114 protein-coding genes and 1 pseudogene (1 of these 115 running past the window's edge) are annotated in these 115,343 nt (G+C 25.4%); 24 read left to right on the forward strand and 91 right to left on the reverse strand.

The window, feature by feature from the left end; genetic code table 11:
• Together ACTG44_RS20285 and ACTG44_RS20290 are read left to right on the forward strand one after the other, a co-directional pair.
• A partial coding sequence (locus tag ACTG44_RS20285) for a replication initiator protein A (RefSeq protein ID WP_102822251.1) occupies window positions 1-1,185 on the forward strand: 1,185 nt, incomplete at its 5' end.
• Window positions 1,186-2,211: 1,026 nt separating this feature from the next.
• A complete protein-coding gene (locus ACTG44_RS20290; protein ID WP_479921708.1) occupies window positions 2,212-2,418 on the forward strand; it encodes a hypothetical protein in 207 nt (68 codons plus the stop codon).
• 56 nt (window positions 2,419-2,474) lie between these two features.
• On the opposite strand, the gene ACTG44_RS20295 is transcribed toward ACTG44_RS20290, so the two are convergent.
• The 6 genes from ACTG44_RS20295 to ACTG44_RS20320 form a co-directional block, all read right to left on the reverse strand.
• Complete coding sequence (locus tag ACTG44_RS20295; protein ID WP_021383350.1) at window positions 2,475-2,861, reverse strand: hypothetical protein; 387 nt, start codon at window positions 2,859-2,861, stop codon at window positions 2,475-2,477.
• Between the two features lie 19 nt (window positions 2,862-2,880).
• On the reverse strand, window positions 2,881-3,585 hold the full coding sequence (locus ACTG44_RS20300) for a geobacillin-26 family protein (protein ID WP_021383423.1): 705 nt from the start codon (window positions 3,583-3,585) through the stop codon (window positions 2,881-2,883).
• Window positions 3,586-3,672: 87 nt separating this feature from the next.
• On the reverse strand, window positions 3,673-4,092 hold the full coding sequence (locus ACTG44_RS20305) for a hypothetical protein (protein ID WP_102822253.1): 420 nt from the start codon (window positions 4,090-4,092) through the stop codon (window positions 3,673-3,675).
• 78 nt (window positions 4,093-4,170) lie between these two features.
• Window positions 4,171-4,875, reverse strand: coding sequence for a DUF4367 domain-containing protein (locus tag ACTG44_RS20310; protein WP_021383420.1), 705 nt, complete (start codon window positions 4,873-4,875; stop codon window positions 4,171-4,173).
• The gene (locus ACTG44_RS20315) at window positions 4,868-5,416 is read right to left on the reverse strand and encodes an RNA polymerase sigma factor (protein WP_021383439.1); all 549 of its coding nucleotides are present in this window, start codon (window positions 5,414-5,416) and stop codon (window positions 4,868-4,870) included. The genes ACTG44_RS20310 and ACTG44_RS20315 overlap by 8 nt, the downstream gene beginning before the upstream one ends.
• A gap of 96 nt (window positions 5,417-5,512) precedes the next feature.
• Complete coding sequence (locus tag ACTG44_RS20320; protein WP_021383351.1) at window positions 5,513-7,504, reverse strand: AAA family ATPase; 1,992 nt, start codon at window positions 7,502-7,504, stop codon at window positions 5,513-5,515.
• Window positions 7,505-7,702: 198 nt separating this feature from the next.
• Here ACTG44_RS20320 and ACTG44_RS20325 point away from each other — a divergent pair, with 198 nt between their 5' ends.
• A complete protein-coding gene (locus tag ACTG44_RS20325; protein ID WP_021383392.1) occupies window positions 7,703-8,233 on the forward strand; it encodes a helix-turn-helix domain-containing protein in 531 nt (176 codons plus the stop codon).
• Window positions 8,234-8,269: 36 nt separating this feature from the next.
• Here the strand turns inward: ACTG44_RS20325 and ACTG44_RS20330 are convergent, their stop codons facing one another.
• Both ACTG44_RS20330 and ACTG44_RS20335 read right to left on the reverse strand, forming a co-directional pair.
• The gene (locus tag ACTG44_RS20330) at window positions 8,270-13,624 is read right to left on the reverse strand and encodes a DUF960 family protein (RefSeq protein ID WP_235684374.1); all 5,355 of its coding nucleotides are present in this window, start codon (window positions 13,622-13,624) and stop codon (window positions 8,270-8,272) included.
• Between the two features lie 27 nt (window positions 13,625-13,651).
• Window positions 13,652-14,614, reverse strand: a complete 963-nt coding sequence (locus ACTG44_RS20335; RefSeq protein ID WP_172693291.1) for a hypothetical protein — start codon at window positions 14,612-14,614, stop codon at window positions 13,652-13,654.
• A 380-nt stretch (window positions 14,615-14,994) separates the two neighbouring features.
• Here ACTG44_RS20335 and ACTG44_RS20340 point away from each other — a divergent pair, with 380 nt between their 5' ends.
• A complete protein-coding gene (locus ACTG44_RS20340; RefSeq protein WP_021383418.1) occupies window positions 14,995-15,363 on the forward strand; it encodes a BlaI/MecI/CopY family transcriptional regulator in 369 nt (122 codons plus the stop codon).
• Window positions 15,364-15,375: 12 nt separating this feature from the next.
• Window positions 15,376-16,617, forward strand: a complete 1,242-nt coding sequence (locus tag ACTG44_RS20345; protein WP_021383427.1) for a M56 family metallopeptidase — start codon at window positions 15,376-15,378, stop codon at window positions 16,615-16,617.
• 46 nt (window positions 16,618-16,663) lie between these two features.
• On the opposite strand, the gene ACTG44_RS20350 is transcribed toward ACTG44_RS20345, so the two are convergent.
• The 12 genes from ACTG44_RS20350 to ACTG44_RS20405 all read right to left on the reverse strand — a co-directional run bounded on the left by ACTG44_RS20350 (window position 16,664) and on the right by ACTG44_RS20405 (window position 25,589).
• Window positions 16,664-17,419, reverse strand: coding sequence for a hypothetical protein (locus tag ACTG44_RS20350; protein ID WP_021383434.1), 756 nt, complete (start codon window positions 17,417-17,419; stop codon window positions 16,664-16,666).
• 305 nt (window positions 17,420-17,724) lie between these two features.
• Window positions 17,725-18,522 carry a hypothetical protein gene (locus ACTG44_RS20355; RefSeq protein WP_021383349.1) on the reverse strand — a complete coding sequence of 266 codons (798 nt, stop codon included), beginning with the start codon at window positions 18,520-18,522 and terminating at the stop codon, window positions 17,725-17,727.
• A gap of 80 nt (window positions 18,523-18,602) precedes the next feature.
• Window positions 18,603-19,286, reverse strand: coding sequence for a ThiF family adenylyltransferase (locus ACTG44_RS20360; protein WP_021383416.1), 684 nt, complete (start codon window positions 19,284-19,286; stop codon window positions 18,603-18,605).
• 4 nt (window positions 19,287-19,290) lie between these two features.
• Complete coding sequence (locus tag ACTG44_RS20365) at window positions 19,291-19,662, reverse strand: hypothetical protein (RefSeq protein ID WP_021383437.1); 372 nt, start codon at window positions 19,660-19,662, stop codon at window positions 19,291-19,293.
• A 23-nt stretch (window positions 19,663-19,685) separates the two neighbouring features.
• On the reverse strand, window positions 19,686-20,297 hold the full coding sequence (locus ACTG44_RS20370) for a hypothetical protein (protein ID WP_021383417.1): 612 nt from the start codon (window positions 20,295-20,297) through the stop codon (window positions 19,686-19,688).
• A gap of 14 nt (window positions 20,298-20,311) precedes the next feature.
• Window positions 20,312-21,001 carry a prokaryotic E2 D family protein gene (locus ACTG44_RS20375; RefSeq protein ID WP_021383400.1) on the reverse strand — a complete coding sequence of 230 codons (690 nt, stop codon included), beginning with the start codon at window positions 20,999-21,001 and terminating at the stop codon, window positions 20,312-20,314.
• Complete coding sequence (locus tag ACTG44_RS20380; RefSeq protein ID WP_021383367.1) at window positions 20,982-21,767, reverse strand: hypothetical protein; 786 nt, start codon at window positions 21,765-21,767, stop codon at window positions 20,982-20,984. Before ACTG44_RS20380 ends, ACTG44_RS20375 begins: the two co-directional genes overlap by 20 nt.
• Complete coding sequence (locus ACTG44_RS20385) at window positions 21,767-22,054, reverse strand: hypothetical protein (RefSeq protein WP_021383382.1); 288 nt, start codon at window positions 22,052-22,054, stop codon at window positions 21,767-21,769. Before ACTG44_RS20385 ends, ACTG44_RS20380 begins: the two co-directional genes overlap by 1 nt.
• 11 nt (window positions 22,055-22,065) lie before the next feature.
• Window positions 22,066-22,740 (reverse strand): hypothetical protein, encoded by a 675-nt coding sequence (locus ACTG44_RS20390; RefSeq protein ID WP_021383394.1) that lies wholly within the window; start codon window positions 22,738-22,740, stop codon window positions 22,066-22,068.
• 340 nt (window positions 22,741-23,080) lie between these two features.
• Window positions 23,081-23,614: a hypothetical protein gene (locus ACTG44_RS20395; RefSeq protein ID WP_021383391.1), complete on the reverse strand. Its 534-nt coding sequence runs from the start codon at window positions 23,612-23,614 to the stop codon at window positions 23,081-23,083.
• 241 nt (window positions 23,615-23,855) lie between these two features.
• A complete protein-coding gene (locus tag ACTG44_RS20400; protein ID WP_021383440.1) occupies window positions 23,856-24,506 on the reverse strand; it encodes a YiiX/YebB-like N1pC/P60 family cysteine hydrolase in 651 nt (216 codons plus the stop codon).
• 48 nt (window positions 24,507-24,554) lie between these two features.
• A complete protein-coding gene (locus tag ACTG44_RS20405; RefSeq protein ID WP_021383355.1) occupies window positions 24,555-25,589 on the reverse strand; it encodes a YncE family protein in 1,035 nt (344 codons plus the stop codon).
• A 338-nt stretch (window positions 25,590-25,927) separates the two neighbouring features.
• Between ACTG44_RS20405 and ACTG44_RS20410 the strand changes: the two genes are divergently transcribed.
• Both ACTG44_RS20410 and ACTG44_RS20415 read left to right on the forward strand, forming a co-directional pair.
• Window positions 25,928-26,287, forward strand: coding sequence for a hypothetical protein (locus ACTG44_RS20410; RefSeq protein ID WP_021383381.1), 360 nt, complete (start codon window positions 25,928-25,930; stop codon window positions 26,285-26,287).
• Window positions 26,253-26,705 (forward strand): BlaI/MecI/CopY family transcriptional regulator, encoded by a 453-nt coding sequence (locus ACTG44_RS20415; RefSeq protein ID WP_021383353.1) that lies wholly within the window; start codon window positions 26,253-26,255, stop codon window positions 26,703-26,705. The genes ACTG44_RS20410 and ACTG44_RS20415 overlap by 35 nt, the downstream gene beginning before the upstream one ends.
• A gap of 96 nt (window positions 26,706-26,801) precedes the next feature.
• Here ACTG44_RS20415 and ACTG44_RS20420 read toward each other — a convergent pair whose 3' ends face one another.
• From ACTG44_RS20420 to ACTG44_RS20460, 9 genes are all read right to left on the reverse strand, one after another.
• Window positions 26,802-27,380 (reverse strand): hypothetical protein, encoded by a 579-nt coding sequence (locus tag ACTG44_RS20420; protein WP_021383346.1) that lies wholly within the window; start codon window positions 27,378-27,380, stop codon window positions 26,802-26,804.
• 33 nt (window positions 27,381-27,413) lie between these two features.
• Window positions 27,414-28,022 (reverse strand): hypothetical protein, encoded by a 609-nt coding sequence (locus ACTG44_RS20425; RefSeq protein WP_102822256.1) that lies wholly within the window; start codon window positions 28,020-28,022, stop codon window positions 27,414-27,416.
• Between the two features lie 91 nt (window positions 28,023-28,113).
• The gene (gene ltrA, locus ACTG44_RS20430) at window positions 28,114-29,994 is read right to left on the reverse strand and encodes a group II intron reverse transcriptase/maturase (protein ID WP_158245566.1); all 1,881 of its coding nucleotides are present in this window, start codon (window positions 29,992-29,994) and stop codon (window positions 28,114-28,116) included.
• Window positions 29,995-30,689: 695 nt separating this feature from the next.
• Window positions 30,690-31,007 carry a hypothetical protein gene (locus tag ACTG44_RS20435; protein ID WP_102822257.1) on the reverse strand — a complete coding sequence of 106 codons (318 nt, stop codon included), beginning with the start codon at window positions 31,005-31,007 and terminating at the stop codon, window positions 30,690-30,692.
• A 228-nt stretch (window positions 31,008-31,235) separates the two neighbouring features.
• Window positions 31,236-31,595 (reverse strand): BlaI/MecI/CopY family transcriptional regulator, encoded by a 360-nt coding sequence (locus ACTG44_RS20440; protein WP_235684376.1) that lies wholly within the window; start codon window positions 31,593-31,595, stop codon window positions 31,236-31,238.
• 56 nt (window positions 31,596-31,651) lie between these two features.
• Window positions 31,652-32,233, reverse strand: coding sequence for a hypothetical protein (locus tag ACTG44_RS20445; protein WP_479921709.1), 582 nt, complete (start codon window positions 32,231-32,233; stop codon window positions 31,652-31,654).
• Window positions 32,234-32,410: 177 nt separating this feature from the next.
• The gene (locus ACTG44_RS20450; protein ID WP_172693293.1) at window positions 32,411-32,758 is read right to left on the reverse strand and encodes a helix-turn-helix domain-containing protein; all 348 of its coding nucleotides are present in this window, start codon (window positions 32,756-32,758) and stop codon (window positions 32,411-32,413) included.
• Between the two features lie 2 nt (window positions 32,759-32,760).
• Window positions 32,761-33,108, reverse strand: coding sequence for a helix-turn-helix domain-containing protein (locus ACTG44_RS20455; protein WP_021383402.1), 348 nt, complete (start codon window positions 33,106-33,108; stop codon window positions 32,761-32,763).
• 237 nt (window positions 33,109-33,345) lie between these two features.
• Window positions 33,346-33,693 (reverse strand): helix-turn-helix domain-containing protein, encoded by a 348-nt coding sequence (locus ACTG44_RS20460; RefSeq protein WP_172693294.1) that lies wholly within the window; start codon window positions 33,691-33,693, stop codon window positions 33,346-33,348.
• A gap of 165 nt (window positions 33,694-33,858) precedes the next feature.
• On the opposite strand from ACTG44_RS20460, the gene ACTG44_RS20465 reads away from it, so the two are divergent.
• Window positions 33,859-34,446, forward strand: a complete 588-nt coding sequence (locus ACTG44_RS20465; protein ID WP_102822258.1) for a hypothetical protein — start codon at window positions 33,859-33,861, stop codon at window positions 34,444-34,446.
• 34 nt (window positions 34,447-34,480) lie between these two features.
• On the opposite strand, the gene ACTG44_RS20470 is transcribed toward ACTG44_RS20465, so the two are convergent.
• The 4 genes from ACTG44_RS20470 to ACTG44_RS20485 form a co-directional block, all read right to left on the reverse strand.
• Entirely contained in the window at window positions 34,481-34,630 is a 150-nt protein-coding gene (locus ACTG44_RS20470) for a cyclic lactone autoinducer peptide (protein WP_021383344.1), read from the reverse strand.
• On the reverse strand, window positions 34,602-35,210 hold the full coding sequence (locus ACTG44_RS20475) for an accessory gene regulator ArgB-like protein (RefSeq protein WP_021383425.1): 609 nt from the start codon (window positions 35,208-35,210) through the stop codon (window positions 34,602-34,604). The genes ACTG44_RS20470 and ACTG44_RS20475 overlap by 29 nt, the downstream gene beginning before the upstream one ends.
• Window positions 35,211-35,296: 86 nt before the next feature.
• Entirely contained in the window at window positions 35,297-36,607 is a 1,311-nt protein-coding gene (locus tag ACTG44_RS20480; RefSeq protein WP_021383438.1) for a sensor histidine kinase, read from the reverse strand.
• A complete protein-coding gene (locus ACTG44_RS20485) occupies window positions 36,604-37,335 on the reverse strand; it encodes a LytR/AlgR family response regulator transcription factor (RefSeq protein WP_172693296.1) in 732 nt (243 codons plus the stop codon). The genes ACTG44_RS20480 and ACTG44_RS20485 overlap by 4 nt, the downstream gene beginning before the upstream one ends.
• A gap of 303 nt (window positions 37,336-37,638) precedes the next feature.
• Between ACTG44_RS20485 and ACTG44_RS20490 the strand changes: the two genes are divergently transcribed.
• On the forward strand, window positions 37,639-38,325 hold the full coding sequence (locus ACTG44_RS20490; protein ID WP_172693297.1) for a hypothetical protein: 687 nt from the start codon (window positions 37,639-37,641) through the stop codon (window positions 38,323-38,325).
• Between the two features lie 383 nt (window positions 38,326-38,708).
• On the opposite strand, the gene ACTG44_RS20495 is transcribed toward ACTG44_RS20490, so the two are convergent.
• Complete coding sequence (locus ACTG44_RS20495) at window positions 38,709-39,509, reverse strand: ATP synthase subunit B family protein (RefSeq protein WP_021383398.1); 801 nt, start codon at window positions 39,507-39,509, stop codon at window positions 38,709-38,711.
• A gap of 441 nt (window positions 39,510-39,950) precedes the next feature.
• On the opposite strand from ACTG44_RS20495, the gene ACTG44_RS20500 reads away from it, so the two are divergent.
• Complete coding sequence (locus tag ACTG44_RS20500; RefSeq protein WP_102822259.1) at window positions 39,951-40,529, forward strand: DUF1989 domain-containing protein; 579 nt, start codon at window positions 39,951-39,953, stop codon at window positions 40,527-40,529.
• 178 nt (window positions 40,530-40,707) lie between these two features.
• Here the strand turns inward: ACTG44_RS20500 and ACTG44_RS20505 are convergent, their stop codons facing one another.
• The 4 genes from ACTG44_RS20505 to ACTG44_RS20520 all read right to left on the reverse strand — a co-directional run bounded on the left by ACTG44_RS20505 (window position 40,708) and on the right by ACTG44_RS20520 (window position 44,997).
• Window positions 40,708-40,920 (reverse strand): hypothetical protein, encoded by a 213-nt coding sequence (locus tag ACTG44_RS20505; RefSeq protein WP_235684378.1) that lies wholly within the window; start codon window positions 40,918-40,920, stop codon window positions 40,708-40,710.
• A 140-nt stretch (window positions 40,921-41,060) separates the two neighbouring features.
• Entirely contained in the window at window positions 41,061-43,451 is a 2,391-nt protein-coding gene (gene cas3, locus ACTG44_RS20510; protein ID WP_235684379.1) for a CRISPR-associated helicase Cas3', read from the reverse strand.
• A 179-nt stretch (window positions 43,452-43,630) separates the two neighbouring features.
• Window positions 43,631-43,774 carry a hypothetical protein gene (locus ACTG44_RS20515; protein WP_158245590.1) on the reverse strand — a complete coding sequence of 48 codons (144 nt, stop codon included), beginning with the start codon at window positions 43,772-43,774 and terminating at the stop codon, window positions 43,631-43,633.
• A gap of 137 nt (window positions 43,775-43,911) precedes the next feature.
• On the reverse strand, window positions 43,912-44,997 hold the full coding sequence (locus ACTG44_RS20520) for an Rpn family recombination-promoting nuclease/putative transposase (protein ID WP_102822261.1): 1,086 nt from the start codon (window positions 44,995-44,997) through the stop codon (window positions 43,912-43,914).
• 1,222 nt (window positions 44,998-46,219) lie between these two features.
• On the opposite strand from ACTG44_RS20520, the gene ACTG44_RS20525 reads away from it, so the two are divergent.
• Window positions 46,220-46,510, forward strand: a complete 291-nt coding sequence (locus ACTG44_RS20525; RefSeq protein ID WP_102822263.1) for a hypothetical protein — start codon at window positions 46,220-46,222, stop codon at window positions 46,508-46,510.
• 284 nt (window positions 46,511-46,794) lie between these two features.
• Here ACTG44_RS20525 and ACTG44_RS20530 read toward each other — a convergent pair whose 3' ends face one another.
• The 5 genes and pseudogenes from ACTG44_RS20530 to ACTG44_RS20550 all read right to left on the reverse strand — a co-directional run bounded on the left by ACTG44_RS20530 (window position 46,795) and on the right by ACTG44_RS20550 (window position 56,737).
• Complete coding sequence (locus ACTG44_RS20530; protein WP_102822264.1) at window positions 46,795-47,316, reverse strand: hypothetical protein; 522 nt, start codon at window positions 47,314-47,316, stop codon at window positions 46,795-46,797.
• A gap of 111 nt (window positions 47,317-47,427) precedes the next feature.
• The gene (locus ACTG44_RS20535) at window positions 47,428-48,186 is read right to left on the reverse strand and encodes a peptidoglycan recognition protein family protein (protein ID WP_102822265.1); all 759 of its coding nucleotides are present in this window, start codon (window positions 48,184-48,186) and stop codon (window positions 47,428-47,430) included.
• A gap of 3 nt (window positions 48,187-48,189) precedes the next feature.
• Window positions 48,190-48,612, reverse strand: coding sequence for a phage holin family protein (locus tag ACTG44_RS20540; protein WP_330400438.1), 423 nt, complete (start codon window positions 48,610-48,612; stop codon window positions 48,190-48,192).
• A gap of 181 nt (window positions 48,613-48,793) precedes the next feature.
• Window positions 48,794-55,851, reverse strand: a pseudogene (gene tcdB, locus ACTG44_RS20545) (glycosylating toxin TcdB).
• Window positions 55,852-56,182: 331 nt separating this feature from the next.
• Window positions 56,183-56,737: an RNA polymerase sigma factor gene (locus tag ACTG44_RS20550; protein WP_102822211.1), complete on the reverse strand. Its 555-nt coding sequence runs from the start codon at window positions 56,735-56,737 to the stop codon at window positions 56,183-56,185.
• Window positions 56,738-57,045: 308 nt separating this feature from the next.
• On the opposite strand from ACTG44_RS20550, the gene ACTG44_RS20555 reads away from it, so the two are divergent.
• From ACTG44_RS20555 to ACTG44_RS20565, 3 genes are all read left to right on the forward strand, one after another.
• Window positions 57,046-57,807 carry a response regulator transcription factor gene (locus ACTG44_RS20555; protein WP_054269367.1) on the forward strand — a complete coding sequence of 254 codons (762 nt, stop codon included), beginning with the start codon at window positions 57,046-57,048 and terminating at the stop codon, window positions 57,805-57,807.
• Window positions 57,808-58,066: 259 nt separating this feature from the next.
• On the forward strand, window positions 58,067-59,449 hold the full coding sequence (locus ACTG44_RS20560) for an ADP-ribosyltransferase (protein WP_102822212.1): 1,383 nt from the start codon (window positions 58,067-58,069) through the stop codon (window positions 59,447-59,449).
• Between the two features lie 41 nt (window positions 59,450-59,490).
• Window positions 59,491-62,136: a binary toxin-like calcium binding domain-containing protein gene (locus ACTG44_RS20565; protein ID WP_102822213.1), complete on the forward strand. Its 2,646-nt coding sequence runs from the start codon at window positions 59,491-59,493 to the stop codon at window positions 62,134-62,136.
• Window positions 62,137-62,435: 299 nt separating this feature from the next.
• Here ACTG44_RS20565 and ACTG44_RS20570 read toward each other — a convergent pair whose 3' ends face one another.
• The gene (locus tag ACTG44_RS20570) at window positions 62,436-63,551 is read right to left on the reverse strand and encodes a tyrosine-type recombinase/integrase (RefSeq protein WP_102822214.1); all 1,116 of its coding nucleotides are present in this window, start codon (window positions 63,549-63,551) and stop codon (window positions 62,436-62,438) included.
• 431 nt (window positions 63,552-63,982) lie between these two features.
• Between ACTG44_RS20570 and ACTG44_RS20575 the strand changes: the two genes are divergently transcribed.
• Window positions 63,983-64,351, forward strand: coding sequence for a BlaI/MecI/CopY family transcriptional regulator (locus ACTG44_RS20575; RefSeq protein ID WP_235684380.1), 369 nt, complete (start codon window positions 63,983-63,985; stop codon window positions 64,349-64,351).
• The gene (locus ACTG44_RS20580; protein WP_102822216.1) at window positions 64,352-65,479 is read left to right on the forward strand and encodes a M56 family metallopeptidase; all 1,128 of its coding nucleotides are present in this window, start codon (window positions 64,352-64,354) and stop codon (window positions 65,477-65,479) included.
• Window positions 65,480-65,633: 154 nt separating this feature from the next.
• Here the strand turns inward: ACTG44_RS20580 and ACTG44_RS20585 are convergent, their stop codons facing one another.
• Window positions 65,634-65,879, reverse strand: coding sequence for a helix-turn-helix transcriptional regulator (locus ACTG44_RS20585; RefSeq protein ID WP_021383412.1), 246 nt, complete (start codon window positions 65,877-65,879; stop codon window positions 65,634-65,636).
• A 111-nt stretch (window positions 65,880-65,990) separates the two neighbouring features.
• On the opposite strand from ACTG44_RS20585, the gene ACTG44_RS20590 reads away from it, so the two are divergent.
• Complete coding sequence (locus ACTG44_RS20590; protein WP_021383397.1) at window positions 65,991-66,200, forward strand: hypothetical protein; 210 nt, start codon at window positions 65,991-65,993, stop codon at window positions 66,198-66,200.
• Window positions 66,201-66,222: 22 nt separating this feature from the next.
• Here ACTG44_RS20590 and ACTG44_RS20595 read toward each other — a convergent pair whose 3' ends face one another.
• Window positions 66,223-66,468 carry a helix-turn-helix transcriptional regulator gene (locus ACTG44_RS20595; RefSeq protein ID WP_021383410.1) on the reverse strand — a complete coding sequence of 82 codons (246 nt, stop codon included), beginning with the start codon at window positions 66,466-66,468 and terminating at the stop codon, window positions 66,223-66,225.
• Window positions 66,469-66,924: 456 nt separating this feature from the next.
• Here ACTG44_RS20595 and ACTG44_RS20600 point away from each other — a divergent pair, with 456 nt between their 5' ends.
• Together ACTG44_RS20600 and ACTG44_RS20605 are read left to right on the forward strand one after the other, a co-directional pair.
• Window positions 66,925-67,377, forward strand: coding sequence for a hypothetical protein (locus ACTG44_RS20600; protein WP_021383436.1), 453 nt, complete (start codon window positions 66,925-66,927; stop codon window positions 67,375-67,377).
• Between the two features lie 47 nt (window positions 67,378-67,424).
• Window positions 67,425-67,772 (forward strand): hypothetical protein, encoded by a 348-nt coding sequence (locus tag ACTG44_RS20605; RefSeq protein WP_102822218.1) that lies wholly within the window; start codon window positions 67,425-67,427, stop codon window positions 67,770-67,772.
• 173 nt (window positions 67,773-67,945) lie between these two features.
• Here the strand turns inward: ACTG44_RS20605 and ACTG44_RS20610 are convergent, their stop codons facing one another.
• Both ACTG44_RS20610 and ACTG44_RS20615 read right to left on the reverse strand, forming a co-directional pair.
• Window positions 67,946-68,167, reverse strand: coding sequence for a LexA family protein (locus ACTG44_RS20610; RefSeq protein WP_021383390.1), 222 nt, complete (start codon window positions 68,165-68,167; stop codon window positions 67,946-67,948).
• Between the two features lie 59 nt (window positions 68,168-68,226).
• Window positions 68,227-68,448, reverse strand: coding sequence for a hypothetical protein (locus ACTG44_RS20615; RefSeq protein ID WP_021383424.1), 222 nt, complete (start codon window positions 68,446-68,448; stop codon window positions 68,227-68,229).
• A 240-nt stretch (window positions 68,449-68,688) separates the two neighbouring features.
• Between ACTG44_RS20615 and ACTG44_RS20620 the strand changes: the two genes are divergently transcribed.
• Window positions 68,689-68,898: a hypothetical protein gene (locus ACTG44_RS20620; protein ID WP_479918814.1), complete on the forward strand. Its 210-nt coding sequence runs from the start codon at window positions 68,689-68,691 to the stop codon at window positions 68,896-68,898.
• 438 nt (window positions 68,899-69,336) lie between these two features.
• Here the strand turns inward: ACTG44_RS20620 and ACTG44_RS20625 are convergent, their stop codons facing one another.
• The 5 genes from ACTG44_RS20625 to ACTG44_RS20645 form a co-directional block, all read right to left on the reverse strand.
• A complete protein-coding gene (locus tag ACTG44_RS20625; protein ID WP_172693300.1) occupies window positions 69,337-70,365 on the reverse strand; it encodes a hypothetical protein in 1,029 nt (342 codons plus the stop codon).
• 93 nt (window positions 70,366-70,458) lie between these two features.
• Window positions 70,459-70,773 carry a hypothetical protein gene (locus ACTG44_RS20630; protein WP_172693301.1) on the reverse strand — a complete coding sequence of 105 codons (315 nt, stop codon included), beginning with the start codon at window positions 70,771-70,773 and terminating at the stop codon, window positions 70,459-70,461.
• Window positions 70,774-70,855: 82 nt separating this feature from the next.
• Entirely contained in the window at window positions 70,856-72,115 is a 1,260-nt protein-coding gene (locus ACTG44_RS20635) for a hypothetical protein (RefSeq protein ID WP_021383369.1), read from the reverse strand.
• Between the two features lie 21 nt (window positions 72,116-72,136).
• Window positions 72,137-72,439 (reverse strand): hypothetical protein, encoded by a 303-nt coding sequence (locus tag ACTG44_RS20640; protein ID WP_172693304.1) that lies wholly within the window; start codon window positions 72,437-72,439, stop codon window positions 72,137-72,139.
• 18 nt (window positions 72,440-72,457) lie between these two features.
• Entirely contained in the window at window positions 72,458-72,661 is a 204-nt protein-coding gene (locus ACTG44_RS20645) for a hypothetical protein (RefSeq protein WP_172693305.1), read from the reverse strand.
• 307 nt (window positions 72,662-72,968) lie between these two features.
• On the opposite strand from ACTG44_RS20645, the gene ACTG44_RS20650 reads away from it, so the two are divergent.
• Entirely contained in the window at window positions 72,969-73,439 is a 471-nt protein-coding gene (locus ACTG44_RS20650; RefSeq protein ID WP_172693306.1) for a helix-turn-helix domain-containing protein, read from the forward strand.
• 120 nt (window positions 73,440-73,559) lie between these two features.
• On the opposite strand, the gene ACTG44_RS20655 is transcribed toward ACTG44_RS20650, so the two are convergent.
• Window positions 73,560-73,937, reverse strand: coding sequence for a BlaI/MecI/CopY family transcriptional regulator (locus ACTG44_RS20655; protein ID WP_021383393.1), 378 nt, complete (start codon window positions 73,935-73,937; stop codon window positions 73,560-73,562).
• 221 nt (window positions 73,938-74,158) lie between these two features.
• A complete protein-coding gene (locus tag ACTG44_RS20660; protein WP_420314849.1) occupies window positions 74,159-74,488 on the reverse strand; it encodes a CPBP family intramembrane glutamic endopeptidase in 330 nt (109 codons plus the stop codon).
• Here ACTG44_RS20660 and ACTG44_RS20665 point away from each other — a divergent pair.
• Window positions 74,460-74,600 (forward strand): hypothetical protein, encoded by a 141-nt coding sequence (locus tag ACTG44_RS20665; protein WP_228846498.1) that lies wholly within the window; start codon window positions 74,460-74,462, stop codon window positions 74,598-74,600. The genes ACTG44_RS20660 and ACTG44_RS20665 overlap by 29 nt on opposite strands.
• A gap of 288 nt (window positions 74,601-74,888) precedes the next feature.
• On the opposite strand, the gene ACTG44_RS20670 is transcribed toward ACTG44_RS20665, so the two are convergent.
• From ACTG44_RS20670 to ACTG44_RS20740, 15 genes are all read right to left on the reverse strand, one after another.
• Window positions 74,889-75,524 carry a hypothetical protein gene (locus tag ACTG44_RS20670; protein WP_102822224.1) on the reverse strand — a complete coding sequence of 212 codons (636 nt, stop codon included), beginning with the start codon at window positions 75,522-75,524 and terminating at the stop codon, window positions 74,889-74,891.
• Window positions 75,525-75,590: 66 nt separating this feature from the next.
• A complete protein-coding gene (locus ACTG44_RS20675; RefSeq protein WP_102822225.1) occupies window positions 75,591-76,604 on the reverse strand; it encodes a S1 RNA-binding domain-containing protein in 1,014 nt (337 codons plus the stop codon).
• Between the two features lie 20 nt (window positions 76,605-76,624).
• Window positions 76,625-78,898 (reverse strand): VirD4-like conjugal transfer protein, CD1115 family, encoded by a 2,274-nt coding sequence (locus tag ACTG44_RS20680; RefSeq protein ID WP_172693308.1) that lies wholly within the window; start codon window positions 78,896-78,898, stop codon window positions 76,625-76,627.
• 139 nt (window positions 78,899-79,037) lie between these two features.
• Window positions 79,038-79,901, reverse strand: a complete 864-nt coding sequence (locus ACTG44_RS20685) for a hypothetical protein (protein WP_131793141.1) — start codon at window positions 79,899-79,901, stop codon at window positions 79,038-79,040.
• A gap of 378 nt (window positions 79,902-80,279) precedes the next feature.
• Window positions 80,280-80,876 (reverse strand): RusA family crossover junction endodeoxyribonuclease, encoded by a 597-nt coding sequence (locus tag ACTG44_RS20690; RefSeq protein ID WP_172693310.1) that lies wholly within the window; start codon window positions 80,874-80,876, stop codon window positions 80,280-80,282.
• Window positions 80,869-81,330 carry a YopX family protein gene (locus ACTG44_RS20695; protein ID WP_172693311.1) on the reverse strand — a complete coding sequence of 154 codons (462 nt, stop codon included), beginning with the start codon at window positions 81,328-81,330 and terminating at the stop codon, window positions 80,869-80,871. Before ACTG44_RS20695 ends, ACTG44_RS20690 begins: the two co-directional genes overlap by 8 nt.
• 10 nt (window positions 81,331-81,340) lie before the next feature.
• Window positions 81,341-81,778: a hypothetical protein gene (locus ACTG44_RS20700; RefSeq protein ID WP_021383343.1), complete on the reverse strand. Its 438-nt coding sequence runs from the start codon at window positions 81,776-81,778 to the stop codon at window positions 81,341-81,343.
• Window positions 81,779-81,793: 15 nt separating this feature from the next.
• Window positions 81,794-82,180: a hypothetical protein gene (locus tag ACTG44_RS20705; RefSeq protein WP_172693312.1), complete on the reverse strand. Its 387-nt coding sequence runs from the start codon at window positions 82,178-82,180 to the stop codon at window positions 81,794-81,796.
• A 115-nt stretch (window positions 82,181-82,295) separates the two neighbouring features.
• On the reverse strand, window positions 82,296-82,631 hold the full coding sequence (locus tag ACTG44_RS20710; protein ID WP_021383376.1) for a helix-turn-helix domain-containing protein: 336 nt from the start codon (window positions 82,629-82,631) through the stop codon (window positions 82,296-82,298).
• Between the two features lie 245 nt (window positions 82,632-82,876).
• Window positions 82,877-93,184 carry an immunoglobulin-like domain-containing protein gene (locus ACTG44_RS20715; RefSeq protein WP_479921710.1) on the reverse strand — a complete coding sequence of 3,436 codons (10,308 nt, stop codon included), beginning with the start codon at window positions 93,182-93,184 and terminating at the stop codon, window positions 82,877-82,879.
• A gap of 119 nt (window positions 93,185-93,303) precedes the next feature.
• Window positions 93,304-93,525: a hypothetical protein gene (locus ACTG44_RS20720; RefSeq protein WP_146026533.1), complete on the reverse strand. Its 222-nt coding sequence runs from the start codon at window positions 93,523-93,525 to the stop codon at window positions 93,304-93,306.
• A gap of 19 nt (window positions 93,526-93,544) precedes the next feature.
• Entirely contained in the window at window positions 93,545-93,937 is a 393-nt protein-coding gene (locus ACTG44_RS20725; RefSeq protein ID WP_102822229.1) for a hypothetical protein, read from the reverse strand.
• 13 nt (window positions 93,938-93,950) lie between these two features.
• Window positions 93,951-95,477, reverse strand: a complete 1,527-nt coding sequence (locus ACTG44_RS20730) for a hypothetical protein (RefSeq protein WP_479921711.1) — start codon at window positions 95,475-95,477, stop codon at window positions 93,951-93,953.
• 87 nt (window positions 95,478-95,564) lie between these two features.
• On the reverse strand, window positions 95,565-96,164 hold the full coding sequence (locus ACTG44_RS20735) for a hypothetical protein (RefSeq protein WP_479921712.1): 600 nt from the start codon (window positions 96,162-96,164) through the stop codon (window positions 95,565-95,567).
• A gap of 98 nt (window positions 96,165-96,262) precedes the next feature.
• A complete protein-coding gene (locus ACTG44_RS20740; RefSeq protein WP_479921713.1) occupies window positions 96,263-97,588 on the reverse strand; it encodes a hypothetical protein in 1,326 nt (441 codons plus the stop codon).
• 382 nt (window positions 97,589-97,970) lie between these two features.
• Here ACTG44_RS20740 and ACTG44_RS20745 point away from each other — a divergent pair, with 382 nt between their 5' ends.
• A complete protein-coding gene (locus tag ACTG44_RS20745; RefSeq protein ID WP_021382331.1) occupies window positions 97,971-98,153 on the forward strand; it encodes a hypothetical protein in 183 nt (60 codons plus the stop codon).
• A 124-nt stretch (window positions 98,154-98,277) separates the two neighbouring features.
• On the opposite strand, the gene ACTG44_RS20750 is transcribed toward ACTG44_RS20745, so the two are convergent.
• The 3 genes from ACTG44_RS20750 to ACTG44_RS20760 all read right to left on the reverse strand — a co-directional run bounded on the left by ACTG44_RS20750 (window position 98,278) and on the right by ACTG44_RS20760 (window position 101,821).
• Entirely contained in the window at window positions 98,278-100,056 is a 1,779-nt protein-coding gene (locus ACTG44_RS20750; RefSeq protein ID WP_479921714.1) for a DUF8193 domain-containing protein, read from the reverse strand.
• A gap of 86 nt (window positions 100,057-100,142) precedes the next feature.
• Entirely contained in the window at window positions 100,143-101,192 is a 1,050-nt protein-coding gene (locus ACTG44_RS20755; protein ID WP_479921715.1) for a cell wall-binding repeat-containing protein, read from the reverse strand.
• A 23-nt stretch (window positions 101,193-101,215) separates the two neighbouring features.
• On the reverse strand, window positions 101,216-101,821 hold the full coding sequence (locus tag ACTG44_RS20760; protein WP_479921716.1) for a hypothetical protein: 606 nt from the start codon (window positions 101,819-101,821) through the stop codon (window positions 101,216-101,218).
• 233 nt (window positions 101,822-102,054) lie between these two features.
• On the opposite strand from ACTG44_RS20760, the gene ACTG44_RS20765 reads away from it, so the two are divergent.
• The gene (locus ACTG44_RS20765; protein ID WP_021382327.1) at window positions 102,055-102,264 is read left to right on the forward strand and encodes a helix-turn-helix domain-containing protein; all 210 of its coding nucleotides are present in this window, start codon (window positions 102,055-102,057) and stop codon (window positions 102,262-102,264) included.
• 317 nt (window positions 102,265-102,581) lie between these two features.
• Here ACTG44_RS20765 and ACTG44_RS20770 read toward each other — a convergent pair whose 3' ends face one another.
• The 18 genes from ACTG44_RS20770 to ACTG44_RS20855 all read right to left on the reverse strand — a co-directional run.
• Window positions 102,582-102,734, reverse strand: coding sequence for a type I toxin-antitoxin system toxin (locus tag ACTG44_RS20770; RefSeq protein ID WP_044211832.1), 153 nt, complete (start codon window positions 102,732-102,734; stop codon window positions 102,582-102,584).
• A 155-nt stretch (window positions 102,735-102,889) separates the two neighbouring features.
• On the reverse strand, window positions 102,890-103,438 hold the full coding sequence (locus tag ACTG44_RS20775) for a hypothetical protein (protein ID WP_021382326.1): 549 nt from the start codon (window positions 103,436-103,438) through the stop codon (window positions 102,890-102,892).
• Complete coding sequence (locus ACTG44_RS20780) at window positions 103,429-103,872, reverse strand: DUF4320 family protein (RefSeq protein ID WP_021382325.1); 444 nt, start codon at window positions 103,870-103,872, stop codon at window positions 103,429-103,431. The genes ACTG44_RS20775 and ACTG44_RS20780 overlap by 10 nt, the downstream gene beginning before the upstream one ends.
• 11 nt (window positions 103,873-103,883) lie before the next feature.
• Window positions 103,884-104,747: a hypothetical protein gene (locus ACTG44_RS20785; RefSeq protein ID WP_479921717.1), complete on the reverse strand. Its 864-nt coding sequence runs from the start codon at window positions 104,745-104,747 to the stop codon at window positions 103,884-103,886.
• A 13-nt stretch (window positions 104,748-104,760) separates the two neighbouring features.
• The gene (locus ACTG44_RS20790) at window positions 104,761-105,702 is read right to left on the reverse strand and encodes a type II secretion system F family protein (protein WP_228846518.1); all 942 of its coding nucleotides are present in this window, start codon (window positions 105,700-105,702) and stop codon (window positions 104,761-104,763) included.
• Between the two features lie 14 nt (window positions 105,703-105,716).
• On the reverse strand, window positions 105,717-107,099 hold the full coding sequence (locus ACTG44_RS20795) for an ATPase, T2SS/T4P/T4SS family (protein WP_479921718.1): 1,383 nt from the start codon (window positions 107,097-107,099) through the stop codon (window positions 105,717-105,719).
• A complete protein-coding gene (locus ACTG44_RS20800) occupies window positions 107,099-107,866 on the reverse strand; it encodes a ParA family protein (protein WP_228846520.1) in 768 nt (255 codons plus the stop codon). The genes ACTG44_RS20795 and ACTG44_RS20800 overlap by 1 nt, the downstream gene beginning before the upstream one ends.
• A 10-nt stretch (window positions 107,867-107,876) precedes the next feature.
• The gene (gene cpaB / locus ACTG44_RS20805; RefSeq protein ID WP_021382320.1) at window positions 107,877-108,635 is read right to left on the reverse strand and encodes a Flp pilus assembly protein CpaB; all 759 of its coding nucleotides are present in this window, start codon (window positions 108,633-108,635) and stop codon (window positions 107,877-107,879) included.
• Between the two features lie 10 nt (window positions 108,636-108,645).
• On the reverse strand, window positions 108,646-109,203 hold the full coding sequence (locus ACTG44_RS20810; protein WP_021382319.1) for a prepilin peptidase: 558 nt from the start codon (window positions 109,201-109,203) through the stop codon (window positions 108,646-108,648).
• An 11-nt stretch (window positions 109,204-109,214) separates the two neighbouring features.
• On the reverse strand, window positions 109,215-109,481 hold the full coding sequence (locus ACTG44_RS20815; protein ID WP_102822234.1) for a hypothetical protein: 267 nt from the start codon (window positions 109,479-109,481) through the stop codon (window positions 109,215-109,217).
• A gap of 122 nt (window positions 109,482-109,603) precedes the next feature.
• Window positions 109,604-109,801 (reverse strand): hypothetical protein, encoded by a 198-nt coding sequence (locus ACTG44_RS20820; protein WP_054275995.1) that lies wholly within the window; start codon window positions 109,799-109,801, stop codon window positions 109,604-109,606.
• Between the two features lie 16 nt (window positions 109,802-109,817).
• Window positions 109,818-110,213, reverse strand: coding sequence for a hypothetical protein (locus tag ACTG44_RS20825; protein ID WP_102822235.1), 396 nt, complete (start codon window positions 110,211-110,213; stop codon window positions 109,818-109,820).
• 305 nt (window positions 110,214-110,518) lie between these two features.
• Window positions 110,519-110,722 (reverse strand): hypothetical protein, encoded by a 204-nt coding sequence (locus ACTG44_RS20830; protein ID WP_021382315.1) that lies wholly within the window; start codon window positions 110,720-110,722, stop codon window positions 110,519-110,521.
• Window positions 110,723-111,157: 435 nt separating this feature from the next.
• A complete protein-coding gene (locus ACTG44_RS20835; protein WP_102822236.1) occupies window positions 111,158-111,346 on the reverse strand; it encodes a hypothetical protein in 189 nt (62 codons plus the stop codon).
• Between the two features lie 10 nt (window positions 111,347-111,356).
• Window positions 111,357-112,127, reverse strand: a complete 771-nt coding sequence (locus ACTG44_RS20840; protein WP_102822237.1) for a hypothetical protein — start codon at window positions 112,125-112,127, stop codon at window positions 111,357-111,359.
• 39 nt (window positions 112,128-112,166) lie between these two features.
• Window positions 112,167-113,144, reverse strand: coding sequence for a hypothetical protein (locus ACTG44_RS20845; RefSeq protein WP_102822238.1), 978 nt, complete (start codon window positions 113,142-113,144; stop codon window positions 112,167-112,169).
• Between the two features lie 225 nt (window positions 113,145-113,369).
• Entirely contained in the window at window positions 113,370-115,181 is a 1,812-nt protein-coding gene (locus tag ACTG44_RS20850) for a C40 family peptidase (RefSeq protein ID WP_052328860.1), read from the reverse strand.
• A gap of 35 nt (window positions 115,182-115,216) precedes the next feature.
• Window positions 115,217-115,343 carry the end of a hypothetical protein gene (locus ACTG44_RS20855; protein ID WP_479921719.1) on the reverse strand. It continues 1,868 nt past the right edge of the window, so only the last 127 of its 1,995 coding nucleotides appear in the window; the start codon falls outside the window, past its right edge — the gene reads right to left on this strand; its stop codon occupies window positions 115,217-115,219.

Genomic DNA, 115,343 nt, shown 5'->3' on the forward strand with positions numbered 1-115,343 from the left:
ATGGGAGATTATTTTACAGTAGAAGAAGATTTAAAACAATTACATATACAAATTCCAAAAGCTTTGTTTTATGAGGATAAATATATTAAGCCATCTGACAAGAAACCTCTTTCAGTTCAAGCTAAAATACTATATGGATTTTTATTAGATAGAACTAAGTTGTCCCTTTCAAATCAATGGTATGATGATAAAAATAGGTTATTTATTAAATGTGATCAGATCTCTATGAGTGAATTTTTAGGAGTAAGTGAGAAAACTGCACGTGGTTATAAAAATGAACTTATAAATTTTGGATTATTAGAAGAAGATAAAACAGGGCAAGGCAAATCTAATCTTTTATATCTTAAACAGGTTGATGTTAAAATAAATAAACTATCATTGTATATAGATAAATTTAAAGATAATGTTGAAGAAAAACGCATACTTGAAAGAGAAAGAATTTTAAAATATAGAGAAAAAGAAGAAAAAAATAAGTCCATAAACCTTAAAAATACTTTGAACGGTAGTTTTTACCGTTCAGAGAAAAAACTAAAAAAAATCTTGAACGGTAAAAACTACCGTTCAAGAACAGTAAAAACTACCGTACAAGAACGGGAAAATTTACCGTATAGTAATACTGATTCTAGTGATACTGATTTTAAGGTTGTTGTTGATGAAGAAAATAAAATCAATAAAATTGAAAATCTATATGTTAAATTAAAAGTTGATAAAGAAGTAAAACCAGGAATGAAAAAATTGATAGAAAAAAACATTGATAATTTAGATATAGAAATTTGGGAACAAATTTTTATAAATGTTTCTGAAAATGATATTAAGAAAAAATACAGCTACATAAAGAAAATATTAGAAAATTTAAAAGAGAAAAATATTAAAACAATTAAAGAATTTGAAAATGATAATAGATTATATAATGAACAAAAATCTAAGAGAAAATATTCAAAAAATAAATTTGATAATTTTAATGGAAGTTTAAAAAATAAAAATGAAAATTATATTAATGAAAAAATAAAAGCCTCTCAAGATGTAAAGTATGGAGAAAAAGAAGATATTTTAGAAGAGGATGATAATATTAATAAAAAAGTTTATGAAAAGGCAGTAGAAGATAAATGGAATTGTGGAGCACCAATTAAAAAAATTGCAATAGAATATGCAATAAAATATAATTTACCATATCCCAAAGAATAAATTTATATTTTATTAAGTTACTTTACTTGTATTATGTCAAATACAACTTACTTATGTATAGAAAGATTCTTCAAAAGTTTATATTCTATCTCATATAGTAAAATTAGATTAATTAGTGTTCAATTTGAAATGGGGGAATAGACTTTTATGTATTACAAAGAAAAAGACAAATATACATATTACATAATATTTATAATTGCCTTTCAGATAACGCTCACATTTTTAATGAGTTATTATTTGAAATCTCTTGATAGAGATATGAATATAGAGATATCTTTTATATTGTCTGTATCTTTAGTATTAAGTGAATGTTTTTTATTTACAATTTTATTTGGGTTAATAAAACGAGAAAAAATTAGCCTTAACACTGAATTTTCAAAAGAATTTAGGATTTTTCGGATATGTTTTAATATTCAAATTTTTGAAATTATGTATTTTTTCCTTTTTATAAATTATGATTTAGAATTTTGGTCTTTAAAAATTGGATTTTTTATAGAATTTCTATTTTTTCTTTTAGCATATTTTATTATTATATCATATAATTTTCTTAAAAAAGATGCTAGAAATGTTGTAACTAATTATTTATTGAGACTTGAAGAGTGCTTTCCTATTATTTTAGGCATTATGATTATATTAGAATTAAAATTAAGAGGTCTTTATCCTGGTAATTTTATTACTTATTTATACCTCTTATTGATTTTCATTTCAAGTATTGTAACATTTAAGAGCTTAAAAAAGAGATCTCTTAATAGAACAAATACAGGTTTTGAAGCTATTTTATCTATTTTAATTTTTTTAATGATAATTATTGTATTTTTTATATTGATTCTTTTTCTAATTATACTGTTACAAATAAAATCTAATTCATTACAAGATGATACTAAACTTTTTTGTTATGCTTTTACTCTAATTATAGCAATATATATATATATATTACTATATGCATTTTCTGATTTATTTAAGTTTAAATTTTTTGAACTAACAAAACTCTTAATCTACTTAATACTTTTTTTATCTTATATTCTTATGAAATTGGAGTTTTTTCATACAGATATTTTAAATAAAGCTTTTAAAATTATATCAGAAGATTCTTTTACTGAAGCACTTGTTACTTTCGTAGTTTTTGATTCTTTATTTCAAAATGGGCTTTGTTTATTTGAAGATTTAAAAAGTAAATATTATATTAAAAAAGCAAAAAAAAGTGCTAAATTAACATTTAAAAAACTTAAATAAAAAGAAATATCTAAAAAGATATTCCTTTTTATTTAGAACATGTAAAATCAACAAAATTATTTTAGTCTACTTATTAGATATTCTTCGCTTTCAATGCTTAAAGCTTTTAGATATATACAATAAGAGTTTTCATTTGTGAAAATTTCGATAATATTATCTTGTTTATTAACACTTATTATATCTTCAAATTTTATATGGTTTTTAGTATTTTTACCTCTGAAAATATATTTGTTATCAATTAAAATATCATCATCTGTAATTGAAATATAAAGTTTATTTTTATACTTTATTAAAAACTTATATGTTTGTTCAAAATAAAACCCTGCAAGTAACAAGAATAGAAAAGTTACTTTGAATGCACATATTATCGAAAATATTATCACAAGAATACTTGTAATATATATTTGTTTGAAATAACCCCTATCATAATAATTTATCAACATTGAAAACCACTCCTATAATTTATAACATACTAAATAGTCTGTCTGCTTCTTTTCTATACTGAAGAGAATCATAAAACTTATAAGCAGCACTTGAAGCTCCACCTATAGCTGTAAAAATACCAATAACAGCTCCAACACCTGTTTCAGCTGTAACTCCAGCAATAGCTAACCCAAGTTTAGTAGTATCCATACCACGAGAAGATGCATTTTCTAGTTTTCTGCAAGAATCTACTGCATCTTTAAATCTGTATAGATTAACTGAGTTCTTACTTGTTTCTGTGCGACCTTTAAGTGAACCTTTTGTATTTTTTATTGACCATTTCTTTCCATTAGCAGCATAATAGATTTTAGAAAATCTTGAAGAATTTGTAATTTGAGCTTTTCTTGAAGATATACTATTATCATTATCATATGAAGATGTATCGTTAAGATCAATATTTATATAATTCTTTTCAGCAGTATTTAAATTAACTTCATCTCCTGTAATTATATTATTAATTTTATCATATGTAACTACAGTTTTTGTATCATTACTAATTACTTCAACAACTCTTTTTTCACTATTATCTTCAAGAATATTTACAGAAATATTTTTATCTTGACTTAATATTATGTTACTGTCATTATTACTTAAAGCGAATGTACTAACTGGGAAACTAGAAATCATAAAACTACTTATCAAAACCAATGATATTGTACGCATTTTTCTGTTTTTTAAACTCATATTTACTCCTCCTCTAATGTAAAACAAATTTTTATTTTAATATTTTTATTAAATTTATAAATATCCAAGATTTTATGGAATTTATAACTAATAAACTCTAATAGGACTGAATATTGTTTTGCTCTCATTTCCTGCTTTTACAGTTACCGATAATCTATAAGAATGTCCTTTTGATACACTAACATCTTTAGATAAACTACAAGAACTTTTTTTAGAATTTGACCAGGTAGAAATATTGGTCCATGTTCCAGATTTATTTTTTTGTTGTAATTTTGCTGTAATAGATGTTGAAGTTCCTAATTTACCATCTACATAACATGAGATATGAGCTTTTCCAGAAGTAATTTTCAAATCACAACCAGCTCCTTTAATATTTACCATAAAAACAGTTCCATCTTCTAGATATTCACTAGTTTCTAAAGGCTCATATGCCAGTGCTTGTATTCCAAATGATGAAATAAGTGTTAAGGCACAAGCTCCTGTAAAAAAGATTTTTTTATAGTACAAAAAACCACCCCCTTATTTTCTTTACACTTAGATAACGAAATAAAAAGGTGGTTTGTGACACTTTCTGTAAAAATTTTTTTATTTTATGTTTTCTGCAATTTTCAGTAATTCTTCTTTATAATTTTTCAAGTGTTCTTTGTTGATAGAATCTAGATATATAGTATATGTATCTTTTTCATCATTCCAAAATAAAATTATAGTATCGTCTTTGACAACATACTTAGCTTTATTTTTGTTTATAGTTATATTACTTACTTCTGCGTTTTCTGTGTCTATTATTACAGAACTTGAATTAATTTGATTTGAACGGTATCTTATTTCATCACCTTTGGTATTTTCATATCCAATAAAAATACTTTCTTTAGAACTTTCTCTTTCAACTTCTTTGAAACCCTTTGGTATATATTTAGGTTCTTTTAATATAAAATCAAGTTCCTTATCAGTTTGAATATCTTTAGAAAAAATAAATTCTGTCAAATCTTCATAAATTTCTATTACAATTTTGATAAATTGATTTCGAAGAGCATCAACACTCATAGTTATTGTGAATAATCCAGTTACAACTATTAAAAATACAACTACAACTCGTTTTAAATAGATAACAGTATATTTAATGAAAGGATTTCTTTTTTCTTGACGAATTAGTTTTTTCATCTTCCTTTCAAATCTTTTAGAAAAAACATGATTTAATTCTTCGTCTGGTGGTAATTGATCTAGAATAATTTTTTCAGCATTTGAAGCATGTCTATAAAGCATCTCATCTGTAATATTAATTTTACTCAACGCTTTGCACCTCCAATTCAATTAAGATTTCTTTCAGTTTCTTTTTTCCTCTTTGTATTCTTTTACGTACATTATCCTGTGATATATTTAGTAATTTTGATATTTCAGCATCAGAATAATCATGACTAAATTTTAAGAGAATAACTTGGCGATAATTTGGTGGGAGATTTGCTATGGCTGTATCAATTTCATCATAATCTTCATTATTATTTTCAATTAGTGATTTTGATATTTCAGTATTATAGAAATCATCTTCTATTGATACTATATTTTGTTTTTTTCTCTTTCTATATAAATCTATTGCTGTTCTCTCAACTATTATAACGATAAAAGCTTTTGTTTTGGGACAATTAACTTGATTAATTTTTGATAGGTTTTTTATTATTTTTATAAAAGAATTATGTACAACATCTTCTGATAGATGCTCATCTTTTAATATATTATTAGCAGTATAAAACATTATTTGTTTATATTGTATGTAGATTTCTTCAAACTTTAATTTGTCATCTTCTGAATCAATTAATGATAAATATATTAGCATAGAATATGTCTCCTTTAAATTTTAACTCTACAATGGTACACCATTACATTATAACATTAAAAGGGAGAGGTATTATAATACCTCTCCCTTTTAATGTTATATTCTATGAATATTTATACTATTGGAGAATTCTTCTAAATTAAAGTGATCTAACACTCCTATTAGTATTATATTATCAAAGTATTTATTTAACTTATCAATGTTCTTAAAAATAAATGTTAAATTGTCATGGTCAAGTAATTCTAAATTATCTAGAGCAAGTAATTTAAAGTATGAATCATTGCTTTGATAGATAGCAGCCATCAGAGCAATTAAAAATATCAAGCTTTCACCAGTTGATAGAGCTTCAAAAGATATCTCTTTAGAGTTCATTATAAATCCAAAATCAACCTTATTCTTTTCATTTTTAATAAAAACAGTTTTATTATTAATCCCAATTTCTAATAAAACCTGGTTCATCAAATGTATAAAAGGTTTTATACCATTATTGATTAAATTGGATTTTTCTTGTTTTAAAAGCTTCTCTAATGATTTGTAATGTTCTAATTTTATTTCTTTATCTTCTCTAATAGATTCATTTTTTTCTAACAATATCATATTTTGTTTTATATCTAATTGTTGTTTCCATTTATCTTTTAAATCAATTAAATCTTTTTGAGATAAAGATAACATTTTTTCAAGTAAATCTATATTACCAGAGTTATTAAATAATTTAAGTGCATGCTCATATGCTTCCAACTCAGCTGTTAGATTATCTATATTCAGAATTTCTTTGTCAATATTATTAATTCTTTCTTTTATATTTGATAATTCAATGTTATTTTCTTTTATCTTATTTTCTTGTTCACTAATTGTTTCTAAAAGACTATTTTTAGTTTTACCAATTTCATGATAATCTTTTCTAGCTAAATTATACTTATTTAATATATCATTATAAATATTGGAGAAGGATTTTAATTCATCGTTTAAGGCATTTATTGATGAATTAAAGCCTTCCATGTTGTTACAGTATATATTTTCATCAATAATACATTTTTTCAATTTATTTCTCTCATTTATTGTTTTTATTAAATCATTATTAGTTTTAATTTTATTTTCTATATTAGTTTTTTTATTTTTAATTTCAATACCAGTAAGCTCTAGAGATTTTAAAGTATTATTTAACTCTGTTAGCTTTGTATTAATTTCATTATCAAATTTAAAATCTTGTAGTTTAAAAATATTTTTTTGCAACTTTTCCTTTTCACTATATAGGTCTTTCTTTTTATCTTTATTTACTTCAATTTTATTTTTGAGATTATTATATTTGTTTAATATCTCAGATTTTTTTAGAGTTTCTTTTTTTATATTATCTATATCATTTCTTAATTTATAAATTTCTGACTGCTTTTTTTCAATTTCATTATCTATGTTATTGTTTATATCAATTTTTGTATCACATTTTAATGATGTTAACTGAAAGATAATTGCTTTAATTTCTTTTATATCATTGGATATAATCTTTTTATTATTTGAAACATAATCTAATAATTTATTAAGATTTTCTTCAAATGAATATTTATCTTGATATGCATACATCAACTCATTTAATATGTTTTCTGGGATAATACTATCTAATTTTGAACTTAGATAATGTTTATCATACTTACCAGTCGATATTAAAGAATAAATTAGTTTAGATTTATCATTTGAGTTTAAAGAAAGAAAATTATTAATATCAAAAAAAGTTGTATTTATTCCAAGTTTATCTATTATATCTTTGTTTTTACCACTAAGTTTACTCTCTTTAGATTCTGAAAAATACAGCTCTTCACTACCACTTGATTTTTTTGAATTCAAGGATCTTTGTATAATTCCATTGTCTGTATATAATTTTACAGAAAATCCATTTTGATATTTTGATATTTTCATCATATCAGATGTTTTTTTATCGCAACCAGGTATATATCCTAATATTGCAAATATAAGACTTTCTAAGATAGATGATTTTCCTACTCCATTTTTACCTGTTATGACTATTGGCTTTGATAAATCTATTGTTTTATCATCATAACATTTTACATTTGTTAAGTTTAGTTTTTGAAACATTTTAATACCCCCTATTTTGTTAAGCTGATAAATACAGCTAATTTTTATTTGCTAAAATACATAGCTTATACTTTTATTTCTTCTTATAATATGGGGCTATTTAAAAAAAAATTTGAAACTTTTTATATTAACTACAGTAACATAAAGTATGTTACTGTAGTTAATATAAATATTTGTTGAAAGAGGTAAAAATAAATAATGAATATTGCTGAAAAAATAGAATTGAAGAGAAAAGACTTTGAGTTTACAAAAGGACAATTCTGTAAATATCTAGGAATACATAGTAGTACATACACAAGGATACTAAAAAATAAGATATCTACAACAACTTTAGTTAGTATTTGTAAAATCTTGGCATGGCCATTAGAAGATGAAAAAGATAAAAAACTCATCTTTGTAAAGAGTAAATTAAGGATTACATCATTAATAAGCATTCCATTAGCCTGGATAATATATCTAAATGTTAAAGAAAAAGATAAATTTAGATTAAGACTTTATAGTGATAAAATTACAATAGAAAAAAGTATAGACAATGAAGGTCCAGAAAATAATTTAATAGATGAAGTAGAAAAATTAATATACTTTCACCCTAATTCTGAAGGAAGAGTAAGTCCACGAATATTGATACCATTAAAATGGAGAAGAATATTAGAAATAAAAGAGGAAGATATTTTTACTATAAGTATTTATAATGATAAAATAACACTGAAAAAAATAGATAGATTATAAATCTATCTATTTTTTAAGTTTTATACATTATTTTATTTAATATTCACTACTTAATAGCATTGTAACATGATCAATATCATCTATTACAAAGATTGTTTTTTTAGCATCTATTTCAAAATTCACATCCGTACTTTGTTCTACTTTATAAGTAGATGTATACTTAGGTATTTCTTGTTTATGTGTAACAGACACATAACTAGAATTAATAGGAGTTATATCAAATACTTGAAGATAATCTTTTTTTATCTTTAACTCATCTATTAAATTCCACATAAATATTTGTAATTTAATTGGAATCTCACAATCTACTCCTTTAGTAAGGAACCTTTTGCCTGTAAATAGATAATTACTATCTGTTTTATCTTTTATAGGCATATTGTCAGGGTTAGTTATTAATTCACTTTTTTCTACTGCATTATGCTCTAAGTTGTTTTCTTTTATTACAGTATTTCCAATTCTTAACTCATTTTCAAGTTTAGCTTTTGAAATCATAAGAGTTTCTAATTTATCATCTTCTGTAAACTTATTTTTTAAAACTTCCTTAAGAGATACAAGTTCATCTTTCTTACAAAAATATATTCCTTTTAAGCTCTTTAATTTATCTGTGCTAGTTTTACTATACTCCATAAAATATTTAATTAAAGTCTTAGGAGTTTTCAAAGCAGAAAATTCAAATTTATAGTTATTACCAAGTGAAATAAATTCCCTAACTTTATTATCAAATGTAAACTCCTTCTCATAAACTATATTTAGGCCATAAATTTCACCTAAAAAACCAACTTTTCCACTATCCATAATTTCTCCAAGAGTTTCTATAGCTGTTTTATTATCAAAATAAGTTTTTCCATCTAATGTTATTTTAAAATCATTAGAATTAGAAGCATATACCTTAATATCTTCTTCTAATTTAGATATTGATATATTTAAAGCTTCTATAGAGTTTTCTATTGACTTTATATCTTGTAAAGTAAGTAAATTTTGATTTAAAAATGCTTTTTTGTTTAATTCAATTATCTGAATTTCTCTATTTATTTCACATAATTTTAAAATTCTATCATCAGAACAAGCACATGCTTTTGTTTCGGCATAACTCATAAGCTGATTACCTATATCTTCAGCAGTTCTAGAAGATGAAGAATTATTAAGAATCTGAGCTACATATTTTGCTTTTATTTCTATTGTCTGCCACGAATATGCATCAAAAGAACCCTCAACTACATATCTAAAAATAGATACTTCTTTATTTAAATTTCCTTGTCTTAATATTCTACCTTCTCTTTGTGAAATTGAAGAAGGTTTCCAAGGCACATCTACATGATGAAGTGATTTTAAATGTTTTTGAAAATTAGTTCCCTCTCCCATTTTAGAAGTAGAACCAATTAATATTCTAATAATACCATTATTAAAATCATCAATAAGCTTCTTTCTTTTTTCTGGTGTATTTGCATCATGTATGTATGCTATGTCTTTTTCTAAAACATTATTTTTTAGGAGTTCATTTTTTATATCATCATAAACATTATGTGAATTACCAGTAGGTGTTCCTAGATCACAAAATACTAAATGTGTACTTATTTTATCTTCATGATATAAAGAAGCTATATTTTCACCAACCTTTATTATTTTTGGTGATATACCACTAATTCCAACTAATGCAGGGCTCACAGCCATTAATCGACCATCTGTAGTTACATTTAACATATTATCTATTCTTGGATTATATGAGCCTTTATGAATTTTTTCTGCACGCTCTACAAGAGAATTTATATATTCTCTCATTTGGCTTGTAGGTTTTATAATTTCTACTATAGGTTTTCCTTCTGTCACTTTAGGAATATCTAAGTTTTCTATATCACAGATATTAACCACATCAGCAACTTGTCTAAATATATTAACTAATTCTGGAACATTACAAAATTTAGCAAACCTCTGTTGAAATCTAAAACCTTGTCCAGTTGGATCTACTTCCATTGAAGAAATGATTGAACCAAAGGTACTCGCCCAAGCATCAAAAGTATCTACTCCATAATGTTCTAGAGAAGGTTTATTTAAATAAGTAAGTAAAGTATACATTTCACAAATACTATTAGAGATAGGAGTTGCTGTAGCAAATGTAACACCTTTATTTCCATTCACAGATTTAAAATATCTTAGTTTATTGTATAAATCCTGAGTTTTCTTTGTTTTTAAAGAAGATATTCCAGGTACTTGCATAGTAGTATTAAAATATAAATTTTTAAAATTATGAGCTTCATCTATAAATAAGTTTGTTATACCAAGTTTTTCAAATGAAAGAAGAGCTTCATCTTTGTGCATGTCATTTAATTCCTTAATTCTATTTAAATAACTTTCTTTTATTGTTTCAAGTTTTTTTATAGAAAAGTCAGGACACTCATCTCTATAATACTTAAGCGTTTTATTTAACTCCTTTAGGTCTGATTCTACTAACTTTAGTTCTGTTTCAGCTTCTAAAGGTATTAATCCTAAAACAGAATGTGGAATTATTATACTATCCCAGTTACATGTAACGATTTTAGCTATAATTTTTCTTCTATTGGCTTTAGAGAAATCCTTTGAAGTAGTAGCTAAAATATTTGCTTGAGGATATAAATTAAAATATTCTTTGGCAAATTGTCCAGACTCACAAAGCGAATTTGGTATAACAAATAGATTCTTATTACCTCTTTTTGAATCTATTTTAGATATCCTATTTAATTCTTGTGCAGCTGTAACCATTGTATAAGTTTTTCCTGAACCAACACTATGACATAGAAGGGTGTTACAATCAGATGTAACTATTCTACTAGCCGCTTTTAATTGATGTTCTCGCAATTTTATATTAGGATTTATTCTAACATCATTTAGTATGTTTTTGTATTCTTTTTCTTTATAATCTATAAACTTTTCATTGTATATATCAAGTAATTCTTTATGAATATAGCTATTGCTTGTTACATAGCTATGAAAAGCTATAAGCCATTTATCTAATATATTCATAGCAAGTTGAGTTTCTTCTAAGTTTTTGACAGAAACTTCTTTACCATTTTTTGTTTCTTTATCAGTGATAGTTATAGTTTTCATGTTTAATGCTGCTTCAACAATAGATAGAGATTTTCTTCTTTTTGTACCCCATATGAACTCATTTTTATTTATAGGTATATAAGCAGAACAATTTATTGAATAACCAAGGTGTGTTGAATATAATAGTTGAATTGAATTTTTTCTAAGCTCTAATGTTTTTTCAATAAAATCAGATTTTACATTTGAAGGTATCCAAGTAGATGAAATATTAAAAAATACATCTGTCTCATATTTAGGCTGATTAGCTTCTAGTGCTTTAACATTTACTAAGAAAGCATTATTTTTTATTGATGCTTCTTTGGCTACTTTTAATTTTTCTTTAACATATCCACATAAATAACTATTTCTATCCACTAAATCTCCTGTCAAAGGGTCAATATAAGCAAGTTGTTTAGATAATAATTCATCTTTGATATTATGATATGATTTATTCATTATGCTACAGATATAATCCATATTTAAATATCCATAATTATTGAATGCAATCATAATAGCATCTTCTATTTTTTCAGGATTTTTTTCAGGCTTTGATTTACCTATAGTTCTTTTTGAGAACATATCAGCTTTTTTATATGTATCATTTTGCTTATCATATATTTCCAAAGATGCTACAAGATAGTATAAAGTATCCTCAGATAAAAGCTTCTTATTTCCTCTAGAACTTATGAAACCATATTCATTAATGTATTTATCATATTTAGTATTTAAGTTTCTCTGAAGGGCATTTAATTCGTTATCTGTACAGTTATTAAGTTGAGCTTGTATTATATTTTTTATAGTATCTTTAATTATTATAAACTGTTTCAACTTTTCTTTTCTTTTACCAATTAAAGAAGAAGGAATAAGATATTTTCCTTGCTTTTGATAAATCAATTCATTCTCTAATATGAACTCACCTTCTTTTAGTTCATCATCAGTACAAAGCGTTAATTCTTCTTCTTCATACATATATGCATCATTTAGAGGTGTTTCATAGATATCTGAAGGAAAGTATTTCAATAATTTATCATAATCACTAATAGATAAACTTTTTGTACTTTTAAGAACTTGTTTTGGACCAAATTGAGAAGAAACTATTTCCATCTCACCTAACATCATATGAGGATTATTTTTGTAATAATTATTTATATAGAAATCTTCATAGTTGACAACATCTATCCAGTTCTCAGAAGATAATTTATTTTTGTTCTTTCTTAAAAATATTATATCTGTAGTTGTATCTGTATCACAAAAAACTTCAATTGGTAATCTTATAGAGCCTATAAAATCACATTTTTCATTGATAATTTTTCTAATAGCAGTATCTGTTTTATCTAATGTCCCAGATGCTGTTATAAATATAATTAATCCCATATCTCTGACTTTTTCAATTGATTTTACAAAGTAATAATCATGAACATTTAAATTATATTTATTTAGATACTTATCCTCTACATCATATGGATGAATATTACTAAATGGAACATTTGTTATACATAAATCAATACTTTCATTTTTTATTTTGCTATCTTCATATTTAATATTTATTATTTTAGAAGATGGATATAAGTGTGTAGCAATATCAGAACTTAATTTATCCATTTCAATACCTAATATTTTAGAATTATAATACATATCTTCAGGCATGAATCCTAAAAATCTACCTGTTCCACAAGCTGGATCAAGTATACGGCCTTTTTCAAAACCTAATTTATTCAATACTCTATAGATAAACTTTATAACTATTGCAGGAGTATAGAAACTAGTTAAACATGAAGCTTTTGCACTGTCATAGTAATCACCTAAAAGCTTTTTTAATTCTTCATCACTTTTAGAACCTTCAGTAAACTTTTTTGAAAGACCACCCCACCCAACATACTTAGATAAAATAGTTTTATCATTAAGAGTAATATCCTTTTGTGAGTTATTTAATTTATTTAATACAGTTATAGCATTTAAATTATTTTGATAACGGTCTGAGTTATTAGTTGATAGATTTTCTCTTGATAAAAAGAAATCAGATATATCTGATTTCTTCTCACTAATTTTAGATTTTAGATTTGTAATTTGTTTAGTAAAATTATTTTGAAAACAGTTGTTTAAATCGTTCCTATAGGATTTTTTTATATCTTTTTTAATAATTTCTTTTGATTTATTATTGTCATTAGAACTTTTTATATTATTTGTTCTATCAAAATATAAATCAAATAAGGAAATTTGGTTTTTGATAAGTTTTTTCTTTTTATTTGACTTTTTTTTTGTTTTATTATGATTCCCATTTTGATTTATTTCATTAAATTTAGTTTTAAAAAAATTTATTAAATTACTCATTGTTTTCTCCTTATAAGTTAAATTATTTTATAATGTTTCTGCATACTGTATTAGAAGTTTTATTTCTTTATTATTTAAGCTTTTTACTCCTTCTAAATTGAGATCAGGGAACAATATGTTTATTGCTTTTGTTATTTTTTCTGGAATCTTCTTTTTACACTCTGCATATTTAGTTGACAATACTAATCTTTCATTTGAATATTCTTTTTTATTTATTTCTTCATCATAATTTTGAATAGATTTAAGATACTCTAAATCAACTGCATCTATGATTTCATCATTATCAATGCTTATAAGTTTACAGTTTAAAACATTAGCATTTAATGTTCTTGCACAATTGATGATTTCTTTAATTTCTTTATCATCATCATAAAAATAAGGAATTGTCATAATTGCCATCCTATATCCAGATGAACCAGTTATATTAGTAATTGGACAATTAAATTGAGGTAATTTTTTTAAAGCATTTCGTTGGCTTAAAGATTGAGCTTTTCTATCAGCAAGATTTTTATTAAATAAATATTGTCCTAAAGCTCTTTGAATTTCTGTATTTTTTAAACTTACACATATTTCTAATGTTGAGTTAATAGGCAATACATAATTGTCATCAGTAAGTTTTGAAGTACCTTTTTTAAAAATTTCACCAGCTGTATAATCTTCAGAAATAATATGGCCAAATGAATCTAAAAGATATGAATCTACATTAAAACTTACTGTTGCTTTAGTTACTATTTGATTGTTATTATAATTTGAAACTGCTAGTGAGGTAGAAATTACTTTAAAAATTGAACCATCATCATTATTAATAATATATGGATTTTCTCTATAATCTCCATCAAAATAAATTTTATCTGGTTCAAAAATACTTGCTCCTACTAGTTTATTTACATAAAATACACCTTTTAAAGTAAGACTTACTCTTTCATCTTTATCAAATACAATTTGTTCTAACTCTTCAGATAATTTTAATGAAATATTTATTTTTTTCATAATGTATTCCCCCCATTTTATGTAGCTGATTTATACAGCTTAAATTTAAGTTGCTAATTAATAGCTAATTTTTTTATTACATACAATATGGTTCAATTTTTAAAGTTTTTTGAATAAAAATTTGATTATATACTATGACATTTCATTTAACAGATTTTATAAAGTAACGAAAAGATTTTGAGATACTAGAAATTCTGGAATTGTAATGATATGGTGTTATATATCAATATCGCAACAATAGAAATTAAATATGGAGTGTAAAAAATAGAACTTTTTTACTTCATCTCTTTGTATTAATATAATATTTATATAACATGATATTTATATATTGACTTTTAGACATATGTCTAATAAAATAAATTTAAAGGTGTGTGATTAAATTGAAAAAAATACCAAAATCTGAATTGTTAGTTATGAATTTTATCTGGGATAAAGATATGGATAAAATACCTGCAAGAGAAGTAGCTCATTTTATGGAAGATTATCATGAATGGACAAAAGGGACTACAGGAAAAGTTCTTTCTCGATTAAGCGACAAAGGATTTCTAGAGTTTGAAAAAGATGGTAGAAATACTGTGTATACTGTTAAGGTTAAACGTGAAGAGTATTTGAAGTTTGAAACAAAAGATTTCTTTAAATTTATGCATAAGAATTCTATGCATAGCTTTATTTCATCACTAGGTTGTGAAAATGAAATATCAGATGATGATATAAAAGAGCTTGAAAAATGGATAAAAAAAAGAAAGTAGGAGAATTATCTTATGGAACTTTTTATCGAGATTTTGAAATTAAACATTTATATAAGTGTACCAATTCTTTTGTTTATTTTATTTACTAAAAAAGTAAATAGATATGGTTATAAGTTTTATTATTTAATGTGTATTTTAATAATATTTAGAATGTTATTTATATCTAAAATAAATTTAAATATATTGGCTATCAACAATAACATAATTAAGAGTTATAAACATAGTATTGATAGCTATATATCATATGGTTATAGTATTAATCTAGACATATTTATGTATATTTGGATACTAGGTATTATATTAATATCTTTTTGCCATCTAAAAGCTAATTATAAATTTTATAACTATGTAGAAAATTTACAAGAAGAAGTTTTGGATGCAGATATTATTAATGTATTAGATGCCCAAGTAAAAAAATTAAATATAAATAGAAGATTTAAAGTATATAGAGTTAAAGGGATTTATTCTCCTGCTATTATAGGATTAAGAGATTATAAAATAATAATTCCAGAAAAAGAATATAGTAGTAGAGAGTTAAACTTTATATTTAGACATGAATTAGTTCATTATAAAAGGAAAGATAACTTATTTAAAGCTATGGTTAGTATTGTATGTACAATACACTGGTTTAATCCAATTTGTCATTTACTAAAGAAACAATTTAATGAATTATGTGAATTATCCTGTGATGAAATTGTAATTGATGAATATACTTCAAGTGAAATCGAAGAATATGCATATCTAATATTAGATACAATAAAATATAAAAAAACATTAAAATATTCAACATGTGTATCTCAGTTTCGAAATGAAAAAAATATTATTTTAAAAAAGAGGTTGAATCGTATGTTTAATGAAGATAAAAGGAAAATTAATCTAGGTTTTAAGTTTTTATTAACTTTTATAATAGTTGGGTCTATGTTTTCTATTAATGCTAATTCTGAGCCAAATGAAAATATATTAGGAGATACTGATGGTAAGATTAGCTATAATAAAAATGGAGAGACATATGGTCCATCTGTAACAGATTCAAATGGAAATCTAATTGAGCCAGAACTTATACAAGCTCTAGGTATAGGAAAGAAAGTAGGGTATGTAAGACAAAGAGATTTGTACGATTGTGATAATCAACCGAGAACACCAGAAGAAGCCGTTTTATATACAAGAAAAAGAAGTTTTAATATATTTAAAAAAAGTATACCTCTTTATGATAAAGAAGGTGTGAAGATTATAGGAAGATTTAAAGTTGATTAAAATAAAAAACTGATAGAAAATAATTCTATCAGTTTTTTTATGTATATTATAAGTCTATATGATATTCTCCTATAATAGTTTCTCCATCTTTATCATAAAGAGGTATACTTTTATATTTTTCATTAGATTTTGCTATTTTATTCATATAAGCAACAGCTTCTTCTGGTGTATTTGGTTGACTGTCTTCAGAATATAAATCATCAAGAGATACATAACCTTCAATATCACCTACGCCAAGTGCTGATATCATATTCTTAGTTTCATATAAATATTGACGTTCTTTTAGTTCTTCATTTGAGATCTCTATATCTAAACTCTTCATAGTTGCAATTGGGCTTTGTTTTGCTCCAACTGTTTTATATCCACTTCCATTATAAGCTTTAGTAGTGCCTTTTGTATAATATGTTCCTTTTGAAGTAGTTGATCCTGTTGTAGCTGTAAATCCACTAGTTTTATTTGTATTATATTTCCAACCAGTAGTTTTAACAACAGTTCCATTTGTATTATATAGATTAGCATGTGCACCCATTATTCCACTATCAACAGATCCAGATTTGCAAGTTATTGTGGTAGCACCTGTAACACCTGCAACTAATTTTGCACAACCTGTATGATTAGTATAGTTTTTACCATTAGCTGTAAATGAAGTAGTACCACTAATTGCTTTTGAATCAATTGAATAAGAACTAGGCTGTTTAGAATGTGTATTAATGTTAATTGTATCAGCAAAAACGCTAGTAGAAAATAATGACATAACAGCTAAAGAAAAAGCGAATGTTTTTTTAATATTTTTCATATTCATAAAATAAAACCCCTTTTATAGTATTTTTAGACAATTGTCTTCCTTAATTAATATAATATTAGACTAATGTCTAAAAGTCAACTACTTTTTCCATAATATTACAATTTATCAAAGTGTTTATTAAATGAGAATAACCTAAAAAGAACATCAGACAAATAGGTAAGCTAATGGAAGAAATAAAAGAGAATTATTCAAATATTATGGTGTTTAGTCAAAAGAATAAGCAAAGCATTCAACCATTTAGTAATAAATAGCTAACAAAAAAGTCAAAAATGATATAAAATCATTTCTGACTTTTTTTAGTTCTATAAGTTAAAATAAGACTTATAACTTTTATTTAAATAAATTTCTAAATACCCTAAAATTATAAGTATAATACTATTTATGTTAATTGAATATGATTGAAATCCGATTTCACTAAGAATGAAGTATGTGTATCCATCTTTTATATAACAACTATTATAATCATCATCTAAAATAGGAAAAGAACAATTGATTAAATTTATTATATGTTTACTAAATGTTGTATTAATAGCAATTACATAAGAATCATTCTTATAATTTGAAAAAAAATCATCATGTGTAGCATTCTCGCCTATATCATCCTCTAAAGCAATAATGAAAGATTTAAATATCTCATAATCTTCATGACTAGATGGCATGTGTTCAACACCTAAATGACTAAGTGATTCATAACAAAACTTTATCTTAAAAAACTTCTCGAAATTTTTAAATAAATTAACAATGATATCTAAATCATAATTTGATGAACAATAATCATCGCAAAAGTCAAAATAATCTTCTAAATGATTTTGTATTTCACCTTGAATAACAAAGTCTATATCTTTTTTTAGAACTACATTATTTTTTATAAAATATTCTAATACTGTTTTGCAGATATATAAATATTCTAAACTATATATTTCATGGAACATATAATTTATTGAAAATTTTTTTGAATAATATTTTATAAGTTCATCTAATTGGAAAGTATGATTAATAATATCTAAGTCTAAATTCATACATATTTTTTTATATTTTAAAAGAAATTTAAAAAATTCTCTAAAAGCAATTTTTTCAGTATATCCAATATGTTTAAGCAATTGCTTTACCTCCTAGTATAATAATATAAACAAAGAAGCCTTTAAGAGCTTCTTTGTTTGTGCTATTTTTATTTGTTATTTTATAAAATAGAAACTGTATCTGAATTAAATACAAATAAATTTTTATTAAATTTATTTAAGCAAATGATATTATTTGTTATTATGAAAGCAGTTGTAGCACTTAGAATATTAGTTGCAAAATTTTGGGGATGTTTTTGTATTTCAGAACAGGAATATGTTTCATTTTTAACCTCTTCTTTTGAAGTCAAAATCTCTGGGAAATAATTGCAAACAGGTGGATGTATTATGTTATTTTCACATTTAACACCAATTACAGTTTGTCCAGTTCTTTCATCTCCTTCTCCATTACCAGTATCAATGTAAACTAGAGAATTAATACAACTATCATAAAATACATCATTTAAAACGATACGTGCTTTATTGTTATCAACACATCCAATAAGTATAAAATCATTTAAAGAATTTTTAATTAAATTTACAACAAGTTTTTTATCAACTAAATACTCATCAATAAAAGATACTTTTATACCTAATTTATTATATCTATTTGAAAGGACCTCTGCTTTATTTATACCTAAATCTTTAGAAGTAAACTTTTGATTACGATAATTTTTAGATTCAACTATATCACCATCAATGAGTATAATTTCATCAATTTTTTTTTCAGAAATGGCCAGTTGAGATAGCAATGTAATTAAATGACTTCCTGTTGCTCCACATCCAACTATTATTATTGAAATCATAGTACTACCCCTTATTTTTAAAGTTGCTATATGTAGCAGATAAATAAGCAACTATTTTATCATGACTAGGTTCCAATCTCCAATCAGGGGATTTACCCAATTCCTCGTATCCAAAAGTATAAAGTACTTCTTCTGTAAGACCTTTTATCTTTATATTTTCTATATCTTCTTCATTGTCTATTTCTTTTATAACTTTACCAAACACTTTTACTATAATCTTTGTGTATTCTTTACATTCTGATTCAAGCTTTAAGTATTTATTTACATTACCTGTATTATTTTTATTATCATTTATACTAGGTGTATTGTTTTTGTCCTCTTTAGGTTTTTCATTTAAATTTTTTAATTGTTTACTAAATAATTCTGTAAAATTCATTTTTATTTACCTCCATAAATGTATTAATTAATTATCTTCATTGCAAATTTTTTATTAAAAAGCTGAGGATTAAATAAATCTTCAGGAGAATACCAATATAGGCTTACAATATTTTTTTTATATTTAACAAAACATGCTAAATATTGAGTTAAGAAACAATCATAAGTAAAATTATAATATTCTGTTACTATAGGATACTTGTTTTTTCTTAACCAAAATTGTTGCATTTTTCTAGTCCAATTTTTAGGAAAAGAAATAATTTTAAGTTTGGTATTTTCAGTAATTTCTTCTTTTATAACACATACATTTCTTTTATCTATTTCTTTTAGCTCTTTCTTTGTTGATATTATAGGTGTTTTTTCTAAATCTGCACAATATAGATATAAATTTAGACTAGAATTTTCATTAATTAAATATTCTGAGAGATTCTCTATGTCTTCAATGATAAATTCTAAATAATTACCTTGATTATCTAATAATTCAAATAACATAGCCTTCTCACAAGAAACATATAAGTCAAAGAGTCTATTTGCATTGACAGCTTCTTCTATAATTTTTCCTTTATCATTAGTGTATTTTATATTTAATGAATTACGTTTTATTTTGAAATTATTTTTTCCACATATTAAAATCACATTTTACCTCCAATTTATAATTTATTTTGAATAAGTTTTTTGGTCCATTCGTTATAAGTATAATTTTTAATTAATAGATTACTGTCAAATTGTTTATGATTTAGATATTCTAGTAATTCTAAATAATCTAGATTTTGTGTGTTATTTTCTACAGAAAAGTAGTCAATAGTATTTGCCATGCTAAAAAAGATATTTGGTACTAGAAAAATATTTTCTATTTTGTTGAAATCTAAATTAATTTGATTAGAACCTAAACAAACATTTCCATTGTTATATACATTTGAAAATGGATAAATAAATAATTGAGTATTTTCATTTATATTTTTTGTCTTGGATACTGATACATATAATTTACTAAAGATATTATTAACAATTTTTATTGCAAACAATAAATTTGGCATACCTATATCACTATAAAAATCTTTACCAAAACTCATAGGAGCAGATAGTTCCTCTCGAAGTATAATATAGATCTTTGTTGTTTTATTTAATTGAATTGTCTGAATAAGTTTCATGTTATCTTTTTCTTGATATATAGGACTGAAGAAAGGTATATCTGACAGGTTTTTTAATTCAGAAGATGAGAGTATACTACTTATAAAATCTGAGACAAGCAATGTTTTAACTCTTTTTCTTCCATTATTATTTTCTATAAGGTTAACTGTGTTACTATTCTCTATTAATTCAAATAATATAGTTTTCATTATATCTCTCCTCCAAGATACTTAATAAAATCAATATAAAAACATCAGTTCTAATTCCTGATTTACTCAGAGTATTTGTAGAAATACGTAAAAAAGTATATCCGCTTGAACAATAGCAATCATCACCATAATCATCTATAAACAGGTTTTTTATTAGTGATATTATATTATTTTTTATAGCAATATTAATAGCTATAACCATGATATCATTAGTAAAATAAGAATAAAATTCATCATGAAATGTATAAGTATCTTCGATTTTTTTGGAACTAATTTCTAAACAATCTTCTATATACAAAATAATATCTTCAAATATTTTATACATATTAGTATCATTGTACATAAGAGTTTTTTCATAACGAGAAGTGATTAGATCATAATAACTAGTAAAAATATGATTAATATTACAGAAGCTTTCAAGTGTATTAAATAATTCTTCAACTAACTCAAATGCATTTTCATCTTGAGTAACTTCTGAAATCATATCACTAGTGCTTTTAAGAATAATGTTGATAATATTTGTATTTATCATATTAAAGTTTTTTAGATATTGTAAGATGATTTTATTTCTATTTACACAACAATAACAATTATTAGATTTTAATAAACTAATATAAAAATCTAAAGCATCATTAAATGATAATTTCATATTAATAAATTGTTTTGTATTGATATAATTTTCTTTGAAAGAGATCTTTATTTTTGAAAGTTCTTTTAGATTATACATCAATATATTTTTCTCAGATTGGCCAATATGTTTAAACATTAGTATATTTCCTCCTCTTCATCAGTAGATTGAGGAATTGATGATAAGTTTTCTTTTAAATATTCAAATTCAATCATGTCATTTATAATATGGTTCTCTTCAACATTATCTATAGATAGCATAGAAGATACTTTAACAAAAATTCTTGATGGTATCTTTTTTAATACTTTCTCATTAATTTTTGGAAGGGATGAGCACATTTCTAATAAATTTCTTATTAATATATCATCTCCTGATAATTCTATTTGGGAGTCCAAATTTTTTTGTAGTTCATCAAAATTAATCATATAAATCACTCCTAATTTTTATAATTTGATTTTTTTAGTTTATTTTCATAATAATAATTACATTTATGAAAATTCATACAATTATTAATTGTTTTATTAATAAAATCACAGCAAGGCATATTGAATCCTAATAGCTCATACAGTGAATCATCATAATGACCACAATTTATACATTTTACAAGATGGATTTCTTCGTCCAAAAGTCCTAAAGCATTTTCTTTAGAAATTATGATATTTCCATTTGTTCTACTAGATTTTAAATAAAGTAGTACAGCTGATTTTTTTTCAGCATTTTTTTTAAATATAGTTTTTCTAAATTTAATGTCTGTATTATTAGAGTGATTTACTTTAAATCCTAAATAGAATAGAATTTTTTTTACCCCAAAGATATTACCATCTTCCATAAGTATTTTTATGGTATTTTCTTTAGTAATGGTAATAATATCATTTGAATTGTCTGGTTTTGAATAAAATAAAGCAATTTCTTTTTCTATATTATTCTCTTTAATTTTTAATTTTTTTAATATAGTGTTTGCTTTAGCTGGATATCTTACTGGGAATCCTAAATTGAATAAAATTTTTTTTGTCTTAAAAATATTTTGTCTGTTAATCTCATTAAAGTTTTTAAATATCTCACCTAAATCTTTTCGATAGAGTGAAGATAATAATAAAGATTTTGATTTCATTAAAAAAACCTCCTTTTTATTTGTTATGCTGATAGTGACAGCTTATTTTTTTAGTGCTAGAAGATAGCTTTGATTTAATTCATATATAATATGGGGCATTTAGAAGTCTTTTTTGAAAATTTTTATAAGAAATAAAAAAACTGTTATTAAAATGATTTATAATCACTTAATAACAGTTTTAATTTTGAAAATTATTTTTTAATATCATAATTTAAATTCTTTTAATATAGAATGAACATCTAGTCTATATTCTTGAATAACTATTTCCTCTCTTGAAGTATATTTATAAAGTTAATACCATCAAAATTTATTGACTTTACATTACTTTATCTAAATAGATTTAAATTGATGTAAGATCTGAAAAAGAACTGCATTCTTGTAGCTTATAATAAAGCGTTTCAAGTGTTATTTTATCATTAAAATATATGTCTATGTTATTATCAAATACACATATTTTTGCTATAGTTCCATTATCATAATAAAATAATTTTACAGTAGTTATATCTATAACCATTTCCTCAAGATAGATTTTCCAATGCACTTTAAAATTATGTAATATACAATGTTCTTTTTTATCAATTATCTGATTGATGAATAAGGTATCTTTAAATTTAGATTCATGAGATTCATTGGTAGTTTCAACATTATTGAATGGTTCAGTATCAACTTCAATAGATTTATAAGGCTTGTTTTCATATAATTTGCTAATTGAATAAAATAATAAAGTTAATATAGAAATGTAAATTAGTTGTTTTGGTAAAACTAATAAAAAAAATAATAATGGTATTAATAGGTAAGTGCTTATACGTAATTTTTTAAGAATATTTACAATGTAAAGTATATTATATTTATTTAATTTTTTTGCTTTAATCAAGAAAATTCCCCCTTTATCGCTAACATGTATAGCTTATTTTTTATATGCATTAACTATGCTTAAATTTTTTATTACATATAATATGGTATAAAATTTAACTATTTTTGAAATAAATTTAAATTCTCTAATAAAAAATATGTTCCCTTAATGATAGTAGTTTTGTTTAAGCTATCTACCATAAAAGGAACATATTATCTGACTAATTATTTATTTTTATATATTAAGATAAAATTGTAATGAATTAAACACCTTTAGTATAAGAAGTATATGTTTCTCCTGATCTTACTAAATCATATGGAAATACAGCTCCTCCTCCATAATTTAAATTAACACCTGTTGTTGATTTATATGCTTTATAAACTAATTGAGAACAATAAAACGCATTTGTAAGTTCTGGTTGCTCAAATATCCAGTTATATGGAGAATTTCTCTTATTATATGCCCATGTTGCAGCAGTCTTATCTTGATTTGCTGTAGTACTTCCTACTCCTAAACCATAAATAGTATTATATCTATCACGCCAATTATTATTATATACTTTTACTCCACCATCAGAGAAAGATTCAACTGTAGTTTTAGCTGTATGAACTATTCCTGCATGACCTATAAGTTTTCCTGATGATCCATCTTTAGTAACAAGTATAGCACCTATTCTTGTTGGATATGTACCTGATGTTGCTTTAGTAAGATTTGGATCTTTATCTGTACTTTGTATTCCATTTTTATGCAATTCTTGGTCTATTTCTTTAAATCCATCTAATTGTTTCTGAATTATAGCTTCATCACTTTGACTTTCATTATGTTGGACTTCATTTGCGAATAATAACATGCTAGAATTGATAAGAATTAAGCCTAATACTAAAACACCTGAAACGTAATTTTTAATTTTCATAGTTCACATCTCCTTGTATTTATATATTTTAACCATTCAAAAGAACAGTTAATTATTAATAAAAAAAGATACAAAAGTCTTATTCTCATATTTTTTTAATTTAATAGATTTCTTCAATTTAAAATCACCTAAATTATAAATATAGATTTCTTCTCCATTAGAAGATAAAAATTCATCTTTATTTATACAGCTTGAAATATGCTCATTTTCAGTATCATATTGATTTATTTCTAAACTATCTATATTTAACCTAGCTACTCTATGTTGAGTTGTTTCACCTAAAGAACTGCTTTCAGTTATGTAAAGATAATTTTCATCAGCCAGTATCTGAGATAAGTTATCAAAGGGTAATTCAATGATTTTAGATGAATAGTCATCTAGATTAACTCTTATAATTTTATTTGAAAGCATATCATTACCATCTCTATTTTTTAATATATATAGGTTGTTATTTATAATTTTTGCACTTGTTGCATAACTTCCATCTGATATATCAATAGTTTTCTCGATACTTAAATTTTCTTTATTTATAACTGATAAAATTAATTTATAGGTGCTGGAAACTTCTTTAAAAGATATTAAATATACTTTTTCATTTTTTTCAACTAATACTATTCCTACACCTAGATTTTTAAATATTGTTGATTTTAATATTTCATTGGACTTTAAATTTGTTTTAGAAAGAAAAACTTCGTCTGGACTAGATGATCCTGAGTAGATATTTTTTTGATCAGATACAAAAAAAGTTGGATTATTACCTTTGGATGAGATTATAGTTTTAGGTTTTAATGTATCTTTGTTTATTTGGAGAACAAAGTCATTTGATTTATTGTTAGTTGCAGGTGCTGTATAGTAAATGTTTTCTTTGGTATCATCACCTGTTGTTTTGAATCCTGTTAATATTATTCCTCCATATTTTATTTTTTTATTACCTTTATAATTGCCTTCTGAATCATATAAAGAAATTACAGAGCTATTTTCCATAGAGGTATTAATAGTAGCATACTTATATTCCTCATCATCAGATTTTGAACAAGCAGTGATTATTATAATTAATAAAAATAGTAATATTAATTTTTTCATATATCCTCCTAACATTTGTATATATAAAAATAATTGTACTTAGATGTTAACAATAATTTTCTGAAAAGTCAATATTTTCGCATAACTGGTCGTTTAAAAGGTTAAAATGGGAGAATATGCAAGATAATATACTAAATTATTAATATAAAACATAAAAGGAACATATCAATTAATTTATTTTCAAAAAAATCTTTAAAATGAACCATATTTGTTAAGAGATAAAAAAATAGCTATTTATTAGTAAAAAAACACAAGTTGTAATTGTCAATAAAGAGAAAGGAGAAAAAGTATGGTTGAACAGTTAGAGATTTAGTAAAAATAATATAAAGGGTGATATTATGAAAAATAACAAAGAGAGCTTAAAGTTATTAAAAGAAAGCATAGAAAATGAAACAGGTGTTAAGTTGGATACTTTAGAAATAGGGGATATGCTTTTATCTGTAGATAAGGAAGAATGTGGACTATATGAGCTTTTTAAGATAGTACAAGTTGGTAAATTTTTATTTTTAATTGATTGTGATGGAAATGGAAATCTAATTAAATCTAGAAATGAAAAAAATACCTTGAATATAGACATAGAATCAGATAAAGAGTTTATTTTAAATAACCCTGACTATATGCAACTAAATATACTTAGAAAAAAGGCTTTTAGAGATTTAGCAAATGATTATTCATTTACTAAGTTTAGTAAAAAATAAAGAAGAAAAAATATATTTCCAAGAAGGTATGAGAGGAATGGATAGTATGATAACAAGAAAAATAGCACCAGCAGAACTAAAAGTAATGAAGTTTATCTGGGATTCAAATACTAAAATAGCATCAATTAATGCTACTAATGCTATGTATGAAAAATATGGATGGAAACAAACTACAACATTAACACTACTATCAAGATTAATTAAAAAAGGTTTTTTAAGCTCAGAAAAAATTGAAAGGTATACATATTATAAACCTACAGTTATAAAGAGTGAATATGCAAAATTTGAAACTAAAGAATTCATTGATAATGTCCATAATGGTTCTTTGGAAAGTCTATTAGATTCATTAATGACCTGTGAGCAATTAACAGATGAGGAAAGAAAGTACCTGAAAATTTGTATGGACAATTTAAAATAAAAAATCAAAAAAGCTATATTACTAGAAAATATTACTCTCATAGAATATAGCTTTTTTATTTAAAGTTTATAATATCAATTTTATAAAATAATTAATTTAGTATAAGGAAACTTCAGTAACTTCTATTAAAGATTCTGAAGGAAAATCAGGATGTATTATCTTTGGAATAAAACTGATCTGTAGATTTTCTTGGTTATTATAAAGATCACGAATACAAAAACCATTTTCTAATTCAGATAAAATTGAATTAGGGGTTTCTTCTGACCATTCAAAAATCCCAATACAAAAATCAATAGTTTCTCTTACCTCCTCAATAAATATATCATATGTATATATCTTACCAACCATATGTTTTAAGCTAGATATTATACTTGATACATTATATTGTCTTGTATTATAGTAATAAAGTAATGAATGAAGACGCTTTTTAATAGCATTTTTTAGTTCACATAATGATATTTGATGAGTTTTATACTTATTAAATAAATTGTGAAATAGCTCGAAATCATTATACATGCTTGTATCAAGATCTCTATCAGTAGGAGAAAGATATAGCTTTTTATTATCTATAAAAGCCCCAAATTTAAAAATTTCTTCGTTTAATGTGCAAGTTTCTATGTATCTATCTATGATTTTGTTGTAATATTTTATATTTATTTTTAAACTTTCAGCCATAAAAGTACCTCCTATAAATTTAAAAATCAAAATTTATGACATTGCCCAGACACCTTTTTCTTGCCTAATAAAAATATGATTTATTTGAAGTGTTTGTCTAACTTTTTCTCTCCAATATTTATTTGAATTACATTTTTTATGACCTTCGATTTCTTTATAGATATCTTCTAACTTTGCTACTTTTCCTAACTTCTCTATTACTGTAGCAACCAAGTCTTTCCAAGTTATGCTCATACTATTTCTTAAGTCACAAGTACCTTTTTGTACTATTGAAAAATCTAATGTATATGAATAATCCCTTCTAAGAACTATTGCTGTTTCATGAGCTATCCTTATGAAATTTTCTTTTTTATAAGATTTTGTATCACTAAGACAATTATTTTGTTCTTTTACAATTATTTGTTCCAAAGTTCCTATTTTATCCATATCTAGTAACATAGAATATAGTTTTCCTTGTTTTTTTATATCAGCTGTAAGAATTATGAGTCTACCACCTTTTTCTAATGATGCAAATTGCTTTGATAAACAATAATTTATTTTTTTCATAAATAGAGAATAGTCTTTAATGTGAGATAAATCATTTTTTAATGGAGTATTTCCATAAACATATCCACTATATTTAATAATAACAATAGGTAACAATCATCTTCAGCATTACCTGTTAAGAGTTGTTTTCCCCTGTTTCACACCGGACATGCGACTTTCATCGCATCCAGCGTTCCATCAATTTTATTTAATCAACAATTAGTTTTTTCCTAAATTTTATTGCGTTTTTGATTGCTTTATCTGAAAATCCATCTTGGCTTATATTTTCATGTATTAGCTTATTACATTTACTATGTGTAGATAATAGGTTTTGAACTTTGTTTATCTGTGATAAAGGAAGGTTTTTGCTTATATGGTGACAGTGAAAATTATCTCCATTTATTATAGGTTCTCCGCAAATTTTACATATTCCCTTATCTCTATTGAAAGCATACATTCTATTCATGAAATACTCATAATTATAGATTTCTTTGGACTTACCATACTTATTAAATTTAAGAATATCAGGAGCTTGTAAGATTTCTTCCATTCTTGCCAAAGGCAGTTGCTTACATGTTCTTTTGAAATGCAACTCCCTTCCTTTACTAGAAAATGGTGTTTCATCCTGATTCTTATTATAAATTTTCTGATATTTACAAAATGCTGGTGATGTTATACCTATGAATTGTTCATTGGGTAGTTTTATTGCTGGTATCCATGTTGAATAATTGGAATGCAATGCTATTAAATTATTTACTTCATGTGCAGGCTTAAAGATAACTCCTTTTCGCCTTAGTGAATTCATTGCAACTGTTGTTAATCTTCTATGGTATTTTGCTAAACTGAAATATACCATATTGGCTGCACTGTAATAATTTATAATACCTCTTATCTTACTGTTTATTTTGCTAATACGTACAATTAAATCTTCTTTATGCATTGATAGTCTTAATATTTTAATGTCTTGAATAATCTCTAGCATTTTATTATCAATTCTTTCTTGCTTTGGTTTTACAACTGGCTTATATCCTTTTCGCATTTTAGGCTCTTTAATTACTTTGTAGGTAAATCCAACAAAATGTATTGGTTTCTCTTTAATATTAGTTATTAGTGTTTTTTCATCTGATAGTTTTAGCTTTAAATTAGTCTCTAAGAATTTTGAAATTCTATATTTCCATTTTTCAGCATGTTCTTTACTATCAGTTAAGAGTATCCAATCATCTGCATATCTTATTAAATATGTAGGCTTAAGTTTTGAATATCTACGTAAAGATTGATATTGATTACGTTTACTAGAGTAGTTATTTTTAGTAGTTTTGTTTTCCCATTCCTTAGTAATCCATTTATCCATTTGATGTAAGTAGACATTTGCAAGAATAGGACTTATGATGCCACCTTGTGGTGCTCCTAGTTTATTTTTCTTACATTCATCCATTATTCCAGCTTTGAGCATTTCTTTGATAATCATTAGTACCCTTCTATCTCTTATACCCATGTGGTATAATTTTTTAAGTAATATTGTATGGTTAATATTATCAAAGAATTTACTTATATCTCCTTCAACTATCCAGTAGTAACCAACTCTATTAACTTGGTCTTTAATTCTTTCTAGAGCCATATGAGCATCTCGCCAAGGACGAAATCCATAAGAATGTTGGAAAAATTGAGCCTCGAGAATTGGTTCAATGATTAATCTTACACATTCCTGGATGACTCTATCTTTAATAGTTGGAATACCAAGTGGTCGTTTTTCTTGTTTTCCTGGTTTAGGAATCCATTTTCTTCTTACCATATCAGGTTTATAGTTTGTAAAACTATCTTGAATATCAGTTATAACTTTATAGTAATCTTTTTGCAAGTAATCTTTATCAATAACCTTTCGGTCAACTCCTGGAGTTTTAGAACCTTTATTTGCTTTAATATTATGGATAGCAGTCATTATGACCACTTCACTAGACATTATTTCTACTAGACCCTTAAACTTAGGTATTTCTTTAGCTTCAATGCATTTAGATGTTATTTTATACATTATATCTTGAATTTTCTTTAATTCTGTTTCATTTTCAGGTGCTTTGAATTTTTGAGCCATAAACATTCCTCCTTTCGGATTTTTGTTTAGGTTTTAGTCAGGTACGCACAACGGCTTCCTCAAAACTTACTAATTGATAAGTAATAAAATTGACTATGCCCCTTCGCCATGTAATAGGCTTTCCCCATCTCAGACTACTACGGGCTGCTGCCACCCAATTTCAATAGTCATTTCCTACTATTTAGATACATCACATTCTATTATGTTTAACATTATCTATCAGGCTTCTTTTGTTCCCTACAATCTAGCTTTGCATATTACCTTAGTGTCCGTGTCTACTCCGTCAGCCATTCATTTATCCTCTGTAGGTGGATTAAGAACTTATATCCTTTTTGGATATAAACAGTAACAAGGAGAACATAAGCCTTTACTGTGACTGAAATCCCTTTTGGGATTATAAATCTTCAGTTCGATTTACCCTACTTTACGAAGCGTGCCTCCCACGATTTTTCCTAGCTATCGAGCAGATAGCTCCAATACACATAGTAATTTTATAGCACCCCACATTACTAACTACCATCTCAGGTCGATTTTTATGTGACTTCACCGAGCTTCATACCAACTATTAATAGAAATGGTCAGCATGTCGGAGGATTAGGTTCTAGTGTACCTACATTTACACCATTCAGGTTTTTCACCTGCAATCTCAATTATAGAGTTCATGAACTTCTATTCTAAGAATTTCATGTCTGCTTTTAGTTCTTGTTTCCAAGAGTGTTGTGCAGAAACAAAACGCACATATCCCAATATGGTGGATGCCAAAATATAAGTTTATTTCGCTCCTTTATCTCATCTGTCATTAAATCAAATCCCATGTTTAAATCATAACAATTAGACTGAATTCCTAATGTATCTGCTACATCTTTAGTTGTATTACTTCCACACATATAATCACTAATACAATCAGAATTATAAACATTAAGTAAATCAACTATAAGTTTACCTGATGTATTTCCACGATAACTAGCATTTCCATAATCTCCTCTTTCTTTATAGCTTACTAAACTTCTCATATCTAAATACCTCCTTATAACTGACATATGCAGCTTATTTTTTATTTACTGTAAATCAGTTTTATTTTTTAACTAATATGGGGCATTTAGAGGTATTTTTTGAAAAATTTTTATTTTAGAAGGTTATTATATTCTGAAGTCATATTTGAAATGAGCTAATGTATTTTATAAAAATATTGAAGAAGAAAAACTGAATACTTGTTTACTTTTCTTCTTCAATATTTCTATTTAAATATCATTGATGAAACCACAATCTTTTAAAGACTTGATTAAACTTTCGATTGAATTAGAATGTATAGTACAAAGGAAATATTTAGTTTCAAATCGCAAGTAAGCCTTTTTTTTGATAAGTATATTGTAGTATGTAAGTCTCTTTATCTTTTTAGCTTCTAAAAACCCTCTATTAACTAACTTTGATAGTAATGAAAGTGTTGTAGAGGCATTCCAATTGTATTCATTTTCCATTGCACTTGTTATATTTTTAGAAGATATTTCATAATCTGTATTCCAAATAAATTTCATTATTTTTAATTCTGATTGTGGTATCTTTATTATTGTTATAGACATATAAAATAATATTCCTTTCATATAAACTATATATAAATTGATGTTATCTAATTTTATAAACTTTAATATAGAAACTTTTATATTTGCTTTTTAGTAAAATGAATATAGTTTTTATGACATTTTACAATATAGTATTTGAGTATAACTATGTTTTTGATGTATAGAACTTTATAAAAAGTAGAAGTTCCAGTAAATTTATTTGAATGTGCTGGATAGTTATTATTTTTCAACCAAATCATTTTCATGCATTTTGTCCAAAACCTAGGAAATATAAATCTTTTAATTCTCACCATATTTTTTGTATCTTCAAAAATAGTTAAGATAGGAGAAATCTTTATATTAGCCCTATTGATTTGTTTCAATATTGATTCTTTTTTATAAGAAAAAAACAAATCTGGGCAAAACGCAGAAATATACACTGTAGAATCTCTAGTTGACAAAGTAATAATTTTTTCTATAGAAATTTCAAATTTGCCTCCTCCTGGACCTATAAAATGCAAAGCCTCTATATTATTATCAAGTGACACTTCTTTAAGCTTAAAAGCACATACATTTTCATTTACTAATTCTCCAACATTGTTCATATTAAAATCTATATACTCAATTTCAATTTCCTTTTTTATAATTTTTTTACCATCTTTTCCTTCTATTTTTATCATATTGAACTCCTTTTAAGCACGTAAAGACACAAAAAATATAATATATATACTGTAAGTATATATTAACATAAAATGAGCAAAAAAGGCATGTTTATATTAGTAAATAAAATCAAGAATAATTTAAAATAAAAAAGATGCCTAAATTTATTAAGACATCTTTTTATAATGAAATTTCTATTATTTTAAATTTCTATTTTTTTTAATTGAACTTATAATATCAATTAGAAGGTTTAATTCTTTACCATCTAAATCATTTATACTCTCATCTATATTATCAGTGCTGATTTGAACTTTATTAAGTTCATTTTTCTCTTTTAAAATATAATCAGATGAGATATTTAACACATCAATAAGCTTTATAAAAGTAAGAAGACTAGGAGATTTTATTCCCTTTTCAATATTTGAAATATATCCTTTTGATAGACCTGTTAAGTTAGCAATATCTTCAAGAGTTAAATCTAGTTTTTTTCTCTGTTTTTTTAGCCTATTGCCAATTTCAATTAAAATTTTACTTTCAGTATCCATATTTATAGTTTCCTATATTCAATGATTTCTTGCAACAATTTAAGAATAGACTTTTGTTCTTTTAGTTCCAAACTGTCAACTAATTCATAACATTGAGAGGAGATAGTATCAATATGATCTTCATTTTGTATGATATTTTCAAATAAAACTTCAAGAGGCATTTCTAGTGCATTTGCAATTTTTAATATTGTGCGAAGTGATGCCTTTCTCTCACCTCTTTCAATTTGCCCAATGTATGTAGGAAATAAATCAATTTTTTTAGCTAATGCATCTTGACTATATCCTAATCTTCTCCTTTGATTTCTTATTCTTTTTCCAATTATAGATTCTATTTTATCTAATTCTAACATCTGTACCCTTCCTAATTAATTATATAAGTAGTTTGTAATATTTTAAAATATTATATCTAAATAATATACTATAAGTGTCATTATAATGTGCTAGTAGCGTGTTATTATAAAAATATATATACTATTTAGGCTGAATTAAAAAATATTACTCATTAATAAATCTTATATAAATATATAAAACAAACTACTATTATAGAATGAATGACAGTAGTTTAGAAAAAACTGACAATTCATGTTTTATAAATTTCTATATTCGATAACATCTTTTAGAAGTTTAAGAATAGCTTTTTGTTCTTTTAATGTCAGACTATCAATTAACTCATAGCATTGAGAAGATATAGTATCAACATAGTTGTCATTTAATACAATATTTTCAAATAATATTTCAAAAGGCACCTCTAATGCACTTGCTATTTTTAATATAGTTTGAAGAGATGCTCTTTTTTCGCCTCTTTCAATTTGTCCAATATATGTAGTAACTAAATCTGATTTTTGTGCCAACACTTCTTGGCTATATCCTAGTTTTTTTCTATAATTTCTTATTCTTTTACCGAGTATAACTTCTATTTTATCCAATTCTAACATTTACATCCTTCCTGATTAAATTTTAATAATTGTTTATAAAATTTTATATTCTTCATTGAAGATGATTTATTTTAATGATATACTATACGTGTCAAAAAAATATACTAACAGTATTTTTAATATTAATATATATACTATTAATGCGTGGATGGGGTGCATGAAAAAGTGGAAGATATAGTTTATAAATTTAGTATCAGTGAAGAATTTGATAATTTCTTAAGCGAGTGTCAAAACAATAATTTAATAGAATTAAAAAGAAAAAATAAAGCACTTTTTAATTCATATTTTGAGCTTTTTAATTCCATATATAATAAACTATCATTAACTGAAAGAGAAAAATTTGATTTTTATAGAGATCAAAAAAATATCATTAATGGCATAGAATTTGATTTCCAATATAAAAAAGGATATAAAAATTTTATTAAATTGTATATGCTATCTAAATTTGAAAGCCTTGAAGATTTAAATAAATTCTCAAATATAGCAATTAAAAATTTTCGAGAAAAAAATTCTGAATACTTAGAGGCTGCTGAAGTTATTTCAAAGATAGATATAAATGATTTTCTATCACATATAGATAGAGATATATTAAATGAGTATATTAGATTAGATGATGAATTAAATAACTTAATAATAAAAGATTTATTTTTAAAAGGTCATATAGATTGTATGAATTTAGCTATAATGTTAGATGTACCTATTGATAAAAATAATGAGTATATAAAGTATTTTTTACTTAAGATAGAGTATTAGTGTTTTTATACTCTACCTTATATTATATTTTCATCTACTTACCATAACTTTTAAATTTTCTTAAATCATCAGGTAAATTTGGTTGATGATTAAACCAGGTGCATGTTGTATTAACTGACATAAGAGCTGTTACTAAAGATAATAAACTTAGACATTTAAGTATCTTTAATGAATATTTGTTCATTTTTATCCCTCCTTATTTGTATATTTCCTAAAATTAGCATTATATTTATCCAAAATAAAGCTGATAAACAAAATAAAGTATAGTCAGTTTTAGTTCTTGAAATGAAGCTTGCAACTACAATAAATAAAATTATTGTTGCTAATAACTTTGATATTTTACTATATCTTCTTTTTTCATCCAAGTTTAAAGGATTATTTTTATGTTCAAGAGGAGCTAAAAAAAATATACCAAAGTAATTTAATAGTGAAAATATAATAATTGGAATGTGATTTACTGTGCTTATATAATTTGAAGCATATATAGTAATTAATACAATTGATAAAAAAATAAATATACAGTTTTTGTGATTATTAGCATGATATCCACCAGAAAATTGCCTTACTGAGCAATAACATATTAAAAATAGCAATATATGAATAAATTTATGAAGTATAAGTGCTAAAGTTAATGCTAATATTATATTTATGAATGAAGCAATTATTACCTCGAAACCATAACTATAAATATTGTATTCTTTAATAGTAATTAGTTTGTTTTCAACTAATGCAGTTGTAATCTTTATAGCCATTTTTTTGAACATTATTTTCACCTACTTTTTTGATATATAAACAATATCATTTTATAACTGTAGTTTCAATAATTTAGCACAACTGGACAATATAAGGCTTAACTGGGCATAGGTATAGAAATTATCATAGTAAATCTACTTTTATTATGTTCAATTAAGCATGTTCCATCATATTTATTAATTGAATTTTTTATACTTTTTATTCCAAAACCATGTTTTAATGTATCAGTTTTGTCGGTTAAAATGTCATTGCCTTTAATTAAGATGTCATTTATTTTAGTATTTTCTGCTTTAATTATATAAAAATCGTTTATTACATTCCCCTTTAAAATAATTTCTTTAGGATCTAAAGTGATTTTATTGCAAGCCTCTATTGCATTATCTAATATGTTAGAAAATATATCGCATATATCTATATCTTTAATAAATTTACATTTGCTAAAATCTATTAATGCTATAAAGTTTATATTATATTTATCACAAAGATCTTTCTTATCGTTTAGTATAATATCCAATGTAACATTCCCTGTATGATATATATTATTATTTCTAATTGTTTTTTTTATATTATTTAAATAAGGTCTTATATCAATGTTGTTTTCATACATACCTTCTATACATGAAATATGATTTTTCATATCATGGCTTAACAACTCTATTTTAAGTTGTTTTGATTCAATGTTTTTGTAATATTCATTTTTCATGCTAGATATTTTCTCAATCATATTATTTTCCATGAGTAATTTATTATCTGTTTGTATTTTCTTTATGAGAGAAATCAATGAAATACTAGATAAGAATAATACTGTAGCAATTGTAAAAAGCTGGTTTTTGTCTATTAAAGTTCCTTCTGAATACTTAAAGATATATTTAAAAATTATGAAAAATAAAACTATATTTGTGAAAATAGGAATTGACATATAAGTTAATATTTTTCTGTTCACATCTGAGTCAATTTCAAAAAAGTATGATTTGTATAAATATAAAACAGTAATTAAAAGAACTTTACCAATTATAATTGACTCAATTCTATAAATATTATTTGTTAGTAGAATACTCATATCATTTATTAGATTTATCCAGATTGTAAAGCTCATACTTAAGGCATCTATACAAATCAATAACATCCAATATATGATTGAGATACAAATTGCCTTTATTAGTTTTATATTATATCCAAGTTTAGCTATTATTATGGTCGTAAATATAGATATTATAACTCTAGTATTTGGAAATATATCTAAGATGTATAGTGTATTTGCAAAAAAAATTACCAGAATGAACATAAATGTTATCCTGGAATTACTTTTACTCTCACTATTGTAATCTAATGTTTTTTTACACATAAACCACTCTATGCAAAAAGATATAAATATAAAAACTGTCCAGAAGAAGTTGTTTTTTATCATAATAATCCTCCTAAAAATAAAGTTATTTTATTTTTAAAATCTTTGACTTTATATTTACTTACTGGTATTTCTATTAATCTATTGTCATATTCCATAAATGCTGTATTTTTTTCGATTTTTACTACTTTTCTTAGATTTACTAAAAAACTATTATGGCATCTAAAAAATCCATAATCTTTAAGCTTATCTTCTAAACTGCTTAAACTAGTTGATAATACATGATTTCTTTTTTCTGTATGTATAATTACTGTTTTTTTCATTACTTCTATATAGATAATTTCACTTGTTTTAAGAAATAAACTTGAATTGTGTCCTACATGTTTTGATTCAATATGTATATTATTATTTCTAAATATGAAATCATTTATAAATGAATCTATATAGTTTTTAAAGATTCCATAATCAATAGGTTTTAATAAATACCTATAAGCTCTCACATCAAAAGCATCTAAAATATGATTTGTCATTGAAGTAATAAAAATAATATCTACTATCTTGTCAAAAGCTCTAATTGTCTTTGCTGCTTCCATGCCATTAATACCTTCCATTTTTATGTCTAAAATAAGTAAATCTAATTCATTAGGATAATTTTTAATAAGCTCTTCAGCTGAATAAAATAGATTTATATTATAATCTATTTCAATACCATTGATAATTTTATCAAGATATTTTTTTATTATATCCATGCAAGATTCTTCATCTTCACAAATGGCTATTGATAAAAACATAAATAATACTTCCCCCTATTCAAAAAGTTATCTAAAAGATAAAAAAGTATGCTTATAGCATATATATTATAACATGATTTTTATACAAATATCTGAAATCAAATATATTTTCAAAAAAAATCAAGAAATGCCCCATATTACTTATAAGAAAAAATAAGCTGATTTTCTAGTAATTATAAGTAAGCTGTATATGTCAGCAATAAGAAGGAGATGTTTAGATATGAATAATTATGAAAAAGATAAAAAATGAGAACTATTGTGTCTTAAGTAATAAAAAATAATTAATTATGAGAGGTTGATAAAATGGAAAGTAAAAAAATGAAAGAGTATGATTATTTTGATATGTTTGGAGTAGACATAGAAAACAAATTAAATAGTATGTTAGAACGTGTTGATTATGAAGATTTGGGAGAAATAACAGGAGGATTTTTTATAAAAAATGAAAAAATGTTTTTCTTTTATTATTATAAAATGAATCCACACAATTATATAAATCTAAATGAATTATTATATGATGTTATTATTATTTTTGATGATATTATCGAAGATGTTATAGAACAAGAAGAAGTAAGTGAATTTTCAGCAAGAGAAAAAATAAAGAATGATATTTGTACTGAAATATATCAAATGCTTAAAAGATATGTGAAAATTAAAGGTTATAAAGATAATTTTATAAAAGAACTAAAAAATTATCAAGGTAAGACTCTATACAAATTAGAAATAGATGATTTAGTTGAAGAGGCTTATTGGAGAAATTTTGAATGTGATTATGAAAATGAAATTGATAAAATTGATGAAATTGATGAATATGATGTTCTTGAATATAATCTACAAAACAAATTTGAAGAATTTTTAAATAATATATATTTATCTATTAAAGTTTTAGAAAAAGGAGGAGAAGAAGAATTTTTATATACAATAACTGAAGTAGATGTTATTTATCACAAAAACTTTTTTAAAATTATAGAAGAGGTAAAAGAACAGGAGTAATATATTTTATGTGATATTAATATAAACATTCCTAGTAGATATAATATTAATTATAATAAATTTTAAAAAACTTAATTATAGTTTTTGAACACTAAATTATAAAGACAAGATAATAAATTATAGTATCTTGTCTTTATTTATATCTTTCTTATTTCTAGATTTTAGTATCATATATCTTTCTAATATGCTTATTAATCCTAGGTAATAAAATCTATTAAATATAAATACTGATACTTGAATCTAATCATTTTGTAAGTCTCTATTTTCCACTTCTGTTTTTATAATAATAACTGTTAAACTATATTCTTATATTAATTTAAAAAAGGCTGTACACTTAATTTTAACATACAACCTCTATGTAGATATCTTCTAACACTTATTGCTTAATATGTGTGGCTTCTAATTATCTCTATTTTGCCATTTTCGTCTATCATTTCCGTCATTATATCTAAGTCGCAAGCTTCATTTGGGTCGTTGCAAGATACAGCCCAACTTTTTACTACTTGCTTTTGTCCTGTTCTTTTTGCCTCTTCAATTAATCTTGCTATTTCTTCCTGTTCTTTTTGCTTTCTATCTTCTTTTTGTTTCTCAATTTTTTCTTGCTTTTCAGCTAAAATTTGTTTTGCTTTTTCTGCTGCTTCCAATAAAGTTTTTTTAGTAATTTGGCAAGTATCTGCAAACTCGAAAGTTTTCCTTTTTTTAAATATTCCTCCTACCTCATATGCAACTTTATCTATTTCATCCATTAATTCTTTTAAATTAGTGCTTTGATTTATTTCTTTGTTGTTAATGTAAAAACGAGATGTTCCAATTACTAATTCAATAGTTTCATCTTCGCCTAAATTTTCCCAAACATTGTTATAATAGTCTCTTTCTATTTTATAAGCTTCTTTTAAAAATGCTTCTCTCATTTTTTCAAGTTCAGGTGGAGCTTTAATATAAAATTTCTTTTTTTTCATATTAAATAATTTTCCTGCTTGTTTAGCAACCTCATGCCCAAGTTCAATTACAAATTCCATGCAGTAATAAGTAAACTCAGCCCACCTTTCTCCTCTATCTTTTAATAAATTCCCATCTATCACCAATGTTTCGATTTCAAATTTTTTCCCCTTTAAGTTTTTTGATATTACAAGTTCGCAAATTCCTCTCGATGTTTCAAATTCATATCTCATTTCTTCATTCATTTTTTCACCTCATACAATTATTTTTTATTTTTACGAATTAGATTATTTTTATATAATTTTAAGTTTAGGTTCTTCTTAAACTTAATTCCTTTACTTATTTTATCATATTTACACCTCTTTTTTTATTTAGCTGTCTAATGCAACTTAGTTTTTTATTTGCTAAAATTAGCTTATTTTTTCTTATAAATAATATGGGGCATTTTCATATTTTTTTTGAGAAAATATTTTTATAATTAAGTAAATTAATTTTTCTAAGTTATCTTAACTTAATTATAACAATGCTTGTGAACTATATCTGTACCAAGTAAAATATTTTTTTAAAATATATAATAATTATTTAAAAACAGGGTAAAAAATAGGTAACTATTGTTTTGAGTTGCTAATAGTATTGAATAGCTGTATAATATCCTCATAAATTAGAATTTGTGGGGGGGAAGGAGAATGAGTAAAGAATATATAATACCAGCATGTTCAGGAATAAAAATTGATGTTAAGCAAGGACAAAATATTACAGTGATTGATATTGAAGGCGGTCAAGTGGTTGATTTTTTTGCAGAAGTGACAGGTAGTCCAAATGAATTTCTTTCAACTGGAGTGACGATTGATTGTAACGAGTCTTTGAAATTAAAAATTGGAGATATTATTTACACCAATCTATACCAACCTATGATGAAAGTCCTTTCTGATGATGTTGGAGAACATGATTTATTCCACCCATGTTGCCGACTAGAAATGTATGATTTCTTCTACCATAATGGCGAAGGACACCCAAACTGTTTCGACAATATCAATAACGCCCTTGAAGAACAGCGAGCCATTATTACACCTGTCAATTTATTTATGCACACGAAAATCAATACTAATGGTAGTATTTCAGTGGAAACGCCTATTTCTAAAGCCGGGGATAAAATCATAATAAAAGCATTGTTGGACATTACATTGGGAGTTGCCGCTTGTAGCGTATCTGAAAGCAAATGTAACAGCGGGAAATGTTCGTCTATTAAAATGATTATTGACTAAAGTAAATCCCAGCTTGTCTATAACTTCATATTAAATACCATAAGCAGTTAGTCTATATGATTGACTGTTTTTCTTATGCCATGAAAGGAGGAATTATATCATTTTACAAAAACAAAGGAAAGCGTATTAGACATTAATTTTATGAAAAAACATTAGCTATCTAGCTAATGTTTTTAGATTAATTGTTATTATAGATCTCTTTAATTTCATCTTCACTTAAATCAAAATCGTCAAATTTGCTTAATATATCATCTAATTTAAAACCATTTTTCTTTAGCATTACAATTAACTTATGATCTTTTCTTCTAGCTTCTTCTCTTTTACCTTTTTCAATACCTTTTTCGATACCCTCATTAAAAATTTCTTCCTTGAAGTTTCTACTTTTATTCATAATATATGCACCTCTTTTCAGATTTAATAAATATTCTTCATTTCTTCCTAGATCTTTTAACCTATCTAAAGCTTTCTTAATAATAAAGACAATACACTAAATTATAGTATATTGTCTTTATTTATATATTTGATATACATTTATTGTAAGATTAGACCTACAGTACTATTATATTCAAACTTATTGCTAGATTTTAGTATCATATATCCTTCTAATGGAGTTATTAATCCTAGATAATAAAATCTATTAAATATAAATCCTGATACTTGAATTGAATCATTTCGCAAGTCTCTATCTTCCTTATAAAAATCTTCTTCTAGAATTATTTTACAGCTTATTTCAGTAGATTTGAAAAGCTTAGATGCTTCTTTCTCATTATCAATAATATTTTTATAAGGTTCAAAATTAAATATTAGGTCTAAACCATCAAAATGAGTTTTATATATACCAAAAATATTCTTAATTTCTTTATCACAATTGCTAAAACTGTCTTCAAAATATTTTTTAACTATACCATTATCATAATAATAATCCAAAATATTTTTTCTAAGACTCATTGTAAAAATAGAATTAGTCTTTAAGGTATTATTTAAGATATCTTTAGTTGTATTCTTAAGTTTATTATCATAAAAGTTATCTTCACTAGGTAGAATATAAAAATTTCCATATTCATATTTATTATTTATATTACATTTACCCATCCTTTGTATTAAACAATCCATATGTGCTAAATCACTTATTACTATATTGAAATCTAAGTCTAATGATATTTCTTGAGTAGATATCAAAATATCCCCTTTTCCATTTAATATTTTACTATATTTATCTTTTTTATCTTTGAATTTAAATCTATTATGCAAAACATTTATATCTATACCATTATATTTATCTGATAAGTTTTCTTTTAAAAACTCATATGAACTATTAGCTGAATCAATAGTATTTTTTATTATTAGAATCCTTTGTTTCTTTTCTAAAGCTTCTTCAACTATTAACTTAATTTCTTCTTCCTTTATAAAAGAGACCTTTACATTTTTACCTTCACAAAGTTCTTCTTCCTTGTTGCTCTCAATAAAAACTATTTCTCCTTTAGCAGTAATGTTTTCATTACATTCTTCTTGAAAAATAATGCCCTTACTTATCATTTGATCTTTATACGGTTTTGGAAGTATAGTTGTCATTAAGTGAAAGTCAACGTTTAAATATTTACATGCAAATTGCATAAAATATATTAAAATCAAAAATATCTTTGGATGCAACAAATGTACCTCATCAACAGTTATAGATGAATTTTTAATAGCTGCAAATGTCATTTCATATCCTGGAAATTTAAACATACTAAGTAATAACTGGTCAATTGTTGCAATTATATATGGTTTACAAAAGTTTACACTTAAATCTATATCCTTTGATGTTACTACAAAATCTAGTTCTTTATTGTTTTCAGTATATGAATATAAGTTTATATCACCATCAATTAACCCAATACAATCATCATTTCTTCTATCTAAATTATTTTTATTCTTAAATATATTTTTTATGTAAAGACTTTCTAATGATAATTGATTTGAAACCAAAAATAATTTTCTTTTAAATCGTTTTCTATCATCAGCATACATTTTTACTGAGTTTGTAAAGTCAACAGTCAATACATTTTTTCCAGATAGCTCTCTCAGTCTTTTTTGTATAATATTAAATTCTACATTACTTTTTTCTAAATCAGAATGATTCTTACAGATATCAATTAAAATCATCTCATCAATTTCTTTATCTGTAAAATCATTATAGAATTTTATATCTTTATTTATACTTTGAGCTCTATGGTCTATTAAATTTAACATTCCTTTATAAAAAATATGTTTAGACCTTCTATCATTTAAAACCGAGTCATCTATTTGACCATTGTTATAATCACTTTCTATAACCATATTCTCGCTTACTTTGTCTAGATAATCATAATCTAACATATCTTCATTGAATTTAAATTCTATATCTAAAATGTATTTTATATAATTTTCTATATCTTCTAGATTGAAAGAATCTTTATTTTCTAAAATTCCACTCTCAATATACTTATAAATTTCTTCTTGCACTTTAGTAGTAGTTAATTTCATATAATCTATATAGTTTCCATGATGTAACATTATAGTTTTATATATGTATAACTTATCTTCTTCTGATAAATTCATTTTTTCCAATATTGATTGCAAAAATGCTCCAGAAAATACATTGTGTCTTGCTATCTTTTCTAAAGATTTTTTTTTATATTCTAATTTTTCTATTTCTTCTTTTGAAAAACTAGATGATATTTTATTATTAATCTCTATTTTTTGTTGAACAATTAAATTAATTTTTCCTAGATCATGCAAAGCACAGCATATCTTTAGTATTTCTATATCTTTATATGAATACAAATCTGGGTCTAATATAGATTCTAATACTTCAAATAAATCTTTAATATGTTCAACTAATGTTTGCTCTTTTTTATTGACATTTAAATTACATGGTCCAGCTAATAGTTCCTTTTTCATGTTAAACACCTATCCTTTAAAGTAGTTTATAATTTTTTTCTTTTGCAACTCTAATAGTCATCTATCTTTCGTACCTTCTTTAAAATTTCTTCTTATATTTTAATATCTTCATTTATCTAATACAAAATGAACACTCTTCTATACAATATCCTCCCTTAATACCTGGTTTACTTTTGATGTCAACTCCAGCCTTTCTTAGTTGACATATATATTCCTTTACTTTTCTCTCCAGTATACCTAGTTTTGTATATTTCACTAGAGTTTAAATTTTCATTTTTTCTTAGAAGTAATATAATTTTAATTACATTTTCTATTTTACTCATATAAATATACCACCTTTATTCAAGTTTAACATTTCTTGGTGAACTATTATTTTATGGAGTAAAATATAACTGCGAAACTATTACATTTAGATTTAAAGAAATAAAACATTAACTATTTAGTTAATGTTTTATTTTTATTAGTTTTGATTATATACTTTTTCGACCTCTGATTTATTTAAATCATCTATAATGTCACATATTTCATTTAAATTATAACCTTTATTTTTTAACTTTATGATAAAATTAAATTTCTCTTCTCTTTTCCCTTTTTCAATGCCTTCTTTAAAAATTTCTTCTTTGAAGTTTCTACTTTTATTCATAATATATGCACCTCGCTTTAAATTTAATAAATAGTCTTCATTGCTTCCTAGCTCTTTTAGCCTATCTAAAGCTTTCTTAACAACAGAATCATTCTTAGCTATAAACCTAACATCTAAATTAGAAGGATTACTAATTAATTTTCCCCACAACATGATTCTATTTACTATATTGTTATGTCTGTTAATTTTAGGAAGCTCTACAAAGTACAATGCCGTTTTTTCTGAATAAATATTTGGATGACCATCCATAGTTAGTCTCATACAATTTATATAATCATCTATTTGATTATATTTTACATGATTTAATATGTGTATTCCAATAGTTTTTCCAATTTCTTTGTATTCTTTACCTTCTTCTAATTTTCTACCATGCACACGACTAAGATAATATTCAGCTCTTTCTAAGTAATCGTCCTCAAAAGCTCTTTGCATCTCAATATTAATGTGATTATTTTCTTCATCTTCAGCCAAAATATCAAGTCTAGGTCTTTTCTCACCAACATAATTAATCGTTGGATCAGTTTCAACTCGGATTATTTTTTTTATTTGAGTAAAAGGTTTAATATTTCTATTAGCATGTGGAGCATCTTTGAGAATATCATTGATAAAGTTAATGAGTAAATCGTAATCATTATTTAAAGTAAATAATGATTTAAATACTTCGTCATATTCAGGCTTAGCGTAACCATCTTCTGTCACAACTTCGCCAACATTTTCACTAGTCAATATCTCTTCTGGAATTAAATTTTTGATTTTATGTAATTCCTCATTAGAAAAATCACCCTTACTGAGTATATCATTTAGTTTTTGAGTCCATTCTCTGTTTTTTTCTTCAATTCTAGTTCGCTTATATTCCTTTGATATTTTAGTAATTTTAGATTTTTCTTCTAATATCTGTTTCATTTTAACACCTCTTTTTTTTATTATACCAATTTTTTCTTAATTAATCTCTTTTTAATATAATTACCCCCCTCATTATTTAATTGACTAATGCAATTTAATTCTTTGTTTGCTTAAAATAGCTTATTTTTTATTTACATAAATAATATGGGGCAGATTTATTTTTTTTTTGAAAAATCTTTTAATATATTAGGACCTACTGCACTTTAATATAAATGTTTTTGAGGTATAAAAGTAATTGAATTATTTAAAATTGAAAAATGCAGGAAAGCAATTAGTCAGCATATATGACTAAACACTTTAAACAATAAGCTCTATATTACTAATAGATTAAAAGACGAGTAATTGGGAATATATTTATTAATATATTGGAGTTTAAAAGGTTAAGTAACGAAAAAGAAGGAGTAAAGGTAAGAAAAGCTGAATAAAGAAATGAATTCTTAAAGCAGGACTCATTTCCTTATATTGATAAACTATCATTTGTTTTAAGTATATTATTTTGTAGGCTCAAATCTCTTAATCCATCTATTTGACAAAGAATCTATATCAAATATAGGAGTTATATTTATCATAGCTAATGGAATGATTGTAAAAAAAACATTTCTCACTAAAAAAACTGTGTCATTTAAATCTTTTTTATAAAAAAAGCCATTAATATTTAAATAGATAAAGAGTATTACAAAAATTAAAATTAAATGGTATCTTAAAATATTGAAATTATATTCAATATTTTTTAATGCATAAAATTTTCTACTAAAAAAGATAAGCATTATTTTATTAATAAAGACACCAAAATATAAGTATGCAATTAATGAAAATGTAGGTATAAAGTATACTAATATTGATGATTTCATAAATTTATAATTTATTAAAATGAATAAACTTATAAATGAAATTAAAAATGTGTAAAAAGTTAATGTGATTAGTGTACACATAAAAGTAAATTTGTTTTTAAAAAAAAAACATAAAATAAAAAATACTATGCAGATAAAAATTATATTTAATAATAGCATAAAATTCTCCTTTATCAATTTCTTATTAAATTATACATTAAAAAACCTAATTCGAATCAGATTTATTAAAAAACTTTAAAAATAAAAAAGCAAAAAAATCAGCAATTTTTTTTTTCATATTTTCTTGATATATATAGCAATGTAAATTTCTGTGATTATTTCGATTAATTATTACGAATTTATGTTGACTACAAATAACGGAGGAAAAAAATATGAAAAAAAGAAAGATTAAAACTAATGGGATGGGTAAACGTAAATTAAAATTAGTTTTAAAATATTGCGATGGAAAACAAAATTGTATTAACTTTAATTTAAAAGTAAACAAAATATTAATAATGAATCATAAAATACCTTATAAATTTCCGAGGTTTATAAATATTTTCTTAGGTAAAGTGATTGAAATTCTTATCTCCCATATATTAATGGATTTAGGAATCGAGCCTGAATTTAAATGGTTTGTAGCAAAAATATTAGCATATATTATAATTAAATTTATAAATTAGATAAATATAACAAAGCTAAAACTAATCAAATAAATAATAACTTAAAAAGCTACAGATTTTCTTATCCTGTAGCTTTTATTTTAATTTTAATCAAGTAACTCTCTATACAATACTAAATTAAGATATTTTATTTCTCTTTATATGTACAAATCATATATCTAACTCTATAATATTATCAGTGTCAATGTATTTTTTAAAGCTACATTGTCATTTATTTTCACATCTTCTTTGAATAAAACATAATTAATTTTTTTTGCAATGATTTATTAATACTTATATTATAATTACTGTTTTCTTTCAAACTTAGAATATGCTCCTGCTAATTTTTTTATTTCTCTTGAGTTGTATTTTCTTTGTATTTCCTTGATCTTTCTCACATGTTCATCCTTATTAAAATCATGTGATAATTGTTCCATTGCACATTTTTTTAAATATTTAGATGTATTTACATTAAGACCAACACGTCTGAAACCTTTTACAATATTATTATTAGCTTCTACTAACATTAGATCCATTGCATATCCTTCATTTTCTTCAAGTTCTTGAAATTCTTTACATTTAGATAAATGAATTGTAAATGGTATATCTGCATCTCCTATACCCATTGTATTTGTAAATACGAAGAAAATAATTTTGTCTAAAAAAGATACATCTATTCTTAAATTACCTTTTCGAAATTCCATTATTTCTTTTTCTGATAAATTGTCTAATTTAAATATAGCTCTAAATCCAGTTTCACTAAAAGTAATACTTAAACCATCTGGTACTTCTGCTTCTAATTTTTTACCAACTTCTATTTGAAACATATTGGTCTATCCCTCCAATTATTTATATTCTACATTATAAGTATAGCTTACTTAATGTCATTTTTCATTACTTTAGACAAATTTACTGAATATATGTTAAAGCTGCCAACTCTATCTATTAATGAACTTTAATGCCTTGTAAAGTGTATCAAATTTATCTTCGCCTTTTATCATAGTATATTTTTCTTTAGTTATAGAATTTATCTTCTCACATGCTCTTCCACCTACAACATATAAATTTTGTGTCATGCCTGGTTTGTAATCTCTTATATCACATACTAAATATTCTTCTTCTTTATAATTCCAACTAATGACTTCAGCTGATATTTTATCCACTTCTCCATCATAAACAATTGTGTATCTTATTATTTTATCATCCTTTTTACTATTTTTTATTTGATTTTTAAAATCTATCCATAGAGAAGGATTATCAAGTATATTACGAGGACAATATTTTTTCTTAGCATCATAATGCCTAATCACTTTGTCTGAACTTATATTTAAATCTTTCATTAACTTTTTAGTTAAATCTATTGCATTTTGTCTTGCTTTTGTATAATTTCCATCTTTATTTACACATATTTCTATGTTTATGCTATTGTAGTTTGTTACTCCTTGAATTAGTGCAGTACCATAGCTTTTACCAACTGCCCAAGCTCCATTTTTGTGGTCTAGTGTTTGATATATTACTTTATCATCAACATAATAATGAACACTTGCTTCTAAGTTACCATTATTAAGTGCTTGTGCATGTCTCTTAGCATCTGCTCCCTTGTCCTCATTGTCAGTCTCATGTATAACTATAAATTTGGGGCTATTTTTGTTTGGATAACACTTTTTATTTGTTAACATCTTTATTATATCTACCATTGCTTACTTTCCATCCTTAACATTCAATTCATCTGTTATTGTATCTAGTAAAACTACTATTTTTTCCTTTAATCTCTTAGGTACTGGTAATCCACATAAATACATATTTTTTAATATACTTACACTTTCATATAAAATGAATAAAATAGAGAAAAATTCAGATATTCCAAGGCGATTTAATTTTAGAAAGTTGATCCAGTCCTGTGGTAGCATAAATAAGAAGTTGAAATTTGTAAGAACATCAAGCACTGACAAAAAAAATACACATGCTATCATTGCTACTTTTCTAATTCCTCCATCTATTCCAAGACTTGAATTAAACTTATGATTTTTTATTGCATTTAAGCATCCCAATAACGTATCAAATGAAATGGTTAAAATAACTAATTTTATAAATATATTATCTACCAAAGAAAATACTGTCATGTTAATGATTCCTCCTGGTTTTATAGTAAGATAAATTTTTCCTACTATTATGGATATAAAAGGTGAACTACTATATATTAACTATAGTTCACCTTTTTATTCTCAAATCTCTATTTTAGATAGAAAACTTTATTTGATTAATCATTTTTTCTATATTCAAGTATAAAATCATATAGTTGATTTATTCACTAACTACTAATTCAGCTGTGTCAGGATCAAAATAATACTCCTCATCATCAATTGTAACTGAACCAGTTGTTGCAATATATTCCTCTGTGAAATAGTATTTTTTACCATCCAGATCTAACCAACCAGTATAGTTTATTGATTCTCCTTCAAAATTCTCATCTAAAGTATTTTGATGTGCAAAATATTTAAATCCATCTGGCGTATTAAATACTCCAATCTGCATAATACCATCTTCACTAAAGTAGAACATCTTATCTTCTATATTTAGATAACCATATTGCATAACACCATCTTCATTAAAATAGTAATGATTATCTTCAAATGTTATAAGACCTGTTCTCATTATGGCATTCTCATCAAAATAGTATTTTATATCATCAATTACATTAATACCTTTATATGCTTTTTTAGTTTCTGGATCGAAATAATATTTATCACTTTCATTTTCCATATCATATATCCATCCAGTCTCAATTGTATATGTTTCTCCAAAATAATATACATCTTCACCAACTCTAACTAAGCCACTATATTCAACTGCTTGTCCATAAATATTATCATTTACAGTATTAGCTGGAGCAAAGTATTTATATCCATCTGAAGTGTCAAACACTCCTATTTGAACTAGACCATTTTCACTTATATAGAAATAATTATCATCTATATTTTGCATTCCAGATTCTACTATTCCAGAATCAGAGAAATAAAATACTTTATCATTGATAGTGACAAATCCAATTTGCATAATTCCAGAATCATTAAAATAATATTTACCATCATTGATTATTGATATACCTATAGATGCCTCTGCTGTATTCTCATCAAAGTAATATTTTGAACCATCTTCTAAATCTTTCCATCCAACTATTGCTGTAAATGAATCATCAAAATAATAAATCTTATTGTTGAAATTAAGCATACCAGAATATGAAAGTGCTTCACCTTCTTCATTTCCTAAATCTTCATCATGATGAGCAAAATACTTAAATCCATCTGCTGTATTAAATACTCCTATTTGCATTTCTCCATTCTCAGCAAAGTAAAAATATTTTCCATCTATTTCAGTATATCCTGACTTCATCACACCAGAATCATCAAAATAGAATGTCTTATCATTTATATTAACAAATCCTTTTTGCATAATACCATCAGAGTTGAAATAGAATTTATCATCACCTATTTGATTTAGCCCTTTAAAAGCTCTACCTGTATCTGTGCTAAAATAGTACACTTCATCATCTAATGTTTGCCATTCTTCAGCTGCTCTATAATTATCTCCAAAATAATAAATATTTTCATCAATAATTAGTTTGCCAGTAAAATTAATTGCTTCACCTTCTAGATTTTCATCAAGTGTATCTGCTGGAGCAAAATATTTAAATCCATCTTCTGTACTAAATACACCTGTTTGTAACACTCCATTTTGGCTGAAATAGTAGTTTTTGCCATCAATTATTGTTTCTCCAACTGAAGCAGCACCTCCATTATCTGGATTAAAGTAGTATTTATCATCACCTATAGTTGTAAATCCAGTTATCAAGTTCTTTATTGGTGGCTTGAAATAATATAATGAATCATTAATATATACTAATCCAGACACCATCATTCCAAAGTTATTAATATAAAATTTCTCATTGTATAAAGAAATCAGACCTAAATCATAATTAAGTAATCCTTCCACATAATATGAAGGGGTAAATGTTGAAATAATTTTATTTATAGATACATCTTGCTTATCACTAAAATTAAAAGATATCTTATCTGATATAGTATTACCTTTAAAAACATTAGTGAATCTTATTTTAACTTGTGATACCTTGTTCTCTTCATCAGTTGACATAAGAATAAAATCACTTCCATCATTACTCCATACATATCGTATAGATAAATCATTGATATTAATATTGATTTTTTCACTTATATAATTTGTATCTAATACAATCACTTCTGGATAAGTATTATTTGCTTCATATATAGGTGTTATGTTTATTTCATCTGTATATATATTTGGCGAAATTATAACTTTATTAACACAACTGTCTATTCCATAAAGGTATTTCTGAGAAAAATTAATGACAGTTGAAGAGATATCTCCAGAATCATCTAAATCGTAATTTGGTTCTACTATCATATTTTGTCTATTACCTACATATAGAGTATATTTAGTTTCTAACGTATTAAACTTAATGAAATATGGTTGTATATTATTATCTTTATCACAAATAAACTCAAATTGACCAATAGAAGTAGTAGCACTTATTATAAAATTAGTATCTAATATAAGCTTAGCATTAGATTTTAAGGATTTTATGAAAATACTTTTTATATTCATTTTTTATTCATAAATTTCAATATTTCAGCTACTCCATTTTCATCTAAATATACTCCATTTAATTTTATAGTATTTTTATCTTGTATAGTAAAAGAAAGAGAGATTTTTATATCATCTTTTAAATAATACCCTGTTAATATAATAACATCATCTTTAGTTATAGCTTTAACATCTTTCAAATCATTACTATAATATCCAAATGGAGGTTTACTATTGTCCATATAAACTTTAATTATGAGAACTACATCAGATAATTCAGATACAAATAAACCTTCTTTTGTAGAACAATTAATAAATCCATTTTCTTTTCCTTTATCATCCATAAAACTATAAGGTATATTTTTTTGTAATTCGCTGTTCAATCCTATATAATCTATTTTCTGTTGAACAGAATTTGAATTTGCCATCAATGTTTTTAGTTCACCAGAAATAAGAACTTTATATGATTTAGATAATAAATCAACTTCTATAACTGCATTTATTCCTTCTAAGATTGAGAATGTTAAAGATACAAATCCATTACCTCCATTTAATGTTCCAGAGAAATTAATTTCATGATTATCTAAAATAATTTTATTGTCTTCAATACTTAATTTAGATAAAATATTTTCTATTAAATCTCCTTTTTTAATTTTATCAGATTCTATAGTGACATCTCTTACAACATTGTCGACATCTATAACCCAAGTATCATTTTCATTTAATTCTATGTTTATATTCATATTATATTGAGAAAGAGATAATGCATAAGTTCCTCCCGAACCATAAAAAGAATATGATAATTTCTCTCTTATATATTCTGTAGTTATCACTGGGACTATAAAGCTTCTAGTATTACTGTCTAAACTTATTCTTACATTAGTATCTTCATATCTTGGTTTTAATGTTGTTATTAAAGCATCAGCTATAAAAGCGAAAAATCTCCAATAAAACTGGCCTTCATACTGGTCTCTTATACGGTCTAACAGTTTTGTACCATCATTTTCTAAGCCTCTTAAACCTGGTGTCCATCCTGTTTCCCAGCCAAACACTCTATTTGGAGCATTAGGTAATACCATTAAATCTTTTGACAAATCAAGTTCTTCTTTTTTAACTTCTAATACATCATATATAGATAAATGTGGTTCTCTATATGTTATTGATGGTGATGAAAAGAAGTGATCTATATCATTAGTTACAGTATGACCTGAACCACCTTCCATTCTCCATATTTCACATTTACCTAAAGTTATTGAATTGTTATTAAAGTCTATCTCAGATATTACTAAATCATCTTGTGGCATCATTATTTTATCATCTAATGAAGTAAATGCTCCTTCAGACTCAGCTAATGATATATGACTAAAATAATCTACAACTTTTGTTGCTTTATCTCTTAGGATAAGCTCATTGTTTACTAAACTTGGTATACCTGCTGAAATTCCTGCTAAAGGAACTAAAAGTATACTAAATCCACTAGCTATTCCTAAAGATGAAGTAATTATTGCAGTTGTAGCTGCTGTTAAATTTACTGCCATTATACCTATCTTAGCTTCTATTTCTTGTCTTAATAATGGGTCACTTGTTTCACTTAGCTCTTTGATTGCTGCACCTAAACTTACACCATCTATGATAGTTGCAATTACAGGTAATCCTTCAGATAATGTAGGAAGTAAATCTATAGTTTCATCTAATGCAGTTGATACTAATTCAACAACTTTGGCTGCATCTGTAATGGTATTCAAACCAGTACTAAATAATTGAGCATAAACTTGAACTTTCATTGCTACACTTAAATTACTAAGAGATTCTTTAGAACTATTATATTCTATTAATGATTGTATAAAAAATGCAGCATTTAAAGTATTCACTTCATGTGTAGCATCTAAATTTACTTTTTTTACTAACTTACCATTTACAGTATCAAATATAGTACCTTTTATCTTAGAAATCTCTTCAGTTATATGATTAGCATATTCAGAGAATATTGCCTTTTCAGTTTCTACAAATATAGATTCTCCAGTTTCTTTATCAATAAATCTTATACTAAAGCCTTCATCAGTCTCCGATATATCCTCAAAAGATATAAAATGAGAATCTTCTAATTCATTCTGTTGTTTTAAGTCGTATAGTGCATCAGAAATAGATTCTATTAGTTTAAATTCATTCTTTATATAATTAATAGAGTCAGAAGTTAAGCTTTTAGCTTCTTCAATCCTTTCTTCTACCACTTGTGTCTCTATATTTGAAATAACATTTATCTCACATTCTGCTAACATTACTTTTTCTTCTAGTTCAATATCACTTGAATTAGACTTGTTTCTAATTTCTTGTAATAATGTAGATAATTCAGGTAAATTTTTAGATTTTACTATAATTTTATTTTCTTTAGGATTAAATGATATATATTCTTTTGATGAAATATCCTTTATAATACTTTCTTCTTTATTTATCCATTCACCAGAATGATCCAATAATTCTCTTCTTCCTTCACTATTTATTCTAACTTCATATTGATTTGCACTTACTATAATAGAGTCTTGACTTATAGATGGCATTAATTCTGATACTTTATCTTTAACTCTAAGTAATAATTTTCCAGGATAAGTCTCTTCTACATTTACAGAATAGCTAAACATGTTACATCCCAGTAAGTTTATTTCTATAGATTTAGGAGAAATATCTGCTTTAGCTAAATCTATTATTGTTTCTATTTCTGAAGATAATGAATCCACATCAAGACCTGCAAATATATCAGTATTAAACTCAGCTTTGCCATGACCAATAAGTGTCAATTTAATCTTAGGTCTATCAGAAATTCTATCAGGAATTCTATACTTATCAATTTCTTGTATTTCACTATCTGTAGGATTATAGTAATATGCTACTTCTGAATCTTCTATATTTTTTTGAAATAGTATACTGTCATAAGGATTTTTTGCAAATAAGTTACATGCTGCTTCATAGCTAATTTTATCTCCTTGTAATTGAACAATATAATGAACATATCCTCTTTCTGAACTCTTCGTTGATGAAGAGATCTTTTCTAAAAGATATTCTTTGTCAGTTACTGTATTTTGAGAAAAATCAAGATTATCATCTTCTCCAAGCGCACCTTCAAAATAATTTTTCTTGTATTCTTCAAATTGAATTTTAGCTCTTTCTTCATTAAATTGCCATAAACTACTTTTCTCTTGTTCTGTTGCTTGAGATATATTAACCTTAGGAAATTCAAAATTTCTTAACTCAGATGACAATATAGAAGAATCTATGCTCATCTCTTTAAATGTTAATAAATCTTTATAAGCTCCTGCATATATTGTAGGACCACTTAAAGTAATTGTAGTATTAGCTTCAGGATAAAATCCAACCCTTAAATAACTTCCGATTTTTGCTATAAAACTTATATTCTCTTCATTAGCTATAGCTCCCAAACTTTCACCAAAATTGTTCATTGTAGTATTAAAATCATTACCTTGACTAATAATTGGACCTAAAGTATCATTCAGTATCTTATATCTGTTTTGGATTTGTTTTATTAGTAAGTCACTACAATATGAGTCTTTTGCAGAAATTAGAGCTTGATTTATAATAGAACCTTTGGCAAATGCAATTTTTACTTCTAAAGGTGATACCTCTATATCTCCTAGTGGTAAAAATATTTCTGACTTATCAGACTTAGAAGCTAGAACAGATTCAAAGCTACTTTGAACTTCTTCATTCAATGTATCAAAATGTTTTGAAGTATATTCTGGTATATATTCTTTATATTTCATTATGGCTTCTAATTGTATTTCTTCCCAATCTACAGCTGTCTTTACTGAATCAGGCTTGTTTATATCTTTAAATAAATCGGGGTGTATTCCTGGTAACATATCAACATCTAGATAGACTCCACCAATATTTTTCAATATAGCGACTCTTAATATATCAGATGCACCAGCAAGATTCCATCTTTCTACTAGCTCTTGTTCATATAAATTGAATACTTCTCCAGTTTTAAATTCTTCAAAGTCTCTAACATCATTTCCACTATTTTCTGTGACTTTGTTTAATGACTCTTCAATATAAGCATTAAGTTCATCTATATCTTTTGAATACTCATCTGAAAGATATGATTTCACAATATCATCAATTATAAGGTCAGGATTTTCTTCTTTCTGAGCCTTATAGTAATTTATGAAATTTTGCTGTTTATCATAGATTATTTGCATACGCTTTCTGAAAAATGCAGTGTGGTTAAATTCAGGATCATTTAAATTTTCTCTAAATGATTCAAGAGTGTCATTTGATGCGGATTCTATTATAGTTTTTTTCAATGTATTTATCAAAAATGCATTACTATCATAAAATACATTAACATTATAGTCACTATTTACATCTTTCCACTGGTTTATATAATTAATAGCAGTATCATTTATTTGCCCTCCAATCCATATAAAATGTAAATTTTTCTCGACTGGAGTTAAATTGCTATTTTTTAATTCTAATATCTCTGTAACTAAGTACTCTTTAAATTTTTTTAAGGCTTTATTTCGACCAGATTTTTTATATGTATCTATATAGGTATCTGTTAAACTGTTTATATCTTTTAATTTTAGATACTTTTCAACTATAGTATTTTCTGACATATTATGATATTCTTCTAATGCATCTAATATTGCTACATATTCATCTTCCTGAACACGAAATCTCACATTTGCCATTTTTTCTAATTGCTTTCTGTTAACTAAGCTCATAAAAACTTCTCCTTTACTATTTATTTTTATTGGATTATTCTACCTATAAACTATAAAATTTTATTATATATCCTCCTTTCTAATTGAAGAATAGATTAATCTTAATTTAAGTTTTCATATATATTCACTTCCTAACATTTTAAATTGAAGATATTAAATTGATTAATTTGATCTTCTATTGAATAAGGATATTATTTTAGACAAATGTGTAAACATTTTTGTAAGTATAATATAAAAAATTAAGATATTCTTGAATTAAATTATCAGTTTTAAATTAATTTTAATTTTAAAATCTTATTTCAATGAGCAAGCATTATTTTAAATACATTAGTTATAAATTAAAATAATCTTCATAGTCCTTTTTTATTTTTTTAAAGGCTCTATTTTTAGCTTTATTGACAGCTTGCCTTGATATTTTTAATTTTATTGATATTTCTATGTCAGAATATCCTTCTAAATATTTATAAAAAATAACTTTTCTCTGAATACCAGATAGTTCGTTAAAAATATATTCCTGAAAACAAATATCTTCTTCAAATATATACTCATTTGGATAATTATTTCTTAAATTCAGCATATTTTCATTAAGTTCTAAGAACTGAAGTTTTGATCTAGATTGTTTTTTAGACAACTGAAACATCTTATTTAATAAAGATTTATGAATATATTTAACTATAATAGCATCATTTTGTTTTGTGAAGTTATTTAAATTAATACTTTTTATTAACTCAATAAAAAATATTATTAAGTCTGTTTCTCCCTCTTCATAATATAAAAATTTACTAAGTTTTTTTATTAATGGTTTAAATGTAATTAGAAGTTCTTGTAAATTTTCTGCTGAATTACTTCTTGATAAAATAATTAATTCATAAAAAGACTTTTGCATAAAATCATCCCCTTTTATATGTATAATGATATTTTTTTTTGGGATTTGACAACATTTATGCATAAATAAATTATATAGTTGCAATAGTTTCTAGAATATATATAATTTAAAAATTGACTTAATTAACAAATTTAGAAATGTATTTTAATAAATTAAGTGAATAAAGAAAAAAAATATTTTATTTGTAAACTACAAAAATAAAATATTTTATTGATGTAGTTTGCAAAACGTTATATTATATATATATATTTATATATTTTTCTTTTTTTTGAATATTCGAAAATTTTATTGTAATAGGAGGAATATGAATGGATATATTATTGTTTGATAACGATGTAAATTTTGGAAGAAAGTTAAAAGACTGTATAAATAACATACTAATTAAAGAGGGATTTGATAATGATATTGTAAAACTATATCATAATGTAGATTTATTGTTAAAGGATATTGATGCAAAAAATAAAGTAAGGATATTTTTTATTGGAGTTGATTTTGAATATAACTTAAATAAATATATGTGTGATGGACTATGGTTGGCCCAAGAAATTAGAAGAAATGACTATTTAAGTCCTATTATATTTATTTCAAATTATGTTGAAATAAGTATGAGTATTTTTTATTATAGGCTTGAAGCTATGGATTTTATATCTAAATACGATATGGATATTGCTGAAGGCAGAATAAGAGCTTGTATTAAAACCTCTCATGAAAGATATTTAAAGGAAATAAATTATCCAGAAAATTTTTTTGTTATTTATAGAAAATTTGAGCTTTGGAGAATCCCATTTAGCGATATAATTTATTTTGAAACATGTACTGCCCCTCATAAAATAAAATTAGTAACTGAAGAACAAGAAATCGAATTATACAGAAGTTTAAAATCTATAGTAGATTTAGATGAATGTCTATTTCGTATACATAAATCATTTATAGTTAATAGAGAGCATATAATTTCTCTAAATGTAAAAGGAAAATTTGTAAAAATGAGTAATGGAGATAAATGTCCTATATCTGATAGATCTCTACAATCTGTAAAAAAACAACTTAGAATGAAAGAAGTATCAGTTTAAGATATAAAAAGGTGTAAAATAATACGTTATTTTATACCTTTTTTAATATGCTATTTTACATAAATTATTATATTATTTCCTAAAAACCCGTTTTCAAAGCAGAAAAATTATTTTTTTATATTTTAAACAATTTCTTTGTGTCGAATAAACTATTTAATGACCACTAAAATATTGATTTTGAAATCTAACTAATATTTTTATATTTAGATTATATAATTAAATTAATAAATATTTAAAATAATGTGAGGAGGTATTTTAAATGAAAAAGATTAGAAGTTATATTTCTAAAATATTAGTACTAAGTCTTATTTTAACAAGTCTCTTATTCAGTGGAGGAACTTATGCTGAAAATTTAGTAGAATATTCACCTCAAAAAATAACTACCACTGCTTATAAGGCAGGAATAGAAAGACCAGAAGATTTTTTTAAAGATAAGGAAAAAGCTAAAGAATGGGAAAGAAAAGAAGCTGAAAGGGTTGAAAAGGGTCTTGAAAAAGTAGAGAAAGAAGCTTTAGCAGAATATAAGAAAAATGCATCAGAAATAAGTAAGTATTCTAGAGAAAGAAATTATTTTTATGACTATGAAATAAAAGAGAATCCTTTTGAAAAAGATTATAAGGATCTTAAAAGTGCGATATCAAAAAACAAGCTAGATAAACCTATGTATGTTTACTATTTTGAATCTGCTGATAGATTTGCTTTTAAGGGCGAAATTAGAGGAAATACAGAAAATGAAATCAGTTTAGAGAAATTTAATGAATTTAAAGATACTGTTCAAGACAGATTATTTAAACAAGACGGATTTAAAGATATATCTTTATATGAACCAGGCAATCAAGACAGTAAACCTACACCATTACTTGTACATTTAAAATTACCTAAAGGAACTGGGATGTTACCATATCAACAAAGTAATGAATCTGTAAGTACACTAATAGAACAAGGATATAGTGTTAAAGTTGATAAAACAGTTCGTATAGTTATAGGCGGAAAACAATATATAAAAGTTGAGGCATCTTTAGTAAGTAGCCTTGATTTTAAAGAAGATGTAGCCAAAGGAGATTCTTGGGGAAAAGAAAATTATAATGACTGGAGTAATAAATTGACTCCTGAACAACTTGCTGATATAAATGGTTATATGCGTGGAGACTATGTCGCTATCAATAAATATCTGTTAGAAAATGGGCCAACAAATAATCCTGACCCAAAATTAGATTCTCAAATAAATAATATAGAAAATGCATTAAAAAGTAAGCCTATTCCATCAAATTTAACTGTATATAGAAGAGCTGGAGCTCCTGAATTCGGTTTAGAAATTTCATCACCAGGATACAATTTTAATATAGAAGCAAATGTAAATGCATTTAAGGAAAAATGGGAAGGACAAACATTAACATATCAAAATTTTGTAAGTACTAGTATAGGCAGTGCAAACATGAGTGCATTTGCTCCTAGAAAAATAGTACTACGTATAAGTATACCTAAAGGTTCTCCTGGTGCTTACTTATCAGCTATACCTGGCTATGGTGGAGAATATGAGGTTTTATTAAACCATGGTAGTAAGTTTAAGATTAATAAAGTTGATACTTATAAAGATAAAACTACAACAAAATTAATTGTTGATGCAACATTATTAAATTAACAATTAATTTAATAATATTTCTAATATAAGGGGGAGAAAAAATGAAGGTACAAATGAAAAATAAAAAATTACTGAGTTTTTTAACACTTACAGCTATCGTTAGTCAAGCTCTAGCATATCCTGTATATGCACAAACTAATAATAATTATCACTCTACTAAGAAAAGAGAAGTTGTAAGTGAAGATACACTCCCAAGTAATGGATTAATGGGATATTATTTCACAGATGAACATTTTAAAGATCTAGAATTAATGGCTCCAATAAAAGATGGTAATTTGAAATTTGAAGAAAAGAAGGTAGATAAGCTTTTAGATAAAGATGTATCAGATGTAAAATCTATACGCTGGACAGGAAGAATAATTCCATCAATGGATGGAGAATATACACTGTCTACTGATAGAGAAGATATCTTGATGCAGATAGATGCTAAAGGTGATGTTGCAAACACAATTAAAGCTAAAATGGAAAAGGGTAAGGAATATAAAATTAGAATAGAATTGCAAGACAACAATCTAGGAACTATAGATAATCTATCGTCACCTAAACTTTATTGGGAATCAAATGGTAACAAAACCATTATACCAGAAGAAAATTTATTTTTAAGAGATTACTCAAAAATAGAGAAAAATGATCCATTTATTCCAAATAATAATTTCTTTGATCCAAATTTGATGTCTGATTGGGAAGATGAAGACTTAGATACAGATAATGATAATATACCAGATGCATATGAAAGAAATGGATATACTATAAAAGACTTAATTGCAGTAAAATGGGAAGATAGTTTTGCAGAACAAGGATATAAAAAATATGTATCAAACTACTTAGAGCCAAATACTGCTGGAGACCCATATACAGATTATGAAAAGGCATCTGGCACATTTGATAAAGCGATAAGTAAAGAAGCAAGAGATCCACTAGTTGCAGCTTATCCAGTAGTTGGAGTTGGTATGGAAAAATTAATATTGTCTACAAATGAGCATGCATCTTCTGATGTTGGTAAAACAGTTTCTAGAGCTACTACAAACAGTAAAACTGATGCAAATACAGTAGGCGTATCTGTTACTGCTGGATATCAAAATGGTTTCACAGGAAGTGTAACAGCAAACTATTCTCATACAACAGATAATTCAACAGCTGTACAAGATAGTAATGGGGAATCTTGGAATACAGGTTTACAAATAAGCAAAAGTGAATCAGCATATATAAATGCTAATGTTAGATACTATAACACAGGTACTGCACCTATGTATAAAGTAACACCAACAACAAACTTAGTGTTAGATGGAGATACACTATCAACTATTAAAGCACAAGAAAATCAAATTGGTAACAATTTATCTCCTAATGACACATATCCTAAAAAAGGGGTATCTCCTTTAGCACTTAATACAATGGACCAGTTCAGTTCTAGATTAATACCATTAAATTATGAACAAATGAAAAAATTAGATTCTGGGAAACAAATTAAACTAGAAACAACGCAAGTAAGTGGAAACTTTGGTACAAAAAACAGTCAAGGACAAATAGTAACAGAAGGAAATAGTTGGTCAGACTATATAAGTCAAGTTGATAGCATATCTGCATCTTTTATACTAGATATAGGAAATGAAACTTATGAGAGACGTGTTGCTGCTAAAGATTCATATGAGCCAGAAGATAAAACTCCAGAACTTACAATTGGTCAAGCAATTGAAAAAGCATTTGGTGCTACTCAAAAAGATGGTTTATTATATTTTAATGGGACACCAATAGATGAAAGTTGTGTTGAACTTGTATTTGATAATTATACAGCTGATACAATTAAAGAGAGATTAAAATCTTTAGATGATAAAAAAATATATAATGTTAAACTTGAGAGAGGTATGAATATACTTATAAAAACACCAACATACTTTACTAATTTTGATGATTATAACAATTATCCTAGTGAATGGAGCAATATTAATACTATAAATAAAGAAGGCTTACGAGGGGCAGCAAATAAACTCAATGGACAGACTAAGATTACAATACCAATGTCTAAATTAAAACCTTATAAGCGTTATGTTTTTAGTGGATATTCAAAAGATCCTTCAGTATCTAATTCAATATCTGTAAATATAAAAGCAAAGGAAGATAAAACAGATTATTTAGTACCAGAAAAGAATTATACAAAGTTTAGTTATGAATTTGAAACAACTGGAAAAGATTCTTCTGATATAGAAATAACTTTAAATGGTAGTGGAGCAATATTTTTAGATAATTTATCTATTACAGAATTAAATAGTACACCTGAAGTACTTAAAGAGCCAGAGATTAAAGTCCCAACTGATCAAGAAATAATAGATGCACATAAAACATACTATGCAGACTTTGAATGGAATATGAGTACTGGTCAATCTTATTTTAAAGGATATTACTTTAAGCCTACTGATACTAATAAAGATGTACTTAATTATATTAATAAATACCATGTATATGCGACTCTTGAAGATTCTACAGGAAATGGAGTGTACAAAGACATAGGTACTAGAGAAAAAGAAATGCGTAATTATGGAGGAGATGAAAATCAACCTAAAACTAATTATATAAACTTTAAAACTTATGATACAGATTTAGCAAATGTATTAACATATAAGCCAATGAAAATATATGCTGTTACACCTGATAATAGAGAAGTACTCGTTTATGAATATCATAAATAAATATAATTCTCAACCTATTAAACTAATTTAAATAAGGTTATAAGATATAAAAAATTTAAAATATATGAAGTTACTTTAGATAATAGAGAGATACTAGTACTTAGTATTAACTAGTATAAAATAAAGCCACTTCAAACTCCCTAAAATACAATATATAATTTATACCATAAGAAAATTATATTTTTCAACGATTTTCTTATGGTATTTTTTTATTAATTTTAAATATTAGTAAATTTTAAAATTAATTTTATGAAAATGACTCTCTATCTTCCATTTATAGCTCTTTGTAAATCTTCCCCTTATGATTCATCCTTATATAATTTGCTTGCAATTTTATCTGAAGCTTCTCTATCCATTTCATCAAGTACATGAGAATATATATTCAGAGTGGTATTAACATTTGAATGGCCAACTCTTTCTGAAATAACTTTTATAGGTATATGTGAGTTCATAAGTAACGTAACATGTGAATGTCTTAAATCATGAAACCTAATATGAGGAAGTTGCTCATATTCCAGGAATCTTCTAAATCTATGACTTATAACACTTTCATCTATAGGAGAGCCCTTCTTATTAATAAATAATAGATTATATTTATTTTCTATATCAATATTCAGTAGCTCTCTTTCTTGCTCCAATTTATGTTTTAATATGAGATTCATTATTTCATCTGGAGCCGATATCTTTCTGATTGAACTCTCAGTTTTGGTATCCTTCAGTATGACTTCTCCATTAACTTTTGCAGTGATTTTCTCTATTGAAATTATTTTTCTCTCAAAGTCTATATTTTCCCATGAAAGACCTAATATTTCAGATATCCTCATACCAAGACCAACACCTAAATTTATATGAAGCTCTAAAGCGGTATTTTTACAGGCTTCTAATAATCTTATTATTTGTTCTTCATCATAAATTTCATTTTTAAATTTCTTTGATTTAACTATATCTATTCCTTTAGTTGGATTTTTATCAATTATTCTTAAGTCAAAAGCATTTTCAAATGCAAGTTTCATTATATTAATGTGTATTTTTAAGGTTTTAGAACTTAGAGTATCTGACAAGGTGTTTATATAATTTTGTATATGTATTGTATCAATATCTTGAACTCTCATTTTACCAAGATATTTTATTATATATTTATTACATATATTGATATATTTACTATAGGTAGTTATGGACCATTTAGATTTATATTCTTCTATAAATGTTTTTAAAAAATTCTCAAATAAAATATTATTTGGGATTAGTATGTTATTTTTATACATACTATCTTTTACTTCGGCCAATCTTTTATTAGCTTCTCTTTTTTTAGTAAAAGAACCCATGTTCTTTTGTTTTTTCTTACCAGTAAGTTCATCTTTATATTCTAAGTAGACTATGTACTTTTTATTTACAATTCTTATGAACCCAGTCATAGAAAACCACCTTTCTTAAAAAGCTTTATATGTTAATTATACCATTAAAAAATAAATAAAAGTGTGATTTTGCTGAATTATAACTGAAAATTATAAGAATATTAATTATATATCCTTGTAATATAAATAGTTATAAAAAAATATCATAGAATTAATAATTCTATGATATTAGTTATTATTTTAATAATTAAATATAAATTTCGATTTTAAGGCATTATAATTTGCCATAGGATAAATTATAAAGCGATAAAAAATATTCGTTTCTAAATGGCTATTAGAAGGTCATTATTTTTTATAGTGACTAATATTAAATTTTGTATAGAATATTCTTAATTATTCGTGTACTATTATCTTAATAGATAAGATTTTTATTAATATAATTATTTTTATTTTACAGTATTAAAATGCAATATACTTTAGGGGGATTTATTATGCAGAAAATACCAGATGCAGAATTAAAAGTAATGAAATTTATTTGGGAGAAAAATGATAATGTGATTTCTAAAGAGGTTATTGAAGCAATGCAAAATGAATATGATTGGAAGCAGACAACTACGCTAACACTTCTATCAAAGCTTGTTAAAAGAAAATTTTTATCAGCTGAAAAAATTGATAGATATACACATTATAAAATTATAATTGAATATAGAGAATACTTAAACTATGTAACAAAAGATTTTGTAAGTAACTTGCATAATAATTCAGTAGGAAGTCTATTTCTTTCATTATATGAAGATAATATCTTAAAAAAAGAAGAATTTGAGCATCTTATAGAAATAGCGAATGATTTGGAGAAATAAATGAATGTTTTATTTGAAAATTTATTAAAGACAACATTAATAAGTAGTTTAGGTATTTGTATATTGATAATTCTCAAAACATGTATATTTAAAATATTTAGTAAAAAGTTTAATTATTATATTTGGCTAATTATTCTTTTTAGAATGTTACTTTTTCCTGTTTCTTGTTCAATTGAATTTAAAACAAAAACAAAAGAAAGTTATACTCTAATTGATAATATAACTAATTTTAATAATAATCATCCAAACAAAAACCTTACACTTTTATTTATATGTATATGGATAATTGGAGTTATATTTTATTTAGCTCGTCTATTAATTAAATATGTAAAATTTAAGAATCTTATTGTTGATACTTCTTTCGAGGTTGAAGATGAAAATATAAATAGTACTTACAGAGAGTTATTATCTGAATTAAATATAAAAAACAATATTCCTCTAAGGTATACAGATGAATTAGCCAGTCCAGCAGGTGTAGGATTATTTAAACCATATATATTTTTATTGGACCTTCCATATGATGGAGAAAATATTTATTGGATTTTAAAACATGAGTTAACACATTTTAAACATAGAGATATCTTGATAAAATTTATAGTAGTCTTTGTAAAAGCTATTTATTGGTTCAATCCTTTTGTTTATATTATGAGCAAGAAAATTGATTCTGATTGTGAACTATGTTGTGATGAAAGTGTTATTAATGAATGTTCATCTAAACAGAAAAAAGAATATGCACTAACTATTTTACGTGCAATTGAGCTAAATAATCTCAATAAAATGGGTATGTTGGCAACAGAGTTTACAAAAACAAATTTAGAGATAAGAATAAAAAGTATTGGAAAAAGAAGAGGTAAACGTGGAATAATCCTTGCTATTCTAATATTTATAGGTTCATGTTTTTCTTTTATTGATGTGAATGCACAAGCACCACTAAAAAAGAAAAGTTTATCTGAAAATAAAACTGTTGTACCAAGTACTGGATTTAGTTTTGAAACTACAGATTATACATATGCGACAGCTCCAGAACATGTAAGAAAACTTTATGAAGAAAAATGTAAAAAAATAGGTGAAGTTCCTAGAGATACTGATAAAATAGAGATATATAATACAGACAATACAATAGAATAATATTCTATATAAACGTTTTTATTAATGTTTTATTTTTAATTATTACTATGATATAATCAGATATATTTATAAAAATTTCACACTGACTGAGTAAAGGTATGTGCTATACATACCTTTTTATTATTAAGGGATATAATACATATTAAATTTAATTTTAAGGCAAGTCTGAAAAGAAATCTTTATACTCTGCATTGAATATATATTTAAGTGCAATTAACACACTTAGCCGAATGCCATATGTACCTGTCTCCATTTGAGCATATGCTGCTCTAGAAACATTGCACCCCATTATTTGTAACTTTGAAGATACTTGCTCTTGTGACAAGCCTGTTTTTTTACGTAACCTTTTTAATGCATTTCCTATAGTATAATTATTTTCTTGATAAAGCCACTGTGACATGGTCTATCCTCCTTAAGTATTTGTAACCGTAGAATTACATATTTTACTTGATATTAGCATAAATATTAGCTATAATTGTAATTGTAGAATTACAATAGGAGGTGTATATACTTGAATAAAAAAAATATAGAGTTATCACAATGGTCAATAGAATATCCACATGAATGGGAAATTGTATGTGGCACTAGAGAAACAGGACCTCAAAATAATTACAAAATTATGTTACTACTTGAAAAAGCTGGTTTTCAAGAGTTAAGTTACATGATTTCGTGTAGACTAAATTGCCTTCTTAATGATGAGAATAAAATAGACATAGAATAAATATTACTTAGGCTTACTTAACTTAAGGCAAGTCTGAAAAAAAATCCCCATATTCTGCATCAAATATCTGTTTAAGTGCAACTAACACACTTATCCGAATACCATATGTACCTTTTTCCATCTGAGCATATGCTGCTCTAGAAACATTGTACCCCATTGTTTGTAATTTTGAGGACACCTGTTCTTGTGATAAACCCATTCTTTTACGCAATCTTTTTAATGCACTTCCTATATTATAATTGTCGTCTTGATAAAACCATTGATGCATAGTCTATCCTCCTTTTAAATTTTGTAATTGTAGAGTTACTCTTTTTGAGTTTAACAGAAAAACAGATTATAATTGTAATTGTAGAATTACAATTATATATATATATAAATAATTTTTTAAGATATGTTTTATTTAAGAATTTGTTGATTTATCTATAATGAAGAATTTAATTCAAATATATTTTGACCTATATAGAAAAATTTATGTTATTAATATAAAATATAAATTAAGAGGAAAGTTACATGCGTTTAGATGAGTTGGTAATCTGAAGATCCAATGCTGAAAAACTGATATTGTTACTTATAGAAGAGCCTTTATAACATGAAGAATATAAAGTACTTATAAGCTTTATCCTTATATCTATTATTTATGTTTATACTGCTTCATGTATAAATACAGAATTACAAAAAGTATGTAATAGATAAAATTAATTTAAAGTGAACTGGAGGACAAAGAATGTCTTACATATATGAACCAAGAGATGATTATGAAAAGAAAATACTAAAAGAATATGATAAATTAAATAAGAGAAAATATGAGGATAAATACAGAAATTTTGATGTTTCTCAATTATATAGAGATATAACAAGTGAAGATGTATTTATACGAATTTGTATGAGGGAAAGAAACTTAAAGCGAAAAATAGTTTTTATAATTATAACAATTATAAGTATTCTGATGTATTTATTTTTAAGTATTAATGTCTATCATGCTTCTAATTCACCATTACAATATTTATTTGTTTTTGGTATAGTGTTATTTACTTGTTTACTATACTTAAAGATAAGGGAAATAAATATAAAATATAAACATTATGATTTAATTGATTTTAGTGCATTAAATGTATTAGAGGATATAAAAAATACCAGGTGTACAGAAATAAAAAAAGAGTTCTTTGAAGATCTTTAAATAAATAACATGTACTCAATAATACATAATAAAGGAAGGCTATATATATGTCATATATTTATAAATTTGGTAATGCTGAAGAGCAAATGATGAATGATTTCTATAAAAATTATAGAGCGGATTATAAAGCTGATTATTGTAATTTAGAACTACATGAATCTATAGAAAAAATAGAAGAAGATAAACTAAACATAGGTATGTTACTTGAATATAATAAGAATATTGAGTTTGGTTCCTATATTAAAATTGCTGTTATAGCGATTCTCTTTATTAGTATTTCAAGCTTTTTAGCATATAATACTTTTAATTCATTAATAAGGATTTTATTCATCATAAGTATAATCACTTGTATATATATCGTATTTAAGATTAAAGATAATAAAGTCAAAATATAGAAAATATGAATTAATGGCATTTGGCAAATTAAAAATATTAGATGAAATCCATCTAGAAAATCTTGAAAAAGTAAAATTAGAACATTATTAATAGTAGGCTATTTGAAGGGTAATATAAATTTACTGCCTTTCAAATAGTCTACTTAATTTTTAGATATTTTTTCAATTCATCATTATCTATTTTTTAAAATTTGAATTGCTCTTGGTTTGTTTGATTCTCTTTTAATATATCCTTTAGCTTCTAGCTTATTTAAGTTCTCATATACAGATGAAGTTGAACTAAGACCAACAGCATGGCAAATATCTCTGATAGAAGGAGGATATCCTTTTATTGATATTTCTTTTTTTATCACATCTAAAATTAGAAGCTGATTGTCTGATAAATCTTTACTCATATATACACATCCCTTTACTGTTGTAAAACGTACGTTCGATTATAAGGTAAAAATAAGTGTTATGCTAATTTTATATATTCCTCATAATCTATCTCACATCCAGAATAACCTTCAGAATATGGATCTTGATAGCATAATATTTCTTCATTACATATAGCATTATTTAAAATCTTTTTATTAAGTAGTTTAATATAGCAATCATTTTCATACTCCCAAGCTTGAAGAATTTCAATATGTATCCCATCATCTGTTATATAATCAGTTATATAATATTTTGTCATAAAGTTCACCTCTCATTAATAAAATAATATATTTTACTATATTATAACATATAATTGTCCTGTTATTGTGTATTTTAAGAAGATTATAAGTTGCCTTAATAATAATATATTGCTATAAAAATATTTTATTTCAACATACAAAATAAGAGTGTGAACCTATTCTAAGACAAAATACTAAAACAAACTTAGATTAAATGCTATAATAAAGCTAAATAAATTAATGTTGAAAGGAGTAATATTATGAAAGAGCATGAATTAGAGCTGGATGTAAGTATCTCCATACCAATTTTAACAGTTATCTTTTATATGACTATAGTTTCAAGTTTATCTGCTCTGAATAGCTTTAACAACATAAAATATATACCAATAAATGAACTAGGTTTGACCATTGGATTTGTTATATTTAACCTTATACTGAACTCTATATTTATAGAATTTACCTACATTTAATTATAGCAGCTATTGATGAATTATTTCTGCTATAATTCAAATTTATTTTGACATACCAGATTATTTTTTATATAATTAAAGCATAAACATTCAATGTTTATACTTGCGATATACATGTTTAAATTGTACTATGTTAGTTATAAAATGCCATGCTTAAATTATATGGAATTTTGTTTAAATTGTACTATGTTAGTTATAAAAGACTATGCTTAAATTGCATAATATTTTGTTTAAATTATACTATGTTAGTTATAAAACCTTATGCTTAAATTGCATAATATTTGTTTAAATTATACTATGTTAGTTATAAAATTCTATGCTTAAACTATAGTTATATTGCAAGTTGTTTAAATTATACTAAATTAGTTTTATGTAAAGAGTTGTAAATATATTATATTTACAACTCTTTTTTGTTACAATATTTTTTAATTTAACAAATTAGTTTTCATAAACTATATTTTGATTGTAAATTACACTATACCATTTTCCATCACAATATTTATAAATTTCTTTATTAGCATACCTTCCATCACTATATTTCACTGCATAATAGCCATCTTCAAATTCATATTTTTCAAATTCATATGTTACTGTTGCACCACTTCTTGATCTATCTATTATTGTTGTTAGAAAAGAAATTATTTCACCATTTTCATCACATTTAGCAACATAATAGCCAGGCATTGATTTAAAAGTCTGTCCATTTAATTTTTTTAATTCATATGGAATATCATTGAACTCTTTTAGTTCAATAGCTTTAACAAACTCCTTATTTAATATCTCATATTTTATATTGTATTTCTTCAATTTATTCAAATTTATTTTATATTCAAATTTATTTTCATTCGTTGATGATTCTGATAGTTTACATATTTTAGTATCCATCAATACACCAAATAAAGTATGGTAGTCATCTTCATTTATAGATTTATGCTTGTCTCTATCTAAACAAAATGAATTTTTATTAAAATAATTAACATATACAATATTATTATCTAAAAATTCTCTATTTCTTTTGATAACATTTTCTATTTTTCCTACATATTCGCTACACACATTATTAAATTCTTTTTCAAAGATTTTTTCATATTTCTCAATATCTGATATTGAAATAATATTATTAGAATCAATATCATCTTTTAAATCATTTTTAATTTTCTCAATATCATAATTAATCAATATAAGGTCACCTAGTTCATCTAGACTAGTTTCGATTGCAATAAGAATAATATGCTTAGCTTCTTCGTCTTTCTCATTAATATTTTTTAATTTTTCAATACATGAAGCTAATAGAAACTTCATTCTTTTTATGCTTGCATATTTAAAAAGACTATCTGCATATCCTTTATCAATCGAATTATCCATTGAAATGAATTTTAACATAGACTTTACCATATAATAGTGCCTATCTAACATTTCATTTAAGATTCTTTTTTTTAAGTCATTTAAAGTTCTTGTCTTATCCATTTAAAACAACTCCTATTTTTTATATTTTAATTATAACTCTTATTAGTAAAATTGTTATTGTAATAGGTATAAAAAGTTAAATAAATTAACTTTTTACACTTCTAAATTATTTTGACTCATATAACCTATTAAACATTTAATTATGGTATCTTCATATTCATAAATAGTTTCTATATTGTAATCTTCCCAATCTCCATACTTGCAACTATCAATACTAATATATTTAATTTTTTCTGTCATTCTTAGATATATATTTGTATCATCATATAAAGTAATGCAAACGCTATTACTTGTTTTTCCATTCCATGTTTTTTGCAAGTAAAGATATTCATTCACATTTATATAATCATCTTCTAACATTGCTTTTTTTACTAATTCAGCTATTGTATTTATCTTATTTTCATTCATATTATTATCTCCTATTAACTTTGTTGACAAGCAGCTTATTTTTAATTGCTATTAATCTAGCTACACTATAATGCATGTTTATTTAAGGTATATAGTTGAAATCCAAAACATATGTTTGTATATATTTTACTTTAAACCATTCTGTACTATCATATTTATATATAGATTCTTTATCTCCATATTTTATGATATAATACCCAGGTATAAAGTCATATGTCCCAAAATCATATGTATAATTTTTATCATTTATTGGAATTGTTTTTAAAAGAAATGATTCTATTTGTCCATATTCATTACATTTTGCTATATAAAACTCAGAAGGTTTTTTTTGTAGTGTTAGAACAGTATTATTTAGTAAATCTAAAATTATAGGCATGTTATCCAGTTTGATTAGATTTTTTGTAATCCCAGTTTCAAGAAGTTCATAATTTCTGTTATATAAATCTAATCCCTTTAAGTATACTTTTATATCATATTCACTGTCACTAATTTCTCTTATGTGCTTATCTATACCTGAGTTGATTATAAAATTTTCTATTTTATTTAGTGTATTTACTTTACTTTCAAGTATAAAAGAATTTATATTTATTGAATATACAACCTTGTCTTTCATAAATTCATATTTTTCATTTTTTTTATGTTCTAAAATTCTTTCACATCTTTTTTCAAGTTCTTTAGTGTCATAGCCTAAGAAAGAGAGTTCTTCTATTATGATATCATATTCCTTAGCATCTTTTAGATTAATAAAATCTAAATTGCTTATTTTAGCCCAATATTTAGTAATTGAATTTAAAAGATATTTTATTCTACAATCTTTAATTATATTTTTTAACTTTTTTTTAAACTCATTAGTATTAAATCCTAATTCCTCAAGATTACTAATATATATAGATATTAATTTCTGGTATGATTCTAGATTATTATAATTAATCATATCAAACAGTCTATTACAAGAGTTTATTAAATAATCTACCCTAAGTTTTTCTAGGTCTTTAATCTCATCATCTCTAATTATACCCTTCATTACAAGTTCTATAGCAAATGTTAGAGCATAATTGTATGTAGATTTATCCATATCATATTGTTTAATCTCATGAAATTTATCTATAAACACTTGATTTTTATATTGCTTACTATAGATATTTTTTCTTATACACTTAAATTCTTTTAAACTTTCTACCCCACAAAAATCAAATATTTTTCTTAAAAGGACCTTATCTTTTTCTATTCTTTTTGAGCTCCAGTGATTCAATTTTATGTCATAAAAGCAATTGGTTTTATTATTGTCTATATTAACATATAAACAATGTCTAGGTTTTGAATAATATACTCCTAGTATCATTATATATTCCTCCTAATTATTCTATTGTTTAAAATATTCCTCAAATATACTTAATATAATCTTTGATTGTTTAGCTGTAAGTTTGGGTAAACGAGGATCTCGGATTGTAATAGGTTCTTCACCTAAAATTTGATATTTACTATTATCTTCATCATTAAGCCAGTCTAAAGCTTCTTTCTCAGTTTTCTTTTTTTCCATCCAAAGTTTGCCTAATGAGTTGTCTATACAGATATAGTATTTATCATCCTTATACAGATATAAACCTATAATATTATTTTTTACAATACGATCAAACGCATCTTTATCTACATTTTGTATATTCATACCTCTTCCTCCAATTGGCTAATATCTATTAAACTCAAATGGTTCTTTATGACGTATCTCACACTCTAATATTTCTGCTACAAAAACTTTTTCTGATACATCTCCTGGATAATTAGATATAAAATATTCTTTAAATGCATCTCTATAATCCTCTAAATACACATAAGGTGGTAAATACCTTTTCCAATCACTCATTTTTAATAATTCATCAAAATACTCCATTATTTTATCTCTCCTTTTAATTTTGCTGACAAGCAGCTTATTTTTATTTGTATTAAAAAAATACATTATTTCACCTCATATATAATATGGGGCAAATATAATTTTTTTTTGAAAATAATATTATTGTAGGAATTCACATTATAGAGTTTTAAAATAGCACTTGATTTACTTTATGAATACTGTAAGTTAAGAAAAATACTTATTTTACAGGGATGCAACTCAAGGTTGACAAAAAATATAGTCAAATTGATAGTATGCAACCTGCGTATTTGTTAAGATTTTAGTATAAAGGTTGAGGAGGAGAAAAATGGATATATCTGAAAAAATCTTAAAATTAAGAAAAGCACATAATTTATCTCAGGAACATTTAGCAGAGCAGCTTAGTGTGTCAAGACAAAGTGTATCAAAATGGGAAACAGGTCAATCAATACCAGAAACAGAAAAATTAATAGCTTTAGGTGAAATATTTAATGTTACAATAGATTATCTTTTGAAACCATCTGAAATAGATGAAATATCAATTAGAACAGAAATTTTAGAGAAGCAACAACAACAGTTAGTCGAAAAGGAAAGAAAAAATGATAGGGTTAGATTTATTGTATTAAGTTGTCTCGCAATATATTTAATTGCATTCTCTATCTATATTATTGGCCACTTCTACTTTGAAATATGGAATCCAAGTATAATATTAAGTGAATTTGCAATAGCAACTGCAATAGCAATTGCTATTAATTTAAAACATAAGTATAGAACTAATAAAAATTCATCAAATGGCTAGATATATTGATTATTATTTATAATAGAATTAAAGTCCTTACAATCCATTTATTTAGATTATGAGGGCTTTTTTACTAGATATATTTAAATTGGTGTTTAGAGAATAGTATAGGTGAAATTTTTAGTCATCTTCTTCCCAGTTTTTTACCCACTCTTCTAATGAGGTTAACTTTTCATCTGTTAATTCTTCTTGAAATAATGACACTAAAAGGCTTTTTATAGAGTTGCACCCTAAGAGCTTATGTATTTTTTGCGATATAAATTCAGAATACTTATCTTCTTTAATTGAAATTGTATAGTATGTACATTGACTTGTTTCTTGAATATATAAGAATCTTTTATTTGATAACTTAGACAAAGTCTTTAGTGTTGTTTTTTCTGACCAGCTATATTTTTCTTTCATATAATTAACAACATCATATGATTTTACCCCTGTATCTAAACTCCAAATAAATTTCATTATAATTAATTCTGATTTTGATAATCTTCTCAAATACATAATTATCGCCCCAATCATTTGTTTATTTAATTAAATGTTACAGCAATAATTTTATATAATCAAATCCAATTATTACCATATATTTACTGTGCATTGAATGGCTATATCTTCTGAGTCTTTATTCTTAATGTCAACTAAATCAATAACTTCATGCATATTATTAACTTGTTCTATAGCATAAATGTCATATTTTAAAATGTTTTAGAAAAACTAAAGATTTTTTATGTAATATAGATTGTCAAAATAATGAAGTTAATAAAATTATTAATAAAATGTAATAAGATACATATATTAATTGAACAAGTCCTATGGTATAAATAGCCTAGAAAGACACCTATTATCATTGCATTGATGCCTTGTAATAGATTTAAATGATATATACTAAATAAAAAAGAAGATAATATTATAGACTTGAAAGCATTACAATTATCAAGTAGATTATTTAATATAAATTTCCTATAAATTAATTCTTCTGCGATAGGAGCAATTAAACAAGTCTGAATAAATAAAGATAATAAATAAATGATAAGTTTAGATGAAGTATCAAGTATTAAGTTTAATTTCGGGAGTACAGAATATAGACTTAAATTTAAAAAAGTATTTTCAAGTTTACTTAGTAGTATTGAATTTGTAACCATTATAAAAAGTAGTATTGTTATGTAGTGTGTAATTTTCTTTTTATTATTTTTATATTTAATCTTAATGATATCTACTGGGAACTTATATATTAAAACATACATATTGTAATATATTAGTACTAATAGTACTATATTTAAAACCGAATACACATACACATTAGTAACTCTATTTGTTATTATAGTTACTAACGACGTAGATGTCAAAATTAATATTGTATGTATGATTGTTATCAAAAAAATGTCTCTATACTTTCTCATAAAAGCTCCTATTCATAATTATTGGCCAATAAAACTTATTGACCAATAATTTATATCATTTGCATTTATTATAATTATTATATTTTTGTACTATATCAGATAGCTTATCACTTAATAGTAATCTTCTATCCTTTACTAAGACAAATGCAATCATTTTATTTTTAAATAATTTAAATTCTCGATAGCTGGTAAGACTATTTTCATTTAAAACTATTAATATATTTTTTATATCTTCTTCTGTCTGAATTAATATTTCTACTAGATTTTGCTCTGAAGGATTGCAATAAATAATATCAAATCTTTTCAAGTCTTCCTCATCATTGTTTTTATAGAGTTGGTAAAAATATATCCTTGGAATAACACCATTATCTTTATTGAAATAACATATATTCATCATATTTTTAAACTCTATATATACATTAGTTAATATTAACTCGTCTTGATTAATTTTATCCTGGTCTGCTAATACATCTATAAAAATATCATTCTCATTATCATAATAAAAACTATATCCTGGATTTATAATTCTTTGCCCTCTTTTTAATGCAAATTTTTTTATATTATTAATCTTTTTGATTTTACTTTTGGGAGTTACATTTTCTATATCTTTTGGATCTAGTCTTATAAGCTGTTCTGATGTACAAAATCTAAGTATTTTAATATATTCATCCACTGAATAGCTTTTTAACATTGATTATATTCCCACCTTCTATATACATTGTTTTAATTAAAAAGAGATAGCTCTAAGTAGAACTATCTAAAATATACGACCAGATAATTGTTTCTTTTCTTTATCTATTTTTCTTAATAATACAGTTATTTCTTTTCCTATTTCTAAATTAACATTTCTTTTTACAGGATAATTACATGCTATAGTTAATCCTCTTCTAAGTTCAAGATATATTAGTTTTTCTGAAAGCTCCTTTATCTTTGCTATATATACACCTCTTTCTGAATAATATTTTTTATCAATAATATATTTATCAAATATGTCTTCTTCAAGTTCTTTTCTACTTAAAAAGCATCCTTCTTCATCTAATTTTAATATCTTTAAATTTACTTCATCGCCTATTTCAAAGTAATCTTGTATTCTATAAACTCTAGAGTTAGATATATCTCTTTTTCCAATAGTACCTATTTGGCCATCAAATTCTGTCACAGCATAATAATCATTTACATCTATAACTTTAGCTAATACAATATCATTTACATTATGAGGTCTAGCTTTTCTTAATATTTCTAATGCTCTTTTTCTAGAAGCATAAACAACCTCATTTTCTTCATCTATAGATGTTACCAAATATGATACAGTAGAACCAACCATTCTTCTTAAACCTCTTACTTTAGCAGCTATAAGTTGACTCCCTTCCAATTTTCTAACAGATAAAGGTAAATATAAATCCATTTCTTCTACATGTATTTTTATCTTTAATTCATCTTTGTAAGCACAAGCATATATATCACCATTTTTGTTTTCTCTTTCTACAGATTGTATTACACAAGTATCAATATATCTTTGATACATTAAATCTCTATATTCAGATATTTTTTGTCTTTCTCCAGTATAATTATTTCTTCTTTTAGGTTGTTCAATTAATGTATTTTCTTCTTTAGTAGTTACATTTGTACTATCAACATTTACTTCTTCAATTTCATTTATTTTGTCTTTCTCCATAAATTGTATCAACTCTGAATCTGGAAGCTCGATACTTCTAACTTCATTACTTTCCTCTATTTTTACTGTTTCCTCATTTATTCTTATTTCTTCCATTTTTTTATCCTCCAAGTTTTTTATTTGTTGAACATAGATAAAGACATCAATTCTTTTTTATTTTCTATATCTATATCATCATTTTCATCTTCTTCATTGTTTAGAGCTATATTTATATGTATATCTCCTCCAACATCTTCTACAACTAAATCTCTTTCATTAGAAATCCCTTTATCTTCATGTATTTCTAATTCATTATAATATTCTTCTTCTAATATTATTTGTTGTGCTTCATACTCATAAAATTCTAAATTATACTCATCCTGTATGAGATTACTTTTTTCTAAGTTTATTTTTATATCTTTTTCAGGATTAGTTTCATTACTAATAGATTTTATATTAAATATCTGATTACTTAATTCATTGGTATTAAAATTACTCTGTTCAAAAGATTTATTTTCACATTCTGCTATCAACATATCTAACTCTTGAAGAGCTTTTATATTTCTTTCTTTCATATCTTCTTCCATATGTTCATCAATTGTTATTTCATCTCTAAAAGAATATAGCCAATCTTTATGGAATTCTTTGGACCATTCTTTGAGCATATAATATATTGGTATTTCTTCCATTTCATCACTAAGTTCATGGTTTGTGTAATCCATCTTGCTCATTTTTATAGGATTTTGCCCTTTTAGCATTAATATAGAATGAAACGGATTTATCCTTCTAACCTCATCCATATTTAAAATATTTCTTTTTACATATTTTTCGGATATTTTCTTTTCTAATGGATTAAAACTATATTTATCTTTACTTTCTGAAAAATCTTTAATAGTCATAGAACCTAAAGTGTCTGAGATAAATTTAGCAGTTGTATTTTCATTACATCCCAAAAATATATGATTATCACAATTTCCTAAAATATCTTCCCATTTTCCTTCTGGATATCTATTTTGAAGTTGTGTTATATTTTGAAATATTACAAACGCATTTATACCCCTTGAACGTATTGTAGCCATTTTCTTTTCAAAGTCAGGAATCTGAGCTATATTAGGAAACTCATCTAATATGAAATTTACTTGTTTATCTAATTTTCCTGTTGGTTTTCTATCTGCTATTGATATCAATTTTATAAAAGCCATAGAAAAAAATAAACAGGCCATAAAATCAAATGAAGCATGTGAATCTGGTAAAACAGCAAAATAAGCACATTTTTTTCTTCCTGGAAGCCCTAAGTCTATCTCATTTTCTGAGGTAAGCATTTTAAATTTTTTAGACTGGAACAATTGTAATCTAGTTGCTAATCCAGAGATCATTCCAGATCTTATTTTAGTATTTTCAGAGCTTTCTAAAAATATATTATATGGCTGAATCGCAATATGGTCTTCTCTAAGAAATTTAAATCTCATTTCTAGTTTTTTAGCTGCATCTTTTGCAGTTAGAAAACTATATAGTGAAGTCATATTTCTTTCATTTTCTGGAAGTTCTTTTATTATGTATAAAACTAATGCCTTTAATAAATTTTCTTGTCCTTTTTCCCAAAAATCACCTCCAGCTTTTTTATTTTCTTTTGTATTAAGCATAATTGATTGTGCAAATGTTATAGCACTCATATCATCTTCTACAGTTGATAATATGTTCCATTGATTTGAGCATTCAATATTGTTTAAGTTTAATGCCTTTACTATGTAACCAAACTTTTCTAATATACTAGAACATTTTCTAAGAAGCTCTCCTTTTGGATCTGTTATAAACATACTTTCTTCTGAGCGAATGAGATTTAAAATATTTGGAATAACAAAACTACGAGACTTCATTGAACCTGAACTTCCAAATACAGCTACATTTCGATTATTGAATGTATTTTTAGGCAAGGTGATTATATCCTTTGTACCCCTAAAATATCCAAATATTATACCTTCATTTGTATTAATTGAAATATAATCCTGTAATTTGTTAATTTCGCCTCTTCCCATCCATTCAGCAGTTCCATATGTCCCTAAATTTTTTGCACAATCTATTTTTTTCTCTTTCTCCTCAAAATTAAAAGAACCGGATTTATTTACAATGAATATGGCTCTTATTATGAATCCAAATATTAAGAAAGTTATATTAAGATTTATAAGTGTAAATATTATTTGGAAATTAAATAACTTAAACAAAACTTTAATAGGAGAAAAATATAGCTCTAATAAATTTACATTAAAGAATCCTTCTCTAATCATAATTACAATAGGAGCTTCCATGTATATTATTGTAGCTATAAGTGCTAAATACTTTTTTTGACTACTTCTTGGTATCTTTTTTAATATATTACTTAAAATTAGATAAATCTTTGATAATTTAATCACCTCCTAAAAAAAATACAATATTCAGTTATAGAATCTGAATATTGTATTTAATAAATTGGATTTATTTAGTTAATTAGCTATTCATCATGTAAAAGATTAGAAACATTTATAAAATAGCTTTAAATGGGTATTTAATGCCTTATTTGTATATAGAATTAATATCTAGACTAACTATCTTTGCATTCTTAAATTCATTCTTTACTTTATCTCTTTGATGTTCAAAGCATAGGATATAACAACTATCAATTGTCTGCTCCTGTATAAAATAATTAACTAGTTCCTCTTTTACAAAATCATTTTCTAAAAAATTAAATGTTATTATATTATTTATATAGAGATAGTTATTTATAAACTTTATATTGATATTGCTCTTTAGCAAATCAAATATATTTTCATTATTGAGCATATCATCAGAAATTAAATTTAATACTTTAAATGAATCCTCTTTCAAACTCATTAATATTTCTTTTTTGATAAATTTTTTTTGAATGTCTATTGATTTATAATATCTTAAATTATCTTCATTTTCGAAGAATATAATTACATTTTCTATCATTAGATCATTAATCTCATTTATAACTTTTTTAATATAAAAATTGTTTGAATTTCTTTTTATTTTATATACAAAATATTCTTTGTCATTATTACCAATAACTTTCCCATAAAATAATTTTATAAACTCTGTTCCATCTTTTATATATTTACCATTCTGTATTTGTGAACGTCCTAATCTTTTTTTGAAATTTTTAAAACTATACAATAACTCATGAATCTCTGCTAAAAATCTTCTTTTTTCCATTCTCAAATAATTTTTATAATGAATTTTTTCCCCAAGCAATTTTAAATAGATACGACCTTCATTACCTAATGTGAACATTTTATTATTTTCCTCAATATATTGTTCTTCTTTAAGTCTATTTATTCTTGCATACTTATACTGATTAGAATATTTATTCTTTGGGTCTTTTAACTCATAAAATTTATGTAAATACTTTCTTTTCACAGATCCATACTCATTTAATAATTTTAAGCATTCTAGATCTCGTTCTTTAATTGTTATATCACCCAATTGTATAATTTTCCTTTCTTTATTCAAATTTTTTTATCTGAAATATAACTCTTTTTTATTTCAATTTCCTAGCAAATTTTTTTAAAGTTATTTGAGATTTTATCGGTACACAAATCTCAGCTTTTTTTGTTAGCATACCTAAATCTGTACCTATTTTGTCAGGAAATTTTTTCATGAAAGCATTGCAAATACTACATTTAACTCCTTTTTTTTGTATTGAAATTCAATACTTTTTTAGAATAAGTATTTCAATATTGAAAAATGCGATTTTTCAATATTGAAAAATTATCATTTTGTATATTAAAAAACTCATTATAATATACAAATCTCATTTACATATTCTAAGGAAAAATCTTGATTATAAATTGTTATTTCTAGACCTATATTTTCACTACTTTCACCAGTCATTAGTATTTTTACTTGCTCAAAATTATCATCCTTGATTAAATTAGATTTCATAATTGCATCTGTATATGTTTTAAAAAAATAGTTATCAACATCATACTTTAGATAATCTAAATACAACTTATATTTTATGATAATTTTGTTGAAATGTTCGTTAAATCCACTTAATTTATAAATTATTAACTGTTGAATCAATTCTTTATAATCAGAATAATATCTTGAAGATTCTACTGAAAATAAATTTGGTGGCAACATATCTGTCCATATTTTTATTTTTTTGTTTTCTACATATTCATTTACTTCGATTAACTTATCAGAATAATTACTCACATCATCTAATTCTAATCTTTCAGCTACCTGTTCATTTTTCATTATTTGTTGTACTAAATGATACTTTGTATTCTCTAATGTTTCTAAAGCCTTAAAGATATTTCCATTATTTAAATTTATTTTATCTCTTATGTCTTTTAGCGAATGGTCTATAATATAACTTTCTTCACTCAAATAAATCACCTCTATTCTTGGTACATAAATTATACTTTTTTATCAAATCTTCATTATCATATTTATTTCCTATAATGGTTATCTCATTTGACTCATTAAATAATAAATAGTAACTATCACCATCATATATTTTCCAACTTCCATTATGAAATTTCACTACCCCTATTATTGATTTTTTATCAAAATACAAGTCTTTCATATCATTTTTAGCTATATATACTATTGAATGAACTATATCATCAGAATATATATTAGTTCCATCAGAATCCTTTTTAAATGTAATTTCTCCTAGCGTATTTCTTTTTATTGGTATATGATGATCTATTAAATCTGATTTTCCTGTGTTATATACTATCTTATGTATTTTAGTATCATTAACTCCTGTTGAATAATAATGTCCATATATCCAGTGATTATTTTTTATAGATTTTCCTCTAAATGTTTTTATTTTCATCTGCTCACCTTTAAAGTTCTGTAATTTTATAAGTAATATTATTTAATTCAAAACAATCTGAATCACTATATTTCTTCTTAAGAGTATTAAAAACAAAACTTATATCCTCATTTATAATTTCAAATTCTTCATTTCCTATAACTGATTTATACAACTCGCTTTCATTTAAACTTGTTATATAATCTTCAGCTATTGTATTTTTCTTTATTAATTTTTTAATCTCATACTTATGTCTAAAACTATTCTGTATAACTGTAGTTCCTAACAGATTACTGTTTATATAAATACAATCTGACAAAAGCTTTATTTCACTATAATTTCCTAGCTGAAAAAGTGATATCTCTGATACTTCTTCTATCACAAGTTTTTTATAAATTGTTATATGAATAAATATCTCCTCAATATTAGCTACAAATTCTATTTTGTATTTTCCAAATTTATTTAACATATTTCCTCCACAATATTATTCATTATTTGATGTTGTTAGTATAGATGATTCATTATCTATATTATTTCTGTATTCCTTAGGATATAGCTCGCCATTAGTTAATATCTCTTTTGCCTTTTCTATAGATAGAAATTCACTTATTATAACTGTATCAATTAATAGCTCTTTTGATTCTTCTTCATATTTGCACAACCTTCCCCAATAATATAATTTTTTATTTAAATATTCATTTGATTTTTCATCAACATATACAACACCCCAATTTGTTTGTCTATTACATTTAAATAGAATAGAAGGATACTCTATCCCATCTATTCTGCAATTAGCTAAAATCACATTATAATTTAGTTGACTTTCTAATTGTTTTTTAAAGTTCTTTCTTTCATTTTTATCGAAAAACATTTTTATCACCTCTTAAAAATATTCATAAAAAAAGTTATATTGTAGGCTATATAAAGCAACTACAATATAACTGATGAACATAAAAAAAGAGTTATCTTATTAAAATAACTCTTTTTTAATCCTTATTTTCTAAATATTTTAGATTTTTAATTAATACAGTTAAAACTTCTTCTACAGTTCTCAATTGATCAGGATTCAAATCTTCCAATTTATTTGTTATTTCATTTAAAACATTTGGTTTAACATGCTCAACTGAATCTTTAAGAATTATATCTGCTGATATGTCTAAAGCATTTATAAGTTCTAAAAATGTACTCAAACTTGGTATTTTTCTACCTCTTTCAATATTACTGAGATGGTTATACCCTATATCAATTTTTTCAGATAGTTGTTCTATTGTGAGTCCTAATTCTTTTCTTCGTTCTCTTATTCTAGTACCTAAAAATTCCATGATGATCTCTCTCTTTACATAATTTTATTCATAGTATATATTTTTGAATTTTATTTTGTAACACCCTAGAAGAACGCATTACGTTCTTCTAGGTTTAATTACTATTAAATATCTTATGCTTTTTTCTAAAAATTATGCTTGATACAGAATAAACACTATAACTTCACAACCATCTTATGTTTTAAAATGATAATTACTTGAAAAGATAACTCTTCTAAATACTATTATGATATAAAATAGTTTAATTATTTTTTTCTTCTATTAAAAATTAAACCTATTGTAGATAATATTCCTATACCCCAAAATATACCTATCCCCGTATCACCTGTAGGAGGATTATTTTTCTCTATATTATTATTATCAATTTCCTTTTCTATCTTCTCATCATTTATAAGAGAACTTATACTATTTGAGGATTCTTCTTTAGAATTATTATCTTTGTCTTTTACTTCTTCATCTTTTTTAGGATATATTATTACTCCATCTGGTTTAAGTATTGCTCCACCTTCTGGTATTTGAATTGTCCCATCTGGAAATATAATTATCCCTCCTGGTGGTACAATTATATTTCCATTATCATCAATAGTTGGTTTTTCACCTTCTTCATTTGGTTTAATTTCTGTTCCATCTGGTTTTTCAATTGTTCCATCTGGAAATACCTTGTTTCCGTCTTTGTCAATGAATATATCTTTATTATCATCTTTACCTGCATCATCATCTATATTAGGAAGCTTATCACCATTTACGTTATCTTCATCTTGATTTGGTTGGTCTGGTCTAGTTGGAATGTGATTATTATGTGAATCATCATTATCATTATCACCCCAATCTGGATTTGGATTAGGTTCCTCACCATTATTATTGTCCCATCCACCATCTTTTACAAATATTGTCGCTCCTGCTACAGTTGTATTATTATCTGAATTTTTTACTTTGTAAGTCACATTGTATGCACCAGGTTTAATTGTATTTACAATACCAGACGCTTTTATTTGTGCTGTTATGTCTCCATCTACATCATCATAAGCATATACTCCACTTTTTATATTAAATGTATCTCCTACATTTAGGTATTTATTATAAGTTTTTATTCTCGCCCATCTTCCATTTTGCCAATTTTCATTATTATTACCTAAATTTGGTTTATCTGCTCCTTTTTCTATGACATACACAACTCTAGTAAATTTTACTTTATTACCATCACTATCACTTACACTATAAAGTATTACATATGTCCCAACTGCATTAATATCTAAGTTAGTTTCATAAGTTATTTTATTTGTTATGTCTCCATCTTCAGCATCAATAACTCTTATACCATTTAAAATTCTATCTTCTCCATATTTTTCGCCTACATAAATGTAATCTTCATCCCAAAAATTGACTTCTGGAGGACTATTTATTTCATTTGGTTTGGAATCTGGTAATTGCTCACTATAGTCTATAACTCTTATCTTACATACTCTTGAAGTTTCTTGACCTTTAAAATCTGTTACTGAATATACTAACTCATATTCACCTTTTTCATATCTGTTTACAAATCCTTTGACTTTGATAAAATTGGTTAAATCTTGACCTTTGTAATCTTTTGCAGTAACACCTTTCATTATTTTAAATTCATCACCAATCATTATGGTTGCAGTACTCACTCCATTTATAATTGGAACTCCAGTTATATTTATAATAGGTGGCTCAATTACTTCCTCAGCAGGTGGTTTACCAATTTCATAATGTACAATATCTCCTTCATTGTCATAAGAATCAATTGGCACAACATGAATATATTTATATCCTTTATGTTCAAATTCTATTTTATTAGTAGATATAGATGTGGTTATCATACCACTTTTTAAATTATCTTCTCTTTTATTGCTTAATTTCCATTTAAAAGATTTAACAACTCCACTTATACTTCCTGTAACTCCCCATTCATTTCCTTCTTCACTTGTCATATCCCTAAGAATTAAGTTATCTTCCTTTAATCTAGTTCTAACTTGATACTTTTCAGAAGCTCCTACATCTCTAGCATTTATATTAAGTGTAATTTTATCCTTTAATTCATCTGTATCCATATCACTACCATGTATATTATTTACTTTTGGACCATAAATATCTTTTGCATTTTTATCTACAAAATTTAAATCTTCTGTATATCCAACAGTTTTATAGTTTCCAATTTCATAATCATATTTTCTAACTTCATAAAATACTTTTTCTTTTAAAGGGTTCTCTTCCCAGGATATGACTAAATTATTTTCTTCAAAGTCTGGCGTTACTTTAATTTCCATATCAGCATATACAATTATATTTCTTTTCACTTCTCTTTTATTCCCTTGAGAATCTTCAACTTTATATGTTAATAGGTATTTTCCATTTACATCTGAATTTACTTTTCCCTCAATTTCTATTTTAGACGTTAAATCTCCATCTTCTGTGTCATATGCACTTATTCCTTTAAATGGGTCAAATTTATCCCCTTCTTTAACCCTTATAGTGTTCACACCCCTTATAACGGGAACATGATTAGTATCATATTTGCTACTTATTAAATGATGTGCAGTTTGGCTTACATTTCCATTTAGGTCAATAGCTCTCACATGTAGAAATTTGAACTTACTATTAGATATATCTATATCGCTCACATTTTTTGCATTTACAAAATTGGCTGCTTCTGTATCTTCCTTATCGTCTATTATATAATTGAACCCTGCTAATCCAACTGAAACAGAACCATTTTTAATTTCACTAGAGTTTATAACATTACCATTTATGTCTATTGCTTCAACGAAGTATCTATATGTTGATGCTAAATCTCTTGCTAATAATTTTAATTCAGTATTTTGTTCTGAATCTTTATTGATTCCTTTATCTGCTAATTTTATTATATTTTTAGTTAAAATAGTAAGTCTACCAATTTTACTCGTTTCTTCTCCGATAATTACTTCATTTAAATAAGTTATTATCGGGGAACTTACATCATTGGCTGAATTATCTATAAATGTGGTATCATTGAAAACTCCTTTTTCTTCAAAATCATACCCATTTATATTTGTTCTATATAATTTATACTTAACAGCATTTTTTACCTCATTCCAATTGATTACCAATTCATCTTTTTTTGGTTCTTCTATATTTAACTTCATATCACCTGTAACATTTACTTTTACAATTACTTCTGATTTTAAGCCTTTACTATCTTCAACACTGTATTTAATTTCATATACACCTTTTATTTGATTATTGACTTCTCCTTCAACAACTAACTTATCTGTTAAATCTCCATCTTCTAGGTCATATGCTTTTACACCATCCAGTTTATTAAATTCTTCTCCTATTTTAATAACTCTATTTTTTCCTTTTACAGTTATTCGTGGCTCATTATTATGTGTTTCATCAGCAAGTTTAATATGTTTTGTTTTTGTAGCATTACCTTGCTCATCTATTGCTTTTATATGAAGATATGTATTATAAGTTATATTTTCAAAAGAAAATTTTCCATCTGTATTATTTATAATATTATCATCAAGCTCTGTATCTGGATTTTCATCAACAATGTAGCTATATCCTTTAAACTTAGATGTGACTGTAGCTTTAGAAACATTTGAATATGCAGTTTGATAATCGTCTTTATCATAACTTTCTATTTTATATTCATATGTCGTTCCAACTTCTTCTGCATGAAATTCTAATCTCGAACTCATTTCCTTATCAAATATTAAAGAAAAATCGTATACTGGAGGTGTTATATCTTTTCCATCTACATCTTTAAGATAATTTTCTTTTGTACTCTCTGAGATAGTTTTAAATTCATCTGAATTACTATTCAACTCTCTTCTAAAAACTTTATAATATTCTGAATCTTTATATTTATTCCAACTCAAATTAACACAATTACTTTTATTATCATTTGTAGAATTCAAAACAATATCTTGATTTGATACTATTTTTTGTATATGTGCAGTATCTTCATATTTATATATAATGCTACTATCATTATTTTTATCATTTTCAAATTCAACAACAAACCCCTCTATGTCTGTCCAATATGGGTCAGGTGAGTTGTTTGTGTCATTCCATAAACCTTTTGAATTTTTAATAGACACCATATAATGTTCAGTTCCTCCAAAATTATTCGGTTCTCCAGAACACCAATTTGTAAATTTAACAAGCTCTCCTGTAACCCACTTCCATTGACCTTCTTTTTCCTCATCTGTTGCTCCAAGCCAAGTAGTTTTCGTTGTTAAAGAGTTAAACAGGTCTAACTCATGTTTTGATTTAATTGTTGCTAAATGTCCTTTTAGACCCTTATATTCCATTTTTTCAGCTTCTAATTTAGCATTTTTCCAACTTATTCTTTTCGCTTCTACAAATTGATAATAATTACCATTTTGGGGATTATATACCATATCATCTACATTATTATTTTGTAATCTTACATTAAATGTAAAACTTGTACTATTATCATGTTCTATCTCAATTGATTTAATTAATTCTTCTGCTTCTTCTGTAGTATATTTATCTTTTAATATTACCTGTTGCCCTTTTACAGATTTCTTTACACCTTTGTCATTGTATTTAATAAGTATGCTATTATTAAATCCTTCATTTATATAAAGTTTAATACCATTTATTAATTCATTGCTATTATTTGTAATTTTTGCATCAGGAAAATTAACTAGGAATCTTTTCTTATTTGCTTCACCTAAATCAAGATTTAAATAATCAAAATCTTCCTTTACTGTAATGTATTTTATAACCTTACTCTCTTGTTCTTTACTATCTTTCACACTATATTCTATTGTCCATTTTCCTAAGATATTTGTATCAAATTTATCAGTTATTTTACCATTTGGATTTTTAATACTCACTTTTATATCTTTAGTTAAATCTCCATCATAATCATCTTCTGCTGAGATATTTTTCATAACATCATACTCTTCATTTTGTGAGACTGATATGTTTCCACCAATTCTTAAAACTGGTGGGTTGTCTATAAATAATCCTGTTATTGGTAATGTAACTATCTGACTCTTATTTCCTGCTTTATCTATAGAGATTATATGGATATATTTTTTACTTGCTAATTCTTTTGCAGAAATAAATCCATCTGAACTATTTATTACATCCCCCAAATTTGATGATGGAGTAGCGTTATCAGTAACTTCATAGCTAAAACCTTCAAGACCAGATTTTATTTCAACCATTTTTTTATTTGAAGTATGCGTTACATCTCCAAATTCTGATACACCTTCCACATAATATTCAAATTTAGAAGCAACATCCTCAGAATCGAATTTTAAACCCTGTTTTATTCCTGTATCGTATAATTTATATATAGGAGTTGTTGGTTCATTTATATCTTTTCCTTCAATATCTTCAAAATAACTTTCATTTTTATCTGATGAAATTACTTGAAAATCCCCTATATCATTTTTCTTTTGAAATACTTTATAATAACTTATATCTTTAACATCGTTCCAATCTAGTATTACTTTATTTTCTTTTTTATCTACTAATGTATTAAGTACTATATCTTGTTTAGACTTAAAAGGTTCAATATTTATAATGCTTTCATAGTCAAAAATATTTATTGTATCTGGAGAAGGAAGTTTATCTTCCATCCCAAATTCTACTACAAAACCATTCTTTTCTTTATTATCTGTTGATGCTTCATTCCAAAATGATTGTTCTGTTAACATACTTAAAACTTCTTTTTCGCTTTCTGAATCTATTTTTACTAAATAACCTTTATTACCTAAAAACTCTTGTTTACTTGCTTCTTTTTTAGCATCTTCTAAGCTAATTCCCTTCGAATAAATAAATTTATAATAATGATTATTTTCATAATTATAAATTATACTTTCAGCATCATTACTACTTAAAACTATATTAAAGTTAAATTTCTTACTATTATCATGTTCAATTTTTACTGATTTAATTAAATTTTCAGCATCTTTAATGGTTAATTCATCATCTATAACTATACTTCTATTAGTTGTTATTTTTTCAATTCCATTTAGTGTATAATGAACTTTCATAGAATCATTAAACTCATTGCTAAAATACATCTTAATTCCATTTACTTTTTCATTTTGCTCTTTAGATTCTATTTTAGCATTTGGAAATTGTGTAAACTTACTTGTTGTTAATAGTTCTCCAACATTAAGTTTTAAGTTTATATTCTTTATTACATTTATTTTTCTGATATATTCTGTAGTTTGACCCTTGCTATCAGTTACCTTATATTCTATAATCCAGTTCCCTAGAATATTTGTATCTATATCAGATACAACTTCCCCTTTAGGAGATATAATTTTAGTATTAATTTTACTTGTTAAGTCTCCATCTATTTCATCAGTAGCAGACACTCCCTCATTTACATCTATTTTACTATTTGCTTTTAAAGAACTATCTCCAGGTACATTTATAACAGGAGGTTCATCTACAAACAGACCTAAAATTGGAATTGTTTTTATAGCACTAATATTTCCTGCATTATCAACTGATGCTACATATAAATAATTTTTATCTACTAAATCTCTAAATTGTATAAAACCATTACTTTTATTTTTTAATTCAAGTGGTATTGTAGAACTATTGCTTACCTCATAAACAAATTCTTTAAAATCACTTTGTACATTTATATTTTCAACATTTGATGTTCCTATTTTATTTCCATTTCTGTCAATTGCATTTATATAATATGAATATTCACTTCCTAAATCGTCTGAATTTAATTGTATTCCTTTTTTCAATTCATCTTGTATTTTATATTCTGGAACTAAAGGGGCTACTGAATCTTTTATACTATAATCATCTATTTCATTAATATCTGATGTCACACTTTTAGATAAGGTCCAACTCTTATCATCTTTTTTCTTAACATAAATATTGTATGCATATGCTTCTAAATCACTATTCCATTTTAATTTTGCTTTTTCTAAATTATCTACTAAAGTAACTTTTAAATTTATATCTGGTTTAATTTTAATATTAGTAGAGACTTTATCTAAAAATCCAAGTTTGCTAACATTTGCACTCCCCCATCCGTTATTTACGACATAATATATAGAAATTGCATCATAACTATCTCTTTGTACATCAATTTCTCTTAATTTAGTATAATCGTAATTTGGATAGAATATTGTAAAATTACCTATATCTTTCCATATGTTATTTTTTAACCCCTTAATATAAAAGCGATTATCTACTCCAGAAGTTTTTGATATACTTACAGTACTAATTTTTAATGGTGAATTAAATGTTATTATTGCAGTATTTCCACCTTTTCCAGAATACCAGCCTCCTGTTAAAGCTTCTGGTTTATCTGATGTAGTTCCCAAAGGAATATATCTTTCTTCTGCTAAAGTAATATTTAAATTATATTCTAAGCTGCTATCACATTTAATTTTTAGTGTCTTTAATACTTCATCCAACTGTTCTTGATTAGAAAGTGCTATAGATAAGCTATTTTGTTTTTTAGTATATTCAATGTCATTTAATTTATATTTTATTTCTATATCGTTACTAAAACCCTTCTCAAAGTTTATATTTAAGTTACCTTTTCTATATAGTAAGCCTTTAGCATTTGGAAATAATACATTTCCGTTTCCATCATTCTCATAGTCACCTAAATCTAGTTCTAAATTACCTTGAACTTGTGGTATGCTATAATTTTTTGTTATTGTAACTGGCTTACCTAATAGGCTAATAGAAAATTCACAACCTTCATATTCATCATAACTTATAGAAAAACTTCTTAGAAGCTCATTTAAAGTATCTTGTGTTAATCCTTCGATAACTATATCTTTTCCCTTTTTAGTTATCTCTTCGCCATTTATACTATATCTTATTTCTAACTCAGTTTTTGAAACAAAATTTAAATCTGCCTTATCTCTTATTTTTCCAGCAGCATTTTTGAATGTTATTATTCCATTAGAATGTTGTATTTCACCCATATCCAAGCTATCATCCATTTCAATTTTAATATCTTTTGTAATCTTTTTCCCAGAGTTGAAATTTAGAGAAAAAGACATATCTAAATTAGATGTGTTATCATGTGATATTTTAAGACTACTTAATACTTCTTTTAGTTGCTCATTATTTTCTATATTAATAACTATATTTTCATTGTTTTCTTTTTTTTCTTCGCCATCTACACTATAAGTTGTTACTAAATTTCTATTATATCCATTTTTAAATGATATATTTAAACTAGTATTTGTATTTATTTTGCCAGCTGCACTTGGAAATGTTATATTCCCTTTTCCATCGCTGTTAAAATCACCTATTTCAAAATTAGCTTTATCTATAGATATGTTTAAACATTCCTTTTTTTTATCAGACATAAAAAACTCTAAATCATAGATATGAGCCCAATCTCTTCCATATGAATAGAATTCTAGCTCTTCATAATTATTAGGAACGACATCGAATTTTGCATTTGATTGATTTGCCCCAAATGAGCCAATATCTTTCCAAGTTCCATTATTTTTCCCCCTAACAATTAAAGCGTTTTTAGAATTATATCTTATTGCAGATAGATATACATTATTTATATTTTTTAAATACATTGATGTATTATAAGTTCCTGCGTTCCATCCTACACTACCTTTAAAAACATTGCTAGGTTGATTATTTCCATAACCTATTCCTGAAGCTACAAAATTTTTAGGAATCTGCCAAGATAAATTTTCCATATCTGCATCTGAAGAAACTGAAAATATCTTTAAAGAACATCCTTCAAGTTCATCAAAAGTAATTTCTAAGCTTTTTAATATCTCATCTAGTTCCTTTTGAGAATTTATTTCTATTTTAACAGTCTTATCTTTTTTTATTATTTCCTCTCCATTTAATTGATACTTTATAGACGTATCCTGATTTTCTACATCATTGAGCTCAAAGACTATACTAGAACCAAATCCGACTGTATTTCCCTTAGCATCAGGAAATGTGATTTTATTATTTATTACTTTCTTTTCTCCAAGCTCTAAATTTAACATACTTTCAATTTTATCTACTGTTACAGAATCTGAAGCAAGTTCTTCTTCTAAATTAGAGTTTAATATAACTTCATGTATAGTAGCCCAAGCACTTCCTAATCCTCCAGTAGCTATCCAAGACGAACTTACATTAATTTCATCATAATCACCTTTTTTTATAATAGGGATATCAACTGTATTCATCTCATTCCCTTTCACTATTTCAACTGTTTGACCAATTACCTCTGATGACCCTCCTTTCTTACCAGTTATAGTGTATTGATTTTTTATTGTTGTCGATGGAGATACTTTTAATTTTATAGTATCAACTTTAGTTTGACTTGGAAATTTGAAATTGATATTTCCAGATTCACTAGGAGCATTCCAATACGTGTTTACATTACAATCAATCACATTCGCTGGATAACCTGCACCATAATAAGTTCCTGTTGCAACCGTTCCATCAGGAAAAGTTTTCTTTAGTTCCATATCTACAAGGCTTACATCAATTTTAACTTTTTGGTTTTTTGTATTTAACTTCAATGTTTTTAGTATTTCATTTATTGTTTTTCTATCATATGCCTCTGTAATTACCACTTTTTCATCACTATTTATCTTATTTCCATTAACTTCATATTCAGTTCCTATAGGTGTCGAATATTCAAGCTTTAGACTCAATTTATCAAATCCATTTACAACTGCACTTGGAAAAGTAACAAAAGAGTCATTAATAGATGGCTCGCCTAAGTTTAAACTTGGAGAATCAGTATAATTAAAATGCTGTGCTTCAGTTTCATCAAATGAAATCTCGCAAAGTCTACTCATATTATCGTCAGATAAATTAGGGATTACTTTTACTCCTTTATAGATACCTTTATCTACTTTAATAGTTTGAGTCTCTCTAGAATAGAGGTCTATAGCGTAGTCATTGGCTTCACCTATCTTTGTCCAATTTCCATCTTTAAGTGCTTGTATTTCTGCACCATTTTTTCTTCCAAATGTCAAATTTATTTTATCTAATTCTGTTTCTTTATCAAATAATAACTGCCACCAACCTGTTCCATCAGCTTTAAAATGGCTTCCTAAATTCCCATCTATTGCTTCTTTTTCTCCATCACCATTTGAGCTTATAGTTCCTTTTGGAATACTAGTCAATTTTATTGAGAAATTTACATTCCCATCACATTTTATTTCTAATGATTTTAATACTTCTTCTAACTCTTGTTGATTTTCTATTCTTATATTTATAACTCGACTTTTAAGAGAAGGTTCATATGTTATTCCTTCCATTTTATTTCCATTTTTTATATAACTAATTTTCACATTACTTTCACCATCAAAATTAAAAAATAGATTAGCTTGTTCTTTTATAACTCCCTTTGCATCAGGAAAACTTAGAATTCCATCGTCATTTTCATATTCACCCATATCAAGTAAAAATTTTTCATTTTCTAAATTATTTTCATAATTCTTATTATCAGCAAAAACATTAATACTAGGTGTAATGCCTAAACTAGTTGAACTTGCAATTATAGTAGATAATAAAACTGAAATTACTTTTTTGTTGTACATACACAACACCCTTTCTTTATATTTGTTAATTAATTTTAATTGCTTTATTCTTGATAGGATCTTTAATCAATACTTAGTAATATTGAATTTTCCAAATTTAATACTATAGATTTCTATCACTATACAAAACAATCAATCTTATAATCTTTTGCTTTACTTTTTTCCCCATTAAAAAAACGACTTACAAAGTCGTCTTTATTTTTATCAATTACTTTTATTTTTTGTAATTTTTTTAGTTCACAAGTGTTTTGTAACTCTTGTATCAATTTTTCATGTTTCATTTTTTCATCTTGAAACACTATTTTTATTACTATTTCTTTTACATTAGATTTATCCATCATACATAATATCCTCATTATTTTATTTTGTATCATTTATCACATCAGAATATCCATCAACATGTGTAACTCCTGTTGTTATTCCATCTAGTATGTCTTGTACCGATGCCAAGTCATCATTAGCTTTACTTATTTCATTATTTATAACCGTAATGTCTGTGGAATCATCTTCACCACCAGAATTTCCTTTTAGCTCATTATATTGTTCAGTTAACTTAGCTCTTTCTTCTTTTAATCTATTTACTTCTGCTATTAGCTTTGTTTCCCCTTCTGATAATAGCTTTGCATCATTATCCAATCCTAGTAATGTATTTATAATATTATTGGCTGTATCGCCACCTGTGTAAGTCATTGCGATTACAGAAACAGATGCTGTTGCTATGCCTAATGCAGCTAGCTTTTTAAGATTTTTCATAATACTTTTCCTCCTAATCTGTTAATGCAGGGAAATTATCATCATCCAAATCAAATATTCCCATATATCCAGTATAACTATCATCATTAGTGCCTGTCATTCCAGTAAAAGCCACTTTATTCCCAGCTAATAAAGACATATTTGTTATTTTTAAATCATCTTGAGGTTTTATGGTTTTCTTTAAAGTACCATCTGAAGATATTACCATTATGCTACTAAAATAATTAGATACTAATATATCACCATTGTTTAATGCAATGTCATACTTATTTCCTATTAAATCTTCAGTTGGGATTGTACTTTCTATTGTTCCATCTGTCGTTATTGTACTGATTGTTTTTACTGCATAAATTACACATTTCCCATCTTTTTCTTCAACTACACATGTTGGTCTTGAACTATTTCCATTATAATAAGTGTAATCATCACTTATTTTAATTGTCCATGACTTTGTCCCATCTTTTGTATACTTTGTAGCAAAAGGGAAAGCTGTACTAGAAGTTATACTATCGTAGGTTTTATTTGCATAACCTACCACAATTATATCTCCGTTTGACATTTCTATTGCATTTCCAATATTAACATTCCCACCATTACCATTTATTTTAGATTCCCATTGTTTATTCCCTGTATTATCAATACATAGAACCCTTGAATAAGCACCAGCTGACATACTACCAACACATAGATAGTTCCCATTTTTAAGTTCTATAACATTTTCAATTGTCTCAGCCATTGTATCTCCACTATCAAATTGTGTTGTGAACTCTATTTCACCTTGGGAATCTAATTTTATTATGTGTATTGTATTTGTTGTTAATTTTCCTAGCGAACTTGTTAAGCTTTTATCTTGAGAAGTAACAAGTATTAAAGCTCCACCATCTTTTGTTGCTTTGCATAGATTTATATTACTTACACTAGTATTATTTAATTCCTTATGCCAAACCTCTGTTCCATTAAGATTCACCTTTTGAAATATAGTCTTTCCAGCCTTTGTACTATTATTAAATTTATTTAATACTAATAACATGTTGTTATCTTTCAGTAAACAGCTTCCTTTTACTGCATTTATATCATCTATTCCTTTTAATTTTCTTGCATAATTTTCGCTTCCAAACTCTGGTAGAACATAATCATCATTCATAGCTTCAGCATAACCTGCAATATGTCCTTTAATTGGAGTATATTTAGATAAAGCTTCTTGTATCCTATTTGCATCACTATTAGCTTTATTTAGTTCTTCCTTTGCCTTCGCTAATTCACTTGTAGCCTTTCTATATGCCATAGAACTTGTCCTACCATTATTTTCTAACTTAGCTATTTCTGATTCTAAAGTACTTATCTGACCTTTTATTTCTTTTGCTTTTGCTACTAAGTTTTTCTCTCCTTCTTTTAATAAAGATACTCCTTCTTTCATTTCTGTTAGCTTTGTTTTAGCTTGTTCTATTATTCCACTACCATTCCATGTTACTAATAAAGCACTAGTGGCAATTGTCGCACTTATACCTAATGCAACTAATTTTCCTTTAGAACCTATCATAAACTTTCCCTCCTTAGATGTTGTCTAATCCTCTTTTGATATAAGATATTTACATTTAACATACATATCCTTTTACTTCTTTGTATTCTACCAACCTATTATTTCTTTTATAATAGTTGTTATTTCATACATCCATTCATCACTATCAAATTCAATTTGTTCACATTTAAAGGTGTTTCTAGTCCTTGTATATAGAAATTTCTTTGAGGAATAACTATACTCATCAATATATAAAATTAAACTTAGGTATATGTCTCTTGCCTTTTCTTTTTGTTGTATTAACTTTAATAACTCTTGTTCACTTCTTCTAGTAATTACAAACATTAAAATGGAATATTCTTCTGCTAAAATTTTTAATTTTTTATAATCAATACTATCTTGAAATTCTGTAGCATCTATACATATAATTTCATCTTCTTTATCATTAATTATTGCTTTCAATAAATTCTCTAATGAATAAAAAGATAATGTATCATCATTAATCTTAAGTTGAAACTCATTATATTCTCCATCAAACTTATAATTAATGGCTATATTGTCTCCTGATACTTCTATATTATCTTTAGTTAAAAATAAAACTTGCTTATCAGTTGGAAGATTTTTTATTATAGATAAAACAAACTTCTTATTTCCACAACAAATATTACCTTCAACTGAAATCATCATTCCTGTATTTTTGGTTTCCATATTACCCTCCATAAAATATAAATCTTAATTCGTACAATTTAATTTTTTACTTTAGTACTATATAAATAAAATTAAGCAAAAAAATAAGTAGAATAAACCTACTTATTTTTTTGCTTAATTTTACTAGGTACTTCTATATTATGTTTTTTTAATACCTCTATATATTGTGTTCTAAATTCTTTATTAGTATCTAGTAAATTATCTAGACCACGATAAACTTCTCCATGTGGAACTTCTCTATACAATTTTTCTAATAATATTATTTCGTTGTCCTTTATACCTAATTTTACTATAATACCTTTTAAAGCATACCAATATTTATCTAAATCATTCAGGGGAGTTGTATTATGTATAGGATCAAATATTACCATTCTCATTACATTAAAATATTGATAATTATACATAAGCTCAACCATATTATAAGGCACAGAACCAGGATATCCTTTTCTTGACCATATTAAACTTAAAAAATTATTAATTTCGTTTTGAGGTATTATATTTTCTTCAAGCAACTTCTTAACACATATCCAGACACTACTTTTATCTCCTTCTTCTAAAAATCCGTCCATATCTACCCACATAAAAAATCTAAACATGTCCGTTATCCATTCTGTCCAAATCTTTCTAGCAAGAGCTTTATCTGATAAATAAATTGATATTTGTTCAGGGTGATAGCTTATAAATTCAATAAATAAATCTTTGTCTTTTTTTACAAAACTCATCATAGCATCTCTTAGGATTTTACTTTCTGAATGAATGATGCAATCCCAAAAACCATGCTTAGGGTTTTCACGACTAAACACCCTACTTTTATCATTTTCTTTAAACATGTTATATATGTCTTCTAATAGTATCTGAAGTTCTTCCACTTTAACCGAAGATAGTATATTATCAACTATATAATTTAAATCCTTGCCTGGTTCAGTATACCTTATATCATAATGATTTCTTATTTTATCTAATAGTCCTGCTTTTCCTCCATTAATAACAAACTTATTATAATTTGATTCTATAAATAGCCAAAATGACTCTATATGAGGATTGCTTATAATTTCTCCCTTTGCATGAGCACAATCATTTCTTATACTTCTCCAGTAATCATATTTTTTTCTAATATCATCATCTATTAAAAATATGTTATCAGGTTTTGTTCTATTAACTATATTAAATACTTCTGTATCCCAACTATTATCATCTTGAACTTTTTCTATTATTTGCTTCCAATAACTATCTTTTATATTATCTGGCTTATTATGAGATGTAACAATTCTATTTCTTAACTCATGTTGAAAACCTAGATAGGTCATTATAAATGAAGCTCTATATGCTCCAATCTTATAACATATAACTCCTTCATTAAATAACTTCAAAGTCTCCCCTTTAACATTATTTGCTTCACACCATCTTTCAAACTGAAGTTTCAATTAATTCATCCCTCTCTTACTAAAATATAATATCTGCTTAATATTATATTATCATAAATTGGATTGGATAAAATAACTCTTATACTCCATGAGGATTTCTTTTATATAGTCCCATACAACAACTTCTCCATCTACAACCTCAAATACTTTTCCATGAGATTTTTGTGCATCTGTTTTTATTTGATTGAAATTTCCTCCAGCTTACTATATAACCAGTTTTACATTTGTAATATCCAGTTTTACATATCCACTTGTAAAAATTATTAATCCAAAGTATCATAATATTGTGAATTCATATTATATAGGAACATATAAGCATATTTAAATAATTAAATTTAATGGCTGGTATTATTATTACTTTTATTTATTGGGGGGATATACTGTGTTTGGAAATAAAGCAGATGAATGTATTCATATAATGACTGCATATATAGCAAGTATAAAAGAATACTATCTATTTATTGATACTCAGATGGAAAGTTTCATAAAAAAATATGGTGAACAAGTGGTAGAGTTTTGCTTGCACAGAGTAATGCTTTTGTTATGTAACTGTGGACTAGCATAAAACATAAATATTTTAAAAAGATAGCTTTAATTATATAAATAATATATAAACAAAAGTAGAGAACTCTAATACATAAAGTTCTCTTTTTTGTTTTTTAAATATATTTAATTCTATTTTTTAAAAATTAATCTTTAAGTGGTCCTATATGCCAATCTTGAAATAGATTTCCTTTTATTGTCATGGCATTATTAACATTTGTTCTTAACTCACCAACAGGTGTCCACACATCCATCACTTGCCCATAAACATTGTATGCTCCATCTTTATACCAAATAGGTGTAAAATGAGCTTTTTGATTATATGTAGAGTACTTATTATTTTTTAGTTCAAATTTAGAACTTAAACCATTTTGAATCCTTTGTAAAACTCTGTTATATGTTTCATATTTAAATTCAGGATATAAAGTATTTACGTTCTGAGCACCAGTAAAACTTGTTTCAGGAGCATCATAATTCATTTTTGAATCTACATTTATATTAAACCCATATCCTGATTTCATTTCTTTTCTATCAGATTTAGATGTAGGTACTTTTGAATCAGCTTTAACTTGCATATTAGCTGTTAAAGAAACATTGTAACTTAGCCATTTCCATTCATACCATCCTTCATCTACCCATTCTCCGCCTCCATCACCATCTGAATAATATACCCAATGTGGAACCCAATAACAATCCCATTCCCCATAGGTAGCATTAGTTTTTACATATGGATTAGGTAAATTTGGAGTTTTAAAATTATCATTCCTGTCTTTTGCTTTAGGATCTGGCGGAACTTTTTCTTTTAAATCAACTACATTTGCAATTATGGTTGCTTTATCTGTAGTAGCATTTGAACTTACTTTAATAGTTATTTTCTCAGGAGTTTTTGGAGTATGCCATTTAACCCAAGCATATTGCTCTCCCCCATTTTTGGGAAGATATATGTTATTCATAGAATAGTCTTTTCCCTTAATATTAAAAATCACTTTAACTGGATTTTTAGGTGTTCGATTAGATCCTTTTATCTTTATTGAAGTTATAACATCTGTATCTGTCCTATACTCATAATCACTTTGACCACCTTCATCTGGTTTAGATGGTTCTTCTGGATTAGGTGGTTTTACTGGAGGAATTACAACTTCATCATCTTCTTTTGGCTCATTATTAAAGTATACTATACCTAAACCTAGCATTTTAATTATTGTATCATCATCCTTTGCCTTTGCTTTATCTGTATCTGAAATGCCTTTCCAAGCTTTGAAACCTAAATCATCGTTTTCTAAAAACATAGAAAGAGGTAAGTTTTTATGTGATATACTTGCTAGTTTATTTCTTAGTTTATTACCACCAAGTTTTTTATTATAAAGGGCAGTCTCTGTGGCTGTCATAGCCATTTTATTTCCACCAAATGTAAAATATGCTATAGGTTCTAGAAGCAATTTATATTCACCACTTGTCATATCCTCAAAATCTATATCCGCTTTCTCAGCAATTATTTTTTGTACTCCACTATTACAAAAATATTTCTTTATTTTATTTATATCACTTTTTCCATATTTATTACTTGAAATAATAACAGGCAACTTTTGATTTGGATTTGTATATTCATATTTTGCAGAAGAAAGAGTTAATTGTTTTCCATTTCTATATTCTATCTTACTATTCTTCCCAAAATGAAACTTTACTTTTGGAGTTCTATTAGTCAAGTCTACCGTTTTGCCAACCCTTTTTTGATTTTCTACATCAATTATTGTTACTCTTACACCTTCATCACCTGAAGACCATTTATTTTGTGATGTTCCTCCACCACCTGTTCCTCCTCCACCACTTCCATCCATATTTCCACCGCCATCAGCAAAAGAAACTATTATAGAAATAAATATCAAACTTACACAAATAAATACAATCATAAATTTTCTTTTCATGTTTATTCATCTCCCTATAATATTTTTAAATAAAAAATGACCCATTAATTAGGTCATTTCTTGTTAATTTATATTATTTGTACATTTTACATATTTCCTGAAGGTGTTTCCCAATCTTCTTTTGGTGCATACCCATCTTCCCCTTCACTATCAGTTGGGTTTTGTGGCCCAAATCCTGGAACATCTACTATTTCTTTATCTGAATCAGGTTTATTTGTTTCTTGTTCTCCATTCACTGCATTTAAAACCTCTTTTAGTACTTTATCATCCAAACTACCAATTGCTGTAATCTTCTTAGCATCATACAAGATTTCTTTTTTACTACCCTTATCAACTAAAATGATAGGAATATTTTTTGATATTGTTGAACCAACAAGTGAGTATATTAAATCTGTGCCACTAGCTACATAAAATTCTTTAGTACTATTATAGAAATAAGTTACAACTTCTGCATTAGTATCATATCTATCAATTCCGCCTATTCTTATAGCTTTAGTAGCTTTCCTTAATTCTTCACTTATACTTGAACGCCCTCCTATAGCAAAACATTTTGTACCATTCATGTCAAAAGGTATATTTTTCCCATCAGTTAATATTATAGGAGATTTTTCTTTAACAGCAACTTGAGAAACACTCATTGCATCTGGTTCTCCTTTATATCCATTTGTTATCATAACTTTTTCTACTTTAGTTTTACTATTTATCTCTTTAGCTACTTTGTAACTTGTTTTTATTCTATCTTCTCCACTTATTCTATGTATCTCTATATTTCTAGATTCAAGAATACTTTCTATCTCTTTACCTACTGAACTTTCCCCACCAACTATATAGATTTTTTTAACTTTATTTAATCTTTCTAGCGTTGAGCTTGGAATACTATTTTTTTTAGTTAATAATATTGGAGCATTTTTCACACCTGCCAACCCACTTGCAGATAAACCATCTGCTAATGTATCATCTGAATTTATAATAATTGCTGTTGTATAACTTTGTTTGTCTGCAATAAGAGCTGCTGTTTCATATTTATCTTTACCCTGTATTTTGTTTATAGATGACAAAGCAAATATACTAGATGAATTAGTCATAAATATCATAATTGATATTCCTAATGCTAACAATTTCTTACTAAATTTCATAATTACTCCCCCTCTTATAATTACTACATACTTCCAGATACATGATTCCAATCTTCTTCTGATGCATAGCCATTATCGCCTTGACTTTCTGTTGGCTTACTAGGTCCAAATCCTGGTACATCAATCAACCCATCATCTTTGTCTAATGGTTTTTCTTGATTATTTGAATTATCTTCAGGCTTATTAGGCTTGTTTAGTTTATTGTCTTCAGAATCCTTAGTAACTTCTGGATTAACTAACTTGTTATTATTTGAAATTTTTGGTTTTGGTTCACTTTTTTTCTGAACTTCTCCTTTGGTAGGTCTATTGTTTTTAATTGTATTATTGTTAGTTATATTATCTATATTCTGAACTTTATTCTTTTTCTCAGAATCCTTTCTATCTTTTTCTTCTTGTATAGTATTTACATTATCCCTTAAATCAATAGTTGGAACGTTTACACTTCTATTTTCTAAGTTATCATTATTAGAATTTTCATTATTTTCTATCTTATTAGAACTTAATTGTGAGACCTTAGATACCTTCTTGCCTAGTGTACTTATACTAAAAATTCCAGCACATCCAATTACGATACAAGCTACAACTAAAATAGATAGTTTATTTTTTTTTATTATCTTTAAAAATTTCATATTATTTCACTCCTTTTGATTTAGTTCATAGGAGTGATTACTTATTATATCTAGATGATAATCCATTTTTTACCATAAGTCAATAATTCCTAATATAAAAATTCACTCCTAACGTTAATAATTCACTCCTAGCGTTATTTTTTAACTCCTAGCGTTAATAATTCACTCCTATTGATATTTTTCTTTAGAATAAGTATAATTAATTTATTATTAATTATTGGGGGGGATTTTAAATGATCAGAATAAAAATATCAGAATTGCTTGGTAAATGTAAAATGTCTAGAATAGAACTAAGTGAAAAAACTGGTATTAGACCTAGCACAATTACTGCTCTCTACAATGAAACGATTAAAAGAATTGATATTGATATGTTAGATAAACTTTGTGATGTATTTGATTGCAATATAGAAGACATAATTGAACATGTAAAAGATGTCGATTAATGTTATAATAATAATTAAGAAACTATATTCAAATATACATATTATAATGGTTTTAGCATCTTTCTTAAATAGAAAGGTGCATTTTTTCGTATGTCTTTTATTAAATAATGGCTTCAATGACACTATTGAAAGTTATATAAAATCTAATAAAAAAAATATATTTAACTAGAAATATAATTACTATCTACTTTTTCGTTTTTAGAATTAAATAAAAAAGATATGATATAAAATCGTATCAAATTTAACTTTTTGTGATATAATAAAAGCAAGAAGAATTACAATCTATTTTGCTTTAGAGTGGAGTTCTTTAAAAATGATTATTTTTTGAGTTTAAACATAAATTTAAACTCAACTCTCAGGTCACTCTTTCGCACAGAGTGGCCTTTTACTTTTGTAAATATTTTGCCAATCAAGCAAAATATTAAACTGGCAATAACACCAGCGAAAATATTAAGTAAAAATTCGTTCATACCTACACCTCCTTTCTTTCGGAGGTTATTTCTTTTGTTTGTATGAACTCCACTCTAATAGATTATATATTTTTCTTCTTGCTAAAAATATTATACCACTCTTTACCATAAATATCTAATTACTAAATTATTTTATATTTTTAAATAATTTAACCTTAAAATAAAGGAGTATATCCTGACACAGAATCTAAATTTATCTTTGTAGTCTCTGCTCTTGTAAATCCAAATGAAGGAGGTATTTTTAAAATAACTGAACCTCTTACTTCATACTTTTTAACTTTACTGCTATTATTTGGAGCTAGTTGTCTATTTGTTACTTCTACTTTTAAGTCTAAAAGTGTATACTCAACATTTGAATCATTATATTTTATGTAATGTCCTTCTTCTTCAGTTAATTTTAATGCTTCTTTCAGTTTATTCTCAACCTCTCCTCTATCAACATTCTCTTTCCATTCATCAGTTTTATTTAATTGATATGCAGCACCATATCCTTCTCTTAGACATGGATATGTTTCATCATAATTTTCTGTAGCTACAGCAATAAGAGACTTTTCAAAAGCATCTCTAACACCTTTAGTTATTAGTGCTAATCTTAAATATTCAGCACAAATACAAAAGAATATCATAATAATCACAACAATTATACATATTACTATAGAAGTCGCATTACCATCTTCTTTTTTTAAGATGTTCTTTATTTCCAATATGCCTCACTCCTTCCAGTCGCATTTGAAACCAAGGGTACTGGGAAAGAAGCGAAATCAAAGAAACTTAAATCCATTGTTTTTTTTACAGTCACCTTTATTTCTTCATTGAGCTGGACTTTGTTTGTTCCATTTATATACTTTGTTGACCATTCAATTCTATCTGGCTCAACTATACTCTTATTTAATTTTTCTATTTCATTATCAACATCCTGACCAACCTCCCCACTTATTTCTGCAATTCTAACAATCTCATTTGCATAGTGGTTTAATTGACTCTTTGCAATGATAACTGGTAACACATTAATTACAAGTCCAACTAAAAGTGCTACAATAAATATTATTATTATAATCCAAATAGATTCGTCTATAGCTCCTTTTTCATTTCTTATAGGCTGATATAAATCTTTTTTGCTTTTTAATATTTTTTTCATCCCAATCCTCCTTAAAAGAAATTGTTTAAGGATTTATAAACTTCAATGCCTAAAGCAACAAACATATTCATTATTAGACAACCAAGCATAAGCATTGTGTACTTTCCAATTTTACCTGGTCTTTTACTCGCAATAGCTTCCACTCTTTGTAATTTTAAATCATTTAACTTAGCAGCCAATTTTTGAAAATACATAATCTCATCATTACCATTTAACACACCCACTAGCCCTACTATTATTTCTGATAAATTTGAACTATTAACTCTACTTTCAAATCTAATTAAAGCTTCTTTCTGAGAGCTAGATTTCATATCAGCTAACGTAAATTTAAGTTCTTCAGCTAATGTTTCATTTGCTGTTTTTATATACTCAGAAATTATATATAAAAGATCTCTAGTTCCACTTAATTCTATTGCTAATGTTGATGCGAATTCTGCAAGTTCATAATCAATTCTTTTTATTTTATCTGCAACAATTCTATCTGCTCTTTTCAGCTCTTGAAAAATAGAATAAATAGAAAGAGCTATCCAAATAATACATCCTTTTGGATAAATTATATAAGTTGGAATTGTAAGAGAAAGAACAACACAAGAACTTACAAAAGCATTTGCAATATAAGTTTCTGGAGTTAAGTTTATATTAGCTGATTTCAAGGTCAATAATAGTTTTTTTCTTTTATACTCATTAACCTTTACAAATTTTGATACTCTCATTGCTACTTTCGTAGTTAAATCATCTAATGTTTTCTTTTTTTTGTTTGAATTTATAACTGATGATACAGTTTTTGAATATCTTGCTCCTGGCATATTTAGTATTCCAGCTAAAATCATATAAATACTAAATACAAATAAAGAGAAACAAATTAATAGTATCAATTAATCACCCCCCTTATTCATTTATTGATTTATAATCAATTGGTTTTATCAGTTTACTAATTTGTATAATGGAGAAAAACGTTAATGAAACAGTAATACAAATAGAAATTTGTCCTGGTAATGTGTACATTAAATTTTTAAACCAATTTATATTTAAAAATTTCAACATAAAAATTGAGCCATATAATATAAATGTCATAGTTAAAAAACTTTTTGCTGGCCCCATTAATTTACTATTTACTTTTTCATTTAGTATCTTTACATTTGAAAACTTACTTACAGTTGCTCTAAGTGGAGACTTTAGTGTTCTATTAGTTTGACATTGTATAACTCTATTTACCCATTCTACAAATATGTCATTATCAATACTATCTCTTAATTCTTCTAATGCTTCTTTTATATCAGGAGATAGTTTAATTTTATATAAACATTTTCTAAATATATTTTCTAAAAGAGGATTAAAACAGTCAATATTCTCCTCTATAGCTAGTATTATATCCTCATTTCTTAAATAAGAATTTGTAATCATAGATAAACCACTTTCTAACTCATCATTTAATTGCCTCTCATATGAATTAGCAGTTATCTTTATATATAAAAATGGCAACATCCCAAATCCAAATGCTAATATTGGTATTAAAAATATATTGCCTATGCTAAGTGCTAGAAATATCCCTACTATCATTAATACAATAGCAATGATACATATATTTGAGAATTTTCCCTTACTTTGAGTCCGTTCTAAGATATTACTAGTATCTTTTATTAAGCGTTTTATTCCCTTCTCTTTCTTTTTGCCTGTTAGAATTTCTACTTTATCACTAATAGAAGGTGCTTTTTGCTTTCTTTCAAATATGGATACTATTTCTCTTAAAAATTCAATAGGAGATATATTCAATAATGTAAATATCCCTCCTGTAATCACTAAAAACAAAAATATATTTGAGAATCCCATTAAAAAACCTCCTTTCAATTACATAAATCAGATACTTCATAATAATTTAACATTTTATTTAATTCTTTTTCTGTAATCCCATTTTCAAGTAAACGTTTTTGAATATTCTCAGAAATATTATTTACCTTTTCAAAATATCCTGTGATTACTTTCTTGTTTCCTTCAAGTTTTATACCAGTTCTAACAAAATGAAATAATGTTTTAAACTCACGTTTTCCATCTTCATGAACAATGCACTCTGTTATTTCCATTATTTTTCTTGATTTATCTTTCAATTGTTTTACAAAACATGCAATAGGAAAAGCTTTAGTTACATTTTTCATTAGAGTATCATCGTCCATATTTGACTTTGTCTTACACAAATCTAACATTCTTGAATAAACATCAATACAAGAGTTTGCATGTATAGATGTAATAAAAGGATTACCTGTATTAGCAGCTTTTTGTACCTCAAATGCTTCTCTACCTTTCATCTCAGAAATCACTAAGTAATCTGGGTTCATTGTAAGAGAAAACTCCAATAATTTTTCTTGGTCTATATCCTGCTTAGGGTCATCACTATGTCTTGTCCTTAGGTGTATTACTTCATTTATTACCTTACCATTTTCATCTCTCTTGACCATATCAAACTCTCTAACATCTTCTTCTATTGTTATTACTCTATCATCATTATCTACAGATTCTTTGACTAATGAATCTAGAAGAGTTGTTTTTCCAGAATTAGTTGGTCCTACTATACACATACTTGCTCCATATTTAAAGAGTCTCTGCATGATATAAAATATTTCTGCTGTTCCTGTACCAAACTTTATAAAATCATCTATTTTTAGCTTCTGAGGGTTTATAATACGAATAGATACAGCAAGACCCTTACTGTCATCAATTAAACCGTACCCTAGAGCTGTTATCCTTATTCTCTCTGATAAATGTCCTCTTACACCAGGTTGAGCATTGTCAAATACCATATGAGACATTTGTAACATTCTTTTAATAACATCTATTGCATGTTTTGGATTATTAAATGATTCTTTTGTAAATTCCTTATGCCCATCTTTGAACGTAATTCTAGTTGAATCCCATTCATTTATATTTATTTCTTCAACATCATTTCTATAAAGATAGTTATCTAAAAAATCGAATCCTAACATTCCAGATAATAATTTATCAATTAATTCTTTCTCAGATAATCCTTTTACTTTATAAGAATAATCAACAATAAATTTTTCAACAAATGGTCTTACTGATTCTCTTTGCTCCAATATATTTTTTCCTGCCATAATTGAAAAGCATTTATCTAAAATATAACTTTGAGTTTCCTTTAATACATCTGAAAATTCTTTTTCTTCCTTATCTTCATTCAAGAAATTTTTAAGAATTTGTCTATCACCAAAAGCCATTATTTATTTCTCCATAATTTACATTTTTTTATATCATCCTCATTTTTTAAGGTACTGGCTAATTCATCAACAGTTTTGTTGTATTGACTCTTTTTCTTACTAAGTTCCTGAAATAAATCTCCAGATAGAGTTTGCTCTCTTATTTCTTCAAGATAAGGTAATTCGTATTTTATTCTATATATTTCTTTTACTTCCCTTACTGATTCATCTTCCCTGAAATTTGATAACACATTTATATGTTTATTTATTTTAAATTTCTGTAACATCAACAATTGTAAATTAGAATCAAAATAAGATATAGCTTTTAAACTAGGTTCTACAAGCCTAAAAATAGTATCAGAGTATTCTAGAACTGTAGATGTCAATAAGTCTGTAAAAAAATAACTTGTACAATCCACAATAATATAATAAGCCATGTTTTCCAATGTTCTAAACAGTTCTAATACCCTTTCTATATTATATTGTGCATAGGTTGATACATTTTCTCTCTGTTTGTATCCCAGTATATTTATATATTTGTTTTTCCCATTTATTAAATTTGTTAAAATTACTTCTTCTGATAAAATTGGAGCTGACAACACATTTCCTAATGACTTGTCTTTAATTTTTTCATTCGGTAAAATAGTATTTATTGAAGGACAGATTAAATCAGAAAAAACTAAAATTACATCTCTCTTTTCCTCTGCTAGTTTTTTTGCTAACTTTATACTAAAAGTAGTTTTACCTGAACTTGGGCTTCCCCAAATAGCAATTGTTTTACCTTTCATTTCTATTCCCCTATTCTTTTATTGGTGTAGTCATGTTTCTTGATGCCAATAAATTTATTGTTTCTTCTTGTTTTTTTATAAATTTTTCAGCATTATTGGTTGTACCACGATACACTAGTGTTACATGCATTTTGCTATTTTCTTCTAGCGTAGCTAGTAACTTAGCTTGGATATCATTTACTTGCACTGTAATAGTTGTCGGAAGCTCATTTTCTTCTTCATTTCCTTTTTGTACTTTTTCATCATTCTTATCAGAACCTTTTGCATTAGTAACAGCTAATACTCTTACATATTGCAACTCAGCAGGTTTTAGAGTTTCTTTATCTTCTCCATAATCAGCAGCTAAAATTGATATAATATCTCCTGTTTCTAGCTTTCCTGATAGTCCAGCCGCAAAATTTTTTATTGTAAAAGATATGGCTTGATTCTTACCATCTAATCCATATAAATATTCATTTTCAGCCACACGATTTTTTGAAATCTTTGTAGTCAACACATTATCATCTTTGTTAATATCTGTTATTGCATACTTCCCAACAACACTATCTTTTGTTTTAATACTTGTCTGAGGTAAACTCTCAGAATCTGTTGTTTTAATTTCCCTAACTTTTGTGGAGCTTATTTTTTCTCCTTTTTTTATTTCTTGTGTTGCTCTAACAAAGGTTGTTTGTGATTTCATTTTCTGTAAATATGGAGAAACAAAACAAATGTATACACCTATTAGTAATGCAGAACAACCAATTATTATTCTTTTTGTCGCTAATTTCATATTTTTCCTCCTATAATAAATATGATAAAAAACACCCTACAGAAATGTAAGGTGCTAAAGCAATACCATTTTTATATGTATCACGATTGATTGCAAATGCCAAGATTAAGCTAATTAGAATAAAAATTAAAACTTCTATACCTTTAAACCCAATTAAAAATCCACTACTTCCCATAAGCTTTATATCCCCTCCTCCAATACTTCCATTTTTCAATATTGCTGATAAATAAAGAGGTAACGCAAATAAAAATAAATTTATTATAGATAAATATAAATTCATTTTTATAAAGGATACAAATAATATCAATACCTGTATTTTATTAGGTATTAATTTTGTTCTATAATCTACATAACTAGCATAGATTAATATTTGAGCATATAAAAAACCTTTTATTATTAATGCTATATTATTAATATGTTTAAATAGGCTTATGATTAATAAATATTCTATTAAAAGTAATATCATTTTTTGCTCTTTGCTTAACACAATTTTTTCACCTGTTGGCAGAAATTTTAAATCATAGAAATAACTGAATATGCTATTAGAACTAATATTATTGAAAGACATAATATAAAATCCTATCCAAACATATTTACAATTGTAGATTGTGCTTTTGGTAAAATAACATCTTGTAACGCTCCAGTTGCCCAAGCTAACATCAGTCCACCTAAAAATACTGCAATAACTACCCAAATAGCCTTAGATACATTTTCATCCATACCAGATTCATTATTTAATACTTCTTTTAGATGTCTTTCTATACACATTATTTTTTGTCCTATATAGGATTCTAAAAAAGTATTTCTTTGTTTTCTTTTTTCTTTTTGAAATAATAAATTCTCCATGTCTATCCTCCTTAAGTTTTAAAATATATATAAAAAAGCATCTCTAGAAAATGCTTTTATTAACACATATACTTGTTGTAAAGAAATTTACTTCATACAAATCATGAATTAGCTAAGTACTCTTAAGATTTTTCAAACATTTCTATTATTTTTTCTTGTATAATGGGAGATGTGTATTCTATTGCTTTTCTTCCCAGTAAAGGTCCTAGTAAAATTAAAAATAAAATTATTATACATCCAATAATTGCTCTCTGACGTTCTGACAAACACCTCTTCTTTTTGTCCTTACTTAAATCAATATTTTTCTTTTTATCTTTCATATAAATCTCACCTTTTTCAATCTAAAATTTTCTTAACTATACACAAAATTAATGTTATAAATGTAAGTACAGCTGCCAAACATAATAAAAACCCTAATATTCCCTCAAAAAACGAACAAGCAGTATGTGCTAAGTTTACTACCATATTGTTTATGATGTCTCTATCATCCCTAAGAAAAGTTGCTCGTTTATCCATAATTTTATTTATGCAAAGAAGTACTAAACATAGAAACACAGCCAATGCTGAAAAAAAAACAGGTTTAATAAAATCCAAAAAATCTATCCAAAAATATTCTATACGTTCCTTGATCTTTGTACCTATACTGCTCAGTATTTGAAATATACTCTTTTGTTCACAAACAACTTTTTCTTTAATAGTTTTATAATCAGACTCATCTTTTTTTATTTCCACCATAATCCCCCCTACATACTAATATCTTGTATATACAAATTCTTATCTATAAAGTAAAAAGGAAGATAGGTATTCTATCTTCCTTCATTAATATTTAGCTAAGTTTTTTTATTCAAATAAAAAAGCTCTTAATATAGATACTTTTTCAATGTGTAAAATATAGGGGTGAGATGGCTTTAAGCCACCTCAATTTGTTATGAAAAACCAAAAAATGAACCTGTATATGACATCTATTACTAGATGTCATATATAGTCTCACTTTCATATTCATGTATATTTGCATATGTGTTTTTATAACTTATATTTTATCTATCATTCTTCATCACTATATTTATTATTAAAACTAATATCACAAAAATTTGCACCCCAACAATGTTAGCAAATGATTTAGGATCTGTTAGTACTGGTAAAATCATAAGAAAGATTAATAGAATAGCAACTTTTATATAATCAATTATACTATGCTTTTTAGATGTATTTTCTTTAACTGTTTTTTCATCATCATTCATGATTTATATTCCTCCAATAATTTATAATTTTATTTTTTAATAAAATGATAATATAACTATAAGTCAGCTATCTGTTTGATATAAAAATAAAAACTTTCTTAAACCACTTATAGGAGCTACCTTTCTTTATGTCTTTAATATTCTCTGAAATATATCCCTTTGATTTATATATAATACTATCCATTTCTTTAGATACAAAATTTATAGAATTCTTTTTTTAAGGTTCATAATTATTCTCCCTTCAATATAAATGCAAATGTATCAAAATTAAAAAACACCCCAAATGGATGCTTGATAATTAAACTTATTTTAGATTGAAAAAACATAAATCTAAAACAAATCAAGTGTAATTGATGTTGCCTTTGCTAAACACTATCTCTATTATTGGGTTTCAGTATTGAAAAATACCTTATCTATGTTTTTATTACTTTATTTTTAATTTAAATTTTTTATTTGAATATGTAAAAGAATAATGATCATAAAAGGCATTACTATTCTTTTTATATCTATTTCAGATATAGCCACAACTAATAAATCTCCTGCTTCATGAAATGTTTTTGAATCTATCAAATATAAGGTAATACCAAATATAATTGAAGCAACTACTATAATACAATCTTTCATATTAGACTCCTTATAAATAAATATTTCGTACTTTAGAAAACTCTTCTGATAATATTTTTTCTATTATCTTAAAATACAATGCATTCATAGTTTCTGCACAATACAATTTAGAAATAATAATTTTTATATTTTTATTATCTATCAAGAAAGTAATCAAATCCTCTTTATCAAGTAAGTCATTTTCATTTAAGATAGTGCTGTTTCCAAAGCTTTTAGAATCCTTCAATGATAAAATTGTCTCATTATATATATTTATTAATGCCTCATAAGCTCCCTCTTCATCACAAAAAAATTCAATACTATTTTCGTAAATTTCTTCAAGTGAGTATTCACATAATCTTCTATAGTCTAATTCTACAACATTGTGTTTAAAATGATATTCAACTTTTTCTAATATATAATTTACTTCTTTTTCTATATCTATATTTGAAAATAATTTAACTTTCTGCAAGTAATTTAATTTTAAAAATATATAGTTTGAGCCCACATATTTTATATTATACATATAGATATCATCTGTCATTTTTAAGCCTTTTTTGTGCAATACAATATTTACTTTCCATTTTATTTGTTCTATAGCTTTTATCTTTTTTTCATCTATTTTGACCAGTAATAATCCTAATAAAATTGAAGCTAAAGAATAAAAAAACAGTAAAGCTCCTATTATTGAATATACTATTTTAAATTTTTCTGGAGTAAATGTAAATTTTGTAACAAAAATTAGAGCACAGCCCATAATAAAACTGAGCAAAGTATATTTCCCATATTCTGGTTCAAGCAAAATAACATCCCCTTTCAAGTGCTTACTTATAATACTTGTTTAGCTTTGCTCTAAAAAATCTTCTATATTTTGTGTCCTAATAAGGGAAAATTTATCTTTAAAGTTAAAAAAAGCCGACATCCTAGTCTTTATAAATAAAAAACTTATGAAATTTGGATCAGCTGTATTTAAGATTTCTCCAACATAAGATGTTATTATATCTCCTATACTTGTTTTTATAAAAGAAAATATTTCATTTGAATTATCAAAGACAATTAAGTATTCAGCATTTTTTTCTCCAAACAAATAATTTTCATTAATAAAAGTAAGAATATTTAGTAATAGAACACCTAATATTTTTTCATCATCAACTAAATTTAATTTATTAAAAGCAATAAATTCATTATTGTGTACATGATTTATATTAGAATGTATATTTAGTAAATGCCCATAATTATCTATTATTTTATTAAGTTTCAAAATAATTGTATCTATAACATTTATTCTTATGTTTAATATGTCTTTAATACTATTTAACTCTTTAAATACTTCAAATACCTTTTCTTTATTTGGAGATTGCATACAGTTTATCATTCTATGTGTTCCTTCTATATATTTTAAATAATTTAGAAAATCAGATAAAATAGGGTATTCATTTTCTTTATATTTTGTACACTTTTTTATATCTATTCCAAAATATTCATAAAATTTAGTTAGTAATATATCTAAACTAGTTAATTCTTCTTCTGTGTATTCACTTACTAAAATACAATACATTCTTTGTATCTTTTTTAAATGAGTGCCAAATGAAAATATATCAAAATCTTTTATTGTTGAATAAATTTGCAATGGATTTATTATTTCTTTATTCTTATCAACTTGTACTACTCTAACATCTTTTATATCATTAAATTTCGCAGATTCTGTATTTACTAGTATTATTTTTTTGCCTAATTTTATTTGTTCATAAATAATATCTTTTCCAGATATTTTGTTTTCATTTTTTATTTCACTATTCATTTTATATGCTAAATTCATTAAAATCCCCCCAAAATTATAATTAATTTTACTCACTTTACTTATATATCTCCTTCTTCCAATTCATCAAGAATCAAAGATACTTCAGTACTTAAAACAGAAGCATAAATAAGCACTCCTAAAAAAGCTATAGCTATTGTTAAAGCAACAAACATAAATTAATCACCTCAGTTTTTTATAATAAAAAAAGGTATCCCATAATTGGAATACCTTTTAAACAACAATTTATTTTAAACCAGGAAATCTACCATAACTCACAGGCCCTTTTCTCATGTCTGTTATTCTAACATCTTTTCCTGATTCTGGAGCTTCTATAACTTTTCCTCCTCCAATATACATTTGAACATGATGCACATTCCAAGGATTTGTTAAAGATTGGCCTTTTTCATGTACAAATACAAAGTCACCTGGTTGTAGTTGTTCAAATGATATAGGTGTTGATGCTGCACATTGTGCTTTAGAAGTTCTAGGCAATCCTTTAACTCCTGCTTGATTGAAACAATATAGCATAAGACCACTACAGTCAAAAGAATTAGGTCCTTCTGCTGCCCACAAATATGGTTTACCAAGTTGCTTTCTCATAATTGAAATAATCCTATTAACCTTTTCTGAACTAGAACCACCTGATATACTTGTATTTCTAAATTCTATAGCATAATGATAAACTTTATTTGGATAGTCATGAGGAGCTTTATCTAAATTTACAGACATACCCCTTCCTTGTCCAACATTATATAATACAAATGCTCTTCTCAAAAGGTCTTTAAATTTAGGATCATTTTCATCACTATCCCACTTTATTTGATTGACATATTCGTTGGTATTATAATTCTTTTTATTTGGACAAGCTATTCCTGTCATACTTTCTAATCTAAATAAAGCATAGTTAAAATAGAATCTTGCCTCAAATGCACCTGCAATTATCTGAGCTCTTGCATCTTTTAAAAAAATACCCCACATTTGCTCTGAACTAGAAAAAGAATATCCTGCTTGTTTAAATAAATCACCCATGCCTTTTCTCATATGTTCAGCCCATATATCACTTCCATCAGTATCATACTTTTGAAATTGCATTATTCCATATGCTCCTCCATACTGACAATTAGGGTTAAAATTACTTTCTTGTTTTGCAAATCCAGCTAATACCCAATTTGGAAGACCTGTTAACTGAGATGCTTCATCAAAGAATGATGCTAATTCTCCTGGAACCCCTACAAGTTCTCCCCATTGGCCACCACCTGGATAATATGGTGCAAGAGTATTTCCAAATAGCCAATTCCATTTTTTATCTGAACCAGAATTTATAATCATTCCAATAACCATATCAACATCATTTTCACCAACATGATTTTCTTTAATTAATATTTCTCTAAAGTGGTCATATGGTTCTCCTTCATTTTCTTGAGTAGATAAAACTGGTTTTGTTATCTCAATTCTTTCATCAGAATCTATTGTTGTAGTTTCTGTTTTTATTTCATATATATATTTATTAGTATTATAAATTGAATTTGCATAATCTAATAGATATATTGTATCAACCGTTTCATCAACCTTTTCTACATATCTAGCATCATCACCTTCTCCTACTTTTTCCTTATAAAATCGCCTTGTTATTATCTGAGATTCTGAATATTTCAAATCAGGTTTTAAGGTCTTATCAACTATCTCATCAACTTTTTTCTTCAATTGCTTAACACTACTTTTTGCAGATACTTGGCTATTGCTTACTAAAAATCTCAAATACTTTTCTACATGTTCAGCTCTTAATAAATGTTGATTGTCTAAAAAATAATAATCTTTAGATGTATATTGTGCTACTTTCTCATCTATGTAAGCTTGAACTTCTTTAGTCTCTTCAGAAGATAAATTAGGAGTTATTTTATCGCCTGTAAATAGTTCAAAAGTTGCAGATAATAATATTAATATTAATACAACAAAAGCACCATAAGGAACCATTATTTTAAACATTAGCTTTTTAAATTTATTTTTAGCAATACCTTTTACTAACTCTAATCCCTTTTCAAACAATGCTTTCATCCTCCCTTTAAATAAAAAAGTTAACTATGTTAACTCTATAAGCTATCCTTAAGTAAAGAATCTAGGCTATTGTCTTTCTTGCTACTTGCTAAAAATTTAGATGCACTATCTATGTCACCTTTTGAAATATTTTCATAAAAATGTTCTTTGTCAGGTTCAGTT

The organism is Clostridioides sp. LIBA-2809, assembly GCF_056688965.1.

Coding starts and splice junctions, on each gene's coding strand:
- ACTG44_RS20290 (WP_479921708.1), top strand. CDS start 2,212: ATGAAATTGGAGTTTTTTCATACAGATATTTTAAATAAAGCTTTTAAA.
- ACTG44_RS20295 (WP_021383350.1), bottom strand. CDS start 2,861: ATGTTGATAAATTATTATGATAGGGGTTATTTCAAACAAATATATATT.
- ACTG44_RS20300 (WP_021383423.1), bottom strand. CDS start 3,585: ATGAGTTTAAAAAACAGAAAAATGCGTACAATATCATTGGTTTTGATA.
- ACTG44_RS20315 (WP_021383439.1), bottom strand. CDS start 5,416: ATGCTAATATATTTATCATTAATTGATTCAGAAGATGACAAATTAAAG.
- ACTG44_RS20320 (WP_021383351.1), bottom strand. CDS start 7,504: ATGTTTCAAAAACTAAACTTAACAAATGTAAAATGTTATGATGATAAA.
- ACTG44_RS20325 (WP_021383392.1), top strand. CDS start 7,703: ATGAATATTGCTGAAAAAATAGAATTGAAGAGAAAAGACTTTGAGTTT.
- ACTG44_RS20330 (WP_235684374.1), bottom strand. CDS start 13,624: ATGAGTAATTTAATAAATTTTTTTAAAACTAAATTTAATGAAATAAAT.
- ACTG44_RS20335 (WP_172693291.1), bottom strand. CDS start 14,614: ATGAAAAAAATAAATATTTCATTAAAATTATCTGAAGAGTTAGAACAA.
- ACTG44_RS20345 (WP_021383427.1), top strand. CDS start 15,376: ATGGAACTTTTTATCGAGATTTTGAAATTAAACATTTATATAAGTGTA.
- ACTG44_RS20350 (WP_021383434.1), bottom strand. CDS start 17,419: ATGAATATGAAAAATATTAAAAAAACATTCGCTTTTTCTTTAGCTGTT.
- ACTG44_RS20360 (WP_021383416.1), bottom strand. CDS start 19,286: ATGATTTCAATAATAATAGTTGGATGTGGAGCAACAGGAAGTCATTTA.
- ACTG44_RS20365 (WP_021383437.1), bottom strand. CDS start 19,662: ATGAATTTTACAGAATTATTTAGTAAACAATTAAAAAATTTAAATGAA.
- ACTG44_RS20375 (WP_021383400.1), bottom strand. CDS start 21,001: ATGAAAACTATATTATTTGAATTAATAGAGAATAGTAACACAGTTAAC.
- ACTG44_RS20380 (WP_021383367.1), bottom strand. CDS start 21,767: ATGTTTAAACATATTGGCCAATCTGAGAAAAATATATTGATGTATAAT.
- ACTG44_RS20385 (WP_021383382.1), bottom strand. CDS start 22,054: ATGATTAATTTTGATGAACTACAAAAAAATTTGGACTCCCAAATAGAA.
- ACTG44_RS20390 (WP_021383394.1), bottom strand. CDS start 22,740: ATGAAATCAAAATCTTTATTATTATCTTCACTCTATCGAAAAGATTTA.
- ACTG44_RS20400 (WP_021383440.1), bottom strand. CDS start 24,506: ATGAAAATTAAAAATTACGTTTCAGGTGTTTTAGTATTAGGCTTAATT.
- ACTG44_RS20405 (WP_021383355.1), bottom strand. CDS start 25,589: ATGAAAAAATTAATATTACTATTTTTATTAATTATAATAATCACTGCT.
- ACTG44_RS20410 (WP_021383381.1), top strand. CDS start 25,928: ATGAAAAATAACAAAGAGAGCTTAAAGTTATTAAAAGAAAGCATAGAA.
- ACTG44_RS20415 (WP_021383353.1), top strand. CDS start 26,253: ATGATTATTCATTTACTAAGTTTAGTAAAAAATAAAGAAGAAAAAATA.
- ACTG44_RS20420 (WP_021383346.1), bottom strand. CDS start 27,380: ATGGCTGAAAGTTTAAAAATAAATATAAAATATTACAACAAAATCATA.
- ltrA (WP_158245566.1), bottom strand. CDS start 29,994: ATGGCTCAAAAATTCAAAGCACCTGAAAATGAAACAGAATTAAAGAAA.
- ACTG44_RS20435 (WP_102822257.1), bottom strand. CDS start 31,007: ATGAGAAGTTTAGTAAGCTATAAAGAAAGAGGAGATTATGGAAATGCT.
- ACTG44_RS20440 (WP_235684376.1), bottom strand. CDS start 31,595: ATGAAAGGAATATTATTTTATATGTCTATAACAATAATAAAGATACCA.
- ACTG44_RS20445 (WP_479921709.1), bottom strand. CDS start 32,233: ATGATAAAAATAGAAGGAAAAGATGGTAAAAAAATTATAAAAAAGGAA.
- ACTG44_RS20450 (WP_172693293.1), bottom strand. CDS start 32,758: ATGGATACTGAAAGTAAAATTTTAATTGAAATTGGCAATAGGCTAAAA.
- ACTG44_RS20455 (WP_021383402.1), bottom strand. CDS start 33,108: ATGTTAGAATTAGATAAAATAGAATCTATAATTGGAAAAAGAATAAGA.
- ACTG44_RS20460 (WP_172693294.1), bottom strand. CDS start 33,693: ATGTTAGAATTGGATAAAATAGAAGTTATACTCGGTAAAAGAATAAGA.
- ACTG44_RS20470 (WP_021383344.1), bottom strand. CDS start 34,630: ATGAACAAATATTCATTAAAGATACTTAAATGTCTAAGTTTATTATCT.
- ACTG44_RS20475 (WP_021383425.1), bottom strand. CDS start 35,210: ATGTTCAAAAAAATGGCTATAAAGATTACAACTGCATTAGTTGAAAAC.
- ACTG44_RS20480 (WP_021383438.1), bottom strand. CDS start 36,607: ATGATAAAAAACAACTTCTTCTGGACAGTTTTTATATTTATATCTTTT.
- ACTG44_RS20485 (WP_172693296.1), bottom strand. CDS start 37,335: ATGTTTTTATCAATAGCCATTTGTGAAGATGAAGAATCTTGCATGGAT.
- ACTG44_RS20490 (WP_172693297.1), top strand. CDS start 37,639: ATGGAAAGTAAAAAAATGAAAGAGTATGATTATTTTGATATGTTTGGA.
- ACTG44_RS20495 (WP_021383398.1), bottom strand. CDS start 39,509: ATGAATGAAGAAATGAGATATGAATTTGAAACATCGAGAGGAATTTGC.
- ACTG44_RS20500 (WP_102822259.1), top strand. CDS start 39,951: ATGAGTAAAGAATATATAATACCAGCATGTTCAGGAATAAAAATTGAT.
- ACTG44_RS20505 (WP_235684378.1), bottom strand. CDS start 40,920: ATGAATAAAAGTAGAAACTTCAAGGAAGAAATTTTTAATGAGGGTATC.
- cas3 (WP_235684379.1), bottom strand. CDS start 43,451: ATGAAAAAGGAACTATTAGCTGGACCATGTAATTTAAATGTCAATAAA.
- ACTG44_RS20515 (WP_158245590.1), bottom strand. CDS start 43,774: ATGAGTAAAATAGAAAATGTAATTAAAATTATATTACTTCTAAGAAAA.
- ACTG44_RS20520 (WP_102822261.1), bottom strand. CDS start 44,997: ATGAAACAGATATTAGAAGAAAAATCTAAAATTACTAAAATATCAAAG.
- ACTG44_RS20525 (WP_102822263.1), top strand. CDS start 46,220: ATGAAAAAAAGAAAGATTAAAACTAATGGGATGGGTAAACGTAAATTA.
- ACTG44_RS20530 (WP_102822264.1), bottom strand. CDS start 47,316: ATGTTTCAAATAGAAGTTGGTAAAAAATTAGAAGCAGAAGTACCAGAT.
- ACTG44_RS20535 (WP_102822265.1), bottom strand. CDS start 48,186: ATGGTAGATATAATAAAGATGTTAACAAATAAAAAGTGTTATCCAAAC.
- ACTG44_RS20540 (WP_330400438.1), bottom strand. CDS start 48,612: ATGACAGTATTTTCTTTGGTAGATAATATATTTATAAAATTAGTTATT.
- ACTG44_RS20550 (WP_102822211.1), bottom strand. CDS start 56,737: ATGCAAAAGTCTTTTTATGAATTAATTATTTTATCAAGAAGTAATTCA.
- ACTG44_RS20555 (WP_054269367.1), top strand. CDS start 57,046: ATGGATATATTATTGTTTGATAACGATGTAAATTTTGGAAGAAAGTTA.
- ACTG44_RS20560 (WP_102822212.1), top strand. CDS start 58,067: ATGAAAAAGATTAGAAGTTATATTTCTAAAATATTAGTACTAAGTCTT.
- ACTG44_RS20565 (WP_102822213.1), top strand. CDS start 59,491: ATGAAGGTACAAATGAAAAATAAAAAATTACTGAGTTTTTTAACACTT.
- ACTG44_RS20570 (WP_102822214.1), bottom strand. CDS start 63,551: ATGACTGGGTTCATAAGAATTGTAAATAAAAAGTACATAGTCTACTTA.
- ACTG44_RS20575 (WP_235684380.1), top strand. CDS start 63,983: ATGCAGAAAATACCAGATGCAGAATTAAAAGTAATGAAATTTATTTGG.
- ACTG44_RS20580 (WP_102822216.1), top strand. CDS start 64,352: ATGAATGTTTTATTTGAAAATTTATTAAAGACAACATTAATAAGTAGT.
- ACTG44_RS20585 (WP_021383412.1), bottom strand. CDS start 65,879: ATGTCACAGTGGCTTTATCAAGAAAATAATTATACTATAGGAAATGCA.
- ACTG44_RS20595 (WP_021383410.1), bottom strand. CDS start 66,468: ATGCATCAATGGTTTTATCAAGACGACAATTATAATATAGGAAGTGCA.
- ACTG44_RS20600 (WP_021383436.1), top strand. CDS start 66,925: ATGTCTTACATATATGAACCAAGAGATGATTATGAAAAGAAAATACTA.
- ACTG44_RS20605 (WP_102822218.1), top strand. CDS start 67,425: ATGTCATATATTTATAAATTTGGTAATGCTGAAGAGCAAATGATGAAT.
- ACTG44_RS20610 (WP_021383390.1), bottom strand. CDS start 68,167: ATGAGTAAAGATTTATCAGACAATCAGCTTCTAATTTTAGATGTGATA.
- ACTG44_RS20615 (WP_021383424.1), bottom strand. CDS start 68,448: ATGACAAAATATTATATAACTGATTATATAACAGATGATGGGATACAT.
- ACTG44_RS20620 (WP_479918814.1), top strand. CDS start 68,689: ATGAAAGAGCATGAATTAGAGCTGGATGTAAGTATCTCCATACCAATT.
- ACTG44_RS20625 (WP_172693300.1), bottom strand. CDS start 70,365: ATGGATAAGACAAGAACTTTAAATGACTTAAAAAAAAGAATCTTAAAT.
- ACTG44_RS20630 (WP_172693301.1), bottom strand. CDS start 70,773: ATGAATGAAAATAAGATAAATACAATAGCTGAATTAGTAAAAAAAGCA.
- ACTG44_RS20635 (WP_021383369.1), bottom strand. CDS start 72,115: ATGATACTAGGAGTATATTATTCAAAACCTAGACATTGTTTATATGTT.
- ACTG44_RS20640 (WP_172693304.1), bottom strand. CDS start 72,439: ATGAATATACAAAATGTAGATAAAGATGCGTTTGATCGTATTGTAAAA.
- ACTG44_RS20645 (WP_172693305.1), bottom strand. CDS start 72,661: ATGGAGTATTTTGATGAATTATTAAAAATGAGTGATTGGAAAAGGTAT.
- ACTG44_RS20650 (WP_172693306.1), top strand. CDS start 72,969: ATGGATATATCTGAAAAAATCTTAAAATTAAGAAAAGCACATAATTTA.
- ACTG44_RS20655 (WP_021383393.1), bottom strand. CDS start 73,937: ATGTATTTGAGAAGATTATCAAAATCAGAATTAATTATAATGAAATTT.
- ACTG44_RS20665 (WP_228846498.1), top strand. CDS start 74,460: ATGATAAGTTTAGATGAAGTATCAAGTATTAAGTTTAATTTCGGGAGT.
- ACTG44_RS20670 (WP_102822224.1), bottom strand. CDS start 75,524: ATGTTAAAAAGCTATTCAGTGGATGAATATATTAAAATACTTAGATTT.
- ACTG44_RS20675 (WP_102822225.1), bottom strand. CDS start 76,604: ATGGAAGAAATAAGAATAAATGAGGAAACAGTAAAAATAGAGGAAAGT.
- ACTG44_RS20695 (WP_172693311.1), bottom strand. CDS start 81,330: ATGAAAATAAAAACATTTAGAGGAAAATCTATAAAAAATAATCACTGG.
- ACTG44_RS20700 (WP_021383343.1), bottom strand. CDS start 81,778: ATGTTAAATAAATTTGGAAAATACAAAATAGAATTTGTAGCTAATATT.
- ACTG44_RS20705 (WP_172693312.1), bottom strand. CDS start 82,180: ATGTTTTTCGATAAAAATGAAAGAAAGAACTTTAAAAAACAATTAGAA.
- ACTG44_RS20710 (WP_021383376.1), bottom strand. CDS start 82,631: ATGGAATTTTTAGGTACTAGAATAAGAGAACGAAGAAAAGAATTAGGA.
- ACTG44_RS20715 (WP_479921710.1), bottom strand. CDS start 93,184: ATGTACAACAAAAAAGTAATTTCAGTTTTATTATCTACTATAATTGCA.
- ACTG44_RS20720 (WP_146026533.1), bottom strand. CDS start 93,525: ATGATGGATAAATCTAATGTAAAAGAAATAGTAATAAAAATAGTGTTT.
- ACTG44_RS20725 (WP_102822229.1), bottom strand. CDS start 93,937: ATGAAAAATCTTAAAAAGCTAGCTGCATTAGGCATAGCAACAGCATCT.
- ACTG44_RS20730 (WP_479921711.1), bottom strand. CDS start 95,477: ATGATAGGTTCTAAAGGAAAATTAGTTGCATTAGGTATAAGTGCGACA.
- ACTG44_RS20735 (WP_479921712.1), bottom strand. CDS start 96,164: ATGGAAACCAAAAATACAGGAATGATGATTTCAGTTGAAGGTAATATT.
- ACTG44_RS20750 (WP_479921714.1), bottom strand. CDS start 100,056: ATGAAAAGAAAATTTATGATTGTATTTATTTGTGTAAGTTTGATATTT.
- ACTG44_RS20755 (WP_479921715.1), bottom strand. CDS start 101,192: ATGAAATTTAGTAAGAAATTGTTAGCATTAGGAATATCAATTATGATA.
- ACTG44_RS20760 (WP_479921716.1), bottom strand. CDS start 101,821: ATGAAATTTTTAAAGATAATAAAAAAAAATAAACTATCTATTTTAGTT.
- ACTG44_RS20765 (WP_021382327.1), top strand. CDS start 102,055: ATGATCAGAATAAAAATATCAGAATTGCTTGGTAAATGTAAAATGTCT.
- ACTG44_RS20770 (WP_044211832.1), bottom strand. CDS start 102,734: ATGAACGAATTTTTACTTAATATTTTCGCTGGTGTTATTGCCAGTTTA.
- ACTG44_RS20780 (WP_021382325.1), bottom strand. CDS start 103,872: ATGAAAAAAATATTAAAAAGCAAAAAAGATTTATATCAGCCTATAAGA.
- ACTG44_RS20790 (WP_228846518.1), bottom strand. CDS start 105,702: ATGGGATTCTCAAATATATTTTTGTTTTTAGTGATTACAGGAGGGATA.
- ACTG44_RS20795 (WP_479921718.1), bottom strand. CDS start 107,099: ATGGCTTTTGGTGATAGACAAATTCTTAAAAATTTCTTGAATGAAGAT.
- ACTG44_RS20800 (WP_228846520.1), bottom strand. CDS start 107,866: ATGAAAGGTAAAACAATTGCTATTTGGGGAAGCCCAAGTTCAGGTAAA.
- cpaB (WP_021382320.1), bottom strand. CDS start 108,635: ATGAAATTAGCGACAAAAAGAATAATAATTGGTTGTTCTGCATTACTA.
- ACTG44_RS20810 (WP_021382319.1), bottom strand. CDS start 109,203: ATGTCTTTCAATAATATTAGTTCTAATAGCATATTCAGTTATTTCTAT.
- ACTG44_RS20815 (WP_102822234.1), bottom strand. CDS start 109,481: ATGGAGAATTTATTATTTCAAAAAGAAAAAAGAAAACAAAGAAATACT.
- ACTG44_RS20820 (WP_054275995.1), bottom strand. CDS start 109,801: ATGAAAGATAAAAAGAAAAATATTGATTTAAGTAAGGACAAAAAGAAG.
- ACTG44_RS20830 (WP_021382315.1), bottom strand. CDS start 110,722: ATGAATGATGATGAAAAAACAGTTAAAGAAAATACATCTAAAAAGCAT.
- ACTG44_RS20835 (WP_102822236.1), bottom strand. CDS start 111,346: ATGAAAGATTGTATTATAGTAGTTGCTTCAATTATATTTGGTATTACC.
- ACTG44_RS20845 (WP_102822238.1), bottom strand. CDS start 113,144: ATGAATTTAGCATATAAAATGAATAGTGAAATAAAAAATGAAAACAAA.
- ACTG44_RS20850 (WP_052328860.1), bottom strand. CDS start 115,181: ATGAAAGCATTGTTTGAAAAGGGATTAGAGTTAGTAAAAGGTATTGCT.